Consider the following 115,343-nt stretch of genomic DNA (forward strand, 5'->3'; position numbering starts at 1 on the left):
CCCCTCGACTTGCATGTGTTAAGCCTGCCGCTAGCGTTCATCCTGAGCCAGGATCAAACTCTTCATCGTATATTTTGTGAGTCTCAGTAAACTGATTCTCTTTTTTGTTGACGAATTTCTAACATCGTAAATCTTTTCGATTTACCTTACTCTTTTTTTTGTTGTCTCGATTTGCATCGAGACGGCTGTCAATTCAATATGTCTATGAACGTGTCATTCTTGTTTTTAAAACCTGAAATCAATTCAGATTAATTCGTTTCTCGTTTCACATTTAATGTGTCTCTCGAAGCGGGTGCAAAAGTAAAACTTCTTTTCTTGTCTCGCAAGTAATTTGTGAAGTTTTTTTAAGGAAATTTTTATCGCCTTTTTCTTATCATCTTACTCACTCAATCTCTCAATGAACTCCCTCTATTGCGGGGTGCAAAACTAATTACTTTTTTTATTCCTGGCAAGCTTTTTGAAAAATAAATTTGATTTATTTTTTCCCAATCCTAACCTCAAAATACCTAAAGAACTTGTCATCTTAGCGGGTGCAAAACTAAGTACTTTTTTCGTCTCTCGCAAATTTATTTTTGATTATTTTTAACCTAAATAAATTCGATCTAAAAACAGTAATTTGTATGAACTTCGCCGTTGTTGCGGGTGCAAAAGTAACACTTCTTTTCACTTAAACAATACTTAATTCGTCCTTTTTTAAAAGTATTTTTTAAAGCTTTAATAGTCTGTGACTTAAAATTAAAAATTCTTTAAGTTCAAATCCTTTCTTACATTCAATTAACCACAATAATCCAATACACTCCAGTAAAAACAACATTTAGATACGTTTTATAAATAGCAGTCCGTACTTTTCAGTACTACAACCATGCCTTTACTATACCTCTACTATGCTTTTGCCATACTGCTTCTATATATAAGGAGTGTTATACTACCTAAATCAAGATTCACAGATACAAACAAACCCTAAATCAAATTTACATTGCTTTAAATCAGTTGTTTAGAATAAAATAGAGGTAGAAAACATCAACTGAACCCTTCTTTATCCATTTTTACTCCTATATACAAGGAAGACCTTTCACTTATAAAAGATTATATTCTTACATTTTCTTTAAATTTATCACTGAGAGAGTAGATACAAATTCCGTAAATTATATTTATCGATAAATACTTTGACCATTAACACTCTTTCACCAATATAAATAAATTTCAACCTTACCTTATTATATAATCAATCGTTCTCCTTAAAAAGACCGCACACTTACAAATAACTTTCCAAAAAATAAATTTTAAATAATTTTAGTCTAGCAAATTAAAGTTTGCTATTTTTATAATTAAAATATTCAACTTCACTTACACCCGTTTTAATTTACTATATATGAGACTAGATTCTACATTGTCAATAGACATTACAAAAGCAGCAACTACAAAAATAAACGAAGTTGATTTTGACGCCCTTACTTTTGGCTCCGTTTTCACGGACCATATGCTGGTTTGCGATTATAAAAACGGTGCGTGGCAAAAACCTGAAATTAAACCCTATGCTCCTTTTTTAATGGATCCTTCCTCAAGGGTATTTCATTATGGTCAAGCTATTTTTGAAGGAATGAAAGCTTTTAAAGATGAAAGCGACTCTGTATGGCTTTTTCGTCCAGATGAAAATTGCAGGCGCTTTAATAAATCAGCAGAACGATTAGCAATGGCACAAATTGACGAAGCTATTTTTTTGCAAGGTTTAACGAAATTGATTGATATCGATAGAGAGTGGGTAAAGAAAGGCTTGGGAAATGCACTTTACATCCGTCCATTTATGATCGCGACAGGAACTGGAGTAATGGCCGCTCCTTCATCTGAATATCGTTTTATGATTATATTATCTCCGGTAAAATCATATTATTCAGGTGAAGTAAAAGTTACCATTGCGGAACATTTCAGTCGTGCAGCAAACGGTGGTATTGGAGCGGCAAAAGCAGCGGGAAATTATGCAGGACAATTTTACCCAACAGCATTGGCTAATAAAGAAGGTTTTCAACAAGTAATCTGGACAGATGACGCCACACACACGAAGTTAGAAGAAGCAGGTACTATGAATGTTTTCTTCAGAATAAAAGATACTTTACTTACCGCTCCCACAAGCGACCGAATTTTAGACGGAATAACTCGAAAGAGTTTGATCGATCTTGCTCAAAAATCAGGAATCAAAGTTGAAATTCGACCTGTATTGGTTTCAGAACTTGTTGAAAGCAGTAAAAATGGCGATCTAAAAGAAATTTTTGGCGCAGGAACTGCAGCTGTTGTAAGTCCCATTTCAGGATTTCAATATCAAGAACATTATTACGAATTGCCAAAAGTAGCCGATTCTTATGCTTTGAATCTAAAAGAACAATTGAATCAAATCCAGTACAATCTCGCCGAAGACACTTTTGGATGGAGGGTCAAAGTATAGCTTTTAAATAAATTGCAGTGTGTCTTTGCTGATCACACTGCAATTTATTGTTTTAAAATTTGCTCAAAGTTGGGTTTAAAATAATTAGGTCCCTTAATTACTTTGCCATCGTCGCCGTAAAGAGGTTCGCCATTCTCACCTAACTTACTCATATTGCTTTCTTGTATTTCGTCAAATATAGCCTCAATCTTATCTTGTAAACCATGCTCTATAATCGTTCCACATAAAATGTAGAGCATATCACCTAAAGCATCCGCGATTTCAGTCAAATCATTTTCTTGAACCGCCTGAAGGTATTCTTCATTTTCCTCTTTCATTAAATTGTATCGCAACCTATTTTTCTCCTCCCCTAACGTCGCTTTTGGAGTTTCGCTGAAGCCTATTTTGAAAGTTTCGTGAAATTTTGCGACAGCGTTCAGTTGCTTTTTCATAGTCCTAAATTTTATTATTGATATGTATCCAAATTTAAGTATTTAATGATTAATTTTGCAAAAAAAATACTATGTTTAGTCAAGGCCAACTAATTTTTGCCGCAATTTTCGCTACTGTTTTTATAGCTATAATTATTTACAGCTATTTCAAAGACCGCAAAATTCATACTAAATTTTATAAGAACTCGTACCTAATTCTCCTGTGTTTCCTTCTATTTATAGGCTTATTGTTTGTGATTAAAACTTATTTAAAAAAATAAACATATAACGCTATTTGTTTATTTTCTTCTACATTCTATCTGATTTACACTAAAACAGCGATTTAGTTAACAAATTTGTGAATTGTTTACCTCTTAACTTTTGAAAATCACTAAATAATTTTATATTTACTTTTTAGCAAAAATTCAATTCAAAATAGCCCTAGAACGCAAGGTTTTATAAGCCTTTTTTATTTCTAGTATTTATTTTTGAAATATGATTTTTATCATATTAAAAGACATGTATGTCCTGTAATTTTGACCTATAAATAAAGAGTAAAAAACTGTAATCAAACCAATTTTAAATAATATCATCGCTATGACAAATTTTGTAAAAAAAGCCCTGATTTTGAGTACTGCATGTGTCCTGAGTATGGCCTGCAAAGAGAATAACAATTCTGAAAAAAGTTATGCAGATGTTCCGGTTAAGGGCTCAATGACAGCCGAGTTAACATCTCCTCCATTTGTACCCGCTCCTGTTGGTGATCGAACAGCTAAAAAGCTGATTGTAAATATGGAGATTCTAGAACAAGAAGGTGAAATGACTGATGGTACAAAATACATGTATTGGACATTTGGCGGAAGCGTTCCTGGAAGTTTTATACGAACTCGAGTTGGTGACGAAGTAGAATTTACTTTAAAAAACCACCCAGACAATAAATTACCGCACAACATTGACTTACATGCCGTAACAGGACCAGGTGGTGGAGCATCTTCTTCCTTAGTTGCACCAGGACATGAAAAAACATTTAGTTTTAAAACTTTAAATCCTGGGCTCTATGTATACCATTGTGCTACTGCACCTGTTGGAATGCACATTGCTAACGGAATGTACGGTTTAATTCTAGTGGAACCAGAAGGTGGATTGCCTAAAGTAGACAAAGAATACTACGTAATGCAAGGGGATTTCTACACAAAAGGAAAATATGGGGATCCAGGAATGCAAGCCTTTGACATGAACAAAGCGATTGAAGAAAATGCAGATTATGTAGTGTTCAATGGTAAAGTTGGTGCTTTAACAGGTGATGGCGCTTTAACTGCAAAAGTAGGCGAAACTGTGAGAATCTATATGGGTAACGGTGGACCAAACTTAGTATCATCATTCCACGTAATTGGAGAAATTTTTGACCGTGTTCACATTGAAGGTGGAGACGCAATTAATAAAAATGTTCAAACTACATTAATTCCTGCTGGTGGAGCTGCGATCGTTGAATTTAAAGTAGACGTTCCTGGAACACTAATATTGGTAGATCACTCTATTTTCAGAGCGTTTAATAAAGGAGCATTAGGAATGTTAAAAGTGGAAGGTGCTGAAAATAAGAAAATCTATTCTGGAACCAAGCAAGAAGGTATTTACTTACCTGAAGGTGGAGCAATTCAGACAATGCCAAAGAAAACAGCTTCTAAAGAAGTTATCGTGAATAAAACGGTTGCTCAGCAAGTAGCAGATGGTAAAAACATTTACGGTAATACTTGTTTTGCATGTCACCAAGCTGAAGGACAAGGAATTCCAAATGCATTCCCTCCTCTTGCAAAATCAGATTATTTAAATGCAAACCCAAGTCGTGCTATTGATGCAGTATTACACGGATTAACTGGAGAAATTACAGTAAACGGTAAGAAATACAATTCAGTAATGACCTCTCAGAATTTAACAGACCAGGAAATCTCTGATGTGATGACTTTTGTTTACAACAGTTGGGGTAACAATAAAACAGTTATTACACCAGCAATGGTTACAACACAACGTGCTAAACCTGCTGTAAAAGCGAAAGACATGCACGAATAAGAAAGAGAATTTAATATCTAATACTAATGAAAACAATAATTAAAGGTGCTTTAGCATTAATCGTAACTGCCGGTTTAGTCAGTTTTAATATGCCAAGCGAAAAGCTTACGACTGCAACTTCTTTTCAAGACGGTGCTAAAGGTAAGAGTGTATATGCAAAAACATGTGTTGCATGTCATCAAGCAAACGGAGCTGGAATTCCAAATGCATTCCCGCCATTAGCGAAGTCTGACTATCTGAACAAAGATACAAACAGAGCGATTAAGGCAGTAATGAACGGATTACACGGGCCAATTACCGTAAATGGTAAGAAGTACAATTCAGCAATGCCTACGCAAAATTTAAAAGATGATCAGATTGCAGATGTATTGACGTATGTTTACAGCAGTTGGGGTAACAACAAAACAAAAGTTACCCCAGCTATGGTCAAAGCCTTAAGAGGCAAAAAATAAATAGAATAGATAATTATTAATTCAAGAAAGAATGGAAACTCAACAATTAAATGTAATGCGATACTGCTTCATCATGCTTTTGGGAGTTTCCATTACTTTTGCTCAAGCGCCAAAGAATATGGCGCGAATTAATGCAGGAAGTTATATTCCTTTGTACGGAACTGACGATAAGTTACCTGTTAAAGTAGATGCATTTTTACTCGACGTTTATCCCGTTACAAATTACGAATTTCTCACTTTCGTGAAAAATTATCCGGAATACGGCAAGTCAAAAATTAAAAGACTGTTTGCTAATAAATCCTACCTGACGGAATGGCCAAATGATTTAAATTTTGGAAAATTAGATCCTCAAAGTCCGGTTACCAATGTTTCTTGGTTTGCTGCAAAAAAATATTGCGAATGCCAAGGCAAGCGATTAGCTACTTTAGACGAATGGGAATATGTAGGAATGGCGGACGAAAAGCGAATTGACGCTCGTTCGAAAGAGGAATTCAACAAGTATATTTTGAGTTGGTATGAAAAAAACAATACTTATACCAATAAAGTAGGACAAACCTATAAAAACTATTGGGGCGTTTACGACATGAACGGATTGGTTTGGGAATGGACCTACGATTTCAATTCCATCTTTTTATCCGGTGAAAGTCGGAAAGATAAAGATACGGATTCCAATTTATTTTGCGGAAGCGGATCAATCAACGCCACTGATTTAATGAATTATGCTGCTTTTATGCGTTATGCTTTTCGAGGCAGTCTAAAAGCAAGTTACACTACTAAAAATTTAGGGTTCCGCTGTGCGAAAAGTCTAAAGTAAATCTTTTTAAAATTTAAAACATCATGAAAAAATTAATTCTATTTGCTTTACTGTCTATTTCATTCATCGGATGCCAATCTAAAACAGAGAAGCAAGAACAAACGAAAGAAGAATTAGCAAAAAAACCAATTTCTGAACTTTCTATTTATAACTTACCAGAAAAATGGACCACTCAAAACGGAACCGATATTGAGTTGAAAGAACTCCGGGGAAAAGTTTTGGTAATGGTTATGATTTACACTTCTTGCAAAGCAGCCTGTCCGCGTCTAGTGGCAGATATGCGAAACATAGAGAAAAAGGTTCCCAAGGAACTTTCAGATAAAGTACAATATATAATGGTAAGCATCGATCCTGAAGTGGACACGCCAGAACGATTAAAAGCTTTCGCCAAAGAAAATCTGATGGACAACGACCAATGGTTATTCCTCCGTTCTAATGACCAACAAACGCGCGAATTTTCTGCAGTTTTAGCAGTGAATTACAAAAAAATCTCTCCACTAGATTTCTCGCACTCCAATATCATTAGTGTGTTTAATTCAGAAGGCGAACTTGCTTTTCAACAAGAAGGATTAGGCGTTAACAATGAAAAAACAATTGCCACTATACTAGAAGAGGCGAAAAAGGTGAAATAAATTCACTTTCAACAAACAAATTACAATCATGAAAATTTCTTATAAAATAGTACTTATCATTAGTGTTCTAATGGTAACAGTAGACAGTATTGCTCAAGAATTTGATGTCAATCTGCAACTTCGTCCGCGTTTTGAATACCGAAATGGTTTCAAAGAATTAATGAAAGACGGCAATTACCCCACTTCGTTCGTATCCAATCGTTCTCGTTTGAACTTCGATTTCAAACAAGAAAAAATCAAAGCGAAAATTTCTTTACAAAATGTTCGGGTTTGGGGTGATGTCAATACGACAGCCATTAGTGATAAAAATGGGGTTGCTTTATTTGAATCATGGTTTTCATACGATTTAACTACGGATTGGTCTGCAAAAGTGGGACGTCAAGTAATTTCTTACGACAACCAACGCATCTTCGGAGGATTAGACTGGGCCCAACAAGGACAGAGTCACGATGCTTTAGTGGTGCATTATGGTAAGAATGCGATGCAAATTGATTTTGGTGGAGCAATAAGTAACGGTGGCGAAAATCTAGTAGAAACCGCCTACACAACTACTTATAAAAACTTACAATACATTTGGTTCAACAAGAAATTCACTAACTCCTCTTTGAGTTTATTAGCATTGAATACCGGTTACCAGTTTGAAAATACAACTGAAGCTACTTTTGAAAATGCGTATATGCAAACGTTAGGTGGTTTTACAAAATTTCAAAATGACAATTTGTACGGAGATTTAGGAGCCTATGTACAAACGGGAGATACCGCGTTAGGAACTTCAAAAGAAGACATCTTAGCATATAACGTAGGTATTAATTTGGGTTACAAATTCACTTCAAATTTTAAAGCTGAACTTGGTTTTGAATACCTCTCTGGAAAAGCACAAGACGACACGGATTCAAAAATGAAATCGTTCACACCATTATTTGGAACTAACCACGGATTCAATGGTTTTATGGATTACTTCTACGTGGGAAATCATAAAAACACCGTTGGATTAAAAGATTTTTATGGTAAACTGGCTTTCGAAAAAGACAAGTTCCAGATTGCTTTAGCACCTCATGTGTTTTACAGTGCTGCAAAAATTTTCAATCCAATAACTGCAGAAAAACAAAGTTCTAGTTTAGGAACGGAACTTGACTTAACTTGTGTGTACAAAATGGATAAAAACATTACCATTACAGGTGGATATTCGCAAATGTTTGGCACAAGTTCGCTAGAGCTAGTTAAAGGCGGAAATAAAGACAATGATAACAACTGGGCTTATGTGATGATTTCGTTTAGTCCAAATCTTTTTTCATACAAAGCCACAAAATAAATAACTCCCTTCATTACATAAAAAAAGCCTGAAATTTCTTTCAGGCTTTTTTTTTTTGTGGGGAGAGCAGGATTCGAACCTGCGAAGTTTTCACAGCAGATTTACAGTCTGCCCTCGTTGGCCGCTTGAGTATCTCCCCTGCGTTAAAAACAACTGTTACGTCGCTTAAACCGGTTGCAAATATAGAAACGTTTTCGACGTTTACAAACATTTTTTTTAATTATTTACGCACTTTTTTTTAATCATTTCATACTGAAACACATAAAAAAAACTCCTTTCGGAGTTTTCTACTATTTGGTATAAAAAGGGTTGCTTATTTGTTTAAAATCGATGCGATTTTAGCTCTTAATTCATCTCCACGTAAGTTTGTCGCAATGATTACTCCCTTTTCGTCGATAATGTAAGTGGCAGGAATACTCTTAATATTATACAAAACTGCAATAGGATCATTCCAAAACTGAAGATTAGAAACATGGCTCCAAGTCAAACCGTCTTTTGCAATTGCTTCCTTCCATTTTGCAGCATCTTTATCTAAAGAAACACCAATGATGTTCAAACCTTTCGTATGAAACTCATTGTATAAAGCGACAACGCTTGGGTTTTCTTTTCTACACGGTCCACACCATGAAGCCCAAAAATCAATAATTGTCAGTTTCCCCATCGCTTGTTTCAAAGAAAGTGTTTTTCCGTCTGGCGTTGGACCTGAAAAATCAGGAGCAACGTTACCCACTGAAATTTCTTTAAAATTTTCAATTTTAGCTTTTATTGCCATTCCTGGTTTTGTTTTCTGCAATTTAGCCGCTAAACTTCCGTAAACGGTTTTAATCTTTTGAAGATCTACTTCTGGCTGATTAAACATATTGTCTAATAATAAAACGGACAGGAATGAATTTGGATTTTTTTCAGGATAAGTTGAAGTATAGACGATCAATTCATTTTGAAGAACGCCAAATTCATCCATTAATTTCTGAATCGTCGCATTATCTTGACTAGCCTGAGCAGCTTGCATTTTCTCCATATTGGCAGTTTGAAAATCGGTCATTTTCTGCTGTACACTTTGCGAGAAGGTATTGAATTTTTGCAACGACTCGTTATCTGCCGTTCCTCCAATTGTACTTTTAGCAATACTGTCTTTATAGATGGTAACGTTTATGGTTCCTTCATCTAAAATAAAGGCAATTTTTCCTTCAATTCCTTTTACTTGAATAAAATTAACGGCTGGTTCCGTAGCCGATCCTTTAATTGCAAACGCTCCTTTCACTACTATGGCAGAATCAACGGCCACAATTCCTTTTACATCATCTTGGCGTTCTAAATAAACCATCGTGCCGTCTTGAACTCCTTTTGCAGTTCCCAGTACGGAAAAGTTAGGTTTAATTGGATTCGTAAAAGAAATCAATCCCAATGCTACTGTTGTAATTAAAAATACTTTTTTCATAAATACTAATTTGGTTTGAATAGAACTTTAAAAACGACTTGGTTTAAAAAATTCAATAATAATTAAAGTGAATAAAAAAAGCCATGTTTCCATGGCTCTCTTTTTAAATTTATTTCAAAATCGAAGCTACTTTCGCTCGAAGTTCGCTTCCTCTTAAATCCCTTGCGATCACCACTCCATTTTCATCCAGTAAAAAAGTGGCTGGAATCCCGTCTACGTGGTACATTCTTGCAATTGGATCTTCCCAACCTTTTAAGTTGGAAATATGTGTCCAAGTCAATTGGTCTTTAGCAATCGCTTCTTTCCATTTGTCGGCTTTTTCATCTAGAGAAACACCGATAATATTCAACCCTTTTGCATGAAAATCTTTGTATAAAGCAACGACATTTGGATTTTCTTTTCGACAAGGTCCACACCATGAAGCCCAAAAATCAATTAGCGTTAACTTTCCTAACGAACTCTTTAAAGAAATATTTTTTCCTTCAGGACTTGGAGCAGAAAAATCTGGAGCTGCAGTTCCAATTTCAACTGCAGTTGGGTTTGAACCCACTTTATTTTCAGCCGTTTTCACTTCGTCTAAACTTTTTTTGATGCTTTTTCCTTCTCTTGTTTTTTTCAAAGTAGGATCAAGATTTTCGTACATTTTAGTTGCACGAGTGGCATCAAACTTTGGATCGCCAAAATACTGCTGAATAAAGAACAAAGAAATATATGATTTCGGATTGTCTTCTGCGTGTTTGTAAGATAGATTAACAAATTCATCTTGTAGCGCTTGATATCCTTTATTCAAAACGTTCATTGTTGCAGTGTCTTTGGCTACCTGTGCTTGTTGTGCTTTTTCACGATTTGCTTGTTTAAAATTTTCGATTTTCTTCTGCACTTTTTCACTGGCCTTCGAAAAAGCAACAATTTGATCGTTGCTGTACGTTCCACCAACAATACTTTTAGCAATCGTGTCTTTATTCACTTCAACAGTAATATTACCTTCTTCTAGGACCAAAGGAATTTGATTTTCCGTAGAATCAATGGTAATGAAACGCAAACTAGGCTCGAGAACTTTTCCTTCAAACTTAAACTTACCATTTTCAATTTTCACAGTATCCACATCCACTAATCTGTTCGTTAACGTGTCTTGCATTTTCAAGTACACATTTCTACCGTCGCTTAGTCCGTTTGCTTTACCTTCAATTTTAAATTCATTATTTCCTACCTTATTACAAGCAACAATTGATGCAACAGCAAGTAGGGATAAAATTAATTTTTTCATTTTTCTAACTTATTTTTTTTTGATTTTAGACTGCAAAAGTATCTAATATTCTGCTGCTTGTCGCAAAACCATGAAAATTTTATTATTTATTTATCGTTTATTTAGGCTAAAGTGGACGGGCAAATGAATTTCGTTAATGGAACGGTTGTCTCTCGAATTCCGCTCATTCCTTTTTCAATATTTATAAAGTTGTGAATACCGCGTGATTTCAAAATAGAAGCCATAATTACCGAACGATATCCTCCAGCACAATGTAAGAAAAACGAATCTTTTGGCACTTCGTTAAATTTTTCGTTTACATCATCAAGTGGAATATTTACAGCTCCTTCTACCCGTTCTGCTGAAAATTCTCCTGGTTTTCTTGCATCAATAACCTTTGACTGCTCATTTTTTGCCACTGCAAATTCTTCTGGAGCAATGGATTCAATTGTTGCTGTTTCTAATCCTTCTTTTTTCCAAGAATCAAAACCATCTTTTAAATAACCCAAAACGCCGTCAAAGCCTACACGAGATAATCGCGTTACCGTTTCTTCCTCTTTTCCTTGCGGCGTAACTAACAATAAAGGTTGTTTTACATCGCGAATTAGCGCACCAACCCAAGGAGCAAAGTTTCCTTGAATTCCAATGAAAATAGAATTTGGAATATGTCCTTTCACAAAATCATGTTCTGAACGAACGTCTAAGATGATCGCTTCTGAAGTGTTTGCAATCGCTTCAAATTCTTTTGGCGAAAGCGGTTTCAAACTTTTTTCCATTACAGTATCTAAACTGCTGTATCCTTGAATATTGAGCATTACATTCTGAGGAAAATAAGCCGGTGGCGCTCCTAAACCGTCTAATAATTCGGCAATAAACTCCTCACGAGACATATCTGATCTTAAAGCGTAATTGGTCTTTTTCTGGTTACCCAACGTGTCCGTAGTTTCCTTACTCATGTTTTTTCCACAAGCACTTCCTGCACCATGACTTGGAAACACAATTAAATCGTCGGGCAACGGCATGATTTTATTTCGCAACGAATCAAATAAGTAAGAAGCTAATTTTTCTTGCGTCAAATCGCTTACTAATGCTTGTGCTAAATCAGGACGACCTACATCACCAATAAATAGTGTATCGCCAGTAATGATTCCGTAGGATTTTTGATTTTCATCAATCAGTAAATAACACGTGCTTTCCATCGTATGACCTGGCGTGTGAATCGCTTTTATAGTATAATCGCCCACTTTAAACTCTTGGTTATCTGTTGCAATTAGTGCTTCAAACTCGGGTTGAGCAGTAGGACCGTACACGATTTTAGCACCTGTTTTTTGCGCTAAATCTACGTGACCCGAAACAAAATCGGCATGAAAATGAGTTTCAAAAATGTATTTAATTTTCGCTCCGTCTTTTTCAGCTTTATCAATGTAGGGTTGGACTTCTCGTAGCGGATCAAAAATAGCCACTTCGCCCTTACTTTCTAAATAATAAGCAGCTTGCGCAATACATCCCGTATAAATTTGTTCGATTTTCATAAGTGTCATTTTAGAATTACAAAAATAGCAGAATTTATCAAAACAGTTCGGGATTCGTAAATCATTAACAGATTTTTACCTAATCTATATTGATTCCAAAAAAAAATGGACTTAGTATTAAAACTAAATCCATTTTCCTGTATAATTTGAACCGAGATTTATTCTTGGTTGATTGTTTTTCTCCATGGAAAAGCTGCGAAAATATGTCTTTTAGCAAAACGTGCTGGAGACTCTGCATTGACCATTTTTTGGTACGTTGCTTTTGGTACACTGATAAATTCGTATACACTTCCGTTAGAAAAATCAACGATTAACCGTCCGTCCACAAATTTATAATCTTTAATCGTTGCAGTAGAAACTGTAGCAGTAAACTCAGGTTTCATCTGTGCGATCGTTTCTGCATTGATGCTCACCAATTGGTGGTACGCTTCAATAATTGATTTGCTTTGTTCTTCAGCAGCTTTCAAACCTGCCTCATCTCCTGAAAATTTATCAGGGTGGCTTTCTTTCATCGCATTGCGATAAATAGTTTTCAATTCTTTTAAGGTAACTGTCTTCTCAACATTTAGCAACTTTCTGTACTCAACGATTCTTTTCATAATAAAAATAACATTATTGTAATTAGCATTCAAAGAAATTTAGTGTCTTCAAATTTTACAATTTTTTGCAAAGGTAGCTTTTTTACCTTAAATTCCAAATAGGGTCATTTATTTTTTCCGTACATTTTATTCGATCGTCATGGACCTCAATTTCGTACGGTACGACTCAAGTGCCACGGCTTTAGAAATAAAACCGTAATATTTTCCGTTTTTGACAACCGGTAAGCTTGACATTTTACTTTGTTCAAATTTTTTCATCACCACTTCCATGCTGTCAAATGGATATACAATAATTCCAGGCTTGTGCATCACTTCTTTAACCGTCGTATATTTCACTTTAAAACTGCTGAAGATGATTTCTCGGATGTAATTGAAATGTACAATTCCCACTAATTCTTGATCGGTATTTACCACCGCAAAAATAACTTGATTGGAATGCGAAATTAAATCAACTAACTTTTGTAAGTTTTCCTCAGGAGAAATGGTGAACATGTCCGTTTCTACAATTGAATTTGTATCAATGGTAGATAAAATATTACTATCTTTATTACTTGTGAATACGTGGCCTTTCTTCGCCAACACCTTCACGTCCATCGAGTGTTTTTCAAAACGTTTCGAAACGGCAAAACTTATGGATGAAACAATCATCAACGGAATCATCAAGCTGTAGCCGCCTGTGATTTCTGCGATAAGGAAAATCCCAGTTAAAGGTGCATGAAACAAGCCACTCAAAACACCAGCCATACCCACAATTGTAAAGTTACTAACCGGTAATTTAGCCAATCCCGACAATGTAATCAACTGGGAAAAAAAGTAACCTACGTACGAACCTAAAAATAACGATGGCGCAAAATTTCCACCGTTTCCTCCACCTCCAATTGTAAATCCAGTGGCAAAAACTTTTAAGAATGCAGCGGCACCTACAAATGCTAAAAGTACCCATTTGTTATCACGCCATTCACTAAAAAGCGTATCCTGTAATAAAACACTTGGATCGTTTTCAGATAAGGTTTTTATACTTTCATACCCTTCTCCAAATAAGGTAGGAATTATAAAAATCAGAACCGCAAGTAAAGAGGCTCCAACTAAGGCTTTTCGATAAGGTGTCTTTTCGTAGCGGACAAAAAAATGTTCAATTTTTTGAAACCACCGTGCATAGTAAATGGTTATAAATCCAATGATTAAACCTAAAAGTATGTAAAAGGGAATATTATTGTAATCAAAAACTTGCTGCTTGCTAAAAGACAGCAAAATATTTTCTTTCAAAACAATTGCAGAAACCAAAGCTCCAGTTGCTGCTGCAATCATAATTGGTGTAAAAGCTGCAATACTTACGTCGACTAATAAGACTTCAATGGCAAATAGGACTCCAGCAATTGGTGCGTTAAATGCTGCTGAAATTCCAGCGGCCACACCACATCCTATAAGTAAGGTTCGGTCTTTATAACTTAATTTGTACCGTTGAGCAAAATTAGAACCAAAAGCAGCACCTGTAACCGTAATCGGTGATTCTAATCCTGCTGAACCTCCTAATCCAACAGTTAACGAACTCGTGATAATTTGAGCATACATCTGTTTTTTAGACATAATACTCGCTTTCTTAGCCACGACATACATAATTTGGGAAGTACCTTTTTCTAATTTGCCACCTAGGAGTTTATCGATTACAAATGCTGTTAGCAAAAGTCCAATAATAGGTAAAATACTATTGATGTAACTCAATTTAATAATGCCATTAATGTAAGTTGCAAACACATATACCCAGTGTGCAAAGGCTTTCAGCACAATAACTGCAAATCCTACAGTAATACCAACAAGTACACTGGCAATAAAAATGAATTGCTTATTGGTGACTTTAGTTTGAGCCCAAGCGAGTAAAGATTCGAGTCGGTATAAATATTTTTTTAGCATTCGCCAGCGTCCATTTTTTAGGGGATTGCGAAGGTACTTATATTTTGAAGTTTCAGCAAGGATATCAATTGGAAATCAAATTTTTCAATTTTACAGTTCCTCCAACTCCTGCATTTTTTGGGCGACAAAAGTTTTTACTTCACTAAAAAACAAGGTGAATTCACTCTCAAATTCGTTATAAAACAAAAGTAATTCTTCAGTGGAAAACTGCATTTTAGAACGCAACTTTGTTCTTCGGTCCATCATGTATAAGATATGGGTAAGTCCTTCGACTGTTGCATAAAGTAAAAACCAATTCTCTTTTTTTAGAACCGGTAAAATATTTTTAAATCGATCGGTAAGGATATCAAAATTATCGTCCAATACTTTGTAAAAATCCTGCACAAATTCTTCCAGTGGAATTTTACTATAGTTTGAAAAATTTTTAGCTAAAAAATGATCGTAAAAAATATCCATAATTACGCCTGAATAATGACCGTAACGTTCGTGCAAGCGATGTTTGCTTTGGCGAAAAACAGGATGGAAATCGGTAAAAGAATCAATTTCGCGGTGCAATCGAATTCCTTTTTGGACATCAATTGGAAATGCATCGAAGTTTTTTCCGTGAATGCCATCTGCCATAAAATTGCCAATTTTAATATGGTCGTTTTCTCCCGATAAATAGACGTGTGCTAAAAAGTTCATGCTTTTGGTAGTAAATTCGAACAGAATCGCTTCGATTTATAAAAATACTCATTTCAATTATTATATTTGTAATAAAACAAGACAAAATTATGACTTTAATAAAATCGATATCAGGAATTAGAGGAACAATTGGTGGCGTGGTTGGAGAAAACCTGACGCCAGTTGATGCCGTTAAATTTGCCGCCGCTTACGGAACTTGGCTTAAAAATTATTCAAAAAAAGACAAACTAATTGTGGTTGTAGGTCGTGATGCGCGAATTTCAGGTCCGATGATTCACAATTTAGTAGTCAACACATTAATAGGTTTGGGGATTGACGTGATTGATTTAGGCCTTTCCACTACTCCAACGGTTGAAATTGCTGTTCCATTAGAATTAGCCGATGGGGGAATTATTTTGACGGCCAGTCACAATCCAAAACAGTGGAACGCTTTAAAATTATTAAATGAAAAAGGCGAATTTTTAAATGGTGCTGAAGGTGCTAAAATATTAGAAATAGCCGAAAACGAAGATTTCAATTTTGCCGAAGTGGATGATTTAGGCGAAATTACTGCGAACGATGCTTTTATGGACATTCACGTGGACGAAGTGTTGAACATGGAATTAGTAGATGTAGAAGCGGTTAAAGCTGCGAAATTTAAAGTTGTAGTTGATGCCGTAAATTCTTCAGGTGGGATTATTATTCCAAAACTTCTTGAGCTTATGGGTGTTGAAGTCGTGAAATTATATTGTGAACCCAACGGACATTTTCCCCACAATCCAGAACCTTTGAAAGAACATTTGACCGATATTTCAGAATTAGTTGTCAAAGAAAAAGCAGATTTAGGAATTGTGGTTGATCCGGATGTAGACCGTTTGGCTTTCGTCAGTGAAGATGGCGAAATGTTTGGCGAAGAATATACATTAGTTGCCGTTGCCGATTATGTGTTGAGCAAAACGCCCGGAAATACAGTCTCAAATATGTCGTCATCTCGAGCACTACGTGATGTAACGGTAAAACACGGCGGAATGTACGAAGCAAGTGCCGTAGGCGAAGTGAATGTGGTTGAATTAATGAAGAAAAACAACGCCATTATTGGTGGAGAAGGAAACGGTGGCATCATTTACCCTGCTTCGCATTATGGTCGGGATTCTATCGTTGGTGCCGCATTATTTTTGACGCATTTGGCGCATAAAAAGATGAAAGTTTCAGAATTAAGAGCTTCGTATCCGCAATATTATATGAGTAAAAACAAAATTGAATTGACGCCACAAATTGACGTTGATGCTATTTTAAGTGCCATGACTGAAAAATATAAATCTGAACAGATTACTACGATTGATGGTGTGAAAATTGATTTTGCTGAAAATTGGGTACATTTGAGAAAATCAAACACAGAACCTATTATTCGTATTTACACAGAAGCAGCTACTCAAGATTTAGCAGATGATTTGGCACAAAAAATTATTAATGAAATTAAAGCGATTGCTGGAATTTAATGAGATGAAAAACGCAACGCTACACCTTTTATTCTTTTTTATTGCAACCAATCTTTCTGCACAAAAATTCAGTATGGAAGAACGGACGCTCATTCAATCCGGTGATTCAAAAACCATGATGAAAGTCATTCAAGTTACCGACGAGAAAGAGCTGCAAATCCTAAAGACGGTGTCGACTGATGTTGATTTGAAGGATAAATTACTGCCGGTTTTAGCCGAAAGAATGTTTCTATCCATGCGTGATTCTTTAAATCCGGGAATTGGAATTGCGGCACCACAAGTTGGCATTAATAGGAATGTTTTTTGGGTCCAACGTTTTGATAAAGTGGGCGAACCATTTGAATTTTATCTCAATCCTAAAATTGTTTGGCGTTCCGCATTGTTGCGAAAAGGTATGGAAGGTTGTCTTTCGATTCCAGATATTAATAGTGAAGTTTTGCGTAATTATACGATAAAAATCACCTACTGGAATTTAGAAGGAAGTTATTTTGAAGAAATAGTCGAAGGGTTTACAGCCGTAGTTTTTCAGCATGAGCACGACCACATCAATGGTATTTTATTTACAGACCGCTTGAAGGAACAAGAAAATATCGAGTTTACTAAAGTACAAGTTGACGGAAATCTTTATTTAAAAGAGAAATTAAGAAGACAATAATTTCACTTCATTCCATAAAAAAAGGTTGCGTCACGGCAACCTTTTCTGTTTTATACTGTTTTATTTTTTCTTTCTACGTTCGCGTTCGGCTTTGATTAACTCTAACTCACGATTGGTTTGTCCTGCTACAGAAGTATTTTCTTCCGCACGACGAATCAAGTACGGCATCACGTCGCGAACAGGTCCAAAAGGTAAATATTTAGCTACGTTATAATCGTATGCTGCAAGGTTGTAACTGATGTTGTCACTCATTCCGTAAAGTTGTCCAAACCAAATCCTGTTGTCGTTGCGGTCCAAGTTCCATTCGCTAATTCGGTTCATTACTTTGTACGAACTCGTTTCGTTGTGTGTTCCTACAAAAATCGACATTCGATCTAAATGTTGCAACATATAGTCTACCGCAGCATCATAATTAATATCGGTCGCTTCTTTTGAGGCGCAAATTGGGGTTGGATATCCTTTTTCTTCCGCACGTTTATTTTCTTTTTCCATATACGCTCCACGAACGATTTTCATTCCTATGAAAAATCCCTCGGTTTCCGCCAAAGCATGTATTTTTTTCAAATAGTCTAAACGATCGTGACGGTACATTTGAAGGGTGTTGAAAACGATGGCTTTCTCTTTATTGTATTTCTGCATCATTTGCGTCACCAAATCATCTGCGGCATCTTGCATCCAACTTTCTTCAGCATCAATCAATAAGGCTACGTTTTGCTTATGTGCTTCTTTACAAACGATATCAAAACGTTCGATCACACGATTCCAATCTTTCTGATCTGCTTCGTTTAATGTTTTTCCTTCTCCTATTTTCTGGTACAGTTCAAACCGACCAAAACCCGTTGGTTTAAAAACCGCAAAAGGAATTGCCTGCTTTTCGGCAGCAAAATCAATTGTTTTGAGCGTCATTTTTAACGCAGCGTCAAATTGTTCCTCTTCCTCTTTTCCTTCCACAGAATAATCTAAAACGGACGAAACACCTTTTGTATGCATTTTATCTACCACCGATAAACAGTCGACTTCATTGATTCCGCCACAAAAGTGGTCAAAAACCGTTGCCCGAATTAGTCCTTCCACAGGCAAATGTGCTTTAATGGCAAAATTAGTAACCGCCGTTCCGATACGAACCAAAGGTTGATTCGCAATCATTTTAAATAAAAAATAAGCGCGGTCTAATTCAGTATCACTTTTTAAAGCAAATGCAACTTGGGTATTGTTGAATATTTTTTCCATAAGAATTATAATGATGGTGCAAAGGTAATCAGTATTTGATTATTAAGTGGCACTTTTTGAAGGCGAATTTAGTAAAAAAAAGCAATTTCTCCGTCAAACAAGATGAAAACATCTTTTAATCTGTAACTACTTTCTTTTTGAAGATTTTTTTAAACAACATTGCTACAAAAACGCAAACTAAGCCTACGATTAAACCCAGCAGAAATTCAGTAATCCAATCCGGCATAAAATCAAAATAATGATGAAGAAATTCGATTTGATGATGAAAAATTCCGCCTGAAACGAATAGCAAAGCTAATGTTCCGACAATCGATAAAAACTGGATTACTCTAGGCAACGCTTTCACTAATAAGGTTCCAAATTTATGCAACAAATTGTTTCTACCGTGACTCCACTGGATTAGTTTGTAACCCATTTCGTCCATTCGTACAATTAGTGCTACGATTCCGTAAACACCTACTGTTGCCGCTAAAGCAATGATACTTACGACTACAACTTGCGACCACAATTCTTTACCAATTACAGTACCTAAAGCAATTATTACGATTTCAACTGACAAAATAAAGTCGGTTACAATCGCTGCTTTTACTTTTACTTTTTCCAAAGCTAGAATTTCTTGCTCAGAATATTCTTTGATTTCTTCGTGCTTGTCAGCATGTTCATGCGGAAAAATCCATTCTACAATTTTCTCGGCTCCTTCATAGGCAAGATACAATCCACCTAAAATTAAAATGATCGTTATTAACCAAGGAATGAATGCTGTTAATAAAAAAGCAATTGGTAAAATAATTACTTTATTCAGTAGCGAACCTTTAGAAATGGCCCATAAAACAGGCAATTCACGCGACGACACAAAACCTGAAGCTTTTTCCGCATTTACGGCTAAATCGTCTCCTAAAATACCCGCCGTTTTTTTTGCTGCGACTTTACTTAATACCGCGACATCATCCATTAAAGTGGCAATGTCGTCTAACAATGCGAAAAATCCTGAAGCCATAAATTTGAATCTATTTTTTAATAATAAACCTACTTATATTAATGCGAAACGATTTCTTTTATAAAAATTTTCTTGAAAATTTTTACTAAAAAAACGCAAACTAAGCCTACAAGTAAGCCTAATAAAAATTCTACTAACCAACCTGGAATAAATGGCACATACTCATTTAGAAAAGGAAGTTGATGTGCAAAGATTCCACCAGAAACAAATAATAATGCTATAGTTCCTACAACCGCTAAGAATTGAATTACACGCGGTAATGCTTTCACTAAAAGTGTCCCCAATTTTTGCAATCCATTATTTCGACCCGCACTCCATTGAATCAATTTGTAACCCGCTTCATCCATCCGAACAATCAACGCCACTATCCCGTAAACACCAACTGTTGCAATAAAAGCAATAATACTTACTACCATTATTTGCATTGATATCACTTGATCTGAAACGGTTCCCAAAGCGATGATGATAATTTCTACAGATAGAATAAAATCAGTCACTATTGCTGATTTTATCTTTACTTTCTCTAAAGCTAGAATTTCTTCCTCTGAAATTTTTTCAAGTACTTCTACTTTTTTAGCTGTCGGATGTGGAAAAAAATATTCGTAAATTTTCTCGGCTCCTTCGTATGCAAGATAAAGTCCACCTAGAATTAAAATAACATTGATCAGCCACGGAAGAAATGCAGTTAATAAAAAAGCAATTGGTAAAATAATTAGTTTATTTAGAGCTGAACCTTTTGTAATTGCCCATAAAACGGGTAATTCTCTTGATGACACAAATCCAGAAGCTTTTTCAGCATTAACAGCTAAATCGTCGCCTAAAATTCCTGCTGTTTTTTTAGCAGCAATTTTACTCATCGATGCGACATCATCCATTAGCAAAGCAATATCATCTAATAAAGCAAAAAAACCTGAAGCCATATAATTTTTTAAAGTTAGTAAGGTGTAAAAGTACTATTGTTTGGTTTTTGTTTCACTAATTTAGAAAAATTTTAAGTTACATTTTCATAAATGAAGTATAAAGAAGCGTTTGTCGTTTTTGAAAAATATCAGGTTAAAAAAAATAATCTATTTTTGTATCTTCAAATAAATTTCATGAACACTATTCAAGCAGCAGATTATTCGATTGTTTTCAACGAAAATGCCTATACTGCCTTACATCTAATTATTCAAGAAACCAACTATTCAAAGATATTCATCATTGTGGACGAAAACACAAGTGAACATTGTCTTCCTGTTTTTTTGCCGCATTTAGCTACGGAAACTCGCTTTGAAATTATCGAATTAGAATCAGGCGAAATTAATAAAAACATTCAAACCTGCAGTGAAGTTTGGAGTATCTTAACCGATTTCGGAGCGGATCGAAAAAGTTTAATTTTAAATTTAGGTGGTGGCGTCATTACTGATTTAGGTGGTTTTGTAGCGTCTACTTTCAAGCGTGGAATTGAATTTATAAATGTCCCCACAACACTTTTGGGAATGGTTGACGCGTCAGTTGGCGGAAAAAATGGAGTTGATTTAGGCAGTTTGAAAAACCAAATAGGCACGATTACAAATCCAAAACTGGTCGTTATAGATACGCGATTTCTAGAAACGCTTCCGCAAAATCAAATGCGATCCGGACTTGCAGAAATGTTAAAACACGGACTAATTTATGACAAACAGTATTGGAATCGTTTTTCAGATTTAGCGCAATTAGATACTTCCGATTTAGACGATTTAATCTATGAAGCCATTGCTATCAAAAATCACATTGTGCAACAAGACCCGAAGGAGAACGGCATTCGGAAAGCGCTGAATTTCGGTCACACGCTAGGTCACGCTATTGAAAGTTATTTTTTGGAAAGCCAAGAAAAAACGACTTTACTCCATGGGGAAGCAATTGCCATCGGCATGATTTTAGAAAGTTATCTTTCGTTGCAGAAAAAACTGATTACTTCGGAAGAATATATTCAGATAAAAGAAACGATAAAATCGATCTTTGGAACCGTTGAAATTCTGCAAGAAGACCTTACTCCTATTTGTGATTTGTTGATTCACGATAAGAAAAATGAATACGGAAAGATTCAATTTGCACTTTTAGACGGGATTGGAACTATAAAAATCAATCAAGAAGTGGCTACTGCGATAATTATGAGCGCTTTTGAAGATTATAAATCTTAATTATTTTTTTGTGTCAAAGCCTTGCATTACGAATTAATATTTTTTTACATTTGTCCCCATGAATAAATCCAAAAATAGAACGTCAAACCACTTCTACAAAAAGAGGTTAAATAAGGCTATGCATCAGTTGTGGCATCGTGTGACGGTATTGGAAAGTTTTTGGAGCATTTCTATCGGAAGATATGAATTGATTTTTAATGAGAAATTACCCATCATTTATGCAAATTTTAGGGTTTGAATTAAGGTAAGGTTCACTATTTATTTTAACTTTAATCAAAATCTTAAAAAAGCTCATGAATACTAGATATTTCGACTTAATCAACCAGACTTATTATTTTCCGCAAACTGAATTCAACTTAAATAAGGATAACCACTTACAGTTTCACAACATCGATTTGATGAAATTGGTTGAACAATATGGAACACCTTTAAAATTTACTTACTTACCACAAATTTCTAATAACATCAATCGTGCAAAGAATTGGTTTAGAAAATCGATGGAGAAAAATAAGTACGACGCCAAATATTACTACTGTTACTGCACAAAGAGTTCGCATTTTGAATATGTTATGAATGAAGCGTTCAAAAACAATATTCATATTGAAACGTCTTCGGCTTTTGACGTTAACATTGTAGAGAAATTATTGGAAAACGGTAAAATCAATAAAAACACACACGTGCTTTGCAACGGTTTTAAACGGGATCAATATATTGACAATATCGCTCGATTAATTAATAACGGTCATAAAAACACCATTCCAATCATTGACAACTACGAAGAATTAGATTTACTTCAGGGTCAAATTAAAGGAAAATTTAAAATTGGAATCCGAATTGCAGCTGAAGAAGAACCTAAATTTGAGTTCTATACTTCCCGACTAGGAATTGGATATAAAAACATCGTTGCTTTTTATAAAAAGCAAATTCAGGAAAACGAAAATTTAGAATTGAAAATGCTTCACTTCTTTATTAATACTGGAATTGCAGATACTTCGTACTATTGGAACGAATTAGTGAAATGTATTAAAGTTTTTGTTGCACTTAAAAAAGAATGTCCAACATTAGACAGTTTAAATATTGGTGGTGGCTTTCCTATTAAAAACTCATTAGCGTTTGAATACGATTACCAATACATGATTGATGAAATTATCAATCAAATCAAGATAGCTTGTGATGAAGCAGAAGTAGATGTTCCAAATATTTTTACGGAATTCGGTTCGTTTACCGTTGGTGAAAGTGGCGGTGCGATTTACCAAGTTTTATATCAAAAACAACAAAATGACCGTGAAAAGTGGAACATGATTGACTCTTCTTTCATTACAACACTTCCGGACACTTGGGCTATCAACAAACGTTTTATTATGTTGGCCGTTAACCGTTGGAACGATACGTACGAACGGGTGCTTTTGGGCGGAATGACTTGTGATAGCGATGATTATTACAATTCTGAACAAAACATGAACGCTATTTATTTGCCAAAGTACAACAAAGACAAACCGTTGTATATTGGATTTTTCAACACAGGTGCTTATCAAGAAACAATTGGCGGTTACGGAGGATTACATCACTGTTTAATTCCACAACCTAAACATATTTTGATAGACCGTGATGAAAATGGAATTTTGGCAACTGAAGTTTTTTCAGAACAACAAACTTCAGATCAAGTTTTAGAGATTTTAGGTTACAATAGAAAATAGTTTTCAAATTAAAGTTTGAATTTTCAAAAAAAACTGTTTTCTTTGAAGCGGACTTAAATACGAGAACACAACACACAAAAATAAAAAGACATGGGTAAAGGACCGATAAGTCAGTTTATTGAGAAGCATTATTTGCATTTCAATTCAGCTGCTTTAGTAGATGCTGCAAAAGGTTATGAGGAGCAATTAGCCAATGGAGCTAAAATGATGGTTACACTTGCTGGAGCAATGAGTACAGCAGAAATCGGAAAGATTTTTGCAGAAATGATTCGTCAGGACAAAGTACATATTATTTCTACTACAGGTGCAAATCTTGAAGAAGACATCATGAACTTGGTGGCACATTCTCATTACGAAAGAGTGCCGAACTACCGTGATTTAACACCAGAACAAGAGTGGGATTTGATGGAACGAGGATTAAATCGTGTAACGGATACTTGTATTCCAGAACATGAAGCATTCCGTCGTTTGCAAAAGCACATTTACAAAATTTGGAAAGATGCTGATGACAAAGGAGAACGTTACTTGCCGCATGAATATATGTATAAAATGCTTTTATCAGGCGTTTTAGAAGAATATTACGAAATTGATTTGAAGGACAGTTGGATGTACGCTGCGGCAGAAAAAAACTTACCAATCATTTGCCCAGGTTGGGAAGACAGTACGATGGGAAATATTTTCGCGTCTTACGTAATCAAAGGAGAATTAAAAGCTTCTACGATGAAATCAGGAATTGAATACATGACATTCTTGGCGGATTGGTATCCAAAAAATTCAGCTAATGGAATTGGGTTTTTCCAAATCGGTGGTGGAATTGCAGGAGATTTTCCAATTTGCGTAGTTCCGATGTTGTACCAAGATATGGAAATGCCGGAAACACCTTTCTGGAGTTATTTCTGTCAAATTTCTGACTCAACTACTAGTTACGGTTCGTATTCTGGAGCGGTTCCAAATGAGAAAATCACTTGGGGAAAATTGGATATTAAAACGCCAAAATTCATCATTGAATCGGACGCTACGATTGTTGCACCACTAATTTTTGCTTATTTACTAGATTTATAATAGAATTGTATGAAGAGAGTTATTGTTGATTATGCCAAATTAACGAACGAAATCCTGAACCTTTTGGTAGATCGATTTCCTGATGGTTATGATGATTCCCATATCATCCGCTTTAGAAATGCGAAGAACGAATTGATTGAAGCTGTTGAAGTAAAAACAGAAGACACAATTTACTTGGTAAAAGTCAGCACAAAATTAGCCACTCGATTGGAAAATTTTGACGATGAAGACGAAATAGACGATGTTGTTGCTCCATTGGAAACGATCAAAGGTCTTGACTTAGAAGATGAAGATATGACTGATGATGAAGACGAAGACGACATGGTTGACAAGCCTGATTTTGACGACGATGATGAGGATCGCGACGAGCCCTCAACGGAAGACGATGAAGAAGACGAAGATTAAATACACAAAAAAGGAACTTTTTAAAGTTCCTTTTTTTATCGTTATTTTTATATGTCAAAAATCGTAATTACCTAATTTACTTTAGCTTGAATAAACATACTTACTGCATTACTTTCACTACAAATACCGCTCTTGAAACACGTTCTGATGGTGATTTTGATGGCCAATAATAATAAACCCTAAAGCACGAACGGACATCTCTCTTCCCGATGCTGTTCCAATAAGTTGGAAAGCCTCGTCAGAAAACGTTCTAAACAAACACAGCGTTGCTTCTCTAACGATTGCTAACTCCGTAAGCAAATCGCGAATACTTCGCTTAGAACCTTCAGCAACGTCTGCATACTGATTTTCCTCAAAACCGGGCAATGGTGTAAAGTCTTTTCTCGCAAACCGCATCGCACGATAGGCAAAAACGCGTTCAGAATCAATCAAGTGTTGCAAGATGTCTTTAATTGTCCACTTTCCCTTCGCATAACTATAATCGTATTTATCCATGGGAATGTCTTGTACGAAATTTCGAAGGCGATGCACTGAAATTTCAAGCTCTTCCAGCAATAGGACATTGTCTAAAGTTGCAACGTATGGAGCGTAAAATGCAGCGTATTCATTAGGCAATAATTGATTTGAGTTCATAAGAAAAAAATTAAGGATTTAGAAGAAAGAAAAAGAATATAGAATATAGAATATAGAGTAAAGAATAAAGATAATAGAGTCGAGACAATCAGTATCTATTTGATTCATAGTTTAGATTTTTCTACAATGAGATCACATAATTTAGAAAGTTTAAAATATTAATTGTAAACACATTGACTGTTATTAATTAAACTATTCAATCACTTTTGTTTCGTTAAAAAAAAACAACTATAGATAAATAAAAAACCCCAAGTTTTCACTTGAGGTTGGTAAATATTATTCAATGCAATGAATTACATGTTTTGAAAAATAGTATGCATCAATCGCTTTTTATCGTTGATGCTTTCTTCAAGTGAAATCATCGTTTCAGTACGATAAACCCCTTCAATATCATCAATCATGAAGATTACGTCTTTAGCATGCTTTGTATCTTTTGCTCTTATTTTACAGAAAATATTAAACTTTCCAGTAGTCACATGTGCTACAGTTACAAAAGGAATGTCATTGATTCGCTCCAAAACAAATTTTGTTTGAGATGTATTATTTAAGAATACACCCACATAAGCTATAAACGAATATCCTAATTTCTCATAATCAAGTGTCAATGATGAACCCATGATTATTCCAGCATCTTCCATTTTCTTCACACGAACGTGTACTGTACCAGCAGAAATAAGCAATTTCTTCGCAATATCTGTAAATGGAACACGCGTGTTGTCAATTAACATATCTAAAATTTGATGATCCACCTCATCTAGTCTAAACTTACTCATAGCAACAATTTATTATATTTAGTATTCAGGACAATTTCGAGTACAAAAAAATCAATTATTTTTCAAAAAAATGAATTTTTGCTAATTTTTTACCAAACCATTAACAAATTTAAGCTTGTTATTAAGACTAAAATCTGCTTTTTCATCTAATATCGGAAAATTGCTCCTGCTATCGCTATACAATGCTTGTTTAGCATCGTATTCGATGTGACCGGAAAAATCATGAAAATTTCCAACTTTAGCAACAAAAGCGTTAAAAACAACTTTATTATTTACGAGCTGTTCTCGAAATTGAAGTGCAAAATTCGTTATTAAATCTGAGTTATCATAATTAACTCTTACGTTTTTATAAACAATGTCGTAATAATTAGGAATATTTTGAGGAATGTTCAAGTAATCAGACAAAACGCAGTCCACTACAACGTTTTCGCTTGAAGAATAGAATACTGACAATAATGCAATAAAAACATACTTTCGTGTTTCTTCTCTTTCATAGTCATTCGGATAGTGACCAGCTTCAATAAGAACCGTAGATGTTCCTAAAGATTGGAATTGATCGCCAACACAATTACTATTAAAACTATCGTCAAATCGACTAATTTGACCTGGAATGAAGTGCTGTAAAGACTTTACCATTTTCATAATAGCAACAACAGCTTTAATTCGAGAATCATTATATTCTTTCTCTTCATTAAAAGAAGGTGCTAAAAACGACATAGTAGCTGGCTTACCGGTTAATCCCACACCAAAAACAGTTCGTTGATCGTGGAGATTATAACAATAATCAGGCTTAAATGCATTGTGACAATCCATGAGTAACTTGCTTTCAGGCTGTGTCAACTCTTGAAAATCACGATTCAAATCTATTTCATTTGCGTTTACGCGTGTGTATACCTCCGACCCATCAGGATTCAACATAGGAAACACTACAAAAGTATATTCACTCAAAATCTGATTCGCCTTATCTGTACCGCTTTGCAAGAAATTAATAAAATCTATCAATCCCTTGGTAGTCGTTGATTCGTTTCCATGCATTTGAGACCAAATCAAAATTTTAGTGTCACCACGACCCATTTGGCATTTATATATCGGACGGCCTTGAACTGAATAACCCGACACATCGACTTTGACTGTCGCGTTTAATAAATTTAAAAACGATTCAAGCAGTCCCAAATTTACATAACGCCCCTCAATGGAATACACCCTATATTCCGTATGTACCTTTTCGTAATTCATCCTGTTTTTTATTGAGTTACAAAAGTAAACATCTTTGTAATTACAATTGTAAACATCATTTATTGCTCAATAGTTTACCATTGTAAACACTTTTAACCTCAACTTACTTTACGCTTGTAACTGATGTAACAATCAGAAATGATAAAATTAAAATAGAAGCAAATTTCTTTAAAAATCAGTAACTTAATTAAGTTTACCTAAAGTATAAATATACTTATTTTTCATTATATTTATTTAATTTACTATTGTAACAATTGATTATTGCTTAAGTTTATTTACATTTGTAATCAATGTTTACTAAAAAGAATTGCCATGCTGAATACAGAAGATTTTATCAAACGATTGGAGTTTATAATGGATCATTATAGCTTGAGTGCTTCCTCTTTTGCAGATAAAATAGGTGTGCAACGCTCTAGTATTTCGCATCTTTTATCAGGTCGGAATAAACCAAGTTTAGATTTTGTGATGAAAATTTTAGACCTATTTCCAGAGCTCAACTTGTATTGGTTTCTAGATGGCAAAGGTTCCTATTTAAAAAACGACAGCGAACAAATTAGTGTAGAGGAAGCTCAAAATACGCCTACCCCAATTTTTGAAGAAGTGAAAAAAGAAGAAGAATCCGCTATGAAAGTTGAAAATGCGGAAGAACTAAAAAGTGACAATCCTCCTTCATCCTACGCCAATTTATTGAATCAAAACTCGAGTACGAAACAAATAGATACAATTGTTTTTTTCTACAACGACGGAACTTTTTACGACTACAAACCTTCTAACCCAAAATAAGAAAGTCCCACTCTAAAAAAGAATGGGACTTCCAAAACCAATAAAACAAACACAAAATCATTTCAGTAAAGTTGGAGCTATTAAACCAACCTTCTACTTTCATATACGTACTTAAAATCATTTTGGTTTTAGAAACTAAAAACTATTCTCAGGGATTTTTCCTTTCACTCCGACGAAGTACTTTTTCAAAACTTGAAAATCCTCTTCTCTATTTCCTGTTGCATAAAATGCAGGATGCAACACCACTTCTTTATTTTTATAATCAAATGCTACAGGAATTATAGGAACAGCAGCTTCCACTGCAATGTAATAAAAACCCGTTTTCCATGTCGTCACTTTTTTCCGAGTGCCTTCTGGGGAAATGGCAAGTCGAAATGTTTTTCGCTGTTTAAAAATAGATGCAATATTTTCTACCGTATTTTTATTTTTTGAACGATCTAAAGGAGCACCACCCATCCAACGAAAATAATAATTAAACGGAAAAACGAACAATTCTTTTTTAGCCACAAAATTCATTTCTAAACCGAGAATACCTCTGGTCAGCATTCCTGTGAAGAAGTCGTGCCAACTTGTGTGTGGAACTACCATCAATACACTTTTTTGAATATCGGAATCCATAGCACCCTTAATGTTCCATCCCATCAGGTTATAGAAAATCCACCTGTATATTTTTTTCTTCATCTCGTTGTAAATTGGGCCAAATATAATATTATTCCGCTATTTTTGAATAAATTTGATTTTATGTTGAAAAAATGGTTGAGCTACATCGTACCTATTAATATAAAGACCGAAAAATCGCATTGGAGCAAAACGCTGGAAGTAACGTGGGCCAATGGCGAATTAGTGCTCGATTCCGCCCATACGAATTATTCCTACGGCAGTTTACAACGGATTTTGAGAATTGGACTTCTAAAAATTGGATTTGAACGCATCGCACAAATGAATCATATTCTTGTACTTGGCGTTGCAGGAGGAAGTGTTATTAAAACTTTAGTACGGGAAGTGGGTTACTCCAACAAAATTACTGGTGTAGAAATTGACGCCAATGTCATTGCTATTGCCAAAGCGTATTTTGAACTCGATACCATCCCTAATTTTGATTTAATTCTTGATGATGCATTTGAATTTGTACTGAAAACCAAAGAGCAATACGACCTCATCATCATTGATATCTTTCAAGATACAAAAATGCCTAACTTTTTATTCGAAGCATTTTTCGTCAACCGAATTTTAGAATTACTCGTACCAAAAGGACTGATTCTATTCAACACGATGTGTTTAACAGAGGCAGATAATAATCGAAATAAAAGCTATTTGGAATTACTAGATTTGACAGTCGTCCAAGTACAAACCATACCAAGGGTTGAAGCACATAATGAGGTGATAATTATAGAAAAACTAGGAAATCACGCCACTACCTAACAATTCTTCGCCTTCGTACCAAGCTACAAATTGCCCTTCTGTAATCGCAGATTGCGGTTCTTCAAACACAACGTGCATTCCATGTGAAAATTGGTGCAAAGTAGCCTTCTGTAGCGGCTGACGATAGCGAATACGAGCCATGACTTCGCATGTATGATTTTCGGCCAAAGCCAAATCTTCGCGAATCCAATGCACTTCATCTTGCTTAATGTACAATGCACTTTTGAATAATCCGGGATGTTGATTTCCTAAACCGGTATAAATCGTATTGGTATCCACATTCGTAGCAATCACAAATAAAGGGTCAGTTGTTCCTCCCACATTTAAACCTTTCCGTTGACCGTTTGTAAAATAATGAGCTCCTTGGTGTTTACCCACGACTTTACCCATTGTTGGTTCGTAGGATTTATTTTTTGCATCAAAAGCAAATTGCTCTTCCGGACTGCTGATTGTTTCTAATTTTTCTTGATAAATAGAATCGTCTTTATCGATTTGCACGATATAACCTTCTTTTGGTTGTAATTTTTGCTGCAGAAATTCTGGTAAACGTACTTTTCCAATAAAACACAAACCTTGTGAATCTCGTTTTTCGGCAGTAATTAATTCCATTTCAGCAGCAATCTGACGCACTTCAGGCTTCGTTAATTCCCCTATTGGAAATAACGCTTTTGAAAGTTGTTCTTGTGAAAGTTGGCATAAAAAATACGATTGATCTTTATTGTCGTCTTTTCCAGCAAGCAGTTGGTAGACTTTTTCTCCGTCTACTTCCATTTCGCCTTTGCGACAATAATGACCTGTTGCAACGAAATCAGCTCCTAAACTCAAAGCGATTTTAGTAAATACATCGAATTTAATTTCACGGTTGCACAAAACGTCGGGATTCGGCGTTCGGCCTTTCTCGTATTCGCTGAACATGTAGTCCACAATTTTTTCTTGGTATTGTTCGCTTAAATCGACAGTTTGAAAAGGAATTCCTAATTTTTCCGCCACTAATAAAGCATCATTACTGTCTTCAAGCCACGGACATTCATTAGAAATGGTAACTGAATCATCGTGCCAATTTTTCATAAATAAGCCAATGACTTCGTAGCCTTGCTGTTGCAAAAGATACGCTGCTACACTAGAATCCACTCCTCCTGAAAGACCAACTACTACTCTTTTCACCTTCAATTTATTTAAGACGCAAAAATACTACTTAAAATTTGTTTTAATAGTTAAGGAGAATTTAATTTTAGTTCAAAAAATATCCCAAAACTAAAGTTTTGGGATATTTGTTCTTTTTTCAAATTTAACGCGAACGGGATATTTCTCTTTCTTTACAAGTTTCCCATCTTTATAAAACTCCCACATTCCTTTTCTTTCATTCTTAACAAAGTTTCCTTTGCTTACTATTTGCCCAAGCATGTCTCTAAAAATAGCTTCTCCTTCGTACAGGTCGTTTTTAAAGTTTGATTCTTCTACCACCGTTCCATTTTCAAGATAGGCTTTATAAACACCCTCTTTCTTACCATTTTTATACATTGTCTCTTCTGCAAGAGCGCCTGAGAGAAAATAGACTTTCCGAATTCCCTCTGATTTTCCATTTTTATAATTTTCAACCGACATTAGCTGTTTTGAACCTTTGTGGTAGTAGTTCCAAATTCCTTCATTCAATCGATTTACCGTTTTTCCTTCACTGACTTTATTATTCTTTTGATCAAAAAAAGTGGTTTGCGCCACCGTTCCTTTTTCTGAAAAAACACGTGTCGCAATCACCGATTGTGCTTTGGTATTGTCAAAATAGTTGAAAGTGCCTACTTCTACTCCATTCTCAAAAGTACCTTCATACCGTGGACGTTTTGAATCCTCAAAAACACCTTTCCATAAGCCATCTTTTTTTCCTTTTGCATCCAACTGATTAATTTTATCTTGGGCATTTGCTGCAAAAAAAGAGCAGATTAGTATAACAAGACTGAATTTTAATTGATTCATTTTCATAAAATAAAATGTAAGTTTTTGGGTGTGAAATTAAGCTTATTTTCGTGTATAACGTAAAGAATAACGATTTGTTGTCATTCAAAGGTAGATCACAAATTAAATACATAAGTGCCTAGAAATATAGTTTCACAATGCTAAATAAGGAAGCAAAGTATGTCAATGTACCACTTTATTCTCGTTTTTAAAACTAGAAGGACGGCACTTCTCGCTTCGCATCTTCAAATTCCCTAACCATATTTTCAACAATCGTTCCTGCAGGCAAAATTTCGTGTATTAATCCAGCGATTTGACCTATTTCCAATTCACCTTCTACTAGGTCGCCTTCAAACATTCCTTTTTTGGCACGGGCTCTACCGAGTAATTCTTTTAGTTCTTCAGGAGTCGGACATTTTGCGTATAAGTCTTGAATGTCTTGGTAAAATTTATTTTTAATCAATCGGACAGGAGCTAATTCCTTTAAAGTAACTTGTGTACTTCCCTCTTCCGCTTGCAAAATCGTGTCTTTAAAATGATCATGCGATGAACTTTCAATTGAAGCTGCAAATCGGCTTCCAACTTGAACGCCATCAGCACCGAGAACCATAACAGCGAGCATTCCTCTTCCGGTGGCAACTCCTCCTGCAGCAATTAAAGGAACCGTAATTTTCTCCCTAACCATCGGAATTAGTGTTAACGTAGTGGTTTCCTCACGCCCGTTGTGTCCGCCTGCTTCAAATCCTTCAGCAACAACAGCATCAACTCCGGCTTCTTGGGCTTTTAGTGCAAATTTGGAACTACTTACTACGTGAACAACCGTAATTCCATTTTCTTTTAAAAAAGAAGTCCACGTTTTTGGATTTCCTGCCGAAGTGAAAACGATTTTAACGCCTTCTTCAACTAGAATATTCATGATTTCTTCTACATTGGGATACAACATAGGAACATTGACACCAAAAGGTTTATCAGTTGCTTTTTTACATTTTTGAATGTGTTGCCGTAAAACTTCTGGGTACATGGAGCCGGCTCCTATGAGTCCTAATCCACCGGCATTGCTCACCGCGCTTGCTAATTTATAGCCGCTGTTCCAAATCATGCCGCCTTGTATTATCGGATATTTTATGTTGAAAAGTGATGTGATTTTGTTTTCCAAGATAATGTGTTTTATTGTTTGATAAATGTTTTAGTAGTTTGTTTTTCTCCCGAATTTATTCTGCAAAAATATACTCCAGAAGATAATTCAGAAATCGGAATTGAAATACTAGGCGAAGTAGCTTTTGTTTCCAAAACTTTTTGACCCAAAGCCGAATAAATCGTTACTTTTTTTTCCGTTGAAATACCATTAGTTGCAATGTTTAAAACATCTTTCACAGGATTGGGATAGAGTACAACCTTTTCATTTTCTAAAAATTTAATTCCTAAAGTATTTGAAAGTGCCGTATTGTAATTTGGAATTCCATAACCCAATTGAGGCGTTGGATTAGTATAAATACTTGCTGATTGTTTTATAATCTGAATGATTTCAACATTTGTTTTTGTGGGTAATGCTTGCCATAAACACGCCACCATTCCTGCAGTTATTGGTCCTGAAAACGAAGTTCCGCTTGCTAAGCCAATATTTCCCGAAGGATCAGAAACAACCGCTTGCACACCTTGAGCCGCCACATCCGGTTTCACCCTGCCGTCAAAAGAAGGGCCAATTGAACTGAAACTTGTGTAAATTCCTGAAGCGTCAACGGCTCCAACAGCCAATGTAGTAGTTGCATCAGCAGGAACTGAAATATGTGGATTCACAGTCGCACCTGAATTTCCGGCCGAAGTCACACAAATAATTCCCCGAGAAAATGCCACGTCAGCACCGCGAGAAGCGAATGAATTGAGGCCGTTCATGTCTTCATACGTATAACTGTAATTTGGATTGTCGTAACTAAAATAACCTAATGAGGTGGTAATTATATCCACTCCCAAACGGTCTGCCTCTTCTGCAGCTTCCACCCAATTCGATTCTTCGAGTGGATTCTCATTTGCTATATCTTCGGTAATAAACAAATAATAAGCCGCATCGGGAGCGGTTCCTACTAATGAATTTTCGGTATAACCGCCCATTGTTGAAAGCACTAATGTTCCATGACTTCCACCGGTGTAAAAGTCTGTCGATCGATTCACAAAATCATATCCTCCCAAAATGAGGTTATTGTTAAACAACCGTTGAAAAGGTGCTGCGGTATTGACTCCGGGAAAACCAGCATCCATTACTGCAATCGTTTTTCCGGTTCCTGTGAAATCTTGTTCATGCAATAAATCGCCACCAAGCATTGCAATCTGATTGTTCGAATCTCCATAAGCAAAGGTGATTTGGACATCTAAAACCTTATTAACCGCTTGAAAATCTGCAGCAGCAGCACCTTTTCCTAAATTACTTGCATTCAGCGTTTTATCTGCAAACTGAATATAATCCACGAATGAAAGCGATGTAAGTTGCTGAATATTTTCTACGCTTCCTCGAATGTGCAACGCGTTCAACCACTTTGATTTTGCTTTAACCGTAATTCCTGTCGCATTCGTAATTTGTGAAATGTACGATGGAAAAATCGGAACATCTTTTACATCTAAAGCGATGTTTTGAGCCGTTCTTCTATCAAGTGACTTTTGCGTAAGCATGTTCAAAGGGTTGGCTAAATAAGTCGCCGAATCTGGTTTATCTGTAAAATAAACCCAAGCGTCTTGTTGCGCAAAACCAACTAAAGACGATATTAAAAGTAAGAAAAGTAGTTTTTTTTTCATGAGATAGCGTTCTTTATTTTACAAACGAAATTAAAGCGGCAACGGTTTTCAAAGATACCAATTAATGGTTTGAATTCCACATTTCTCGTGCCCGAAACAAATCTTCTTCCGTATCAATTCCGATTCCAATATGACTTGTTTCAACCATTTTTATGCGTTTGCCAAATTCCAAATAACGCAATTGCTCCAATTTCTCCGACGCTTCTAATGACTTCATCGGCAAACTATAAAAATCCATCAGAGCTTGTTTGCGAAAAGCATAAATCCCAATGTGTTGAAAATAACGAACGCCAACATTCTTCTCTCTTGAAAAAGGAATTACAGAACGCGAAAAATACAAAGCAAACTGACTTTGGTCAACAACAACTTTGACATTATTCGGGTTTTCAATTGTAGAATCATCAGTGATTTCTCGCATGAGCGATGCTAAATCAACTTTATTTTCCGCGTCATTTCTGAAAACGGTAATTAATTGTTGTAAAGAATCCGTATCGATAAATGGCTCATCACCTTGAACGTTTACTACAATATCAACATCCATATTTGCAACCGCTTCCGCAATTCTGTCTGAACCTGATTCGTGTTCGCGAATACTTTTAATCGCCTTTCCTCCTTGCGATTCGATTTCATTAAAAATTAAATCGGAATCGGTAACCACGAAAACTTCATCAAACAATTTTGATTGAACAGCCGCTTCGTACGTTCGAGTAATCACAGTTTTACCACATAAATCTTGCATGAGTTTTGCAGGAAATCGTGTAGAAGCATATCGAGCGGGAATTACAGCTATAATTTTCATTATTTTTCGTTGAAATTGATTAGGGTGCAAATTCGGGAAATTTGTTTTAAATCGGAACTAAATGCGAATAAAATTGAGTTTTTGTTCGCTAATTATTTTTTAATTATTAGATGAAAAATTTAATCTCGCAAAGGCGTGAAGACGCAAAGCGAAATAAGACTTTTGATTTTATAGCTATTAAATTTCAAGTATCGAAATGCGATAAATCTTAATATTTTTTCATGAGTAAACACCTGCGTTAAGAACCTACAATTCTTTGCGTCTTCGCGTCTTTGCGAGACATTTAAAAAAAATATTGCGTGTAATTATTTCAATTCTCCTCAAAAAACTCATCCTTAAACCCAATCAAATACAACTTGTCTTTTGCTCGAGTCATTGCCGTGTACAACCATCGCACATAATCTTGAGTAATTCCGTCTGGCAAATAAGGTTGTTCAATAAACACCGTATTCCATTGTCCTCCTTGCGATTTATGACACGTAATCGCATAAGAAAACTTGACTTGCAAAGCGTTGAAAAACTCATTTTCTTTCACTTTTGCCAAACGTTTGTATTGAGCTCCTTCACTTTCGTAATCGGCTAAAACTTCTTGGTACAATCGGTTCGATTCCTCGTAACTCAAGGACGGCGTTTCGCTTGTTGTCGTGTCTAATAGAACGATGGTTTCAAAGGGAATTTGATTCGGATAATCCACCATTCTGACTTTTACTTTGGCAAATTTAAAGGAGTATAATTCCATGAAACCAAAAATTTCAAGTACTTCAATAATGTCACCATTGGCAATAAAACCCGCTTCATCGCTGTCTTTCAACCAAAAATAATTATTCTTGACAACCATCAAGAAATCACCCGTTGAAAGTTCGCTTTCCTTATCGAGAATCTTCATTCGAATTTGCTGATTATAAGCATTTGCACGTTTATTCGAACGCACTATAAATGCCGTATCTTCAATACTGTAATTACTGTAAGCCGACTGAATAGCATCTTGAATATCATAACCATCTTGCAATCGCGTGATGTCTTTAAAGCCACGAAGTGTAAACTTAAATTGCTCAAAAAATTGCTCTTCCAACAATTCCCGAAGCGCAGTTGCATTATATAAAATCCCTGAATTTTCTTCCTGTCGCATTACTTCATCCAACTCGATTGACTCAACTTCCATATCATAATTCAGACGGAGAATATCAGTATTCAAAGCGGGAGATTCATCTCTGTTTATTGGGGGTAATTGTGCGGTATCACCCAAAAGTAAGAGTTTACAATTCGTTCCCGAATAAATGTAAAACACTAAATCGTCCAAAAGTGAACCATTCGCATACATTTTATTTTCAGAATCAGAATCAGAAATCATTGAAGCTTCATCGACAATGAAAATCGTGTTTTTATGCTTGTTTGGCATTATTGTAAAAGTCACTCCTCCACCTTTATTTTTTTTGGGAAAATATATTTTTTTATGAATCGTGAATGCCGGTTTTTCGGAATAATTGGCAATTACTTTCGCTGCGCGACCTGTTGGCGCTAGAAGTACGTATTTTTTGTTTAATTCGACTAAATTATTTACAATCGTAGAAATGACGGTCGTCTTTCCGGTTCCTGCATATCCTTTCAATACGAAAATTTCATCTTTTTTATCATTTGTAAGAAAAACAGCAATTTGCTGAAAAAACAAATCTTGTTTAACTGTGGTAACGAAGGGAAATTTTCGCTTTAGCGTAGAATAGAATTGAGTGGAAGTCATAATTTAAGTTCAAGAAACGCAAAGTACGGAAAGTTTTTACAGAGATTATTAGTTATTGAAAAAGCTTTTACACAGATTGCACGAATTTACACAGATTGTAGGTTACAATTTTTTCTGTTTTGTCATGCTAAATTTATTTCGGCATCTCATTTGTGCGAGTTAGATTCTGAAATAAATTCAGAATGACAAGTACATTTTTCAAACTTTCAAATCACACTCTTTTAAAATTATCGTAAGTTTGTCGATCTATAATAAAGTCTGTCAAATTGAATCTCAATATTACCGAAAAAAACTACCGCAAACTCGTTCTTCAAGTTTCTTTGAATGGATTCAGCTTTTGCGTGGTGGACACTTTGAATAATGAAGTGCTTTCGTTCAGCGATATTCCGTTTACTATTTTTCAACGAAATACCAAAGTGGAAGATTTGTATTGGAAAGCTTTTTTGGACCACAAGGAATTGACTAAAATCTACGATGAAGTCGTTGTTATTCATGATAATAATTTGAATACGTTTGTACCAAAGGCATTATTTGACGAAGAATATTTAGCAAGTTATTTACAATACAACACCAAAGTTTTCGAAACTGATTTCTACACATTTGATGCGATTCAGAATCAGGAAATCAATAACGTTTATGTTCCGTATGTGAATTTGAACAATTATTTGCTAGACCAATTTGAGAGTTTTGATTACAAACATTTCAGCAGTATTCTATTGGAAAGTTTGTTGGCACTTTCGAAAAACAAAGAAGAGATACAAGTTTTCGTTCATTTCAGTAGTGAGAAATTTGAAATTGTTGTGTTGAAAAACCAACAATTACTACTCTTCAATTCCTTTGACTATTCGACAAAAGAAGATTTCATTTACTACCTTTTATTCACAGCTGAACAATTGCAACTCAATCCAGAATATTTCAATTTGAATCTTTTAGGAGCCATTTCCAAAGAAGATGAACTTTTTGAAATCGCATTTAAGTATGTTCGAAATGTTCAATTATTGGACGTTTCAACATTACAAACCCGTAATAATTTTACAAAAGCCGACAATCTAAAGCATTTTATACTTTTTCAATCGTGAGAATCATTTCAGGAAAACACAAAGGACGACGCATTTCACCACCTAAAAATTTACCCGTTCGTCCCACGACGGATATGAGTAAAGAGGCATTGTTTAATGTGTTGAACAACCATTTTAACTTCAGCGGACTCAAAGTGTTGGATTTATTTGCCGGAACCGGAAACATCAGTTACGAATTTGCTTCCCGTGGATGCGAGAATGTTATTTCGGTGGATGGTGATTTTGGTTGCATTAAATTTATTAAGCAAACTGCTGACGAATACGACTTCAACATTACGGCAATAAAAAGCGATGTAATGAAATTTTTGGCGAAAAACACAAGTTCCTACGACATCATTTTTGCAGACCCACCTTACGGTTTTGACCAAGAAACGTTTGAAAATATTGTCAAAACGGTCTTCGAACGCGAATTATTACAAGAAGATGGAATGATGATTATTGAACATTCCAAGTATACAAAAATGACCGAATTGGATAATTTCTCTTTTCAAAAAGGATATGGTGGTTCGTTTTTTAGCTTCTATGAATTAAATCAAGATAGAGACGAAGAAGTAGATGGATTGGAAGAAGAGGAAGGTTGATTACCTAATTTTTAGTTACGCATTACACTGTTTTTTCTTTTGACTTTACGGCTTTTAAACTTTCGACTTACCTAATTACCTAACTCTATTACCGTTTTCGTCCACCGTTTTTTCTCTAAAAGTGGTATTTTTAAGTTTTCCAAAGATGTATTTCAATGCAATTGAAAATTCATTGGTATCATTAAAAAATATAGCTTGAGAATTAATAAAATTGTTCTCTATTCTCTCTTTATATTGTCCTCCTCTAAAAATATTATTATAACTCAAGGTGCAAGTCCAATTTTGATACCTTTTAGAAATTGAACTATCCAATACAATCATCGCATCTCGTTCGAAAATGCCTTGTTTTTGATTCGTTATTCCCCAACCTACCAAAGAAAATGTCCAATCTTTATTTAAATTAAAAGTCTGATTTGAGTAAATGTATAAATAGGGATTCGTTGCTCCAAAAGTTGCAGATTTATCTTCAAATTTGCTCAAATTAAAACTTATAACATTATCTGACGACCAAATTCGGTATTTGAATGGAAGTGTAAATTCAAGATTGTAACCTGTTTCAAAATCAAAATTGTCAGGTCGGTAATTTAATACTTTAGTAGTTGCATTGTATTGAAAACCATAATTCATAACGTCTTTGTTCGTGTAATAGGTAAGTTTTAATGACTTGTTTTTGTACTGAAAATTTAGGTATATTTCGTCTGAAATTGTCGGATTCAAGTTGATATTACTAGAGAACACAAAATAAGGATTTATGGAAGTTTGTCCGTTACTTGTTTCCGAATAACTAGGTCTTGTAATTGATTTTGCATAATTAAATGAAATCGTTTTTGTAGAATCTAACGTAAGTTCTGCCTGCAATTTAGGAAAGAGATTAATGTAATTTTTATCTATTGGTTTAGAAGATGCATCATCGTATTTACCTTTTATAATCGTATTTTCGGCTCTAATTCCAGCCAGCCAAGATACTTTTTTTAGAACTCCCGAAATTTGACTATAAGCAGAAGTATTTTTTTCTTTCATTATATATCTTGAATTCACGTCATTATTCAACTGAAAATCATTCAGTACCAAGTTTGTATTTGCATTTGCAAAATTATGCATTACTCCAACTTCCAATTTCATCTCATTCTCAAACTTTTTATCAAAATCAATTCGGGCAGAAAATACGTCTACTTTAAAATGCTGATTTACAATTTGAAAAGGCTCAAAAGTGGTTTGATTGTAATTATTGGAAGAATTTATATTGGAAAAATTTACAAAACTACTGTACTGCATTCCAGCAAAAAGATTAGAATTTGAGCTGAATTTTTTATTATAATTGGCAACAGCATTGATAAAATTTCTATTTCCCATTGTTAGTCCAACTGTTTCAATTTGCGATAAATCATTCAAAATTCTATAATTAGTTTTGGTTTTGAAATCAAAGTTATCTACCTTTAAATTTCCATTAATTGACAAGGAAAAAGAATCATCGTTATTTAAAGTTTGGTAAATTCCAGCTCCATAAATATAATTATTTCTTTTTGTAAAACCTGCCACATTATAATCTGAAATTATTTCATTAGCAGGAATTTCGTAATTATTTGCATTACTTTCCCAAGGATTTAGCTTGTTGTAATTGAAATTTGCTTTTAGTTCTGTCTTATTAAATTTCAAATTAGAATTAACTCCCAAGTAATTATTGAACTTCTTTTTAAAAGACGAAGTTTCAGAAATCGAAGTTTGAAAACCTTCACTTGTACTGAATTTTCTAGTAATGAGAAGAACCACTTTCCCTTCCGCTTCGTACTTTGCAGAAGGATTATTTATAATTTCGATAGATTTTATATCGAAAACAGAAAGTGCCAATAAATCGTTCATCTGAATTCTTTGATTGTCCAAATAGATAAGTGGATTTCCTTTTCCTACAATGAAAATTTTGGCTCTATCAGCACTTATCTGAACTTTTGGCAACTTTGAAATTAAATCCAAAGGATTGGAAATGCCACTTAAAATAGAATTCGCAACTTCTACTTTTACATTTCCGTTTTTGTATGTGAACGATTTTGGTTGCAATTTAATTTCCACTTCTTCCATTTGATTTATGGTGTCTTTTGTAGCAATTTGTGCAAAGGCATTGGTTGCAAATAAAAAAACAAGCAACAAAATTATATACTGTTTCATTATACTATTGATTTAACCATTCCATCCAATCTCCCGCTACCTTATCCCAATTATAAATTTCTTCATTTACAATACCGTTTATACTTTTTGGAAAATAATTGTGTTCTAACCCGACATAACTTTTAAAAGTAATGTTTCGTTTTCGTTCTCTAATTGCTTCAATTTGGAATAAATCGTTCAACGAAACGGACCAATCGTGTGTTCCATAAGTTACTAAAACAGGAATTTTCAAATCCATTAAATTATCGCGTTGCGGAAGCGAAAAACTATAAGTCGCTTTGAAAGTATCGCCACCATCGTACTGAATTTGATTAGAATTTTGAACAATATCTTTCCATCGGTTAATTACTTTTTCGCCTCTTGGCAAACTATCATTTTCTTCAGAACGAGTTTGCTCTAAAATAGTAGAAATTCTGCCGTACGGATTTCCACCGGAATAAATCAAATGCGTAATTTTCTTATTTATCGAAGCCATTTTCACTGCAATAGTACTTCCTTCAGAATGTCCTGCGACTAGAAGTTGGTTTATTTTTACCCAACGTTCTTTAAATAATTGCTTCAAAATAGAATTATTTCTGAAAACATAATAGTCCAAATAGTTTCTGTCAATATATCCTTTTGGTGGAATTTCTTTTTCGTTATCTTTCAAAAACATATATTCTCTGCCTAATTTATTCACATTAGAAATGATTGGAATAAACGGTTTGCCAATAATCACAATATGAAATTCATCTAGAAATGGCGTTTCGTCAAAAGGCAAAGTTCCGTACAATCCCGTTTCATCATACTTCACGACAGGTTGTGGCATACTTCCTTGACAAAATAAAAAAAGCGGTTTGGAAATCTTTTCTTCACCTGGTTTTGAAATCACAATAATATCAACTGGGTCGTCCAAATACTTCATTTTAATATGACGATAGCCGAAATCTTCAGGGATTTTTTGAGCGAAAGCAAAAGTTTTGGACAGTAAAAACATAGCGATGAAAATTAGATGATTCATAATTTTTAGTAGTTTACAAATGTGCTTCTATTTAGTCGTTGCGAAAGTTAATCGTAGGTTAATGCAGGGTTAATGTGTGATTTATGGGTGAAAAGATGTATTTTTGAAGAGCAGTAATTGATTACAAAGTTTAAAAGTCAACTTTCGAAATGAAGAAAATAATTTTAGTAATCCTTTTTCTTTTTAGCCCTTCGCTATCAATATTCGCTCAACAATTTGAGATTAGTATTGATACCATGCATTTAGATTTGAAAGATATTTGCAGACCTGCTTCTAGAGTAAGCTTGACTCACGCCGTTAAATTTAACAATCAATTATATTGCTTTTTTGAGGAGCGGGGAATTTATTCATTTAAAGTAAAAAGTAAATATCTTTTACAAATCTCTGATACAGGTAAAATTTTAAATAGTATAGAAATTCCTGAAGAAATTCAAAAAGCAAATTATTTTGATTTTTTTGTTAGAAATGAAAGCTTGTTTCTAAAAAATTACATGGATAATGAAAGTTTCTCTTTTGACAAAGAAAAATTGAAATGGGAAAAGATTAAGGGAGTTGACGACGAAGTTTTTGACGACGAAAATTTCAAAGTCTTTTACCTTGACTTTGGAGAGTTTGGAGAATCTACTTGGTTTATTGATAAAAAAACAAAAAAAGAATATGTAATTGGCACAAATGGTAGAACTATAAACTATTACAACAATAGATATATTTTAACAAGCGGTGGGAAAATTACAGAAATTTTAAATGCTAAAAAACTATTGCAATGTAAACCAGAACAACAATATGAAGTGATGAAAGGCGAAAAAAACCTTGCGAGTATTTCACATTCATTAATCGGTTCAAAAGAAATTTATTCAGACTCAAAGTATAATTCTTTTTCTTTTGAAAAACCTATACAAGAAATTCATACTTCATTTGTTGTTGACACAGAATTGTATCAAATATATTCAGATAGCATTTCAATTTACGTAGGACAAATTAAAAATGCAAAACTTGTTCCAACTCACAAACTAAATAAAAAATATCACCTATTTAATTCATCTCATTCATACAGAGGTAACAATATTGAAAACGATTACCGACTTTTAAAATTTGAGGAAAATGAAAACACCTATGGCGTTATTCAGATAAAAGGGTACAAAATAGATGTTAAATATTTCATGCACAATATAGATTCTTTAAAGTATTTGGGAACGGATAATTTCAAAAAAATAATATCTGTGGTTAAAAGTAACATTAAGCAATTAAGTATAAATCAAGTTGAAGAAACTGAAAATAGAATTGGTGGTACCGATATGAAAACTGATAGAGTTAACACCTCTCATAATGGATATTATCCAAAGGCATTAATTCTACAGAACATAAAAACAAAAGAATATATTAAAATTGAGTCATCTTTAATTGCTCAAAAAACAGAATATTTATATACAACTTCTGATAAAAATGTAAAGTCGATATTTATTGAGTGGTCTCCCACACAATTAACTAAAGAGCCACAAATATTTGACTTTTTAAACGAAGATGATGAAGAAAAAAACACAGCTTTCGCTAAAAAACAAGATGAATTAATTGAAATTATTACGAATATTTTAAATTTGACACCTGTAATAAAAAAGAAAGACGATACTAGTTTAGAAATGATGTGGAAAATTAAAAATGGTATTGAAATCAAACTATATGGAAGTAAAAAATTTGAAAAGAATCAGGAAATCAGAATGATAATTAATTTACCCCTAAATTCGAAATAAGGAAATTTATAAAAATTCTCTATTTAAAATGCCTCACCTATTATGCGAAAAAAAATCAATTTACTTATTATCGGTTCGTCGGCTGTTTTAGTTGGCTTGATTGTGATGCAATATTTCTTGGTCAAAACGGCTTATGAATTTAAGGTAGAGCAATTTCGACTGGAAGTGAAAGAAAAAATTGCTAAAATCACCAATGATTACAGTGATATTGATTCGACTTTATTTGTCAAAAAGGATTTGTATTACAAGCAGGTTGCGGAAGATTATCTGCTAAATCCGGAACGAAAAGAACGCATCAAGCAATCGATTTTACAGAATAGTTTCAAACGAGAATTAACGGCAAAACTCCAACGCCAATTTGAAAAAGAAATCCCTGATTTGGAAATGGATTTTGCCATCGTCTTGGATAAATTTGTTTTGTACAATAACACCGAAACCGATACTATTTTTGCGGAAAAACCTTTAATTTCCAATAAATTATACGGTGATTTGGTTTCATTGGACAATGCGTTTTTGGTTCGAAATTATGTGGGAACTACAAGCGGGATTTTACATCCAAATGTGGAAAATTCCACTTATCAATTATTGACCGAAGATACTTTATATGTTTCCATAAAAAACTGGGAATTAATTGTTTTGAAAAGAATGACAGGCATTTTTTTATTGGCGGTTTGTTCTATTTTAGTATTGATTACATTGTTTATAATTGCATTGAAATCATTAATTCAGCAGAAAAAAATTAGTGATATTAAAACGGATTTCATTAATAATATTACCCACGAATTAAAAACGCCTTTGGCAACTTTATCGGTTTCGACTAAATTATTGAGTCGGCCTCAAATTGCAGAAAACCCGGAACATTTCAATGGACTTTTGGACACGATTAATCGACAAAATAATCGTTTGCAACACTTGATTGACCAAGTAATGACAAATGCTTTAGGTCATAATGATATTGATTTACACAAAGAAAAAACGGCAATGCCTGATTTTCTGCACATCATTATTTCTGACTTTCAGATTGCTTTTCCAAATGTTTCAATTGACACAAATTTCAACGCAACAAAAACAACTTTAAATCTCGACCGTTTTCACTTGACTACTGCAATTACTAATGTTTTAGAAAATGCGGTAAAATACGGTTGTCAAAATATTGTAGTTTCAAGTGAGGTTAGAAATAATGAATTTTGCCTAACAATTCAAGACGACGGAATTGGGATTTCGAAGAAAAATCAAGCGTTGTTATTTGATAAATTCTATCGTGTGGAACAAGGAAATATTCATACTACAAAAGGTTTGGGACTTGGTTTATATTATGTAGAGCAGATTGTAAAAGCCCACAAAGGCACGATTCAGATTGTTAGTGATTTAGGAAAAGGAGCAACTTTCAACTTAAATATTCCTTCCGTTTAAGATGAAAAAAATCCTTTTAGCCGAAGACGACGCTGACTTTGCGAAAGTTTTGAAGCAATATTTGGAACTCTTTGACTTTGAAGTACATTGGGTTCAAGATGGTGAACAAGCATTTTCTGCATTTCAAAATAGTGATTTTCAATGTTGCATTTTGGATGTAATGATGCCAAAAATGGATGGTTTTTCGTTAGCCGAAAAAATTGTCAATTACAATCCGGAAGTTCCGTTTCTGTTTTTGACTGCAAAAAAATTAAAGGAAGATAAAATTAGAGGTTTAAAACTAGGAGCTGATGATTATATTGTGAAACCTTTTGAAGCAGATGAATTGGTTTTGCGCATTCAAAATATTTTGAAACGAAGCGAAAAAACGAGTTCGATAAAACTTCCAAATACTGAAATCCAAATTGGAAAATTTCTTTTTGACACACAAAGATTGCAGTTGAAAAATTCAAATTCAATTCAGCAACTGACCGAAAAAGAAGCTGCACTTCTGCTCTTTTTGTTTGAACATAAAAACCAATTGTTAAAACGAGAAGTTATTTTAAAAGCGATTTGGGATACAGATGATTTCTTTTCTGGGAGAAGTATGGATGTTTTTATCAGTCGGTTAAGGAAATACTTTAAGGAAGATTCTAGTATTTCGATTGAAAGTAAGCGGAATTTGGGGTTGGAGTTTAGAGTTTTGATTTATGATTTATGATTTATGAGTTGTAGGTTCTAAACTGCGACTGAAAACTGATATTCATCGTCGGGATTAACGCGTGAGGAATAGCAATGGAGCTCTTTATTGTGTCGTCTTTTGGGACGAGACAATAAAAGCGGGAATGTATAGCCCGACCCTTGTGGTCATGCCCAAAAAAATACATTGATTTAAAAAGAAAAAAAGCAGACCTGTAAGCCGGATTCTGTAAACATTGAATAAATTCAGTGTCTCCTTATCATTTATCTAGGCTCGCAATTACTCACGAGCTCCATCTTTCTACCCTTCAGCAACGGGCGAGTAACCCTTAAATGCTGATATACTTGAAATTTCACCGCATAGAGTTTACCTGGTTTCACTACAGCATTACCTGTACATACTTTCTGTTGCACTTGTCCTAATCTCGTTCGAAAACGAGACCGACGGATGTTATCCGCTATGCTACTCTTTGGTGTCCGGACTTTCCTACTCGTTTTGTTCCTAAAAACGAGACGAGTCGATAAGGCGGTCTGCGGTGCAAAATTACAACAATATTATTAGAATGTGGAAGATAAAATTGAGTAGTGAAAAGTTTGATTTTTTTAAAAATTTATGTTTTTAGGGAAGTTTTTTAATTTTAAAAAAAATAGATTTTTTTAGGAATTTTCAGGAAGTGTGAGATTCGTGGCTTTGAAGATGCTTTAAGAATAGATTCCTGCCTTCGCAGGAATTTGTGTTGGCGAATGTTATAACTCGCAAATTAAATTGTGTAAAGCAATTCGTGTACTTTAAAAGTAATTTTAGAGAACTAATAATTACTAAATACAACTATTATGGAACGTCAAATGTATCATTACGCAACAGTCTCAAAAGCACTTGAAGAATTGGCTGAAAAAGGATATAGCGTAGATTATAATTTACAAGAAGACAAGATTATCAACAGTCCGCAAGATTTCACGATTGAAGAAATTTATCGGTATGAAGGTGAAACCGATCCAGGAGACGAGGCTACGGTTTATGGAATCAAATCTTCTGCAGGAGAAAAAGGAACGTTCGTAGCAGGTTTATCAATAGATGCTGAAAAGAGTGCTACTATGGTTTTGAATGAGTTGTTCATTAAAGGCCGTCAAGAATACAACGAACGTAACTCTTAATTTACGATGCAGCATCTTCAAAATAGGTTAGAAAAAATTGGTAGTGACACTAAAATTACTGCTAAAGCCGTTGGTTTGCGCTATGCAGGATTTTCTGAAAAAGGTTTTTATCGTTTTAAAAAAGGTAAGAATTTTATCTTTAAGGATGAAAATGGCGCTGTCATAAAAGACGCAGAAGTAATCGAACGCGTAAATAAATTAGTGATTCCACCGGCTTGGGAAAATGTTTGGATTTCTCCTTATGCAAATGGACATTTACAGGTTATTGGCACGGATGCAAAAGGCAGAAAACAATACCGATACCACGAAAATTGGAATAAAATTCGAAATCAATCTAAATTTTATCGCTTGCGGAATTTTGCAAAAGCATTACCAAAAATCAGAAAGCAAGTCGATAAAGACTTAAACAGACGCGGACTTCCTTATGAAAAGGTAGTTGCTTTAGTGGTGAAATTAATTGAAAATACGAACATTAGAATTGGAAATGAAGCCTATAAAAAATTATACGGTTCGTTTGGATTGACCACACTTCGCGACAAACACGTCAAATTTCAAGGAAGTGAAGTGACCTTTACTTTTAAAGGTAAAAAAGGCGTTCATCATCAGATTGCTTTGAAAGACAGAAAGTTGATGAATCTTGTAAAAAAGTGTAAGGAAGTTCCTGGACAAGAATTATTTCAGTTTTATGACGATGATGGAAAACACCATTCGATTGGTTCGAGTGATGTGAATGGCTATTTGCAAGAAATAACAAAACAAGATTTTACTGCAAAAGATTTTCGGGTCTGGTCGGGAAGTGTTCATGCACTTTGCAACTTTTTAGAAGATGAAGCTCCTGAAAATCCAACCCAATGTAAAAAGAAAGTTATTGAAGTTTTGGATAAAGTGGCACAGAAACTTGGTAACACAAGAGCCGTTTGCAAGAAATACTATGTGCATCCCACTGTTTTAGCTGCTGCTGAAAAAGGTTCTATTTGGTTGTACAAAGATACAAAAACAGTAAAACACAGAAATTTAAATCCTGAGGAAAAAGTATTGATGCATTTGTTGGAGAATGAGAAGATTGCCGCAGTCTTGGGTTAATTTCATTTAGTTTCTGTCGCTACTTATTTTTATTTCACTTTATTTGCAAAAAAATTTGCTATGAAGTTCGTTATTAAAATTTGTTGTTTTTTATTGATTACTCAGTTTTTAAGCTGTGGAGTTACTACTCATAAAAGTTACTACATTTCATTTCCAAAGGCGAAGGAGTTTCATGAATTTACAAGATTTTCTGCTGAAAGTTATCCTTTAGTGAGTGCCCATCGAGGCGGTCCAATCAAAGGATTCCCTGAAAATTCGACGGCTACTTTTGCCAATACTATAACCTATATTCCAGCAATTATTGAAACAGATATTGCTTTAAGCCAAGATTCCGTTTTGGTAATGATGCATGATAATACTTTAGACCGAACAACGACAGGAACTGGAAAAATTGGCGATTACACGTATAAAGAACTTCAAAAACTTTTTCTAAAAGACACAGAAGGAAATGTTACTCCATACAAAATCGAAACTTTAGACGAGGTTTTGCAATGGGGAAACGATAAAGTCATCTACACTTTAGATGTGAAACGTGGTGTTCCGATGAAGATGATTGTGGATGCCGTTAGACGAAATAAAGCGGAGCGAAATTCAATTATCATTACTTACAATGCCAATCAAGCTGCCGAAGTTGCAAGACTTGCTCCTGATTTTTTGATTTCTGTTTCGGCACGTGGAAAAGAAGACGTGGAACGTATGGAAAAACTGGGCGTCAAAGTAGATAAAATGGTTGCATTTGTGGGTACTTCTGAACCTAAAAAAGAAACGTACCTTTATCTTCAGAGTAGGAATATTCCATCCATTTTAGGAACGATGGGAAATATTGATAAAAGTGCTGCTGCAAACGGTGATGTACTTTATTACAAGTTAATAGAAAATGGAGCGAATATACTTTCATCAGACCGACACGTGGAAGCGGGAAAGGAATTGGAAAAATATGTGAAGGATAAAGGGATTGAATCAAAGTACATCAAACATTTAAAATAGTTTGAAATTAAAATAACTTAATAAATTAGGCATTAAAAACTCAGGTTTATACGTTACTTCAAATGTTTTTTCTGTGAATAACTTACTTCCATAAATTTCAGAATCCCCATTTTATAAACTATATTTGCTATCGAAAATATTTCTATGGAAGAATTTGTAGTATCGGCTCGTAAATACCGTCCTCAAACATTTAAAGATGTTGTGGGACAACAAGCTATTACCAATACTTTATTGAATGCTATAGAAACCAACCACTTGGCTTCCGCACTTTTGTTTACGGGACCTCGAGGTGTTGGAAAAACAACTTGTGCTCGAATCTTAGCACGAAAAATCAACCAACCCGGTTACGACGATCCAACAGAAGAATTTGCTTTTAATGTCTTTGAATTAGATGCAGCTTCGAATAATTCTGTGGATGATATTCGGAATTTGATCGATCAAGTTCGTATTCCTCCACAAACGGGACAGTATAAAGTTTACGTTATTGATGAGGTACACATGCTGTCTTCCGCGGCTTTTAATGCGTTTTTAAAAACATTAGAAGAACCACCAAAACACGCTATTTTTATTTTAGCTACTACGGAAAAGCACAAAATTATTCCTACAATTTTATCGCGTTGCCAAATTTTTGATTTCAAGCGAATTACCGTTAAAGATGCGAAAGAGCATTTAATGGAAGTAGCCAAAAGTCAAGGAATTGAATACGAAGACGATGCTTTGCACATTATTGCTCAAAAAGCGGATGGTGCAATGCGTGATGCTTTATCTATTTTTGACCGAGTAGTTTCGTACTGTGGAAAAAACTTGACACGTCAAGCGGTTACCGAAAACTTGAATGTTTTGGATTACGAAACGTACATTCAAGTCACCGATTTAATTTTAGAAAATGACATTCCTGAAGTTTTGATTTCTTTCAACGAAATTCTTTCAAAAGGATTTGATGGACATCATTTCATCGCCGGATTGGCTTCCCATTTTAGAGATTTATTGGTTTCGAAAACACCCGCGACATTAAAACTTTTAGAAGTAGGAGAACAAGCACAGAAAAGTTATTCAGTTCAATCTTTAAAAGCCTCACAAGAGTTTTTATTACAAGGAATTGACTTGGCGAACAATTGCGATTTGAAATACAAAACGAGTCAGAATCAGCGTTTGCTGGTAGAACTTTGTTTGATGCAACTTTCCTCTATCACTTTTGATGGAGAAAAAAAAAAGTTGACGGGTATATAATTCCACCTTCTCATTTCTTTAGTCGGGTTTTAGACATTGACGTTGAAGTTCCTGAAATCATTCAAGTTGAAACTCCAAAAGAAGAAGTAAAAGTTGAGGCTAAGATAGTTTCAAACGAAATGGTCGCTGAACCAAAACCTATTCCTTCACAAGTTGAAAACATTCCGCAACAACCCAAAGTTTCTGCTTTATCTTTGTCAAGTATTCGGGCGAAACGTGAACTAGAACGTAACAAAAGTCAGCTAGAAAAACAGCATGTAGATTTACCAACTGAAGCATTTTCAGAAACAGATATGTTACTGATTTGGACTAATTTTGCAGAAAAAAAAGGGCAGAAAGGTCAAAAAATTATTGAAGCATTGCTGTTAATAAGCGACCCCAAATTAGATGGAACGACCATAATTCATGAATTACCAAATGAAGGTTCAAAAATTGAATTTGAAGCTGTAAAATACGAATTAACAGGTGCTCTACGTGGAAAATTACACAACCACGATATTTCAATTGAAGTCATTGTAAATGAAGACATCAGTTCTAAAAGAGCGTTCACACCACAAGACCGCTACAACCGTTTAAACGAAATCAATCCAAATTTAGAAGTTCTACGAAAATTATTTGATTTGGAAATTTAGATTTTGCCGTAGTACATCGCTTTGATAATTCCGTCAGAAAGCCCAATCTTTGGAACGTAAATATTTCGAGCACCACTCCATTTCATCGCATTCAAATAAATTTTCACAGCTGGAATAATAACATCGGCTCTATCTGCATTTAAACCCAATTCAGAAATTCTTTGTTCATACGTCATTGCATTCAAACTTGCGTATTGCGAATTCACATACATATAAGAAAGTGGTTTTTCCTGTAATTTTCCCGACATTTTAAACAACTTATTGATGTTTCCTCCCGAACCAATTAATGTCACTTGGTCGTACTCTTGCGTATTGGTGCGAATCCATTTTTCGATTTCTTGCCAAACAATATCATTTACCATATTATTCAGCAAACGAACCGTTCCCGCTTTAAATGATTTTGAAGCTACCATTTTTCCGTCGCTAAACAACGAAAATTCTGTACTTCCACCACCAACGTCGACATATAAATAGGTTTCTTCTGTTTTTAGTAAATATTTCAAGTCGGTAGAAGCGATAATAGCAGCTTCTTTTTTACCATCGATAATGTCAATTTTAATGTCGGCTTTTTTCTTAATCAAATCAACTACTTCTTTACCATTATACGCTTCACGCATGGCAGAAGTCGCACAAGCCATATATTTTTCAACGCGATGTACTTTCATTAAAAGTTTGAAGGCTTTCATCGCATCGACCATTCTTTCGATATTTTCTTCACTGATTTCGCCAACGGTAAAGGCATCTTGACCTAAACGAATAGGCACTCGAACCAACGAACTCTTACTGAATTGCGTTACTTTTCCTTTTTCTTCAACAATATTTGAAATCAGCAAACGCATCGCATTGGAACCAATATCAATTGCAGCATATTTTTTAATGGTCAACATAAATCAGTGAATGGTTTAAATTTATAGTTTTTCAGTAATAACTTCTAGGTTATTTCGGTAATAATTATACGTTTCTAATTGTGCTCTAAAAATAGGTTTACTTCCTCGAATGCGGTATTTATTATCTAAATTTTCGGAGTGAATCCGTGCCTTTACATTTCCTTTCCATCCAATATCAAAATTATCAATCAGTTCTTTTTTGATCGCATCGTCGTAAATGGGACAAGTCACTTCCACTCGACTGTCCAAATTTCGATTCATAAAATCTGCCGATGAAATATAAACTTCAGGATCGCCGTCATTGGCAAAAATATACACTCTAGAATGTTCTAAATATTTATCCACAATACTAATGGCTTCAATATTTTCGCTCATTCCTTTCACACCTGGAATTATACTGCAAATTCCTCGTACTTGCAGTTGAATTTTCACTCCTGCCCGACTTGCGTCGTACAATTTGTCAATCATTTTAAAATCAGACAAACTGTTCATTTTCAATTTCATATAAGCCTGCTTACCTAAATGAGCATTCATTATCTCCTTATCAATCAATCGATTGAAACGCGTTCTTGTGTAATGAGGCGACACAATTAAGTGTTTGTAACGATGTAAACGATAATTCACATCAAAGAAATCAAAGATTTTAGAAACGTCTTTTAAAATTTGTTGATGACTGGTAAAAAGAGTCACATCAGTATACACTTTTGCTGTTGATTCATTGAAATTTCCCGTAGAAATAATTCCATATCGGTATATTTTACCTTCTTCCATTCGCTCAATCATGCAAATCTTACTGTGCACTTTCAAACCTTTTATTCCGAAAATAAGTTCAATACCTTCCATCTGCATTTGTTCGGCATAATAAATATTACTTGCTTCATCAAAACGCGCTTGCAATTCAATTTGCACTGTTACTTTCTTGCCGTTCTTTGCAGCGTTGATAAGGGAACTTATGATTTGAGAATTTTTCGCTAATCGGTATAATGTGATTTTTATTGCAGTTACTTTAGGATCTAAAGCGGCTTCACGCAAAAATTTAACGATGTAGGAAAACGACTGGTAAGGTGCGTTAACCAAGTAATCTTTGATTTTTATTTTCTCCAAAATACTGCCTTCCAAACTTAAGCCTTCAACGGGTAATGGCGGATTATTTTGATACAATAAATCAAAGCGACCGAGATTTGGGAAATCCATATAATCCCGACGGTTGTGGTATCTTCCACCAGGAATGATGCTATCTGTGGAATCAATATGCATCTTCGTTAAGAAAAATTTCAAGGTGTCTTTTCCAATAGATTGGTCATACACAAAACGAACAGGTTCACCAATTCTTCGGTCTTTTACACTTGTGGCAATCTTTTCAAGCATACTCTTGCTCAAATCACTGTCGATTTCAAGTTGGGCATCACGTGTAATTTTAATCATGTGTGCTTCAATTTTTTCATATTCAAATATGTTGAAAATATGATTCAAATTGTACCGAATGACGTCGTCTAAGAGGATAATGTATTGTTTGCCATCGTTTTTAGGCAATTCGACAAAACGGTTAATTGTTTTAGGAATTTCAATTATGGCGTAACGAATTTCCGCTTTTGGCGCTTTTACCATACTCAATATTGAAGACGGTTTTTCCTTTGGTTTCATAACTAATTTGATAGCCAAATAACCTGAGGTATCTTTCAAAATAGGAAATTCTGCTAAATCATTTAAGATAATGGTTACCAAAGCCGGACTGACTTTTTGAATATAAAAGTCTTTCACGAAATTTTGCTGTTCAGGGCTAATTTCCTTTTCATTAATAATGAAAACATTTTCTTTCTCGAGCTCTTTTTCGATATTGCTTAAAATACGCAAACTTTCGGACTGTTGTTGAATTACAATTTGTGTGATTTCTTTCAAAAGTTTTTCGGCAGAAATTCCGCCCAAAATCTTTTCACCAGAAACACCGGATAAACTCAAACGTCTGATTGCAGCAAATCGGACTCTAAAAAATTCATCTAAATTATTAGAAAAAATTCCTAAGAACCGCAACCTATCCAACAAAGGAACCGACGAATCACCTGCTTCTTGTAGCACTCTTGCATTAAATGATAACCAACTTTTTTCTCTATCAATATACCTATTCTCTGTCATTTCACTTTAAATCTCTTGGAAAAACTACTTTTTTAGTATGTCCTTTACCAATGTTTTCCCATGAATCGGTATCAAAATCAATTGATACAAATCCTGATGTGGAAACATTTTCAATAAAGGTATCCCCAAATTTATTAACAAAATCAGTTATCGCACCATTGTGTCCAAAAACTATAACACAATCATAACTATTATTGCAACTTTTGATCACTTTAGTCAATTCACTTTCGTCAAAAGTGTACAGTTCATCTTTGAAAATTATACTTTCTAATGGATAAGTCATGTTTTGTAAAAAAATAGTAGCTGTGTCTTGGGCACGTTTTGCAGTACTACTCCAAATAATGCTTTTTTTAGGTAAAAAAGCGGCAATATGTGAAGAAACCAGATGAGCATCTGCAACACCTTTGCTTGACAAGGACCGTTTTTTGTCTGTAGAAGGTGAATCCCAATTTGATTTGGCGTGACGTATTAAAATCAGATTTTTCATTGTTTTCTAGTCTTAAAAAATTGCTGTGAAACCTAAATTTAGTGATAAATTCAAAACAAAAAACAAAAAAATTAACAACTTTTAAATTAAGGTGATAATCGGTCTATTTTCCAATTGTAATCTTCCTGAATTTCGTATCGAATTCGGTCGTGTAGTCGATTGGGTCTGCCTTGCCAAAATTCAACTGAAAGGGGTTTCACAATAAATCCACCCCAATAATCGGGTCGTGGAATTTCTTTTCCTTCGTATTGAAGTTCTAATTTATTCAGCCGTTCTTCTAGAAGTTCTCTAGATTCAATTACTTCACTTTGATGCGAAACAATCGCTCCTAACTTACTTCCATCTGGCCGACTTTCAAAATAACCATCTGAAAGATTTGGTGCAATTTTTTCTGCAATACCTTTAATAATAACTTGACGTTCGTGTGCCTGCCAAAAGAACGACAAACAAATATGCGGATTAGTTTGAATCGCTTTTCCTTTTTCAGATTCATAATTCGTATAGAAAACAAAACCATCTTCGTTGAAACGTTTCAGCAAAACCACTCTTGCTTTTGGAAATCCATCTAATCCAATGGTTGAAACAGTCATTGCATTGGTTTCGGTGTCGGAACTTTCATCCACTTCATGAAACCATTTTTGAAACAGTGCCATCGGGTCTTCCGGCACGTTTTCCTCAATGAGTTCTCCTTTTACATAGGATTTTCGGTAATCACTTAAATCTTCCATATTGCTTAATTTTGTTACTTCAAAACCCTAAATTTTCATTGAAATTACCGATTTATTCAAAATCAAAAAACTTTCCATCGTCTGCCAATAAAACATTTTCAAAAATCGTCTTTGCTTCTTCTCGAAACAATTCAATAGATGGATATCTAGTCGAAAAATGTCCCAAAACCAATTGTCCTACATTCGCTTTCAATGCAATTTTCGCTGCTTGTTTCGCCGTGCAATGCATCGTTTTCCCTGATAAATGTTCTTCAGAATCTAGAAAAGTGGATTCATGATACAAAACATCAACGTCCTTTATGAAATGGACAATGCTTTCATCGTAAACAGTATCGGAACAAAACGCGTAACTTTTGGGCGGTAACGCATCAAAAGATAATTTTTCGTTTGGAATAACTCTGCCGTCGTCTAAAGTAATGTCCTTTCCGTTTTTTATATTTTGAAAATAACACGTATCAATTTCATATTCTTGAACGGCATTAATATCTAGTTTTCGTTCGCCTACTTTTTCTTGGAATAAAAAACCATTCGTATAAACACGATGTTTTAAAGGAATAGTGGAAACAATCACTTTATCGTCTTCAAAAATCACTTCACTTTCTGTGGAAGTTAATTCATGGAAAATTAATTTATAACTCGTCCATGAATTCGATAACCGCAACTGCAAATTAATAATTTGTTTAATTCCTTTTGGACCATAAATATGTAAATCATTCACACGAGCGAGCGACATAAATGTGGAAACCAAACCGATTAATCCATAGCAATGGTCGCCGTGCAAATGCGAAATGAATATCTGATTGATTTTAGAAAACTTGATTTTATTTTTACGCAACTGTACTTGAGTTCCTTCACCACAATCAATTAGAAACAACCGATTTTGCATTTCTAAAACTTGTGAAGTAGGATTTGTAAGTGTACGTGGCGTTGCCGCATAGCAGCCTAATACGGTTAAATTCAATGTGTATTTTTTAGTAAAATTATAATTTTAGAAACCCAAGTCGCGTTCAATTTCCTCCATTTCGATAATATCGTGTGCTTCTAATAAAGAGGGAACAGCAGTGAAATTATCGGGTAAGGCATTAAAATCAGTCGCAGAAACAACCATCACGAACGATTTTTTATTTCTTTTATGGTCGGTTGAAAGTGGATGAAAAAAAAGCAAATGTTTGACTTCAATCGCACCATAATGTGATAAATCAACAATTAAATTCTGTTCTTTGAAATTACCAATTTCATACGTTAATTTGGAAATAAATTCACCCAAATCATCCTTATTATCCTTGATTATTGTAGTATGACCTTTAACTGTTACTTTCATCTTTTGCAAAAATTTTTAATAAAATAAATGAAATCTAAATGTACTGCTTTTTATTTTATTTTTGAAGCCAAAAGATAAATTACCGCCATTCTTACGGCAACTCCATTTTCAACTTGGTTCAAAATTACCGATTGTTGCGAATCAGCTACGTCAGATGAAATTTCAACACCGCGATTAATTGGTCCCGGGTGCATGATGACAATTTCCTTACTCAACGAATCTAAAAGCGCTTTATCCACGCCATATTGTTGTGCATATTCTCGAGTTGAAGGAAAATAATTGATTTCCATTCGCTCATTTTGAACGCGTAACATATTCGCCACGTCACACCATTCTAGTGCTTTGCGTAAATTTGGTTCAACGGTCACTCCTAAAGACTCAATGTACTTTGGAATCAAGGTTTTTGGTCCGCAAACTTTCACTTCGGCACCTTGCATTTGGAGTGCATAAATATTAGAAAGCGCCACTCGTGAATGTAAAATGTCGCCAACAATAACTACTTTTTTGCCACCAACTTCTCCCAACTTTTCTCGAATAGAATAACTGTCCAATAAGCCTTGAGTTGGGTGTTCGTGAGCGCCATCTCCAGCGTTGATAATACTTGCCTTTACATTTTGAGATAAAAAATAAGCTGAACCGGGGTGTGAATGACGCATGACAACCATATCCACTTTCATGGCAAGAATATTATTCACCGTATCAATTAAGGTTTCGCCTTTTTTAACAGAAGATTGTGCTGCTGAAAAACTAATCACATCAGCCGAAAGCCGTTTTTGGGCTAATTCGAAAGACAATTTGGTTCTTGTACTGTTTTCAAAAAAGATATTTGCAATGGTAATATCCCTTAGCGAAGGCACTTTTTTAATTGGACGATTGATGACTTCTTTAAAATGATCTGCAGTTTCAAAAATCAGGTCGATATCATTCTTATTGATGTATTTGATTCCTAATAAATGATTTACGCTTAATTCTTTCATTTTTATTATCGGTTGAATTGTAATTTCAAATTTATTTTAATTCGCTTAATTGGTCACCAAATAAACGCCGTCTTCCGTTTCGTGTTCTTGCCAAGAAACAATAACTTTCTGGTTGTTTATCGCATCTACTTGACGACCTCTATAATCAGGTTGAATAGGCAAATGTCGACTGAAACGTCTGTCAATCAAGACTAATAATTCAATTTCGGCAGGACGACCAAACGATTGAATGGCTGTCAATGCGGAACGAATACTTCTTCCGGTATATAAAACGTCGTCAATGAAAATCACGTTTTTTCCCTCGACTAAAAAGTCAATTTTTGTCTGATTGGCTTCTAAAGGTTTATCAGTTCGACGGAAATCGTCTCTAAAGAAAGTGATGTCTAAATAACCTAAAGCGACGTCTTTAATTTGGTAATCACTTTCCAATAACGTTTTTAAACGTTCGGCTAAGAAAGTACCTCTAGGTTGGATTCCAATCAAAATCGTATTTGAAAAATCAAGGTGTTTTTCGATCAATTGACAGGCCAAACGATGCAGAATAATTGCGATTTCCTTTGAAGTAAGCAATATTTTTTGACTCATAATGCTGTGGTGTTTGGTGTGTAAAAGTAAACTTTTTTTTAGAGTTGGTAAACCTCTAACCGAAGAATCTGAAACTTTATCGTAAAATGTTGTAATAATTAAGAGAATCAAAAAGCAGAAATTTGAAGTATTGTTTGTTATTGCAGATTTTCAGAGAATAACTTCCTGCTTTTCCTACAGTTTTCACCACAAACAAATTTATAAAACACCAAATTAACTAAAAACAGCAATTATGAAAAAGTATATCACTCGAATCAGCCTCTTCCTATTAATGTTAATCAGTTTACAAAGTTGTGAAGTCATTGGCGGAATTTTCAAACTTGGAATGGGTGTTGGAATTTTTATCGTAATTGCAATTATAGCGGTAATCATTTTCATCTTCGCAAAATTGACAAAAAAGTAAGCAGCATTATTTAAAGATTTTGCCACGAATTGCAAGAATGGACCCTAATATAAAATTTTAAATTTCACGAATTAATTAAATATAATTCGTACTAATTGGTGCAATTCGTGGCAATAATACATTTTAGTTCCTTTTTATAATACACTTTTAATTTCAATCAGTGTTAATTGGTGACCCAGAGCTGTGCTCTAACAGTCGAAGTAAACCTGTGTAAAAAAACAATACTCTTGTTTTACATTACGATTAACACTTATTTACAAAATCACAAATTACTTCAATAAACAAAAGCAAAGGCTTAACTTTGTGGGCAAAATTCTTGAAATCGCACCGTTAAAATATGTCAGATACTGAACAATTTATTGAAGTTTTAGGGGCTCGTGTCCACAATCTTAAAAATATAGACGTTTCCATTCCTCGTGAAAAATTAGTAGTAATTACTGGACTTTCGGGTTCGGGGAAATCATCGCTAGCTTTTGACACGATTTATGCGGAAGGTCAACGTCGTTATGTGGAAACTTTTTCGGCTTATGCCAGACAATTTCTTGGCGGTTTAGAACGTCCCGACGTAGATAAAATAGACGGACTTTCACCAGTAATTGCCATTGAACAAAAAACTACAAGTAAAAGTCCGCGTTCAACCGTTGGAACAATTACTGAAATTTACGATTTCTTACGTTTACTTTTTGCTCGAGCTTCAGACGCGTACAGTTACAATACGGGCGAAAAAATGGTCAGTTATAGTGATGACCAAATAAAGGAATTGATTAACGAATCATTTGCGGGAAAAAGAATTAATGTTTTAGCTCCCGTAATTCGAGCGAGAAAAGGACATTATGCAGAACTTTTTCAACAAATTGCCAAACAAGGTTTTGTAAAAGTTAGAGTAAATGGTGATGTAAAAGACATTACGCCAGGAATGAAACTCGATCGTTATAAAACGCACGATATCGAAATTGTTATTGATAGAATTGTTGTCGACGACCTTCCGGATACGCAGAAACGCTTGTCTGAAAGTATCAATACAGCAATGAGTCATGGAGAAAATGTGTTGATGATCTTGGACCAAGATTCGAATGAAATTCGGTATTTCAGTAGAAATTTAATGTGTCCAACTACGGGAATTTCATATCAAAATCCAGAACCCAATTTGTTTTCATTCAATTCACCAAAAGGCGCTTGTTCTGCTTGCAACGGTTTGGGAATTATTAATGAAATCAATCCTAAAAAAATAGTTCCAAATCCGAAATTATCGATTAAACAGGGTGGTTTTGCTCCTTTGGGCGAATATAAATCGTCTTGGATTTTCAAACAATTAGAAATCATTGCAGAAAAATTTGAATTCAAATTAACGGATTCAATTTCGACCATTTCTGACGAAGCGATGGACGTGATTTTGAACGGTGGAAAAGACAAATTTACAGTTGCTTCCAAAACGTTGGGAATTACAAAAGAATACAAAATTGATTTTGAAGGAATTGCACATTTCATCAAAAATCAATTTGACGAAAATGCTTCAACCGCAATTAAACGTTGGGCAAAAGAGTTTATGGATGAAATTCCTTGTCCTGTTTGCGAAGGAACTCGTTTGAAAAAAGAAGCACTTTATTTTAAAATCAACGAAAGAAATATAGCAGAACTTTCTGCAATGGATATTTCTGAATTGACGGAGTGGTTTTTAAAATTAAACAAGTATTTATCTGCAAAACAAAAGCGAATTGCAACCGAGGTAATTAAAGAAATCAACGACCGACTTTCCTTTTTAATGAATGTTGGCTTGAATTATTTGTCGTTGAGTCGAAGTTCAAAATCACTTTCGGGTGGCGAAGCTCAACGAATTCGATTAGCGACACAAATTGGTTCGCAACTAGTTGGTGTTTTGTATATTTTGGATGAACCAAGTATTGGTTTGCACCAAAGAGATAACGAAAAATTGATTCATTCTTTGGAACAATTACGTGATTTAGGAAATTCTATTTTGGTTGTTGAACACGATAAAGACATGATTGAACGTGCCGATTACGTGATTGATATTGGTCCAAAAGCAGGTAAATTTGGTGGTGAAATCATCAGCCAAGGAACGCCAAAACAATTATTGAAGGAGCATACTACAACTGCACAGTATTTAAATGGAAAGTTGAAAATTGAAATTCCTACAGAACGACGTAAAGGAAATGGCAATTTCATGAAACTTACTGGAGCAACGGGAAACAACTTGAAAAACGTTTCGATTTCGTTGCCATTGGGAACTTTAATTGGAATTACAGGGGTTTCTGGAAGTGGAAAATCGACGTTGATAAATGAAACTTTGTATCCTATTTTGAACGCGCATATTTTTAATGGTGTCAAAAAACCTATGCCGTACAAAAAGATTGAAGGTTTAGAATTTATTGACAAAGTAATTGACATTGACCAAAGTCCGATTGGACGAACGCCACGTTCGAATCCTGCGACTTATACGGATGTTTTTTCTGAAATTAGAAAGTTATTTACAATGACTTCTGAAAGTATGATCCGAGGTTATAAAGCCGGACGTTTTAGTTTTAATGTCAAAGGTGGACGATGCGAAACTTGTGAAGGTTCAGGAGTTCGAACGATTGAAATGAACTTTTTACCCGATGTTTACGTTGAATGTGAAACGTGTCAAGGAAAGCGTTTTAACCGTGAAACTTTAGAAATTAGATTCAAGGGAAAATCAATTTCTGATGTGTTGAATATGACTGTGGATGAAGCAGTTCCATTTTTTGAATTGATTCCAAAAATATACCGAAAAGTAAAAACGATTCAAGATGTTGGATTGGGTTATATCACTTTAGGTCAACAAAGCACCACACTTTCTGGAGGTGAAGCACAACGAATTAAATTAGCCAGTGAATTGTCTAAAAAAGATACCGGAAATACGTTTTATATTCTAGATGAACCAACCACTGGTTTGCATTTTGAAGACATTCGCGTTTTGATGGATGTGATTCAAAAATTGGTTGACAAAGGAAATACTGTCCTTATTATTGAACACAATATGGACGTCATTAAACTTGCCGATTATATTATTGATATTGGTCCTGAAGGTGGAAAAGGCGGCGGAATGGTTGTTGCCAAAGGAACTCCAGAAGAAGTGGCGAAAAGTAAGAAAGGATATACTGCTGGGTTTTTGAAGAAGGAGCTTGAGACTTAATGAATCTGTTCATTAGTTCGTCATTTGTTTTCAATCTTTACTTGGTTAAAATTCCCTTTTAAATCATTAACTTTGATTATTAAAATTTCACAATTATGAATACTGAAACCACCATTTTAAATCAAAAATTGGAATTAATTCAATGGATGTCAACAATAGAGGATTTTTCACTTATTGAAAAAATTATGGCTTTAAGAAAAAAAGAAACTTCAGATTGGTGGAATTCAATATCTGAAAGCGAAAAACAATCGATAGAACTTGGTTTAAAAGATGCTGATTCCGGAAAATTAAATTCTCATTCTAAAGCGAGAGAACTGTATGAAAAATGGTTATGAAATTCTTTGGACTGATAATGCACTTATTGAACTTCAAAAAACTATCATTTACCTTGAAGAAAATTGGACTGAAAAAGAACTTCAAAATCTTGTTACTCAACTTGAGCATACTTTAAAATTAATAGCGCAAAATCCACATATTTTTCAAGTATCTGATTTTAAAAAAGAAGTTAGAAGAGCCGTTGTTTTAACCTTAAACACTCTTTATTATCGAATTTTAGAAGATAAGGTGGAAATTCTTTCCTTCTTTTCAAATAGACAAAATCCGAAGAAAAGGAAACTGAAATAATGCAACATCACAAAACCCACTTCCAAAGCTATGTTTGTTTCCCCTCCAAAATTTGAATTTAAAAAGAAAACTTGTAGATTTGATAAAGATGTAGTTCGGCAAATCCTTAAACCCATAGCCCTGATAGCAGTAGCTTACTTTTCATTTTTTCTTTAAAAATAAAAAGATAGAACGTATAGCAGGATTAAGCCCCAAGAAAAATTCTGAAATGAATAGTTAACGAGATTCTGAAATAAATTCAGAATGACAAAAAGTAAATAGAACAAAAATGAGATTAGAAGACTTTGATAACGACGAGGATAAAATTATTCAAGATAGATTAAAACAAAAAACATGGAATGAAATTCGCACCAATGATTCTTGGGCGATTTTTAAAATCATGGCCGAATTTGTAAATGGTTACGAAACGATGGGACGAATTGGCCCTTGTGTTTCTATTTTTGGTTCAGCACGAACTAAAGCCGACCACGATACTTATAAATTGACAGAGCAAATTGCCTATAAAATTAGTAAAGCAGGTTACGGAGTAATTACCGGAGGAGGACCTGGAATAATGGAAGCGGGAAACAAAGGAGCTCATGCCGGTGGCGGAACGTCCGTGGGATTGAACATCGAATTGCCGTTCGAGCAACACTTCAATCCGTATATTGACACCGATAAGAACTTGAATTTTGACTATTTCTTTGTGCGAAAAGTAATGTTCGTGAAATATTCACAGGGATTCGTGGTAATGCCGGGTGGTTTTGGAACTTTGGATGAAATGTTTGAAGCAATCACTCTAATTCAAACCAAAAAAGTGGCGAAATTCCCAATTATTTTGGTGGGAACTCAATTCTGGTCGGGGTTAATGGATTGGATCAAAACTGTTTTAGTGGAGCAAGTAGAAACCGTTAGTCCAAATGATTTAAATATTATAAAAATCGTAGATACGGCAGACGAAGTGGTCGAAGTACTCGATGCATTTTATAAAAAATATAATTTGAGTCCGAATTTCTAATTCAGAAACAATACCACGTAAAAGTTCGCATAAAAAAGTTACTAAATTACTTTTTATGCGAACTTTTCGCTTTTTTTGCAATACATTTCGTATGTGTAAGATATGAACACTTTTTTTCAAAAAACAAAGCATTTGAAACCTACTTTTAAACTCCTCCTTAACTTGTTTTGCCTCGTGTTTACTTCCTTTTTATGGAGTCAGCATTCGAGTATTTGTACGGTGGAGTTGAATCCAGAAAAAAAGATTTTGACTGTTCAACAGGAATTGATTTACTTTAATCAATCAAACGACACGTTGCAAAAAATCATTTTTAACGATTGGAATAATGCCTATTCCGACAAATATTCGCCATTAGGCAAACGATTTTCGGATGAATTTGTACGGAATTTTCATTTAGCCAAAAATGACGAACGCGGTTTTACCACAGATTTGACTTTTATTGACCAAAATAAAATGTTTTTAGAATGGAGCAGGACGAGCGACCATCCGGATTTAATTGAATTGGTTTTGCGTGAAAAACTTTTGCCCCTGCAAAAATTCACTATTTTTATAACTTATAAAATCAAGTTGCCCAGCGATAAATTTACCGGTTACGGCTATAATGAAAACGGTAATATGATGCTGAAAGATTGGCTCATCACTCCTGCCCGATTCAATAACGGTCATTTCGCCATGTACAGCAATGTAAACTTGAACGACAGTTCAAATGCGATCAGTGATTACCAAATCAATTTGACCCTTCCGCAGCATTACGAGTTGACAACGGATTTAAACAAAACAACGCAAGTTGGTTCAAAAGTTGTTTTAGAAGGAGCACAACGGTCTCAATTCTCTATTTATTTATCGAAAAAATCAGATTTCCGAGCTTTCATCTTGCCGAATTTGAACGTGCAAACCAATATCAAAGACAACAACCTCAACGAGATAAAAAAAGCGCTTTTGATCAAACAAATTACAGCTTACGTTGCGGAACATATTGGCACATATCCACATCAAAATATTGTGGTTTCGCAAGCTGATTATGAACGAAATCCTTTTTATGGTTTGAACCAATTGCCCAGTTTCATCAGTCCATTTCCGGATGATTTCCTGTTTGAAATTAAGTTTTTAAAAACGTATTTGAATAACTTTTTGCAAAGCAGTATGACGATTGACGAACGCAAAGACAATTGGATTTACGACGGAATTCAAGTATACACCATGATGAAATACATTGACGAGTACTATCCAAATATGAAGATGATGGGAAGTATTTCGAAATTAAAGATTCTGAAAAGTTTTAATTTGGTAAATCTGGACTTCAACGAGCAATACAGTTATTTTTATATGTTGATGGCTCGAAAAAACCTGGACCAACCTATTGGCGAAGCAAAAGACAAATTAATCAAATTCAACGAACAAATTGCCTCAAAATACCGTGCAGGATTGAGCTTGAACTACCTTGACCACTATTTAGAAAACGAGATTGTTCCGCAGAGTATTCGGCAATTTTACAGTCTCAATCAAGAGAAAAAAGTCACGGAATTCGATTTTGAATCCATTTTAAAAAACAAATCTTCGGAAGATATCAATTGGTTCTTTAAGACCATTATCCATTCAAGGGAAATTGTCGATTATAAATTTTCAGAGGTCTCTAAAACCAATGACAGCATCACTTTCACCATAAAAAACAAAACAAATACGACGGTTCCTATTCCTGTTTACGGATTAAATAATAACCAGGTGGTTTTCAAAAAATGGTATTCGGGAATTAGCACCGACAGTACGTTTACGGTTGCTCGAAATAAGGTGAATAAAATTGTTTTAAACTACGAAAATGAAGTTCCTGAATTTAATTTGCGGAACAACTGGAAGTCGTTAAAAGGTTTTTATCCCAACAACCGTCCTTTTAAATTTGTATTGATGAAGGATTTGGAAGATCCGTACTACAATCAAATTTTATATGTACCAACAATCAGTTACACCTTATACGACGGGCTTTCTCCGGGTTTCCGCTTTCACAATAAGACGATTTTGGACAAACCGTTCAATTTTGATGTGAATCCAATTTATTCGCCAAAAACAAATTCATTGACGGGACATTTTTCGTTTCATTTAAATCAATTTCAACGCGATAGTAATTTTTTCAGTACGAAGTATGCCGTTAGTGGTACTTATCTTCATTATGCCGAAGATGCCGGTTATTTTAAGCTCAATCCAATGGTATTGTTTAAAATCCGACCAGACGACATGAGAAGCAATCACAAACAAGCAATTCAATTGAGGCAAGTGATCGTCAATTTAGAACCTTCGCAATTTGTGACCGAATTTGATGGAAACAAAGAAAACTACAGTGTTTTTAACGCAAAATATTTCAGCACAAAAACCGAATTGACGCAACATGTAAATTTTGTGGGTGATGTACAAGTCGCATCAAAATTTGGAAAAGCTTCTGTTGAATTAGAATACCGCCGACTTTTCAACAACAACCGAACGATTAATTTGCGTTTGTTTGCAGGAACATTTTTATACAATACTACGAATTCTGATTTCTTTAGCTTCGGACTCGACCGTGCTTCTGATTATTTATTTGACCACAATTACTACGGTCGATCTGAAAAAACAGGGATTTTTAGCCAGCAATTGATTTTAGCGGAAGGCGCTTTCAAATCAAAATTAGATACACCGTTTGCAAATCAATGGATGGTGACTACAAATGCAGGATTTAATATCTGGAATTGGGTGGAAGTTTATGGTGATTTGGGGTTTGTAAAAAACACCAATCGCAATGCAAAGTTTGTCTATGATTCTGGAATTCGATTGAATTTAGTGACCGATTATTTTGAACTGTATTTTCCAATTTACTCTAATAACGGTTGGGAGATCGCAGATAAGAATTACCAAGAAAACATTCGATTTATTGTCACACTTGACCCAAAGATTCTAGTGAATTTGTTTACCAGAAAGTGGTTTTAAGCTACTCTCTAATGATGAGAAACGAAGCATTAAAACCGGTAGACAAGTTCCACTCTTCTTCATAAATCTTTTTTCCTTTGTCTTTAATCAAAAAAGCGCCTGTGTTTGGAAAGGAACTTCCCTCATTTAAAGCCACGAATTCAATTCTATTAAAGCCTTTTTTTAATGGAATATCAAGCGTTTTAAAATAAGCATCTAAGTAAATACTCGCGTAAATCACCTTTCCGTCGTGGGTGATTTTGACGTAATCACCATCAATAGCTTGCGGATCGCGAACGGCCACTTGAATAGATTCTGAATCGGTTTTGAAATCACCAAAATACTGGTTTCGTCTGAAAATTTTATAATCACCGTTTCCTTCGCCACCCTTGTTACTATTCATTTTCTTAGTGTACCGATCAGCAGGATTTAAAAAGTCATTTTGCTGATTGAATTCTCGCTCCTTCGGTTTGTCCCAAGGATTGGGAACAACAGCTTCCTTAGGTTTTACATCCCAAAGACTCGGTTTTTTTTCAGGAGAAATCGTAGGCATTGGAGGCAAATTTACAGGCGGAATATTTACGGGATTATTCCCATTGTCAAATTGTGCAAACGACTGCATTACAGAAAAAGTAAGTAAAAATAAGACAATTTTCAATCGCATAAAATGGGGTAAATCAGTATTTTGAAAGGCTAAAATTATAAAAATGCAGTTAAGAAAAGAAAAACTCAGATCAAATTAACGAAACATTATCGTATTAAATCTAACAAAGAGCATTCCATAATGGTAGAAATTTAAAACATTACGTATAATAATCCTATCTTTGCAACCTCTTTGTACTTAATTCAGAGTACTTACAAGAATTTATATTTATGTTATTCGAAGATTTATCACTTTCTAAAAGTATACAAAAAGCCGTTTACGAATTAGGCTATTTGGAACCAACACCAATTCAAGAGCAATCGATCCCTTCTATTTTACAAGGCCGCGACCTAATAGGTTGTGCTCAAACAGGAACCGGAAAAACGGCTGCTTTTGCAATTCCCATCATTCATCAATTGCACCGAATTGTCGGTTCTTCAAAAAAAAGCAAACAAATTCGCTGTTTAGTAGTTACGCCAACAAGGGAATTAGCCGTTCAAATTGGACAAAATTTTGACCAATACGCAAAATATACAAACTTGACTTCACTAACCATTTTTGGTGGTGTTTCTCAAGTACCACAAGTGGACATGTTACGAAGCGGAATTGACATTTTAGTGGCAACTCCAGGCCGTTTATTAGATTTGAACAAGCAAGGTTACATTGATTTAGATCATTTACATTGTTTGGTTTTAGACGAAGCGGATCAAATGTTAGACATGGGATTTGTAAACGATGTCAAAAAAATTGTCAAACTTACCCCTGACAACCGTCAGACTTTATTGTTTTCGGCTACAATGCCAATGGCAATCCGGGAATTATCAGAAATGTTTTTGAAAGATCCGGTAAGTGTAACTGTTTCTCCGGTTTCTTCAACAGCTGAAAACGTAGAACAACGTGTTTATTTTGTAGACAAAAGCGAAAAGCGAAACTTACTACACCATTTGATTACTAAAGAAAACTTATCAGACGTTCTGGTTTTTTCAAGAACAAAACACGGTGCTGATAATGTAGTAAAATCTTTACGAAACAAAGGTGTTGCCGCAGAAGCAATTCACGGCGACAAATCTCAAAATGCACGTCAGCGCGTTTTGGATGCTTTTAAGAAAAAGGAAGTTGGCGTTTTAGTAGCAACAGATATTGCAGCTCGCGGTATTGACATTGACCAATTGCCTTACGTGATTAATTTTGACTTACCCAATATTCCTGAAACCTACGTTCACCGAATTGGTCGAACAGGTCGTGCAGGAAACGGCGGTGTTGCCATTTCATTCTGCGGAAAAGACGAAGCACCCTATTGGAAAGACATTCAGAAACTAATTAAAGTAGACGTTGAAGTCGTAAAAGACCATCCGTACGCTTGGAAAGAAGGAAGTCCGGACGAAAATACACCAAAAACCAGTTCAAACCGAAGTAAAGAAGCACACAATTCAAGAAAATCAACTGCTTCTAAACAGAATAAGAAACGCTGGTATTAATAGCGTTTCATTTTAAATTTTAAACCATTAAGGGATTAAGATAATTAAGCATTTTTAACTTAATATTCTTAACATCTTAATGGTTTTTTCTTTTCCAATTACTTGAAATGTACTCGGACAATCTTGTTTTTTCCTGCCGCAATCGCAGTTGAATCATTTACAAAACGAATGGTATATAAAGTCGCATCCTCTGATAACTTATTCCATTTCTCGCCTGAAGTGGACGAATAGTACAATCCGGACGCACCAACACTCACTAATTGTTTAGCATTTGAATTGGGTACATATTGCACACAAGACGCATATCCAAAAGCTTCTTTTTCTGCCACTAATTTCCAAGAAGTTCCGCCATCAGTTGTAACTGCTTTGTTACCAAAATTCTGATTGGGTTTCTCGTAATTCCCACCTGCTATAAATCCGTTTTTAGCATCGTAGAAATCAGCGGTGAAAATTCCCGTCATTGCTTCACCTTGCGTAATTGGCGTGTCAAAAACTTTCCAAGTTTTCCCCTTATCAGCCGAATAAAAAACGCGTGATTTCGTTCCGCCTGAAAACATCCAAGTTTCAGTTCCCTTAATTACAATATTTGTGTTACTTGCGGCAAAAGCAGCTTCTCCTACTTCCACTTTTGGTAAATTTTCACAGGAAACTTGAGTCCAAGTCGTTCCTCCATCTCTTGTAATCAAAACAGAAAGACAAGCACCCGTAGGATCTCCCATCGCAATTCCTTCCATGTTGTTCCAAAATTGCATACTGTCGTAAAATGCTTTTGGGTGATCGTCTTGATGCATCTTCTTGATACGAGAACCATCTTTCGAAATACGGTATAATAAGGAAGGCGTTCCTACATTCAACATAAAAATATAGTCTTTTGTTTGTGCAATACTTCTAAATTCAAGCGCCAACGTGTCTTTACTAACGTGTCCGTTGAATCTTTTATCGGTGGCCAAATCAATAGAACCGTATTGTCCTTTATTAGCAGCAAACCAAAGTTTATTTGAATCAATCAAAATCGCTCGAATGGACAATTCTTCCGCCAAAAGCGTGTCTATTTTCACAGAAGTGAAAACCTTAGCACTCGAGAAGACCAATGCTGTATTTTCCTGTTTACAGGAAGAAAGAGCTAGTAAAACCAGCAGAAAAGTAAGTGTGTTTTTCATAAAATTAGTTAGAATACAAACTTATCATAATTTTTTCAGAACTCAGCCTAAAAAAAATCGACTAATTCCGAATTGTATCGTACTTATTTACTTAATTTTGTTCTCTTTATCAAATTTATGAGCAGCACTAAAACGGGTCCGTTGAGCCAATTGTCAGTTGGTGGTTTATTGATCGCATTGGGAATTATTTATGGCGATATCGGTACTTCCCCACTTTACGTAATGAAAGCAATCATTGGTGCTGGAATCATTAATTCTGATATTGTTTTAGGAGGTGTTTCTTGCGTATTTTGGACCCTTACTTTACAAACTACAGTCAAATATGTATTGATTACATTGAATGCCGATAACAACGGCGAAGGCGGGATTTTTGCACTTTACGCTTTAGTCAGACGAACAAAAGTCAAATGGCTCATCATTCCTGCAATTATTGGAGGAAGTGCACTTCTTGCAGACGGGATTATAACGCCACCGATTTCCGTTTCTTCTGCAATTGAAGGATTGCGCACTTTTTATCCTTCCATAAATACAGTCCCATTAGTTATTGGAATCTTATTCATTTTATTTTTTATTCAACAATTTGGCACAAGCATCGTCGGAAAGTTTTTTGCACCAATGATGGTACTTTGGTTTGGAATGCTAGGTGTTTTAGGAAGCATTCAAATCTTTGGTAATTTTGAAGTTTTCAGAGCATTAAATCCATACTATGCCTTTCATCTATTGCAATTACATCCGGAAGGATTTTACATTCTAGGAGCCGTTTTCTTATGTACCACTGGAGCGGAAGCCTTGTATTCTGACATGGGACATTGCGGTCGAAAAAACATTAGGGTTAGTTGGATCTTTGTGAAAACAATGTTGGTCTTAAATTACTTTGGTCAAGCTGCTTACTTGATCCGTTTTGAAGGAAAAACTTTAGTACAATTGGGTGGTTCTAATGGAAATCCGTTTTATTTAATCATGGCAGATTGGTTTCAACCCATCGGAATTACAATTGCAACACTTGCAGCAGTAATCGCTTCTCAAGCTTTAATTAGTGGTTCATTTACGTTGATAAATGAAGCAATGCGATTGAATTTTTGGCCAAAAGTTACCATCAAATATCCTACAGAATTGAAAGGACAAATGTACATTCCATCGGTAAACTGGTTGCTGTTTTTAGGTTGTGCAATGATTGTATTGCACTTTGAAGAATCCACTAATATGGAAGCCGCTTATGGACTTGCAATTGTTTTGTGCATGATTTCAACAACAATATTGCTGAACTTTTACATGATTATGAAACGGGTAAAATGGTATTTTATCGTGCCTGTTATTACCACTTATGGCATCATTGAGTTTAGCTTTTTCTTTGCAAACATCAAAAAATTCTCACACGGAGGTTATGTGACCATTTTTATTGCGATACTATTATTAGGGATTATGTTTACTTGGTTTCGAGCAAAAACAATTAGTAAAGCCTATACTAAATTCGTAAAAATCAATGATTACAAAAAGGTCTTAGCAGAATTAAGTGCAGATTTAACCATTCCAAAGTACGCCACCCATTTAGTGTACTTAACAAATTCAGGACGGACTGATGAAATAGAAGAAAAAGTGATGTATTCTATTTTGCAAAAACGTCCTAAAAGAGCGGATATTTACTGGTTTATTCATGTGAACATCTTGAACGAACCTTATAAAAAAGAGTATAAAGTGACCGAAATTTTAAAAGACGATATCATCCGTGTTGATTTTAATTTGGGCTTTCGCGAACCTACAAAAATCAATATCATGTTTCGTGAAGTAGTTAGAAACATGGTTGAAAACGCCGAAGTTGATGTAAGAAGTCGCTATGAATCCTTGTACAACAACAACATCATTGGCGACTTTAAATTTGTGCTTTCGGAACGGTTCTTGTCAAACGATAGTGTTTTAATTTGGCATGAAAAACTAATCATGAATCTCTACTTTCTGATTAAAAAATTAAGCTTATCCGAAGAAAAAGCCTTTGGGTTAGACAGCAGTTCAGTGAAAATTGAAAAATTTCCAATGGTGGTGAATCCTCCTGAAAGTATTTACATGAAACGTATTGAGTAATAAAACCGCTACTTTTTCTACATAAACCGTGATTTTTATTAAATATTCGCAGGTGCTATTTGTTAAAATAGTATTAATATGAAATTAATGGCACACAACTTGTTTTATAGTATCCAAATTCAATCAAAAAACCAACCGTTAAATTTTGGAAATCATGAAAACACAATTACTTACCCTCGCCCTTTTTGGAGTATTATTCCAAAATCCAATTTTCGCACAGGATCGAACTACTGTAAATGCTACAAGCAATGAAATAAGTGAAAATCTTGATTTAAGAGCCGTCGCTTCTATTTTTGGAGATTCTAAGGATTTGCAAGACTTTGAACAACGTTTGAACGATCCGCGAAATAAAATTTCTAATTTAGATTTGAACTACGACCGTCAAGTAGATTACTTACGAGTAATTGAAGCGGTAGAAAAAAACACGCACTTAATTATTTTACAGGCCGTTTTAGAACAAGACGTTTTTCAAGACGTAGCAACAATTGAAGTAGAACGTGATCGAAACAATCAAGTTCAGATTCAGGTAGTTGGTGATGTATTCATGTACGGTCCTAATTATATTTACGAGCCCGTTTATGTATCGCGTCCTTTAATTTACAATGTGTTTTGGGTACACAATTACAATCCATACTATTCTCCGTATTATTACAATTACTATCCGAGTTATTATTATGCATGGACTCCTTATCCTATTTACCGTTACAGAAGAAATGTGCACATCCATATCAATGAATACAATCATTACAACTATTCAAACCACAGAAGAAGTTCAAATGCTGTAGCATTGTATGAAACGAGAAGATCAAATGGATACGAGAGAAATTACGATAAGTATACTTCTCAAAGAAATGAGAATAAGTCCACTCGTAATACATCAGGTAGACGAGATGAAAATACTGCGACGAGAAATCAAACCGCAAACACTTCAGGTAGAAATACAGGAAATGCAAATACGACTGGTGTTAGAAACGAAAATAGCGGTACAAGAACGCAAACTTCAACTACTCCTTCTCGAAGTACAGTTGGAACTAGAGACGAAAATGGTTCTACGAGAAACGAAAATAGCGGCACGAGAACACAAACATCCAGTACTCCTACTCGGAATACAACAAATACTGTTGGAACTAGAAGTGAGAACCCGGCTAACATTGTTCGAAACAATACCACAACTACTTCAACAAGAAGTGATTTTGCACAACAAACAAATGTTCCTAGAAGTGTAAACAATGCTAACAATGCACAAACATCTTCAAGAAATACAGGCAGTAGTGCAACAAGAAATACAGCTTCTCAAGAGCGATCAATGAGACAAGCAACTCCGAATACAAGTTCTAGTAGAAATACTGCTCAAGTAAACGATTCACGCGGTTCTTCAAATAGAACTACTGCAACTTCTTCTCGCGGTGGAAGAAATTAAAAAAAACAACTAGAAATAAGAGATGCCTGAAAGAAATTTCAGGCATTTTTTATATATGTGCTAAAAATTTCAATAATTCCGACAAAGAAATTATCTTTAACCTCGCAATTTTGCACAAAAATTACCTTGCTATTTCTTGTTATGGCCTTTCTAAAACTCGTTCGTTATCAAAATTTATTGTTGCTTGTTTTTATGCAACTGCTTTTTCGGTACGGTTTTCTAAACTTACAAAATATTGCTTTAGCATTAACAGATTTTCAATTTTGCATTTTAGTTTTGTCAACGGTGTGCATTGCAGCTGCAGGTTATGTGATCAATAATATTTTTGATCAAGAGACAGATGTAATTAACAATAAGCAGGTTGTCGTTGGAACGAATATTAGTGAAACAATGGCGTATAATATCTATATTGCTTTAAATGTTTTGGGAGTGGGTAGTGGTTTTTATTTATCAAATGTAATTGGAAAACCAGGATTTGCACTGTTATTTATTGTGGTATCCGGAACCTTATATTTATATGCTTCTTCACTCAAGCAATCGTTGTTAATTGGCAATTTGATCGTAGCGATTTTGACGGCAGTCAGTGTGATAATTGTAGGCTTATTTGATTTATTTCCTATTATTACGCCTGAAAATCAGATTCATTTAGGTATTTTATTTAAAATCATATTAGATTACGCATTGTTTGCCTTTCTAATAAATTTCATCAGAGAAATTATCAAAGACCTAGAAGACGTAAAAGGCGACTATAATTTGGGAATGAACACATTACCAATTGCACTTGGCGTTGAACGTACTTCTCGAATTGTACTTCTTGCAACGGGTTTAATAACAGTTTATTTGTTCTACTACATCTATATTTATTATTTTGAAAATGATTTGTACATCAGTACTTTGTATAGTTTACTAACGGTTATCGCACCACTTCTGTTTTTCTGTATAAAATTAAACAATGCTAAAAGTTCAAAGGATTTTAAAAATTTAAGTTTGATTTTAAAAATCGTTTTACTCTTTGGTATCATTTCAATTGCTGTCAACACATTTAATATTTTGCAAAATGCTTAGTCCAAAACTTACACAATATAAAATCGTTTTAGCTTCAGGTTCCCCGCGTCGTCAACAGTTTTTTAAAGATTTAGGATTAGATTTTGAAATCCGCTTGCGCGAAATTGAAGAAGTCTATCCAGATCATTTAAAAGCAGATCAAATCACGGATTATCTGGCAGAATTAAAAGGAAAAGCGTTTGAAAACGATTTAGCGAATAATGAAATTCTAATCACAAGTGACACTATTGTTTGGCACAAAGATAAAGCGTTGGGTAAACCAAAAGATACGGAAGATGCTTTTGAAATGTTGAGAAATTTATCCAATTCAACTCATCAAGTAATTACATCGGTTTCGTTTAAAACGAATGAAAATGTAACTACCTTACACGATTATACTGAAGTCACTTTCGCCAAATTAACAGACGAAATGATTCGGTATTACATCACTAATTTCAAGCCATTTGATAAAGCGGGATCGTACGGAATTCAGGATTGGATTGGGTTAGTTGGCGTTACATCAGTGGTTGGTTCTTACACAAACGTGATGGGATTGCCCACGCATTTGGTTTATGATTTCTTTAAAAACTTTAAATTATGACAGAATTCTTAAACAACTATTCTAGAGAATTGATTGCAACAGGAATCATGATGCTTACGCTTGGTATTTTGCGGTACATCACGATTATGTTGGTCAAAAAATATGCGATAAGAAGCGAAGTAATTGAATACCGTAAAAATTTAGTAATTAAATACATAAGCGTATCTTTTACAAGTTTGTTTTTTATTGGCCTAATCATGATTTGGGGAGTAAAAACTGATGATTTATTTGTAACTATTTCCTCCGTTTTAACCGTAATTGGAGTTGCGTTATTTGCCCAATGGTCTATTTTGAGCAACATCACTTCGGGATTTATTGTGCTATTTTCGTTTCCATTTAAAATCGGCGATACGATTAAAATTCACGATAAAGATTTCCCCATTGAAGGCGAAATTATTTCTATTCACACGTTCTACACTTTAGTACGAACTTTGGAAGGCGAATTAGTTACTTATCCCAACTCATTATTTCTACAGAAAGGGATCTCAACGAATAAAAGAACAACCCATTTGCCATCGAATCACGACGTGTAAATTATGTAAAGTATTATGGTAGTGCTGTAAGTGTAAAATACTTATTTTCAATCAATTTTGTTATTAGTTCAGTTATAAGCATATAGAATTATGCTTGACTCAATTTAAAACAAAATGAAGCCAATGAATGCAACATTAAAACTTCCCTTTTATACAAAGCTAGCACTTACCTTGGTGAGTTTAATTGCAATATTTTTCACCTTATACATTGCACAGGAAATCTTGATTCCATTAGCAATGGCGTTGCTTTTTTCAATATTACTTCGTCCATGTTGTGCATTCTTAAATCGCAAACTCCGTTTTCCCCACGTCATTTCGGTGATGGTTAGTGTACTTTTGTTTGTAATTCTAATCGTAGGAATTCTTACGTTTATTTCATGGGAAGTAACTGATTTCATTAAAGATTGGAATACTATTAAACGAAATTTCAGCATACATCTTGGTAGTTTACAAGAATTCGTTCGCAGTAATTTTGACATCAGTACGAACGAACAAAACAAATATATTGAAGATGCAACCAATGATACCGTTAAATCAGGTAAAGAAATCTTAGGAAGCACCTTACTCTCTTTCACAGATACTTTATTAAATCTAACGTTGATCCCTATTTATATGTTCTTGATTTTATTATACAGAACACACTTCATGAAATTTTTAAATAAGTTAGTGAAACCAGAAGATCAAAATGTTTTATTTGATATTTTGTGCCAAATTAAAGTAGCCGTAAAAAGTTATTTAGTCGGTTTAATGATTCAACTGGTTTCGGTTGCAACAATGACTACTATTGGATTTATGATCGCGGGAATTGAATACGCGGTATTGTTAGGCGTTCTAACAGGATTGTTAAACCTAATTCCGTACTTAGGAATTTTAGTGGCAATGGTCATCAGTATGTTTGCAACATTGACAGGAACACCTGATTTATCAATGATGTTAGGTGTCATTATTGTAACCATAATTGTCCAATTAATTGACAACAATATTCTCGTACCGCTGGTTGTAAGTTCAAAAGTTGAAATTAACGCTATGGCTTCCATTGTCGGAATCATTATCGGTGGCGCGATTGCAGGAATTCCCGGAATGTTTTTAGCAATACCAACAATCGCAATATTAAAAGTAATTTTTGATCGCATTGAACCTCTAAAACCATGGGGTTATCTGATGGGAGATGATTTACCCAAAACGTACGAATGGAGGAATATTCGACTGATGAACTACAGTTATTCACTTCAAACAGAAAACAGTTCCGCATCAGTTGAAAATTGCGAACCAACAACTACACCCTTATATACGGAATCCTCCACACAGAACATCAATGAGCCACCAACCCAAGAACAATAAGGCAATAGATTATGAAAAAAACAATACCTATTCCTGAAAATGAAATGGAACCCATGCAAAAGATGCGTCCCAAAGAAATTTCAGTTAAGAAAAAAAACAAATTAGAAGTATTTCTTGCAGACGTAGGAAATGCAACGGGATTTGTACTGAAAGTATTTAAAAATATTTTCGGAAAAGACTTTGAATTCAATCAATTTCTAAAACAATGTTTCGCAATTGGAAACCAGTCTCTGGGATTAATTTCAGTTACGGGAATCATTATTGGATTGGTTTTAACCATTCAATCTCGACCTGTTTTAGTAAACTTTGGAGCCGTAAGTATGCTTCCAGGAATGGTGGCAATTTCTATTATTCGCGAAATGGGTCCTGTGATTACAGCTTTAATTTGTGCAGGAAAAATTGGCTCAAGCATGGGTGCTGAAATCGGTTCCATGCGAGTTACCGAACAAATTGATGCTATGGAAGTTTCTTCTACCAATCCAATCAAGTTTTTAATTGTACCACGTGTTTTAGCCGCTACTTTTATGTTGCCATTGCTGACGCTTTATGCCGACGCTTTGGGAATTTTAGGAAGTTGGATTGGCGCCAATATTAAAGGTGACGTGAGTTTTGTACTCTTTATTTCTCAGGCATTTAGCGGTGTTGAATTTTCCGATTTATTTCCAGCCGTAGTCAAAACCTTTTTCTTTGGAGCCGTAATTGGTTTCGTAGGTTGCTACAAAGGTTTTAATGCAGGAAGAGGAACAGAAAGTGTGGGAATTGCAGCCAATTCAGCTGTTGTAATGGCTTCTTTATTAGTAATCATCGTCGATTTAATTGCCGTACAAATAACTGATTTATTATGAATGCAACCGAAACAAATACCAACGAAGGCGTAGTCGTAATTCAAGATTTGACTAAAAGTTTTGACACGACCGAAGTTTTAAAAGGGATTACTCTTTCACTGAAAAAAGGCGAAAACTTAGTTGTTTTAGGGAAATCGGGAACCGGAAAGTCAGTTCTAATTAAGTGCATTGTCCGTCTACTAAAATCAGATTCGGGTTCTATAAAGGTACTTGGAAATGAAGTAACGGAATTAAATAATACCGACATGAATGAAGTGCGTCGAAAAATTGGATTTCTTTTTCAAGGTGGCGCATTATACGATTCAATGACAGTCCGTGAAAATCTTGAATTTCCGTTGAAAAGAATGTATAAAAATTTGACCAAAGCGGAAGTAGATGCAAAGGTAAAAGAAGCATTAGAAAACGTAGGACTCCCCGATTCTATTGATAAAATGCCATCCGAACTATCAGGTGGTATGAAAAAAAGAATCAGTTTAGCTCGAACCATTATCGTTGACCCTGAAATTATGCTTTACGATGAACCAACGACGGGTTTAGATCCCGTAAGTTCGCATGAAATTAGTTTGCTAATCAATGAAGTACAGCAGAAATATAAAACATCTTCCATCATCATTACCCACGATATCGAGTGTGCAAAAACCGTTGCTAATCGAATTATCATGTTGCAAGAAGGAAAAGTATACAAAGAAGGAGTTCTTTCAGATTTCGAAAACACGGATGACGAACTCGTAAACTCTTATTTTAAAAGTCAAAATATTACCAATACAAAAACAATATAACTATGGAACGTAAAAATTATAAAATCAGATTGGGTTTATTTGTCACGGCAGGAATCATCCTTTTTTTCCTTGCAATATTTGTAATTGGAAAACAAAAAAACTTGTTTGACCCTGTATTTGAAGTAAAAGCTAATTTTCAAAACGTGAGTGGACTGCAAGTTGGAAATGCAGTTCGATTTTCAGGAATTAATGTCGGAACGGTTGATCAAATTACCATTGTCAATGATTCAACAGTTGAGGTTACAATGTTGGTAAAAAAAGACGTCCAAAAATTCATAAAACAAGACAGCGAAGCAGGTATTGGTTCGGAAGGAATTATTGGCGATAAATTAGTAGTGTTATCACGCGGCGGAAGCAGTAATAAGATAGTGAAGGAAGGCCAACTAATAGCCTCATCAGAACCTGTAGAAACAGATGCAATTATGGAAAGCTTGCAAATAACGGCTGATAATGCGGCAATTGCAACGGGAGAAATCACAGAAATTCTTGCAAAAGTAAACGATGGAAAAGGTAGTTTAGGAAAACTCATCAACGACGACAGTATGGCTGACGCTCTGGATGCGACGATGACTAACTTAAAAACGAGTACCAAGAAACTCGACGAAAACATGGAAGCCGCCAAACATAATTTCTTACTTCGAGGCTATTTCAAGAAAAAGAAAAAAGCCGAGGAACGTAAAAAGAAAGAAGCGGAGAAGCAGGCAGCAAAAGATAAAAAGTAAATTGAGAAGCTTTTATTTCGAGAGAAATAGAAGCTTTTTTATTTAACACTCTTTTTTGTACTTTTGATTGTAACTCAAATAAAAAAAATGGACGCTGAAACAATTGATTCAAAAAATAAAGATTAGAAATCTTTGCTCAAATCATTATTGGAAGAACTGAAAGTTTGGTTTGAGATGGGAGAGTATAGTGCGAAAACTCTATTGACCGATAAGGAATACTTCGGTAAAATTGACAAATCTAAGGAACAAGCTAAAAATAGACATACAAAATCAATTTCAAAACAAGAGAAAAAAGGACTTTTGGGGTTATAAATTCTGCCATTTAGTTAACTCGATTAGCTATATTTGACATTGAAAAACATAAAAAATCTAGAGATAAAAAAACAATCTTAAAGATAAATAAACTTTTGAACGAGTAGCTAGAAAATCGTCAATCAGGAACTGTAAAACCTGAACAACTAAAAAACTACAAAATTTCAAAGTGGTCGAGAAGAGTTACAGACAAACACAGAGTAATTTACCGAATTGAAGAAAGTAAAACAAAAGTTTTAGTATTATCTCTTCGAGGACATTATCAGGATAAATAATTGGATAAAATGATTTTATGGGTAAACAAAAGTGGTTTCACTTATCTAAGAAGCTTCGAAATTAACTGTGTTCCTTTAAATTTTTAGTTTAAAAAGGCATATCATTAAAAGTACTTCTAATCGAAATAAAAAATATTAATAAGTTACATTCACTATTAAAATATAACGTTATGAAATATAGTATAATCTTATTTACGTTTTTTTTCTTTTTCAGCTGTTCAAGTAATAGCAACCAATTAACTAAAATCAATAATGATGGAACTGGTGGAGTTTCATGTAAAGTGGATGGTGAAATTTTAAGACCGAAAGTGTCAGGCCTAGGTCTCACAAGTAATTATTTTAAAATAGGTTTTAATGGCGATACGACTTATTTTGCTGTTGGCTTACTTAATATAAACGCTACAAATGAAAGATTTAGGTCGATAAAAGTCCAAGTGTATGATGTAGCATTTCAAAATCCTATCACTTTCGAAAAGCTTTCTCTTCAAGGAAATGTTTACCAACTTGGTGATTATGGAGACCCAAGTGATTACGGACAATTTAAAACTTTCGGAAAATATGAAGATAATGAAAAACTTTTTACTACCAGTGAAATTATTAACGGTGAAATCACTATTACTCATCACGACATAAAAAACTTTGTTATTTCGGGAACTTTCTGGTTTGATGCAATCAATGAAAATGGAGAAATCATCGAGATAAGAGAAGGACGATTTGATAAAATATTAAGTAGCTTTTAATAAAATTGAACTATATTGGGCGTGATGTTCCAGCTAACGCGAAGCTTTCATTTGTACCGATTAAAGAATTTAAGCATTAAAAAAAGCACGAGCGGAACACTCATGATAGCCATAAAATTATACGTGTACGAATAAACAAAAAAAAGGGTTTTACACAAGTAAAACCCTTTTTCTATATATAAAACTGATGATTAAGAATACATCGTCTTTCTCAATTCATGTACTTTTTCATCATCTAAATATTCATCAAACGTCATGTAACGGTCAATTGCACCTTGTGGCGTCAACTCTATAATACGAGTTCCCACAGTTTGTGCAAATTCGTGGTCATGTGTCGTTAATAAAATCGAACCTTTAAAGTTTTTCAATGAATTATTAAAAGCCGTAATCGACTCCAAGTCCAAGTGATTCGTAGGTTCGTCTAACATCAACACGTTCGCACGTTCCATCATCATTCGGGACAACATGCAACGTACTTTTTCTCCTCCTGATAAAACCCGACTCGTTTTCAACGCTTCTTCTCCAGAGAAAATCATTTTTCCCAAAAATCCACGGATAAAAACCTCGTCGCGTTCTTCTTCTGTTTTGGCATATTGACGCAACCAATCGACTAGTGTCAAATCATTTTCAAAAAACGAATGATTTTCAACCGGTAAATACGCTTGATTCGTAGTAATTCCCCAATCAACCGTTCCTGAATCTGCTTTTTGATGTCCGTTCAAAATTTCATAGAAAGCCGTTGTTGCACGTGAATCTTTTGAAAACACGACAATCTTATCTCCTTTTGCCATGTTCAAATCGACATTGGTAAACAACACGTCACCATCAACGGAAGCACTTAAATTTACCACATTCAAGATTTGGTCACCCGCTTCTCTATCTTGGTCAAAAATAATCGCAGGATAACGACGGCTTGACGGTTTGATTTCAGAAATATTTAATTTTGAAATCATTTTCTTACGGGAAGTCGCTTGTTTGGACTTCGCCACATTCGCAGAGAAACGTCGGATAAATTCTTCTAATTCCTGCTTTTTCTCTTCTGCTTTCTTATTTTGTTGAGCTCTCTGCTTCGCCGCTAACTGACTTGACTCGTACCAGAACGTATAGTTTCCTGAATAATGATTGATTTTACTAAAATCAATATCTGAAATATGTGTACAAACCGAATCTAAAAAGTGTCTGTCGTGCGAAACAACTATAACGGTATTTTCATAATTGGCAAGGAACGTTTCTAACCAAGCAATGGTTTCAAAATCCAAATCATTGGTCGGCTCATCCATAATCAGTAAATCCGGATTTCCAAAAAGCGCTTGTGCAAGAAGTACTCGAACTTTCATTTTTCCTTCAATATCACCCATCAATGAATAATGCATGTCTTCCGTAATCCCTAAACTTGAAAGTAAAGAAGCAGCATCAGACTCGGCATTCCAACCGTTCATTTCCTCAAACTGCACTTGCAATTCACCAATTCTATCCGCATTTGCATCTGTATAATCAAGGTACAAAGCGTCCATTTCCTTTTTAACAGCATACAAAACCTTGTTTCCCATCATCACCGTTTCAAGAACAGTATGTTCGTCAAACATGTTGTGGTTTTGGTTTAAAACCGACATCCTTTTGCCTGCTTCCAAATGAACGTGTCCTGCAGTTGGGTCCATATCTCCGGCAATAATCTTCAAAAACGTCGATTTTCCCGCACCATTGGCGCCAATAACACCATATATATTTCCGTGTGTAAAAGTGGTATTTACTTCATCAAACAAGATTCGCTTACCAAATTGAACGGATAAATTATTAACTGTTAACATTGAATGTATTTAAATTTTAAAAAGTCGGGCAAAAGTACAAAAAATATGTCTATAAGTTGGTTAAGAATCCTATGCTTTTGCGGTTTACAATCATTTAACGCTGCCTTAACAGTAAAATAGCACAGGACTAAATATTTTTGTTTCAACAATTTAAAAAAGTCGCATCATCAGAAATTTTTTATATTTACCCTTACTTGCTGCATTTTCTTTACTGTCTTGCAACCAAAGTTTTGACAACGACGACTACTCTGCCTATTTTGGAGGAAAAGTTGTCAATCCAAACAACCGCTACATTCTTTTTTGCAAAGATTCTAAAGTATTGGATACAATTGTTTTAAATCCAGACAATACTTTTTTTAAGAAATTCGACTCATTGACTCCTGGCTTGTACTCGTTCAAACACGAACCGGAATACCAATACGTTTATTTTGACAAAAACGACAGTTTAATGGTCCGAATCAATTCGCAAGATTTTGATGAATCGATTATATTCTGCGGTCGTGGAGATGAGAAAAACAACTTTTTAATGGAATTGTTTTTGAAAAACGAACACGACAAAAACGTGATGTTTAATGTATTTGACGAAGAAGTGGCGCAATTCACCACTAAAATTGATTCCTCTTACCAATCAAAAAAGAAATTTTACGACACTAAAAAGGAAAAGATTGAATGGAATAATGATTTTGACCAATATGCAAAAGGGATGTTGGATTTCTATCATTACTCAAAAAAGGAACTTTATCCAGTTGTACACAACATGCGAAGCGGCGAAAATATTGAAAAAAAGTTGCCTTCAAATTTTTACGACTACAGAAAAGACATTGATTTTAATCACAAAGAATTTACGAACTTCTCTCCTTTTGTCCGGTATTTGTCCAATATGATGAATAATTTGAGTGCCAATGAAAAATGGTCAGATCGTTCTCCAGTGGATAGAGCGTTTTTAACCAATAGTAAAAAGCTACAAATAGCTGATTCTATTTTTAAAAACGAAAAAATAAAGAATACAATCTTGGATAATATTGCATTCACTTACTTACTAGAAGACCAAAATATTATCAACAACAAGAAGTTTTTAGAACAATATCATTCGTTATCTACCGATAAAAATCAGCACAATGAAATCAAGAAAATTGGAGATGCGATTCAATCTTTAAAAGAGAACAATCCGTTGCCCAATGCGAATCTAGTTACTTTAAGCAACAAGGTGGTTTCTATAAAATCGCAAATTAATAAAAAGACAGTGATTTTCTTTTGGACTAAAAATCTAGAATCTCATTTTGTTGCCGCTCATAAACGAGTTTTGGATTTACAAAAAAGACATCCCGACTACGACTTCATCAGTGTTTGTGTGGACGATAACCAAGCAAAATGGCAATCATTACTTAAAAACTACAAATTCGACGGCATCAGAGAATACCGCGTTCAAAATTTTGAAGATGTCAAAAATAATTGGGTTGTGAATAAAATTCACCGCACCATGATTATTAACGCAGATGGAACCATCAAGAATGCTTTTGTCAGTTTGTTTGACGTGAAGTTTGAAACCAACTTAAAATAACAACAGCTAAAAAGCATTTTGAAATTCAAGATGCTTTTTTTATGAACATTCGCCGCTTATAAATATTTCTTAATAACGCGATAACTGATGGCATTTTGCTTAAATTTGACCAAATTTATTGAATTGAAAAGCCTTTTATATCTATCCTTATTACTATTCAGCAGTTTGCTTTTGGCACAAAAACCAAAAGATATAATCATTGAATATTCTGAATTTGCCGACCGAAATGAAACTGAAATTCCAGGTGCAGCCTTGCTAACAGGAAATGTCAGAATTAGTCACGACGGTGTAATTATAACTTGTAATAAAGCCTATTATTTTCAAAAGGAAAATTACGCAAAACTGTTTGGCGATGTCCAAATGGTGCAAGGCGACACTTTGTTTCTAAACAGCAAATATGCCGAATACAGCGGAAATGAAAAGAAAGCGTATGCCACAGGCAATCCTGTTATGCGTTCGCCTGACATGACTTTGACAACCGATACGATTAATTTTGATAGAAATTCGCAACAAGCCTTTTACAATAGTTTTGGTCGGATTGTGAATAAAGAAAATACATTGACAAGTAATGCAGGTCGCTATTATGCTACTGAAAAAAAGTTTCAATTTCTTTCGACCGTTACGATTACCAATCCAAAATACACGATTAAATCCAATCACGTCGATTATTACAACAATTCGGGACATGCTTATCTGTTTGGACCTTCGACGATAACGAGTGAGAAAAATTTTATTTATACCGAGAAAGGTTTTTACGACAGTAAGAAAAACGTGGGACATTTTCTACGGAAATCGTACATCCGTTACGACGACCGACTCATTGAAGGCGATAGTATTTTTTACGATAGAACCAAGGAATTTGCATCGGCGACGCGAAATGTAAAAATTACCGATACCGTCAATAAAGGAATTGTAAAAGGACATTACGGCGAAGTGTATAAATTGAAAGATTCGTTGATGATGACCGGTCGAGCGGTTGCTATAAATTTAGTTGAAAACGATTCGGTTTACATTCATGGCAAAAAATTAATGGTTACCGGAAAGAAGGGAAACCAAATTATTCGTGCGTTCAATAATGCTCGGTTCTACAAATCGGATATCAGCGGAAAATGCGATTCCATTCACTCGAGTACTAAAAAAGCATTGACCCAATTAATTGGAAGACCCGTGGTTTGGAATGGTGAAAATCAATTGACAGGTGATGTAATTCATCTGATTGGTGAAAATAAAACACAAAAAATCGATTCGTTAAAAGTGATTAATAACGCGTTTATGATTTCGCGAGATTCTTTGGGAACCGGCTACAATCAAGCAAAAGGTTTGAATATGTACGGAAAATTTAAGGACAATAAACTCGATTATATTGATTTAGTCAAAAACACGGAAGCGATTTATTACGTGTACGACGATTTGACTTTAACCGGAATTGAGAAAAAAATCAGCAGCAGCATCAACATTACTTTTGTTGAAAACAAAATAGATGTATTGACTTCCTATAAAAATGTAGAAAGTTTAATGTATCCTGAAAAAGATTTGCCTGAAAACGCTCGGAAATTAAGAGGTTTCAATTGGCGAGGCGACGAAATTATCAAATCGAAAGAAGATATTTTCCCACCTGAAGAAGAGGAATTCGATAAGAAAATGCAAAAAGAAGCTGCAATAGAAGCAGCTCAAGAAAATACGCCGATGAAAATCAGGAAGGAAACGCTGAATTACGATAAGAAAAAAGGCGTTAAGAAGTAACTGCTTTTTGACCATGTTCGAGTGTACCATTTCTTTTTAGTTCTGAAAAATGAAAGACGATTTTTTAAAATACCAAGCACAAACTTCTCCCTATCCATTAGGAATGGAAGTTTCTCACGCAAAAGGAAGTTATATTTACGACACCAATGGCAAAAGTTATTTAGACTTTGTCGCCGGAGTTTCCGCATGTACTTTGGGGCACCAAAATCAACGCGTGAATGATGCGATAAAAGCACAATTAGATAAATATTCACACGTGATGGTTTACGGCGAATATGCCCAACAACCCTCTGTTGATTTTTGCAAATTGTTAGTGCAACATTTACCAGAAAAATTAAACCAAGTCTATTTAGTAAACTCGGGAACCGAAGCTACAGAAGGTGCTTTGAAATTAGCACGACGAATTACCGGACGTTCTCAATTGATTTCGTGTCACAATGCGTACCACGGAAACACGATGGGTTCGATGAGTGTGATGGGATTTGAAGAACGAAAACAAGCATTCCGACCTTTGATTCCTGATGTAGATTTTATCACGTTCAACAACGAAGCGGATTTAGAAAAAATTACGACTAAAACTGCCGGAATTATTCTTGAAAGCATACAAGGTGGCGCTGGATTTATCCAACCTGAACATAATTTTCTAATCAAAGTCAGAAAACGCTGCGAAGAAATGGGTGCGATGTTGATTATTGACGAAATACAACCTGGTTTTGGTCGAACGGGAAAACTATTTGGTTTTGAAAATTACGGAATTGTTCCCGACATCATTATTATCGGAAAAGGAATGGGTGGCGGAATGCCGGTTGGTGGTTTCGTAGCTTCAAGAGAACGCATGGAATTACTCACAAACCCAAAATTAGGACATATCACCACTTTTGGCGGACATCCTGTCATAGCAGCCGCTTGCCTTGCAACACTGCAAGAAGTCACGGAAACCAGCTTGATTTCGGACACTTTAGAGAAAGAAAAACTGTTTCGGTCGCTCTTGGTACATCCTTTGATTAAAGAGATTCGAGGTATTGGATTGATGTTGGCTCCCATGACCGAAAGTGCGGAAATTACTAACGAAGTCATTTTGAAATGCCAAGACAAAGGCCTGATATTATTTTGGCTCCTTTTCGAACCTTGTGCCATCAGAATTACACCACCATTAACCATCTCCGAAAATGAAATCAGAGAAGGTTGCCAAATTATAATTGAGGTACTCGACGAAGTAGCTCAAAAAATTGCTTCAAATTGTTAACTAAATTGTTCACAATATTAAAGAAGGAAAAAGGTTTACGATAAAGAATGCCTTATCTTTAATTGAAGCTAATCATAAAAGAGAAAAATATGTATTTAAGCGAAGAAGATGACGATGATTATAATTTATCCCTTTCGAAATTTGAGTCGATGTTGAAAACCAACAAAGTGCTCTTTTTTGATTCGGAGGAATTTGAGGAAATCATATTGCACTACTTGGATATTGGCAAAGTTAATTTAGCTAAAAAAGCATTAAAATTAGCACTTGACCAACATCCGAACTCTAGTGGTTTAAAGCTTGTTCAAGTTGAAATGTATATTTACGACGAAAAACTGGACTTAGCCGAAAAACTACTCAACGAGTTATATAACATTGAACCTACAAACGAGGAAATTTACATTCAACGCGCTACGATTTTTTCAAAAAGAAATCAGCACGATGAAGCGGTTGCTTGTTTGAAAACAGCATTAGAATATACCGATGATTTAGCAGATGTCTATAATTTACTAGGCATGGAATTCTTATTCATGGACGAATTAGAATCTGCAAAAGAAAACTTTATAAAGTGTTTAGAAGAAGATTACGAAGACCAAGCGGCTTTGTATAATGTGGTTTATTGTTTTGAATTTTTAGACCAAAATGAAGAAGCAATTGTCTATTTAAACAATTATATTGATGAAAATCCGTACAGTGAAATCGCTTGGCACCAAGCCGGTCGATTAAATTATGGGTTGAAAAAATATGAAGAAGCCTTACGAGCTTTTGATTACGCCACTTTAATTGACGATGAATTTCTAGGCGCTTTCATGGAAAAAGCCAAGACTTTAGAGAAATTAAAAAGATTCGAAGAAGCAATCGTAGCGTATAACCGGACCATCGAATTGGACGACCCAACGAGTTATGCTTTTTTACGCATTGGAAAGTGCCACGAACGATTGGGAAATAAAAAAGAGGCGATTGAATTCTACAACAAAACAGTACATGAAGACCCATTGTTAGACAAAGGTTGGATTGCGATTACTGATTTTTACTTGCGTCAAAAGAATTTCCAAAAAGCCTTATATTTCTTAAACAAAGCGTTGAGTATTGACAACCAAAACAAACGGTATTGGAAGCGATACGGTTCTATAAACAAGGAAATGCAGTTCTACGAAGAAGCCGAATTAGGGTATAGAAAAGCAGTCGAATATGGCGATACCGAATTAGACACTTGGTTGTTTTGGGTCGACACGTTGCAATTTATGGGAGAATTTGAAACTGCTATTAAAACACTTTTGCAGTCGACAGAATTTTTTCCGGAATCCTTCGAAATTGAATACCGTTTAGCAGGATTATACTTCATGTTAGGTGAAGACAAAAAAGGGAAATTTCACATCAGTAACGCGTTGCGATTGAATGGAAAAAACTATTTATTACTTAAAGAATTATTTCCAGTCGCGTGGAATCGACGAATGGTTCAAAACATCATCAAAAAGCATTTAGAAAGTGGCAAATTCTAATATAGAAAAATACGGCTTGGTAGGAAAAAACATCAGTTATTCTTTTTCAAGACAGTATTTTACGGATAAATTTGAGAAAGAAAACTTACCGAATTTTTCGTACGAAAATTTTGACCTTCAAGACATTAATGAGTTGCAATCCGTTGTGGCAGAAACGCTGTATTTGAAAGGGTTAAACGTAACCATTCCTTATAAACAAGCGGTGTTTCCTTTTTTGGATAAAATTGACAAAAAAGCACTTGCAATTGGAGCGGTAAACACGATTAAAATTTCAAAAAAACACAAATTAAAAGGCTACAACACCGATTATTACGGTTTTAAAAAATCGATTAAACCGTATTTAAAAACGCACCACAAGAAAGCATTAATTCTTGGAACAGGTGGCGCTTCAAAAGCCGTTGCTTATGCGTTGCATCAATTGGAAATTGAATATAAATCGGTTTCAAGAAATCCGACGGAAGAACAATTCAGTTACGAAGATTTGGATGAAAAAATCTTTGAAGAATTTCACATTATCATCAATTGTACACCTTTGGGGACATTTCCTACTGTTGAAGAATTCCCACCACTTCCCTACTCGTTTTTTACAGAAAATCATTTGGCATTCGACTTAATTTATAATCCTGCGGAAACTTCATTCCTCAGACAGGCAAAAGCATTCAATGCAGAAACGGTAAATGGGTACAAAATGTTGGTTTTCCAAGCTGAAAAAGCATGGGAAATTTGGCATAAATAATACTGCTAACTATTAGGCGTCTAAATTAACGAAATTTAACAGTTTTACTTTGAATTTAGGTTTGCCTTTAGTACCTTTCGCATTCAATTTTTTACAAACCCTAACCATTTCATAAAATGTTAGACGAGACGAATGATAACCTGCCAAAAGCAGATGGAACACTAGAGCCTACGGCAATGCAAACGCCTGAAAATGGAACTGAAGAAAACGTAATTGAGTTAACTCCTGAAGAAGTTCAAGACGATACATTACTTACTGAAGAACCGTTGCCACAAAAAGCGACAAGCGAAATTTCTGCTGAAACAGAAGATGTTGAAGAAACGCAAAGCGACGTAGATGACGAAGTGGAAACCCATGAAATTCCAACTAAAAATTACGAAAATTTATCGATGGATGAATTAGTAATTGAAATGGAACATCTTTTGGAACTCGACCAAATTAACAAGATTAAAACCCAAATTGAAGATATTAAAAAGGAGTTTCTTTCTCAATACCACCATTTACTTGACGAAAAAAGAGAAGAGTTTTTAGAGCAAAATCCTGAAACGACCGAACAATTTGAATATCATTTGCCTGCTAAAGCAAAATTTGACCAAGTTTACGGTCAATATAGAGATAAGAAAAACACGCATTTCAAGAAATTACAAAACGATTTACAAGGCAATTTAGACAAACGTGTTGAGATTGTTGAAGCGATGCGAAATCTAATCAATCCTGCAGAAAGCATGCAGGATACGTTGAAACATTTTAACGAATTGAGAGACCGATGGAAAAACATTGGACCCATTCCGAAAGACAAATACAACCACGTTTGGAACAATTACCATTTTCACGTAGAGAATTTTTACGACTATTTACATTTAGACCGTGAAGCGCGTGACTTGGAATTCAAACACAATTTAGAATTAAAACAAAAATTAGTAGAACGTGCCGAAGCTTTAGAACACGAACCGGATACCAACACTGCTTTTAGAGCTTTGCAAGGTTTACACCGCATGTGGAAAGAAGAAGTTGGACCTGTTGGAAAAGACCATCGGGAGGAAATCTGGGAAAAATTCTCGATTGCCACCAAAAAGATTCACGACAGAAAAGACGCTTTAAACGATGAAATAAAGCAACGAGAAGTTACTAATTTAGAAATAAAGAAAGCCATTGTTGCAAAAATTGAAGAGCTTGCAACCACGAAAGTCGATTCGCATGCACTTTGGCTTAAACAAGCAGATCTTGTGGAAACGTTGCGAAATGATTTCTTCAACGCGGGGAAAGTACCGGCAGAATCGAACGAAGAAACTTGGAGTACGTTTAAAAATGCGGTTCGTTCTTTTAACATTCTGAAGAATTCGTTCTACAAGGATATGAAGAAAGACCAACATGAAAATTTGGTTAAGAAAACAGCTTTATTACAAAAAGCAATTGAGTTGAAAGAAAGTACGGATTTTGCGACTACAACACCAATCATGATGAAAATTCAGGATGAGTGGAAAACAATAGGTCATGTTCCGAGAAAAAATTCTGATGCAATTTGGAAAGAATTTAGAGGAGCTTGCAACGCTTACTTTGAAAATCTGAAAGCACAACGAAGTGAAGTGAACGAGGAAGAAGAGCAGAATTTTGCAAAAAAACAAGAACTTCTTGAAGCGGTGAAAGCAGTTGTACTTGTTGGCGAACACAAAGCAGATTTAGACACGATTAAAACACATATCGACGCCTGGAAATCTGTTGGTCATGTACCAAGAAATAAACGCCACATCGACGGGAAATTTAATAAAGTTTTAGACGGATTGTTTGAACAATTGAACGTAAGTAAGAAAGATTCTGAGATGATGCGTTTTGCAAATCGAGTAGAACATTTGGCTACAGAAGATGGTGGACGAAAACTTGAAAACGAAAAGATTTTCATCATGCGAAAAATTGATGAAATCAAACATGAAATTTTCCAGTTGGAAAACAATATTCAGTTCTTTTCTAGTGCTAAAAATGCAAAGAAAGAAAATCCAATCGTAGTGGAAGTTCGAAAAAATATCGAACGTCACAGAGAAAGTATGGATGTTTGGAAAGATAAGTTAAAGCAATTGAGAGAAATTGCCAAATAATAATTAATGGATTTAATTAGTGATAAAGCCTTTGAAACGAACGTTTTGAAGGCTATTTTTTTTAAAAAAACTTGCACACAAAAAAGGCATGTATCAGTACATGCCTTTTATAATTTAACTATTTTAAAGTTTTAATGACTTGCTTATACTTCCAAAACATCAACATCAATACCTTGTTTTTGTAAAATGCGTTTTACTATAAAGCCGTAGAATGCCAAATACACAAAGCACAATACAGGAATAAAATACGATTCGTGAATTCCGATAATATCCGATATCTTACCTTGTAAGGGCGGAATAATTCCTCCACCTAGAATCATCATCACTAAAAATGCCGATCCTTGTGAAGTGTATTTTCCAAGACCTGTAATCGCAAGCGAAAAAATCGCCGGCCACATAATGCTGCAAGCTAATCCACCACTTAAAAATGCATAGATGGCAACCGTTCCCGTAGAGAATAAACCAATAACCATTGCCGTTACACCAAATAGCCCAAACAACATTAACGTTCGAGCTGGCTTGTCTTTACTAATAAAAAAAGCAATAATTTGTAAAATCACACAAAATACGTAGTAGTAAAGCGGGGTCATGTCTTGTTGCGCAATTGTATTGACTCCTATAATCACTGAAAATGCGATTAGCGGTACAATGATCAACGCCAAATGTCGTTTACTCGTACTCAAGTTAAAAACGCTAATAGCACCAGCCCAACGACCAATCATCAAACTTCCCCAATACATCGAAATGTAAGGTGCGATTTCTGATGAACTGAAACTTCCGAATTCCGGCAACTTCAATAATTCACCTAAATTACTTCCAACTGCAACTTCAACACCAACATAGGTAAAAATGGCTAACATTCCCAAAACCAATTGAGGATAACGCATCGCACCCCAACCGTCACTGTTTTTCTTGGCTCGTACGTTTGCAAATAAAAGACCGCCTACAATTACGAGCAAAGCGCCAGAAAGCCAATACATTCTGTATTGTTCTAATGGATGTTTAATGGAATTGATCTCCTCTATTTGTGGCGCAACTGATTTTTCTAAAAGAGCAATTTTTTGATTCAAAATCATTGAATGTGCGTCTAAACCTTCTCCAGCATTAGTTCGTTCCAATTGAACTACTTCATGCTTCAATTCCCTAATTTCCGTTGTTGTCGGCGAAATAGCACTTTCCAGTTCAACAATTTTAATCGCTTCAGGAGAATTGTAACTGTTGAAAACAGGAGAAAACGCCACGGCTAATAAACCGGTCATTATTAGTAAGGTAGTCAATGCTTTGTTCGCCTTTTCCACAGGTTCGTTTGAAATTCCAGTGGGCAGTTTCTTTGAGAAAAAGAACACACTTGCTGCAATTAAAAATAAAATCCCAACACCTATGTAAAGAAGTGTGACTTTATCTAACCCCAGATTTTTAATTTGGTCGTCACTTACGGCAGCGGCTGTTCCAAAAAGAGCAAAACCAACTATAATAGGTCCAATCGTTGTTCCAAAAGAATTTATTCCACCTGCTAAATTTTGACGAGAAGCACCCGTTTTCGGATCACCTAAGATTACTGCAAATGGATTGGCAGCCGTTTGCTGCAATGAAAAACCCAAAGCTACTATAAATAGTCCGACCAACATTCCGGTATAAACGTTTGCTTGAACTGCTGCAATCATAGCACCAGCACCCAAAGCCGAAAACAACAAACCATAAACAATACTGCGTTTATACCCCCATTTTGCAACCAAATCCTTTCCATTTAAGGCTCCAAAAGCAAAAAGCAAAAGTGCTCCTAAATAATAAGCCGTATAAAATGCAAAATCAATTAACTGCGACTGAAACTGGTCTAATGAAAAATAACTTTTACAAAACGGAATGAAAATACTATTTCCCGCCGCGATAAATCCCCAAAAGAAAAAAACGGTGATTAACGTGTAAAGCGCTGGATAATTCGTTTTAGTTTGTGCTGTATTCATAAAAAAGTTGAAATAATTAAGGCATGAAAAATTGGTACACTAAAAATAAAATTGAAATTTACGACCAAACTTCGAATCGCATAAAATTTTTATAAATATCTATATAAATAATGAGTGAACAAATGAAATTCGATTTATTTATTAACGAAAACGTTTGCATAAAAGTGGAGTCGATGCCTCTAGTACTCTTTCAACAAAAAAAATCCTTCATTTCTGAAGGATTTTAAATTATTTTTGATCTACAAAATCTTGGAGGTAACTGAACCGTTCGGTAAGTTTGCCGTTGTCTGTTATTTGAGCACGGTGTAAAATCCCCTCTTTATCATCGTTGAAAAAAGCAGGAATCACATGTTTCATAAACATTTCACCAAAGCCTTCACTAGCGTCTTTTGGCAATTCGCAAGGCAAGTTGTCAATAGACATTACTGCAATTGAACCGGGGTGAAACATATCTACTTCTTTAGCTTCGCTTGGTAAATACCCAAAAATAGGATCTGCAATCGTGGATGCTTTAATTGTACAAGCCACAGGACCGTCCACATCACAAGAAATATCCGCAACAACTTTGATGTTGTTTTTTGGAGCGTTCAACATGTCGTTAGTCAAAATATACGGTGCGTTATTGCCATAGAAATGAGCCGCCATGAAAACATCTGCTACTTGTGCATATTTTTCAAAATCAGAAGTGAAATCAGTTGGGTTCTTGTAAAATTCACTTTTTACAAATTCAGTTCCATCTAAACGTTTGTAATAATCGCCAACTTCAATTTGAGTATAAACTGCCGAATCGTATTTTTTTGTCAAAAAGTCTTGGGGAGAAACTTGTTTCATTTTCATGGCGTCCAAAATTTCTTTTGTTCCCATTCCTGCTTTTCCACTTCCCGTCAAAACCACTTTAATCGGCGGTAATGTTAAGCGCTTTAATTTTTCTATTAAAACATCCTTTCCGTTTAAAGTTTCTGCTTTTGGCAAATGAAATAAATCATATTTAATTCCGAAAGCTCTAATTCCGTTGTAAGCGCCAACATTTCCTGCGTAACGTCCAAAACCAATCAGGCGTTTATTATTTGAATCCACAATCGTCTCGTGGTCGTACAAATCGATGTTTTTTTCTAACACAGCTTGTAAAAGTGCTCTGTTGTACGGCTGCTTTTTAATCGTGTGTGAGAAAAAGAAATATTTTTTATTGGGAATTAAAGCATCCATCGGAACTTCTTTTACACCAAATAAAACATCACAATCAGTTAAATCATCCGACAATTCAAATCCTAATTTTTCATACTCCTCGTCTTTAAAAACGCGAATATCCGAACGCTCTACAACGATTTCTGCACTGGGAAATTGTTGTTTAAATCGTAATAATTCGTCTGGCGTAAAAACCACACGTCGATCTGGTGGATTTTTACGCTCTTTAATAATTCCAAATTTCATCTTAGTTGTATTTTTCTATTAGTAAACCTTTGTTATTAAGTAAAATATGCTTGTAATTAAAGCTGATTCAGCGAGAATTTCACTCATTTCAGAATAATTGTTCCAAATATAACCTTAATAATAGGGTTGGACAAAAAATTATAACGAAAAAAATAATTTTCAAAATAACAAAACAGGTGACCGTTTGAAGTTCATGCTTTTACCTTATTTAACAACGGCTAACCCCTAATGTTTTCTAAAATAGCGTTCGTAAAACTACAGGTTTATTTATATTTGCCATTTTCGTATTTTTTTTACTTCCATGAATAGATTCACAACCGTTTTATATAGTTCCGTTTTTCTTTTATTTATTTGCTTTACATCTTGCAAAGATGATAAATTGTCGACTTCAAAAGACACTGAAACCGTAAAAGATACGTTTCCGCATATTCATCCCAATGCAGAAATGCAAAAAAAATTAAGTGAAAATTACATCAAAGAAAACAGACACAAAATTGATTTGTTTTACAAAAAGTACTGGGACAAAAATGACGTTAGCGGTGGTTTGTTAGTTGCAAAAGACGGCCAAATCATTTTTGAACGCTATGCAGGTTACAGCAATTTCAAAACTAAAAAAGAAATTGATGTCAACACCCCAATTCATTTGGCATCCGTAAGTAAGCGGATTACTGCTGCTGCAATTATGGTTTTAGTAAATGGCGGAAAAATAGAGTTGGATCAAAAGGTAAATACGATTTTGAAATCCTTTCCCTATCCAGAAATAACCGTAAGAACACTTTTAAATCACAGAAGTGGATTGACCAACTACGCCTACTTTTTTGACGACAGAAAAATTTGGGATCAAAAAAATCAAGTCACCAATCAAGATATTCTAGATGTTTTTATTAAATATAAAGCACCATTAGATTTTAAAACCGATAAACATTTTGCTTATTGCAATACGAATTATGCGATGTTAGCACTCGTAATAGAAAAAATTACAGGTTTAAATTACCGAGTAGCGATGAAAAAAATCATTTTCGAGCCTTTAAAAATGGACCATACTTTTGTTATCGACTATGAAAAAGAATACAAGAATGAGAGTCAATCGTATAAAGGAAATTACAGATTTCACGAATTGAATCATTTAGAAACCGTTTATGGCGATAAAAATATTTATTCTACGCCACGGGATTTACTGAAATTCCAACAAGCAGTAGCTGCTGATAATTATTTGACTCCTAAATTGATAAAAGAAGTTTTTAAAGGCTACAGTTATGAAAGAAAAGGAACGCGTAATTACGGATTAGGTATTCGAATGATGGAATGGAACGATGGCAAACAATTGTTTTACCACAACGGCTGGTGGCATGGCAATACCACATCGTACGTTGATTTAAGAGATGAAAATGTGATCATAATTGCATTGTCAAATAAGTACACTACGATGACTTATAAATCATTTTATTTGGCAACTTTGTTCGGAGATTATCCGTTGAAATTAAAAAAAGATGATTTGCCGTTTTAATATAAATTTAATTGTAATTTTGTGGTCTACTTTTTGTTATAAGGTAGGGAATACATACAACTTGGGGTCGACTGGTTTTGACAGCAAGTCGAATTGAACTGTAAGCACGTCGAGCATTGTACTTTTTGCTCGTAAATCCAAATGTACACCAACATACACGGCGAAGGAAACTACGCTCTTGCTGCATAATCTGAATTATAGTAAGATTAGCCTAGTTCCTATTAGATAGGAAAGCAGGATTTACCTCGATAGCTTTGGTTTGTGGCGGTCGATACAGGTAAATCGTAAAAATAGACCTAAGAACAATTAAGCTTTGGGATTGTTACGAAAATTAAAGAAGATAAGCGTCTTGTGGCTGTTTCTGGCCTCGCAAGATGACGAAAATCCAATCAGGAAATAAGCGTGTAGAAAGCTTTTTAGTTGCTTGTTTGGACGGGAGTTCGACTCTCCCCGACTCCACTTTTAGCCTTGTAATCTGTTGATTATAAGGCTTTTTTATTTTCCGTTGACATTTCCGTTGACAGCGATTTTTGTTGAAAACTTATAGTGGTTTTTTTTTAGTGTTCGTCATTGATATCATTTAATTTCACTTTTGTCCTATTTTATCCTTCCAACTCATAATCATTTCATCTTTGCGGAAATATAATATTTTACTCTTTTTATATTGCGGCAATTTAATTTTATGAACTAAACTGCAAATTTTAAGAAAGCTCAGTTTAATATAATTTCCTAATTCTACAACATCGAATATATCGTTAGAAACATTTTTACTTTGTGTGATTGTAATTTTAAGTTCTTCTATCGACCGCTGTAAATCTCTAATTTTTTTAGGATTATTTCGAATGGGTTTCCCATATTCTTTTAATTTCTGTTCTATTATAATAATTATTTATAGTCCAGATCATTATTATTCAATTTTCAATAAAATTACATTTAACCAAGGTAATTGTTAGATATTCATTATTCTTTAAAAATGCGTATTATTTGTAATAGATGTTAACATATTGTATAGGTTATTTATAAAAATAATTATAGTTTTACAAGATACTATAACTATATAGTTCTATGAAATACTAACAGCCATTTAATAATCATTTTTGAAAAACGAAAAACATACTCGCAAAGAAATCATTGATATCCGACTTAAACAAGCGGGTTGGAATGTCAAGGATAGAACTCAAGTAGTGGAAGAGTTCGATATTATTATTGATGTAAATTTAGTAAGAGAAGATTCAACTCCTTACGCTGTACATCAATATAGCGATTATGTTTTATTAGGTAAAGATGGTAAACCGTTAGCAGTTATTGAAGCAAAAAAGTCATCGGTTGATGCTGCTATAGGTCGAGAGCAAGCCAAGCAATATTGTTACAACATTCAAAAAGACACAGGTCAACTTCCATTTTGTTTTTATACAAATGGTCATGACATTTATTACTGGGATTTAGAAAACTATCCTCCAAAAAAAGTATATGGGTTTCCAACTCGCGAAGATTTGGAAAGATACCAATACATAAAAAAAGCCCGAAAATCTTTAGTTGGTGAATTAATCAATACAAAAATTGCAGGAAGAGATTATCAAATAGCAGCCATTAGAGCTGTTATGGAAGCTATTGAAAAAAGAAGACGTAAGTTTTTACTAATAATGGCAACTGGAACTGGTAAAACACGAACATGTATAGCTTTGGTTGAAGCTCTTATGAAATCGGGTTGGGCAGAACGTGTTTTGTTTTTGGTGGATAGAATTGCATTGAGAGACCAAGCACTCGAAGCTTTTAAAGAACATTTACCAAACGAACCAAGATGGCCTAATCAAGGTGAAAAAGAAATTTCAGCTGACAGAAGGATATATATTTCTACTTATCCAACGATGCTCAATATTATTAGAAGCGAAGAAAAATCATTGTCTCCTCATTTTTTTGATTTAATTATTATAGATGAAAGTCACAGAAGTATTTACAATACGTATGGTGAAATTTTAGATTATTTCAACACAATAACATTAGGGCTAACAGCTACTCCAACAGATGTAGTAGATCATAATACTTTCCAGCTTTTTGAATGTGAAGACGGTTTACCAACATTCGCTTACACTTACGAAGAAGCAGTAAACAATATACCTCCTTACTTGAGTAATTTTCAGGTAATGAAGATTAAAACAAAATTTCAAGAAGATGGTATTAGTAAAAGAACAGTTTCATTAGAAGACCAAAAGAAATTAATTTTTGAAGGAAAAGAAATTGAAGAAATCAATTTTGAAGGAACTGATTTAGAAAAGAAAGTTTCCAATAAAGGAACAAATGCTTTGATCGTTCGTGAATTCATGGAAGAATCAATCAAAGATGCTAATGGAGTACTACCTGGTAAAACTATTTTCTTCTGTATGACAAAAGCTCATGCTAGAAGAATGGAAGAAGTATTTGACGCCCTTTATCCAGAATATAATGGAGAATTAGCAAAAGTTCTTGTTAGTGATGATCCAAGAGTTTATGGCAAAGGAGGTTTATTAGATCAATTTACAAATCAAGACATGCCAAGAATTGCTATTAGTGTGGATATGCTAGATACGGGTATTGATGTGCGTGAATTAGTAAATTTAGTATTCGCAAAGCCGGTCTATTCATACACTAAATTTTGGCAAATGATTGGTCGTGGTACTCGATTACTAGAAACAAGTAAAATGAAACCGTGGTGTACCGAAAAAAGTAATTTTTTAATTTTGGATTGTTGGGATAATTTTGATTATTTCAAATTGAATCCAAAAGGAAAAGAAATTAAATCTCAAATTCCGTTGCCAGTTCGTTTGTTTGGTATTCGTTTAAATAAAATTGAGAAAGCGATGGAACTAAATAAAAACGACATTTATAAAAATGAAATTCTAAAACTTCGCAAACAAATTGAAAATTTACCACAAAATTCAGTGGTTATTTTAGATGCCAAACATGAGCTCCAAAGATTAGATGATGAAAATTTCTGGATTTCATTAACGCAGGACAAAATTGATTTTTTGAGAAATGTAGTAAAACCTCTTTTAAGAACAATTTCTAATGTTGATTTTAAAGCAATGCGTTTTGAAAAAGATATTGTTGAGGTTTCATTAGCTCATTTAGCAGAGGAAAAAGATAAGTTTGAAGCATTAAAAGACAGTATAATAGAAGAAATTTCAGAGTTACCTTTAACTGTAAATACTGTTGCTAAAGAAGAAAAGTTAATTAGACAAACGCAAACGAATCACTATTGGTCAAAAATAAAAGAAACAGATTTTGATGAATTAATTCAAAAGTTATGTCCATTAATGTATTTCCGAGAAAGTTTAGTAGTGCCTTTAGGAACTGCCAAATATAATTTTAAAGATGCATTACATAGTAAAGAATACGTTGAATTTGGTCCAGAGAATGAGTCGCTAAGTATTGCAAAATACCGTGAAATGGTAGAGCAAAAAGTAAACGAATTAGTTAAAGCAAATCCTTTATTGCAAAAACTAAAAACGGGAAATGATATTACCGAAGATGAAGCGAAACAATTAGCGGATGATTTACATAACGAAAAACCTTTTATTACAGTAGATTTGTTGAGAAGAGTTTACAACCATCGAAAAGCACAATTAGTTCAATTCATAAAGCACATTTTAGGTATTGAGTTATTAGAAGCTTTTCCTGAAACGGTCTCAAAATCTTTTGATGTATTCATATATCAACACAGTTATTTAAACAGTCGTCAATTAGAATTTTTAAATCTTTTAAAATCATTTCTAATTGAAAAAGGTGATGTTGAGAAGAGAGATTTAATAAGTGCTCCATTCACTAGAATTCATCCAGATGGAATTCGAGGTGTTTTTTCAAATGCTGAAATTAATGAGATAATAGTATTTATAGAAAAATTAGCAGCATAATGGATAAAGGAATCAGAACAAAATTGATAGAATTAGCTCGATTAAGAACTACATGGACTTATTCGCAATTAAACGAACAGTTACTATTAAACCTGAATTTTAATGATGCATCAGACAGGGCTTTAATTGGAGAATGGCTAGGAGACATATCAATTCACGAACACGAAAAAGGAAGACCTTTATTAAGCAGCCTAATAACGCATAAAGATAAACTAAGGGAACAAGGTGATGGTTTCTACAAACTCTGTGAAGATTTATTAGGTATTCCATGGCAAGAATTAAAAGCAGACAAAGAATGGGAAAATAACCAAATTGCAAAATGTTTTGAGTTTTGGACGAATCCCACCAATTATAAAAAATATAAAAACGATTAATAAAAATGTTAACACCAATATTAAAAAGTAAAGTTGCAGCACTCTGGGATAAATTTTGGAGTGGTGGAATTTCTAATCCATTAAACGCAATTGAACAAATAACCTATTTGCTTTTCATGAAGCAATTAGACGAAACCGACAAACGAAAAATGAGCAATGCTGATTTTTTGGGCGAAGAATTTAAATCCGTTTTTTCTGGAAAATATTTTCCTCCAGGTGTAGATGAAAAGGACGAAAAAAATGCAGTTGAAAAAGAAACACTGCGTTGGAGCTTTTTTAAAAACATGCCTAGTGATGATATGTTACTACACATACAAAGCAGGGTGTTTCCATTTATAAAACAATTAGATGATGCTAATTCGTTTTTTACAAAGCACATGGCTAATGCTGCCTTCTTGATTCCTAGTGGTAGAATGTTAACAGAAGCCGTTAAAACCATTGATGAAATATACAAGGAACTAGAAAAAGAAAACCGATTTATCGATGCACAAGGAGATTTCTATGAATTTCTTTTAGATTCGTTACGCAGTTCTGGTAAAAACGGACAATTTAGAACACCTACGCATATCATAGAATTAATTACCGAATTAGTTGAACCAAAATTAGGACATAAAATTGCCGACCCAGCAAGTGGAACAGCTGGCTTCCTTTTAGCAGCTTACAAATACATTATTACAGAATTTACAAGTGAAGATTACAAACAAAAAGACGATAACGGCTTTGAAAGAGGAACACTTGCGGATAAGTTGGTAGACGAACAAGCTAAAAAAATGCTGAACGAAGAAACATTTTTTGGTTTTGATATTGACCCAACCATGATTCGTATTGGGTTAATGAACTTAATGATGCACGGCATAACCCAACCTAAAATTGACTATAAAGACACGTTAAGTAAAAATTACAATGAAGATAATTTTTACGATATAGTAATGGCAAATCCTCCTTTTGCGGGTAGTATGGACAAAGGAGATTTAAACCCAAGCTTTACCGTTTCATCTACCAAGAGTGAATTGTTATTTTTAGAGCGTATATATAAAATGCTTCGAATGGGTGGAACCGCTGGAGTAGTTGTACCACAAGGTGTTTTATTTGGTAGCAGTAATGCATTTATTACAGTTAGAAAATTATTGCTAGATAAATGCGAATTAAAAGCAGTAATTACAATGCCGAGTGGTGTGTTTAAACCTTATGCAGGAGTAACTTCAGCTATTTTATTGTTCACCAAAGGAGGCGAAACTAAAGACGTTTGGTTTTATGAAATGCAAGGTGATGGCTTAAGTTTAGACGACAAAAGAGCTGAAAAATTCTTACCTAATGGAGATAGAGACTTTGAAGATTTACATGTAATAATTGATAAGTACAAAAAAAGAAATCCTAAAAAAGAAACGGATCGTAGCCAGCAACATTTCTTTGTACCTAAACAAGAACTTATAGACAACGACTATGATTTAAGTTTAAGCAAATACAAAGAGGAAGTTTATGAAGAAATCACATTTGATAAACCTAAAGTGATATTAGAAAAATTAGCTGATCTAGAAAAAGAAATTGTTAGTAGTATTCAAAAATTAGAAAAATTATTCTAATGATTAAAAAGAAAATTAAAGATATTGGTACTGTATATTCAGGAGCAACACCAAAGACAAATACTGATGAGTATTGGAATGGAAACATTGCATGGGTCACACCGAAGGAAATAAACCAACTTGATACTAAATATCTAAAAAGTACAGAAAGAAATATAACTGAGCGAGGTTTTAAATCATGTTCAGCCACAATGTTACCAAAAGGAAGTATTTTATTTACATCAAGAGCTCCAATTGGTTTAGTTGCAATTGCAGATATTGATGTTTGTACTAATCAAGGATTTAAAAGTATTGTGCTTAATAATAAGTATAGCTCTCTATACGTGTATTATTATTTAAAAAACCAATACAGACAATTAAATAATTTAGGTACAGGAACAACTTTTAAAGAATTGTCTAAATCTGCATTTGAAAAATTCGAAATTCCTTTTCCAGAAAAACTTGTTGACCAAATACGTATTGGAGAAGTTTTAAGCAAAACAGAAAATTTAATAAAACAACGAAAAGAAAGTATTGATTTGTTAGATAAATTTCTAAGAAGTACTTTTTTGGATATGTTTGGAGATCCATTACTTAACAATAAAAGATGGGAAAAATTGACTTTTGATGATTTCTTTAAAATTGAAGATGGGGATAGAGGTAAAAATTATCCAAGTCAAAATGAATTAGTAAATGAAGGAGTTTTATTTTTAAATACTTCAAATTTTAAAAAGAATGAATTAAAATTTGATAAAACTAATTTTATAACACTAGATAAATTTGATAAGTTAACAAAAGGTAAGCTAAAAATAAATGATTTAATTATTACTCTTAGAGGATCAATTGGAAATGTAGTTATATTTAATAATCCTAAATATGAAACGGGTTTTATTAATGCTCAAATGGCAATTTTAAGACCTAAAACTTCCAATATTTTATTCTCCCATCGCTTATTAATTAATGAATCTGTTCAAAATATTTTTAAAAGTTTTACCTCTGGTTCAGCACAACCACAACTACCAATTAATCAACTAAAAAAGGTTTCTCTTATAAACCCGCCAATAAAACTTCAAAACAAATATGCTTTAATAGTTGAAAAAGCAGAAATAGTTAAGGAACAATATAACTTGAGTTTAGAAGAATTAGAAAATTTGTTTGGTTCATTAAGTCAAAAAGCATTTAAAGGAGAATTAGATTTAAACAAACTAGATGTTAGTGTACAAATAAGAGAAATAGAACAGAAAATTGAAGCAGAAAGCGGTTTAGATATTAGTTTAGAAACTAAACTTACCAAATCAATGCAGCACTTTATAAAACAAACGGCTGATATTCAAAAAAGACTTGATTTGGCTAATAAAATAATACCAAAAGCTTTATATAAGCAAATTGAAAACATAAACAAGTCAATCGAACCTTTTCAAAATTTAAATAAAATTCCGGAACAGTTAGCATTGGCAATAAAATCGTTCGATGGAATTAAGTCACTAACAAGCCAGCTCAATCAAGAAAAAAAAGAGCAGTTTAAGACAAAACTAACATGGGAAGAAGTTAATTTTGAAATGGTTGCTAATTGGATAAAAGAAGAATATTCAGAACATCATTTCAATAGCGAAATACTAATGCATTTCTTAGAAAATGAGCGAGTTACTTTTTCTAATTATCATTCATCTGAGGAATTAAAAACCAATCCAAAATTAAATGAAGCGGATGATATAAAATCATTTGTTTTTTCAGCCTTAAAAGGCGAAAATCAATTCATTAAACTAGAGCAGTTTTTTTACGATGCAGTAAGTGAGAATGTACAATTAAAGTTGCGTAGTGAAGACTACGAAGTAATAAAAGATAAAGAAAAGGAATTACGCTCAGGTATATATTTTAAAGTAGTAGAATGAAAATAAAGAGTGTAAAAATATTAGGCGATAATTTCAGGAGTCTTGCTGCAAACAAACTTTATGAGTTTAATGTGTCATTTAGACAAGATAGACTATCTACAAAAGTGTTTGCTGGTTTAAATGGTAGCGGTAAATCTAACTTTTTAGAACTATTTTCAGAGATTTTCTACTTCTTGGAAATTTACCATTTAGATACAGTAAGCGATGAAGAAAAAAGTAGTAAGAATTTCGGGTTTGAAATTGAATATTTTTTGACAAAAACTGTAGAAGATATTAAAGAAATATTTGAAGATGATATCAACTATTTAATCGAGGATTTTATAAATAATAATTCCAAAATAACAGGTTTACAAAAAGAAGATTTTGAAGTTAAATACTATAAAGAAATTGATGATTTAGAAAAGTCTGAGTTGCAAAAAATCGTATCTGAGTTTTTAAATAAAAATCAAATTCAGATTAAAATCTCAAAACCTTTGGGCAAGAATCCTGAATTTTCTATTAGAAATATTGATTCTAAAAAATCGGATAGAACTGTTTTAAAAAGTAATTTATTATTGCCAAAGAAAATTATAGCTTACACCTCAGGTCAAAATGAGTTAATGAGTAATCCATATTACAAATTAAAATACCACTATTTTAAAGCCTTTGAAAACAAAGGTAAAATCGAAAAAGGAGAAGAATTAGCAGAAAACCACAGGTTGTTTTTTTTAGATTATAATGCTAATTTTTCCATCTTCATAGCAAACATGCTGTTAGGTGAAAAAAAGAAAGCTAACATTTTAAAGAAAGTACTTCAAATTGAAAATTTAGTTTCGTTTCGAATTACACTGAACACGGATGATTTATTTAAAAAAGTTTTACCTGTAAGTGAAAGCATTGCTGAAAATATAGAAAAATTAAAATGTTGTGCTTCTCTTTGGAAAGAAAAAAAATTGGGTAAATACAATCTATTAATATTAGATTTTTCAATAAATGATGCTATAAAAGACACTTTTCAATTTCATTTTAGAAATGCCTTTAGCTTATTCAAGGTGTTTTATGAACTAGAAATTTTCAATTTATATTTGGTCAACTCAACTACAAGAAGACAAATACTTAATGCTAATAAAACTTTAAACATTTCAGACGAAATGCCTAAACCAGATCCATCACGAATGGTGTTTAGAATTGAAAAAATAGTAATTAGCAAGATTATAGAGAAAGGTAAATCCGAAAAAGACATCTATTATAAATCATTATCCGATGGAGAACACCAATTCAACGAAGTAGTTGGAACGGTTGTAATGATGCAAGACGAGGGATGCTTGTTTTTAATGGATGAACCAGATACCCATTTTAATCCTCAGTGGAGAGCAAAATTTATAAAAACCTTAAATCTTGCAGCCGCTAATTCATATGATAGGGAAGGAAATATAACGAAAGTTAGAAATCAAGAATTGATACTCACAACGCACTCACCATTTGTTATTTCAGATTCTTTTAGTCAAGATGTTTATAAATTTGAAAAAGTTAATGGTTTAGTTCAATTTACAAATCCAGAATTTCAAGTTTACGGCTCTTCTGTCTCTATTATTTTAGATGAAATTTTCGAAAAATCGGAAGGAATTTCAGAAATGGCAAAAAGAGAATTGAAAGACATGGTCGAGAAAATTACAACAACTGATGAATTGAGAAATGTTGTGGAACGATTAAATAAAGATTTTGGTGATTCTGTTGAAAAATTTGACTTATTCAGCAAACTAAGAAACATAAAAGATGAACTAGAAAAAAGAGGAGAATAATGCTATACTTCTACCGACCGATATCACCACATCCAATAGAAAATCTACATAACTATTTAGATTTCTTTTTTACTAGAATGTTTGATGATACTCAAACAGCATATTCTCATGCGTATTTAATTCATCCTGATTTTCAAGAAATTGTTAATGCATACAAAACACAAATTGATGATAAGTTAGAAGCGATTTTTAACACTTACATTGGTTTGACAACACCTCTAGAACAACAAACCGTTAAAGATGCCTACAATATAAATAATGATATTATAGCGCTTTCAAACGCAACAAGTACACCTGTAAAATATTCACAATTACCTATTATAATTTCAAGTAAAGTAAAAAATTTGTATGACGAACTTTGGGGCGACAGAAAAATACTTGGTTATAAAACGGTTGTAAATTCTTGTGGAACTGTTAAGCAACATTTTAATAGGTTTCGGGAAATTAATGAGTTTTTAGTTTGCCCATTTTGTGGTTTAGAATCCTTATTATGTGAGCACGATGACGGTAGAGATGACTATGACCATTATTTATTAAAATCACAGTACCCTTTTATATCAATAAATTTTAATAACCTATTTCCAATGTGCCATAGGTGTAACTCTAAAAATAAAAATCAAAAAGATTTAGTTTATGAAAATGTAGCTACACCACAACGACGTTTTTATTATCCATATTCAAATGAGAATAATCATACTATTAATCTTAACATAGTTTCGCCTAACATAGATTTAAAAGATCCAACACAATGGCAACTAGAAGTAAATACTACAAACCTAGCCTACGAAGATTGCAAAGAGACATGGAAAGATGTATTTGATATTGAAACTAGATACAAAGCAATAATTTCGAAACATTCTAAAACATGGAATGAGCGAATTTTTTTAAAACATCATAAAATATGTAAAAAAAATAGCAGAAGTTATGCTGAATTTGAAGAGGATGTTTTAGATGATTTTAATGATTATTTAAATATTTCAAATGGGATTTTGATGAAGTCGTTTAATGATTTTGTAATAAATGATCCAAATTGTGAAGCAAATTTAAGTGGTCGATTGGTTATCTAATTATATCGAAATTAGATTATTAATAAAATTACAAATGAAATTAAAATAATTTATGCTTACAATTAAAACATACAATATTTAATCGACAGAGAACTATTTAATAAAATAAATGAACTGGATAAAAAAAATACTAAGAATTAATAAGCAAAATGAAAAACTTGATGTGATTACTTTATTAGCTGAAAAATTTTTAGATAAAGAAAAGGTTGCAATTGAGAATAGTGAATTCTATGACTTCCTGGAATAAACGAATTATTAATAGTTGAGAAAATTACATAATCAAAATAGGAATTAAAGTAGACTGTATAACTTAATAGCTAAAATAACACACATGGAGAGTCCATTAATTTCATTGAAAACATACTTAGAAAAAGGTAAACCTTTTCGTATTCCTTATTATCAAAGAGGGTATGTTTGGGGCAAGTCAAGAGACTCGCAAAAAAATTCTGTTCAATTTCTAATGGAGAGTATTGTGAACTGTTTTAAAAACAATACTGATTTATTTCTTCAAGGCGTAACTGTTTCAGAAAGCACAACTGAAATCGAATTAATAGATGGTCAACAACGTACCACAGCTTTTTACTTACTCTTGCAATATTTGGGGTTCCAAGGTGATTTCACTATCGATTATCCGATTAGGATACAATCTCAGCACTTCCTTGATTCATTAAAAATCATGAGTACTGATGAAATCTTAAATAATTGTCTAGAAAATACTGAAGAACAGTATCAAGATATTTATTATTTCAAAAAGTCAATGAGAATCATTCATGAAAATCTTAAGGATGAAGACAAAGAAACTTTAATTAAATTTTTGATAAATGACGAGAAAGTGAAATTTCTCTATATCAATATTCAAAAAGAGAGAGCTACAACAATCTTTAAAATGATGAACGGTAATAAAGCCGAAATGAAAGCGGAAGAAGTCATCAAGGCTGAAATGTTACGATTAGTTTCCAATAGAGGAATTAATGAATTTGGAGTTGATCCAAAAGCGTTAGAAGCATTGAGATGGAATGAAAATCTTACTAGAAGTAAATATGCAAGGGAGTGGGACAAATGGTTGTATTGGTGGAATAAAGAGGACGTAAAAAAATTCTACCACACATCAAATGTTATGGGATTACTTGTTGAAACTTTCTTTTATTCGACACCAACCAAACTAGTTTTTAATTACGAAAATTTTAGAGATAATTTTTTAAGAGGAGGTGATAACACTTTACTTACTAAAGAAGCATTTTATAAATTGCGTCAACTTCAGAAAAAATTTGAAGATGTTTTTAATAGCTTTGATGAACTAGATGCAGAGAAAAGACTTCACAATAAAGTGGGAGCGATACAAACATTGTTTAGTTCTGATGACCGTAAAAAGTTTATTCAATCCTACTTTGCGAAAGAAAATAGTACAGACATAGACGAATTCTTAAAACTAGTTTATTTGGGTTTAAATTTTTCACAGATAGAAAATGTATTTAAGAAAACTGATACTAGTACGGCTGATTTAATTCAAATTAAAAAAGATGAATTATTATCGGTAATAGAAAATGATAATTTATATCCGGAACATAAAAACCAAGCATTTATTCAGTTACTTAGATTAAATGTTGAAGAAGACAATAAGCTTGGTAGAAAATTTGACTTTTCAATTTGGAATGAGAAATCATTAGAACACATTTATCCGAAATCTAAAGTGTACCGTATGGAAGACGGTATATTAAAAAATGGTGCAAATAAAGAAATTAGCCATAGTGATATCAATGACACCTTTCTTAATCAAGAGGATTTTGCTGGAATTGGTAGCGAACATTGTATTGGCAATTTGGTGCTTCTTTACGGTAATGAAAATTCAAGCTTTGGTGCGAAAGATTTTAATGATAAAAAAGCATATTATTTTGATTTTACTCCAACCAAACCATTCCGTAGCCGTCATTTATTGCATACCATCTCTGTATTTGCACAAGAAAAATGGAAGGCTAAAGATATTCAAATCAACAAAAAAAAAATGATAACTGAAATTAAAACTTATTATGGAATACTATAGCTTAGTTACTGGTGAGGTATGTACATTGCATAAACTTTTTTCAAAAGATAATGTAGTTATTATTCCTGATCTTCAAAGAGATTATTGTTGGGGTACAATAACGATTGATAAAAATTTAGTTCGAGATTTTGTTAGAAACATTAGGGATAATGATAAATCAGATTTAAGCTTAGGACTCATATATGGTTATGAAGCTCCGGTAGGACATATTCAACTTTGTGATGGGCAACAACGCATTACCACATTATTTTTGCTATTAGGCTTGATAAACAAAAAAAGTAATAATGCCTTTCAAAATCAATTGATATCCATTTTTGAGCTAGAGAAAGATGATAAAGATCCTTACCTTCAGTATTCTATTCGTGAAAGTTCACTATATTTTTTAAGTGATTTAGTATGTAATTTTTTTATCGCTAAAAATCATTTAAAAGTTGTTGATATTAAATCACAGACTTGGTATTTTAAAGACTATGATCTTGATCCAAGTATTCAAAGTATGATTAGTGCATTAACGACAATTGAGGAAGAAATCAATGTTGTTAATATTCTTAATTTTGGGGAACGTATTATTAATGGTTTGTCATTTATTTATTATGACTTGGGCACGAGAGCAGCAGGTGAAGAAACATTTGTTGTGATTAATACCACTGGAGAACCGCTTACTGCAACTGAAAATTTAAAGCCGCTCTTTATTGATGCTCACGACATTGAAAATCATGAAATTTGTAGTGAGAAGTGGGAAGAATGGGAAACTTGGTTTTGGAAAAATAGAATAGGTTCTGGCGAAAAAAAGAATGATACTGCAGATAATGGTTTAAGAGAGTTTTTAAGATGGATTACCCTTTTAACCACTAAGGATAAAGACTGTTTTATAAAAATTCAGGAAACAGGTTACTTTGAATTTGACATTAATTTGAAGTATACGGATGTAGATGCTTACTTTAAAATAGTCAAATATTTATTTGAGGATACTACTTTATTTAAAACTAAACTAGACTGGTTGGCTCCAAGTAAAAATGACAAAAACGGTAACAGTAATAATCAAATTGACTGGTTTAGATTATTGCCCGTTATAGCATATATCAAACGATTTGGCAAAGAGAACCACCGAAAAGTAAGTAGAATAAAAACTTTCTTCAAAAACCTTTCAAGAATAGAAAACGTATCAAGAGCTATGGGGCCTTCATTGCCTGAAGCAATTAATTTGATCTATAACATGCCTACTGATGACATTGCTGAAATAGTGAAGTTAACTACAGTATCAAATCAAATTCTTACTGATGAAGAAAAAACCAAGTTCAATTTATATTTACAACATCCTGAAAAAAGAATTGAAATAGAGAATACTTTTTGGAAAGCAGAAGAACATAATATCTTGAGAGGAGAAATAATAGCTTTACTAAATTGGGCTACTACAGATAACACCTTTGATTTTTACCAATTTAATGAGTTTTTTAGAGTATTCGGTTATTTGTTCCACGATACTCTGAAATATTCTGAATTGGATATAACTAGAAGAGCATTACTTACTAGAAATTTAGATGGTTTTCCAAGAATATTTAAAGGAAATACAAATACTTCGTTCTGTTGGGAGTCCTCAGACTGGCAAACTTTAATTAAAGATAACGAGGCAAAATTCGGGAACTTTTTAAAAGAATTAATTCACGCATCCGATATGGATATACAATTACAAAAAATGATTTTAGAAAACGATCCAAATAAGGAATGGGATGAGTTTGTTAAAATACCTGAATTACTGCAGTTTTGTCATAAAAAAAATATTCAATGGCACTCTCCGAAAGGATGGTTTTTGTTAAGCGGAAAGGCAATGAGTGGAGCTTATGCAAACCTTATGTCATATAGAATGTATCTCGATATGCGATCTGCACCATTTTGGGATTCTACTAAATGGAAACTTACTTATTATGACAGAGATGGAACATGTTCTGTATTTTATAATACTGAATTTAATATAGTAGTCGATATCGTATATTGTAGTAATCTACAATACAAATTGGAAGTTTTTAGAAGAGATATTAGTTTTGAAGATACAAAAAATGATCTATCATCTTTATCTAAAAGTTTAAATTTGTTTTGGAACGGAGAGCGATATGTTTCTGATCAAATTGATAAAAAAGATAGTATAGAGTTAATTAAGAGAGTACAACAGTTTGGTTTCTCCTAGTATTAAAAAAAGAAAAACTCTATTACTCAATTTGTAAAATATTTTTTTCTTGTAGCATAAGTAAAGATAAAACAATTCAAACGCCTCCATTTTGGATTGAATTGTTGTATGGTTTAGTTCATAGAGATTATTCGTTAATCAAAAATTATAACACAACGACACAGTATGTCATTCACACCCATTACATTTGACTTTAAATTATAAGCGATGGCGAAAAGAGAATACATACAGAGGCACTTATTAATTGCGAGAAGACTAAAAGCCAAGCCATCGACTTATGATGAAATTAAAGACTTTTTGATTCAAGAGCAGGAAGTAACAGGTGATAATTTCAGCATTTCAAAGCGCACGCTTCAACGCGATTTTAGCGACATCAATTCCATTTATGGTATTGAGATTACCTACAATAAAAAAGAACGTTGGTATGAGATTAGTGAAGAAGTGGAAGAAAAACCATTTGAACGTATTTTAGAGGCTTTTGAAACTTTAAGTGCGTTGAATTTTTCAAACCAAGTTTCGAGCAAACTCATTTTAGAAAAACGAGGTAATAAAGGAACGGAATTTATCAACGGTTTGCTGTATTCCATTGACAATAATTTTGAAATCAACATTACACACCACAGCTTTTGGAAAGAAGAACCCGAAGTAAGAACCCTCCACCCTATTGCCGTAAAGGAATCGCAAAACCGTTGGTACTTAATTGCCTTCGATACGGTAAAAAATGATTTTAGAAATTTTGGATTGGATCGAATTAAAAGTTTAGACTTTACTTCTAAAATATTTAGATCGATTACATTTGATACAGCTGAAAATTATCAACATGCCTTTGGCGTAGAAACCTATGAACCAGCAACTAAAATCATATTAGCAGTTGATCTCTTCCAATCCAAATACATTAAATCACTTCCTTTGCACGCTTCTCAAAGAGTGATTTTTGAAAATGAAACTATTTGCAGATTCGAATATTTTATGCATCCCACTCACGATTTGATGATGGAAATTCTGAAATACGGAGAATTGGTAAAAGTCGAAGAACCATTAGGTTTTCAAACAGATGTGAAAAATAAGATAAAAGCCATGACTAAATTGTACAAATAAGATGCACACATTTACAGCTATAGATTTTGAAACCGCACAAGGCTACCGTTGGAGCATTTGTCAAGTAGGATTAATACGGGTTGAAAATGGAGTGATTACTAAAGAACTCAATATTTTGGTGCAACCGCCTGACAATTATTATTGGGCACAATTTACCGCTATTCACGGAATTAAAGCGAAAGACACCATCAAATCGCCAACCTTTAACCAAATTTGGAATCAAATGGCGCCTTACATCGAAAATCAAAATATCATCGCACATAACGGTTTTGGATTTGACTTTCCTGTTTTAAGCAAAACATTGGAATATTATGGAATGCAAACGCCAGAATATAATAAGTTTTGCACGTATAAAATTTACAAATCTAATCTAGCCAATTGTTGCCAAGAACACAACATTCCTTTAAACCATCATGATGCATTAAGTGACGCAAAAGCATGTGCAGAATTGTATTTGAGACATTTAAATAGATAAGCTGAAACAGTTCGATTTTCAGACTTAAATTTTCCAAGACCTATTTAAAAAATGACACAGATTGCACTAATTTTCACAGATTAAATCCTGATACTATTTTTAATCTTTGGCAATAAAATTTAGAAACTTAAGCGAAATAGATATAATTCTAAAAATTAATTTCACAGCGACACACCTTGACGGGGTGTCGTTTTATTTTTGTTCCATACTAATAAAAGCAAAGTCATGGAAAAGAACCAAACAACCATTTTAAAAGCATTAGAAAAAGTGTATTTCATTTCGGAGAAGTCAAATTTAGATTTGAAAGTCTTCCATGATGTTACCAACGAGATCAAACAGATTTCGCACTATTTTCAAATTGATGAAATCCAAAGTATACTTCTAGCCACATTTTTTAGTCTCTCGTGTTTTGAGGAAGTAGAACCTAGTGAGGTAATTACCTACTTAGGAATGAAAAAAATTGAATTTCTTCCCTATGTGAGCCAAGTACAATTCTTAGTAGACAAAAATATTCTAGAACGAACAACGAATCGGAACTACATTAGAGAAGATTATGTCGTTGGCAAACACGTTGTTGATTATATTATCGAAAATAAACCTATTCCTAGGCACTTGATTGAAATTCAAACTAAAGTAGATTCCTTTTTCGAGTTTTTAAGTGATTTAGATAAGTTAAGTGTGAAGAAAGACAACGAAGAAATTCGGCATATTTATTTTGTCAATCAATTTCGCCAGTTGCTTACTAAAAACCGAAAATATAAGCTTGTTCAATTTGTCATAGAAAAATTGGAACTCATTGATTCCTTCATTTTCTTCGATGTGATTATTGACGCCATGACCTTTGGAACAAATGATTTTCATTCAAGTTTAGAAAGTACCGTCGGAGATTATACCGCACGAGAATCAGATACTTTTCGGTACATCACTACTTTTTTAGAAGGAAAAACAAAGTTAAATACACTGAATTTAATTGAAAAGGATAACACGCAATTTGCAAACAAACATCGGATTCAATTAACGAAAAAAGCTTTGAAATACTTACTTGATATGGAAGGGATTAGCATAAGCAGCGGGTCTAGTGTTAATAACAAATTAGTATATGCAGAGAAAATTCAGAAAAAAAGTTTGCACTATAACCTTTCCGAACAAAAACAACTGGAGCCTCTTTTGAAAAGTATGCCGCATCGCTCCTTTACGGATTTGCAAAAACGTCTACAGGAAAGTAGCATGCCAAAGGGCTTAACCGCACTATTGTATGGAGCGCCAGGAACTGGAAAAACCGAAACCGTTTACCAACTGGCTAAAAAATACAACCGTGCGATTTTTAAAGTTGAAATCGCGGACACAAAGTCAATGTGGTTTGGCGAAAGTCAGAAATTAGTTAAGAAGATTTTTACGGACTATTACGAATACAAAAAACAAGAAAAAATTTGTCCAATCCTGCTTTTTAATGAAGCTGATGCAGTAATTGGCAAAAGAAAAAACGCAGGCTCCTCTTCAACTTCCGATACAGAAAATGCGATCCAAAATATCCTACTAGAAGAATTAGAAAACTTTGACGGAATTATGTTTGCCACTTCTAACTTGATCAAGAATATTGATCCCGCTTTTGAGAGAAGGTTTTTGTTTAAAATACAATTCGAGGTGCCAAGCACTGAAAACGCAGCTAAAATTTGGAGAGCAAAACTTCCTATACTGACAAAGAAAGAGTCCGAATTTTTGGCTACAAAGTTCAATTTTTCCGGTGGCGAAATGGAAAACATAGCAAGAAAATACGTTATGGAAGAAGTAGTTTTAGGCACAAAAGTAGATTTTAGTAAAATTAATTCGTTCTGTGAAAATGAAAAATGGAGTGAGAAAAATACCTCGACAAAAATCGGTTTCTAATCATAAACATAACCTCACATTACAAAAATTTAATAAATGATAACCATGAAATACATACTAACCCGAGACGTCCTTATTTCCGAATGCAAATGGCTTCAACGTGACTTTCTAAAAGGAGAGATACTGTATTTGTATGAAGGTGCAACTTATAATTGCATTAGTAAACGTGGATTTCCATTTACGGAAAGTTTAGAAAGTAGTCCATTTTTTGAGATTCCACAAAATGCAGTTACCACATTGAGATACGATATGGATGGAAATCCTATTGGGCCGTTTGAAGAAATCTAATTTCAAAAACGCTTTTAAAAACAATTATTACTCATGAAAAATGTAAATAATAATCTCAAAATAAATCTTATCGGTGAGACTTGGAAACTAAAGCAGATTCTGTTGAATGCAGACGAAAAGATGTTCTGGTTGAAAACAGCAGAGAAACTTCGTAAACCATTATTTGAAGCCATTATTGATCCATTTTTTTATCATTATCTAAATGACAAAAAAATTAAATCTTTTGAAGATACAAGTGGATTTAATTTAGAAGGATTGTTTAATAACAATAAGAATCAAATTGAAATTTGGTACGGAGGAAAAAAGGTTCAGAAACTTATAATGAATGAATTAGATAACTCATTATTACTTTTTCCGCTCTTTACGGTTTCAGTGAAGGATATTCCTGAAACATTACCGGCTAGTATTTATGTAGAACAAATGGAAATTGGACTTTTTGGAAGTTTTGAAATTAAACGGTTAAACCAATTTAAAATAGAAGATTTAGAGTTCAAATTAATTAATTTCCAAAATAAAAGAATATTACAAAATTTAATCTATGAAAATCAGCTTATTACATGCAATAAGAAAGACACATTAATAACTTCTCAAAATAGTTTTGAAATATAACTAGGTTTATTGTAGAGAGAAATTCGAAAATAACTGCTGTCATTAATTCTGAAAATTGTAAGCCGTTGATCACTTATTACACAGAATTTAGTACAATAAAATTTTAGCAACTGATGATGAGGGAAAAATACAAGGAACAGGGGAAAGCTGTTTTCTGATAAAAATCATTTTAAAATAATTAATCAATAGATATCTATAATGAAACAAATTCGTGCCTTACCAAAAATGATTTTTGACGAACACTTTAACGACGAGCTTTTTAAATACTACAGTTTCGGTGCGTTTATTTCTAT

98 protein-coding genes, 1 tRNA gene, 1 rRNA gene, 2 other RNA genes and 2 pseudogenes (1 of these 104 running past the window's edge) are annotated in these 115,343 nt (G+C 34.0%); 66 read left to right on the forward strand and 38 right to left on the reverse strand.

Annotated features, from left to right (window positions below):
* Nucleotides 1-69: ribosomal RNA gene (locus YWA_RS0110930) — 16S ribosomal RNA — on the reverse strand; the annotation flags it as partial.
* 1,303 nt (nucleotides 70-1,372) lie between these two features.
* Between YWA_RS0110930 and YWA_RS0110940 the strand changes: the two genes are divergently transcribed.
* Nucleotides 1,373-2,440 carry a branched-chain amino acid aminotransferase gene (locus tag YWA_RS0110940; protein WP_022828549.1) on the forward strand — a complete coding sequence of 356 codons (1,068 nt, stop codon included), beginning with the start codon at nucleotides 1,373-1,375 and terminating at the stop codon, nucleotides 2,438-2,440.
* 44 nt (nucleotides 2,441-2,484) lie between these two features.
* Here YWA_RS0110940 and YWA_RS0110945 read toward each other — a convergent pair whose 3' ends face one another.
* Nucleotides 2,485-2,871, reverse strand: a complete 387-nt coding sequence (locus YWA_RS0110945; RefSeq protein WP_022828550.1) for a pyrophosphohydrolase domain-containing protein — start codon at nucleotides 2,869-2,871, stop codon at nucleotides 2,485-2,487.
* A 630-nt stretch (nucleotides 2,872-3,501) separates the two neighbouring features.
* On the opposite strand from YWA_RS0110945, the gene nirK reads away from it, so the two are divergent.
* From nirK to YWA_RS0110975, 5 genes and pseudogenes are all read left to right on the forward strand, one after another.
* Nucleotides 3,502-4,917, forward strand: coding sequence for a copper-containing nitrite reductase (gene nirK, locus YWA_RS14970; protein ID WP_245557715.1), 1,416 nt, complete (start codon nucleotides 3,502-3,504; stop codon nucleotides 4,915-4,917).
* A gap of 86 nt (nucleotides 4,918-5,003) precedes the next feature.
* A pseudogene (locus YWA_RS0110960) lies at nucleotides 5,004-5,369 on the forward strand (c-type cytochrome); the annotation flags it as partial.
* A gap of 31 nt (nucleotides 5,370-5,400) precedes the next feature.
* Nucleotides 5,401-6,183: a formylglycine-generating enzyme family protein gene (locus YWA_RS0110965; RefSeq protein WP_022828554.1), complete on the forward strand. Its 783-nt coding sequence runs from the start codon at nucleotides 5,401-5,403 to the stop codon at nucleotides 6,181-6,183.
* 23 nt (nucleotides 6,184-6,206) lie between these two features.
* Entirely contained in the window at nucleotides 6,207-6,815 is a 609-nt protein-coding gene (locus YWA_RS0110970; protein ID WP_022828555.1) for an SCO family protein, read from the forward strand.
* Nucleotides 6,816-6,843: 28 nt separating this feature from the next.
* A complete protein-coding gene (locus YWA_RS0110975; protein WP_022828556.1) occupies nucleotides 6,844-8,127 on the forward strand; it encodes an alginate export family protein in 1,284 nt (427 codons plus the stop codon).
* A gap of 58 nt (nucleotides 8,128-8,185) precedes the next feature.
* Here the strand turns inward: YWA_RS0110975 and YWA_RS0110980 are convergent.
* From YWA_RS0110980 to YWA_RS0111010, 7 genes are all read right to left on the reverse strand, one after another.
* Nucleotides 8,186-8,266: transfer RNA gene (locus tag YWA_RS0110980), tRNA-Tyr, on the reverse strand.
* A 174-nt stretch (nucleotides 8,267-8,440) separates the two neighbouring features.
* Complete coding sequence (locus YWA_RS0110985) at nucleotides 8,441-9,565, reverse strand: TlpA disulfide reductase family protein (RefSeq protein WP_022828557.1); 1,125 nt, start codon at nucleotides 9,563-9,565, stop codon at nucleotides 8,441-8,443.
* Nucleotides 9,566-9,674: 109 nt separating this feature from the next.
* A complete protein-coding gene (locus tag YWA_RS0110990) occupies nucleotides 9,675-10,832 on the reverse strand; it encodes a TlpA disulfide reductase family protein (RefSeq protein ID WP_022828558.1) in 1,158 nt (385 codons plus the stop codon).
* A 101-nt stretch (nucleotides 10,833-10,933) separates the two neighbouring features.
* Complete coding sequence (locus YWA_RS0110995; protein ID WP_022828559.1) at nucleotides 10,934-12,343, reverse strand: MBL fold metallo-hydrolase; 1,410 nt, start codon at nucleotides 12,341-12,343, stop codon at nucleotides 10,934-10,936.
* 158 nt (nucleotides 12,344-12,501) lie between these two features.
* The gene (locus YWA_RS0111000; RefSeq protein WP_026718755.1) at nucleotides 12,502-12,942 is read right to left on the reverse strand and encodes a KTSC domain-containing protein; all 441 of its coding nucleotides are present in this window, start codon (nucleotides 12,940-12,942) and stop codon (nucleotides 12,502-12,504) included.
* A gap of 126 nt (nucleotides 12,943-13,068) precedes the next feature.
* Entirely contained in the window at nucleotides 13,069-14,853 is a 1,785-nt protein-coding gene (locus YWA_RS0111005) for a chloride channel protein (protein WP_022828561.1), read from the reverse strand.
* A 90-nt stretch (nucleotides 14,854-14,943) separates the two neighbouring features.
* Nucleotides 14,944-15,537: an acyl carrier protein phosphodiesterase gene (locus YWA_RS0111010; protein WP_022828562.1), complete on the reverse strand. Its 594-nt coding sequence runs from the start codon at nucleotides 15,535-15,537 to the stop codon at nucleotides 14,944-14,946.
* Nucleotides 15,538-15,626: 89 nt separating this feature from the next.
* On the opposite strand from YWA_RS0111010, the gene glmM reads away from it, so the two are divergent.
* Entirely contained in the window at nucleotides 15,627-17,015 is a 1,389-nt protein-coding gene (gene glmM, locus YWA_RS0111015) for a phosphoglucosamine mutase (RefSeq protein ID WP_022828563.1), read from the forward strand.
* Complete coding sequence (gene def, locus YWA_RS14975; RefSeq protein ID WP_245557713.1) at nucleotides 16,987-17,670, forward strand: peptide deformylase; 684 nt, start codon at nucleotides 16,987-16,989, stop codon at nucleotides 17,668-17,670. The genes glmM and def overlap by 29 nt, the downstream gene beginning before the upstream one ends.
* A gap of 60 nt (nucleotides 17,671-17,730) precedes the next feature.
* Here def and YWA_RS0111025 read toward each other — a convergent pair whose 3' ends face one another.
* The 3 genes from YWA_RS0111025 to YWA_RS0111035 all read right to left on the reverse strand — a co-directional run bounded on the left by YWA_RS0111025 (nucleotide 17,731) and on the right by YWA_RS0111035 (nucleotide 20,817).
* Complete coding sequence (locus tag YWA_RS0111025) at nucleotides 17,731-18,900, reverse strand: proline dehydrogenase family protein (RefSeq protein ID WP_022828565.1); 1,170 nt, start codon at nucleotides 18,898-18,900, stop codon at nucleotides 17,731-17,733.
* Between the two features lie 115 nt (nucleotides 18,901-19,015).
* Nucleotides 19,016-19,897, reverse strand: coding sequence for a DUF808 domain-containing protein (locus tag YWA_RS0111030; RefSeq protein WP_022828566.1), 882 nt, complete (start codon nucleotides 19,895-19,897; stop codon nucleotides 19,016-19,018).
* Nucleotides 19,898-19,935: 38 nt separating this feature from the next.
* On the reverse strand, nucleotides 19,936-20,817 hold the full coding sequence (locus YWA_RS0111035; RefSeq protein ID WP_022828567.1) for a DUF808 domain-containing protein: 882 nt from the start codon (nucleotides 20,815-20,817) through the stop codon (nucleotides 19,936-19,938).
* Nucleotides 20,818-20,991: 174 nt separating this feature from the next.
* On the opposite strand from YWA_RS0111035, the gene aroB reads away from it, so the two are divergent.
* The 4 genes from aroB to YWA_RS0111055 all read left to right on the forward strand — a co-directional run bounded on the left by aroB (nucleotide 20,992) and on the right by YWA_RS0111055 (nucleotide 25,223).
* Nucleotides 20,992-22,059 carry a 3-dehydroquinate synthase gene (aroB, locus tag YWA_RS0111040; protein WP_026718756.1) on the forward strand — a complete coding sequence of 356 codons (1,068 nt, stop codon included), beginning with the start codon at nucleotides 20,992-20,994 and terminating at the stop codon, nucleotides 22,057-22,059.
* 293 nt (nucleotides 22,060-22,352) lie between these two features.
* Complete coding sequence (locus tag YWA_RS0111045) at nucleotides 22,353-23,756, forward strand: type III PLP-dependent enzyme domain-containing protein (RefSeq protein ID WP_022828569.1); 1,404 nt, start codon at nucleotides 22,353-22,355, stop codon at nucleotides 23,754-23,756.
* A gap of 90 nt (nucleotides 23,757-23,846) precedes the next feature.
* Nucleotides 23,847-24,818, forward strand: coding sequence for a deoxyhypusine synthase family protein (locus YWA_RS0111050; protein WP_022828570.1), 972 nt, complete (start codon nucleotides 23,847-23,849; stop codon nucleotides 24,816-24,818).
* 9 nt (nucleotides 24,819-24,827) lie between these two features.
* Nucleotides 24,828-25,223 (forward strand): hypothetical protein, encoded by a 396-nt coding sequence (locus tag YWA_RS0111055; protein WP_022828571.1) that lies wholly within the window; start codon nucleotides 24,828-24,830, stop codon nucleotides 25,221-25,223.
* Between the two features lie 117 nt (nucleotides 25,224-25,340).
* Here YWA_RS0111055 and YWA_RS0111060 read toward each other — a convergent pair whose 3' ends face one another.
* The 3 genes from YWA_RS0111060 to YWA_RS0111070 all read right to left on the reverse strand — a co-directional run bounded on the left by YWA_RS0111060 (nucleotide 25,341) and on the right by YWA_RS0111070 (nucleotide 27,865).
* Nucleotides 25,341-25,856 carry a DinB family protein gene (locus YWA_RS0111060; protein WP_022828572.1) on the reverse strand — a complete coding sequence of 172 codons (516 nt, stop codon included), beginning with the start codon at nucleotides 25,854-25,856 and terminating at the stop codon, nucleotides 25,341-25,343.
* Between the two features lie 293 nt (nucleotides 25,857-26,149).
* The gene (locus tag YWA_RS0111065; RefSeq protein WP_022828573.1) at nucleotides 26,150-26,629 is read right to left on the reverse strand and encodes an Lrp/AsnC family transcriptional regulator; all 480 of its coding nucleotides are present in this window, start codon (nucleotides 26,627-26,629) and stop codon (nucleotides 26,150-26,152) included.
* Nucleotides 26,630-26,710: 81 nt separating this feature from the next.
* Nucleotides 26,711-27,865 carry a M14 family metallopeptidase gene (locus tag YWA_RS0111070; protein ID WP_022828574.1) on the reverse strand — a complete coding sequence of 385 codons (1,155 nt, stop codon included), beginning with the start codon at nucleotides 27,863-27,865 and terminating at the stop codon, nucleotides 26,711-26,713.
* A 312-nt stretch (nucleotides 27,866-28,177) separates the two neighbouring features.
* Here YWA_RS0111070 and YWA_RS0111075 point away from each other — a divergent pair, with 312 nt between their 5' ends.
* Nucleotides 28,178-28,648 carry a helix-turn-helix domain-containing protein gene (locus YWA_RS0111075; RefSeq protein ID WP_022828575.1) on the forward strand — a complete coding sequence of 157 codons (471 nt, stop codon included), beginning with the start codon at nucleotides 28,178-28,180 and terminating at the stop codon, nucleotides 28,646-28,648.
* A gap of 135 nt (nucleotides 28,649-28,783) precedes the next feature.
* On the opposite strand, the gene YWA_RS0111080 is transcribed toward YWA_RS0111075, so the two are convergent.
* Nucleotides 28,784-29,329, reverse strand: a complete 546-nt coding sequence (locus YWA_RS0111080) for a 1-acyl-sn-glycerol-3-phosphate acyltransferase (protein ID WP_026718757.1) — start codon at nucleotides 29,327-29,329, stop codon at nucleotides 28,784-28,786.
* 60 nt (nucleotides 29,330-29,389) lie between these two features.
* On the opposite strand from YWA_RS0111080, the gene YWA_RS0111085 reads away from it, so the two are divergent.
* Nucleotides 29,390-30,070 carry a spermidine synthase gene (locus YWA_RS0111085; RefSeq protein WP_022828577.1) on the forward strand — a complete coding sequence of 227 codons (681 nt, stop codon included), beginning with the start codon at nucleotides 29,390-29,392 and terminating at the stop codon, nucleotides 30,068-30,070.
* On the opposite strand, the gene mnmA is transcribed toward YWA_RS0111085, so the two are convergent.
* From mnmA to YWA_RS0111115, 6 genes are all read right to left on the reverse strand, one after another.
* Nucleotides 30,047-31,234, reverse strand: a complete 1,188-nt coding sequence (gene mnmA, locus YWA_RS0111090; RefSeq protein WP_022828578.1) for a tRNA 2-thiouridine(34) synthase MnmA — start codon at nucleotides 31,232-31,234, stop codon at nucleotides 30,047-30,049. The two genes, YWA_RS0111085 and mnmA, sit on opposite strands and share 24 nt — an antisense overlap.
* A 90-nt stretch (nucleotides 31,235-31,324) precedes the next feature.
* A complete protein-coding gene (locus YWA_RS0111095; RefSeq protein WP_022828579.1) occupies nucleotides 31,325-32,047 on the reverse strand; it encodes a toxin-antitoxin system YwqK family antitoxin in 723 nt (240 codons plus the stop codon).
* Between the two features lie 187 nt (nucleotides 32,048-32,234).
* Nucleotides 32,235-33,176, reverse strand: a complete 942-nt coding sequence (locus YWA_RS0111100; RefSeq protein ID WP_022828580.1) for an NAD(P)H-dependent flavin oxidoreductase — start codon at nucleotides 33,174-33,176, stop codon at nucleotides 32,235-32,237.
* An 11-nt stretch (nucleotides 33,177-33,187) separates the two neighbouring features.
* Nucleotides 33,188-34,807, reverse strand: coding sequence for a S8 family serine peptidase (locus tag YWA_RS0111105; RefSeq protein ID WP_022828581.1), 1,620 nt, complete (start codon nucleotides 34,805-34,807; stop codon nucleotides 33,188-33,190).
* Between the two features lie 61 nt (nucleotides 34,808-34,868).
* Complete coding sequence (gene kdsB / locus YWA_RS0111110; RefSeq protein WP_022828582.1) at nucleotides 34,869-35,606, reverse strand: 3-deoxy-manno-octulosonate cytidylyltransferase; 738 nt, start codon at nucleotides 35,604-35,606, stop codon at nucleotides 34,869-34,871.
* A 310-nt stretch (nucleotides 35,607-35,916) separates the two neighbouring features.
* On the reverse strand, nucleotides 35,917-37,344 hold the full coding sequence (locus YWA_RS0111115; protein WP_022828583.1) for an ATP-dependent DNA helicase: 1,428 nt from the start codon (nucleotides 37,342-37,344) through the stop codon (nucleotides 35,917-35,919).
* A gap of 266 nt (nucleotides 37,345-37,610) precedes the next feature.
* Here YWA_RS0111115 and YWA_RS0111120 point away from each other — a divergent pair, with 266 nt between their 5' ends.
* Nucleotides 37,611-38,423, forward strand: a complete 813-nt coding sequence (locus YWA_RS0111120; RefSeq protein ID WP_022828584.1) for a DUF3822 family protein — start codon at nucleotides 37,611-37,613, stop codon at nucleotides 38,421-38,423.
* Complete coding sequence (rsmD, locus tag YWA_RS0111125) at nucleotides 38,420-39,004, forward strand: 16S rRNA (guanine(966)-N(2))-methyltransferase RsmD (RefSeq protein WP_022828585.1); 585 nt, start codon at nucleotides 38,420-38,422, stop codon at nucleotides 39,002-39,004. Before YWA_RS0111120 ends, rsmD begins: the two co-directional genes overlap by 4 nt.
* 75 nt (nucleotides 39,005-39,079) lie before the next feature.
* Here the strand turns inward: rsmD and YWA_RS0111130 are convergent, their stop codons facing one another.
* Together YWA_RS0111130 and YWA_RS14980 are read right to left on the reverse strand one after the other, a co-directional pair.
* Entirely contained in the window at nucleotides 39,080-41,167 is a 2,088-nt protein-coding gene (locus YWA_RS0111130) for an outer membrane beta-barrel family protein (RefSeq protein WP_022828586.1), read from the reverse strand.
* A gap of 4 nt (nucleotides 41,168-41,171) precedes the next feature.
* Entirely contained in the window at nucleotides 41,172-42,167 is a 996-nt protein-coding gene (locus YWA_RS14980; protein WP_157505338.1) for an alpha/beta hydrolase, read from the reverse strand.
* Between the two features lie 149 nt (nucleotides 42,168-42,316).
* Here YWA_RS14980 and YWA_RS0111140 point away from each other — a divergent pair, with 149 nt between their 5' ends.
* From YWA_RS0111140 to YWA_RS0111150, 3 genes are read left to right on the forward strand one after another with little or no spacing between them, the layout of a single operon-like run.
* Nucleotides 42,317-43,915: a hypothetical protein gene (locus YWA_RS0111140; RefSeq protein WP_157505340.1), complete on the forward strand. Its 1,599-nt coding sequence runs from the start codon at nucleotides 42,317-42,319 to the stop codon at nucleotides 43,913-43,915.
* A 42-nt stretch (nucleotides 43,916-43,957) separates the two neighbouring features.
* Nucleotides 43,958-45,328 (forward strand): sensor histidine kinase, encoded by a 1,371-nt coding sequence (locus YWA_RS0111145; protein ID WP_022828589.1) that lies wholly within the window; start codon nucleotides 43,958-43,960, stop codon nucleotides 45,326-45,328.
* 1 nt (nucleotide 45,329) lies between these two features.
* Nucleotides 45,330-46,028 carry a response regulator transcription factor gene (locus tag YWA_RS0111150; RefSeq protein ID WP_022828590.1) on the forward strand — a complete coding sequence of 233 codons (699 nt, stop codon included), beginning with the start codon at nucleotides 45,330-45,332 and terminating at the stop codon, nucleotides 46,026-46,028.
* 178 nt (nucleotides 46,029-46,206) lie between these two features.
* Here the strand turns inward: YWA_RS0111150 and rnpB are convergent.
* Nucleotides 46,207-46,544: RNase P RNA component class A (rnpB, locus tag YWA_RS15435), an RNA gene on the reverse strand.
* A 296-nt stretch (nucleotides 46,545-46,840) separates the two neighbouring features.
* Between rnpB and YWA_RS0111155 the strand changes: the two genes are divergently transcribed.
* The 5 genes from YWA_RS0111155 to YWA_RS0111175 all read left to right on the forward strand — a co-directional run bounded on the left by YWA_RS0111155 (nucleotide 46,841) and on the right by YWA_RS0111175 (nucleotide 51,093).
* Nucleotides 46,841-47,161, forward strand: a complete 321-nt coding sequence (locus YWA_RS0111155) for a hypothetical protein (protein WP_022828591.1) — start codon at nucleotides 46,841-46,843, stop codon at nucleotides 47,159-47,161.
* Nucleotides 47,162-47,167: 6 nt separating this feature from the next.
* Nucleotides 47,168-48,244: a DNA topoisomerase IB gene (locus YWA_RS0111160; RefSeq protein WP_022828592.1), complete on the forward strand. Its 1,077-nt coding sequence runs from the start codon at nucleotides 47,168-47,170 to the stop codon at nucleotides 48,242-48,244.
* 60 nt (nucleotides 48,245-48,304) lie between these two features.
* A complete protein-coding gene (locus YWA_RS14985; RefSeq protein WP_022828593.1) occupies nucleotides 48,305-49,231 on the forward strand; it encodes a glycerophosphodiester phosphodiesterase family protein in 927 nt (308 codons plus the stop codon).
* A gap of 144 nt (nucleotides 49,232-49,375) precedes the next feature.
* Entirely contained in the window at nucleotides 49,376-50,461 is a 1,086-nt protein-coding gene (gene dnaX, locus YWA_RS0111170) for a DNA polymerase III subunit gamma/tau (RefSeq protein WP_022828594.1), read from the forward strand.
* A 119-nt stretch (nucleotides 50,462-50,580) separates the two neighbouring features.
* On the forward strand, nucleotides 50,581-51,093 hold the full coding sequence (locus YWA_RS0111175) for a hypothetical protein (RefSeq protein ID WP_022828595.1): 513 nt from the start codon (nucleotides 50,581-50,583) through the stop codon (nucleotides 51,091-51,093).
* Here the strand turns inward: YWA_RS0111175 and YWA_RS0111180 are convergent.
* From YWA_RS0111180 to pyrR, 8 genes are all read right to left on the reverse strand, one after another.
* On the reverse strand, nucleotides 51,090-51,980 hold the full coding sequence (locus YWA_RS0111180) for a Ppx/GppA phosphatase family protein (RefSeq protein WP_022828596.1): 891 nt from the start codon (nucleotides 51,978-51,980) through the stop codon (nucleotides 51,090-51,092). The two genes, YWA_RS0111175 and YWA_RS0111180, sit on opposite strands and share 4 nt — an antisense overlap.
* 21 nt (nucleotides 51,981-52,001) lie before the next feature.
* Nucleotides 52,002-54,113 carry a polyphosphate kinase 1 gene (gene ppk1 / locus YWA_RS0111185; RefSeq protein ID WP_022828597.1) on the reverse strand — a complete coding sequence of 704 codons (2,112 nt, stop codon included), beginning with the start codon at nucleotides 54,111-54,113 and terminating at the stop codon, nucleotides 52,002-52,004.
* A gap of 1 nt (nucleotide 54,114) precedes the next feature.
* Nucleotides 54,115-54,600: a SixA phosphatase family protein gene (locus YWA_RS0111190; RefSeq protein ID WP_022828598.1), complete on the reverse strand. Its 486-nt coding sequence runs from the start codon at nucleotides 54,598-54,600 to the stop codon at nucleotides 54,115-54,117.
* 86 nt (nucleotides 54,601-54,686) lie between these two features.
* Nucleotides 54,687-55,328: a pyridoxamine 5'-phosphate oxidase gene (gene pdxH / locus YWA_RS0111195; protein WP_022828599.1), complete on the reverse strand. Its 642-nt coding sequence runs from the start codon at nucleotides 55,326-55,328 to the stop codon at nucleotides 54,687-54,689.
* Between the two features lie 52 nt (nucleotides 55,329-55,380).
* Complete coding sequence (locus YWA_RS0111200) at nucleotides 55,381-56,289, reverse strand: ribonuclease Z (protein WP_022828600.1); 909 nt, start codon at nucleotides 56,287-56,289, stop codon at nucleotides 55,381-55,383.
* Nucleotides 56,290-56,316: 27 nt separating this feature from the next.
* On the reverse strand, nucleotides 56,317-56,649 hold the full coding sequence (locus YWA_RS0111205; protein ID WP_022828601.1) for a hypothetical protein: 333 nt from the start codon (nucleotides 56,647-56,649) through the stop codon (nucleotides 56,317-56,319).
* A 50-nt stretch (nucleotides 56,650-56,699) separates the two neighbouring features.
* Nucleotides 56,700-57,626, reverse strand: coding sequence for an aspartate carbamoyltransferase catalytic subunit (locus YWA_RS0111210; protein WP_022828602.1), 927 nt, complete (start codon nucleotides 57,624-57,626; stop codon nucleotides 56,700-56,702).
* 45 nt (nucleotides 57,627-57,671) lie between these two features.
* Nucleotides 57,672-58,211: a bifunctional pyr operon transcriptional regulator/uracil phosphoribosyltransferase PyrR gene (gene pyrR / locus YWA_RS0111215; protein WP_022828603.1), complete on the reverse strand. Its 540-nt coding sequence runs from the start codon at nucleotides 58,209-58,211 to the stop codon at nucleotides 57,672-57,674.
* A 232-nt stretch (nucleotides 58,212-58,443) separates the two neighbouring features.
* Between pyrR and YWA_RS15770 the strand changes: the two genes are divergently transcribed.
* From YWA_RS15770 to YWA_RS0111245, 6 genes are all read left to right on the forward strand, one after another.
* Complete coding sequence (locus tag YWA_RS15770) at nucleotides 58,444-58,614, forward strand: hypothetical protein (RefSeq protein ID WP_022828604.1); 171 nt, start codon at nucleotides 58,444-58,446, stop codon at nucleotides 58,612-58,614.
* A 337-nt stretch (nucleotides 58,615-58,951) separates the two neighbouring features.
* Nucleotides 58,952-61,786, forward strand: coding sequence for an excinuclease ABC subunit UvrA (uvrA, locus tag YWA_RS0111225; protein WP_022828605.1), 2,835 nt, complete (start codon nucleotides 58,952-58,954; stop codon nucleotides 61,784-61,786).
* A gap of 95 nt (nucleotides 61,787-61,881) precedes the next feature.
* Entirely contained in the window at nucleotides 61,882-62,121 is a 240-nt protein-coding gene (locus YWA_RS0111230) for a hypothetical protein (RefSeq protein WP_022828606.1), read from the forward strand.
* Nucleotides 62,105-62,410, forward strand: a complete 306-nt coding sequence (locus YWA_RS0111235) for a type II toxin-antitoxin system RelE/ParE family toxin (RefSeq protein WP_022828607.1) — start codon at nucleotides 62,105-62,107, stop codon at nucleotides 62,408-62,410. Before YWA_RS0111230 ends, YWA_RS0111235 begins: the two co-directional genes overlap by 17 nt.
* A 268-nt stretch (nucleotides 62,411-62,678) precedes the next feature.
* Nucleotides 62,679-63,407: an LOG family protein gene (locus tag YWA_RS0111240; RefSeq protein ID WP_022828608.1), complete on the forward strand. Its 729-nt coding sequence runs from the start codon at nucleotides 62,679-62,681 to the stop codon at nucleotides 63,405-63,407.
* Between the two features lie 174 nt (nucleotides 63,408-63,581).
* A complete protein-coding gene (locus YWA_RS0111245; RefSeq protein ID WP_169627257.1) occupies nucleotides 63,582-66,362 on the forward strand; it encodes a gluzincin family metallopeptidase in 2,781 nt (926 codons plus the stop codon).
* Nucleotide 66,363: 1 nt separating this feature from the next.
* Here YWA_RS0111245 and YWA_RS15390 read toward each other — a convergent pair whose 3' ends face one another.
* Nucleotides 66,364-67,005 carry a hypothetical protein gene (locus YWA_RS15390; protein ID WP_022828610.1) on the reverse strand — a complete coding sequence of 214 codons (642 nt, stop codon included), beginning with the start codon at nucleotides 67,003-67,005 and terminating at the stop codon, nucleotides 66,364-66,366.
* A 209-nt stretch (nucleotides 67,006-67,214) separates the two neighbouring features.
* Here YWA_RS15390 and YWA_RS0111255 point away from each other — a divergent pair, with 209 nt between their 5' ends.
* Nucleotides 67,215-68,462 carry a DEAD/DEAH box helicase gene (locus YWA_RS0111255; RefSeq protein ID WP_022828611.1) on the forward strand — a complete coding sequence of 416 codons (1,248 nt, stop codon included), beginning with the start codon at nucleotides 67,215-67,217 and terminating at the stop codon, nucleotides 68,460-68,462.
* 98 nt (nucleotides 68,463-68,560) lie between these two features.
* Here the strand turns inward: YWA_RS0111255 and YWA_RS0111260 are convergent, their stop codons facing one another.
* Complete coding sequence (locus YWA_RS0111260; RefSeq protein WP_022828612.1) at nucleotides 68,561-69,622, reverse strand: WD40/YVTN/BNR-like repeat-containing protein; 1,062 nt, start codon at nucleotides 69,620-69,622, stop codon at nucleotides 68,561-68,563.
* Between the two features lie 117 nt (nucleotides 69,623-69,739).
* On the opposite strand from YWA_RS0111260, the gene YWA_RS0111265 reads away from it, so the two are divergent.
* The 12 genes and pseudogenes from YWA_RS0111265 to YWA_RS0111315 all read left to right on the forward strand — a co-directional run bounded on the left by YWA_RS0111265 (nucleotide 69,740) and on the right by YWA_RS0111315 (nucleotide 80,313).
* Nucleotides 69,740-71,701 carry a KUP/HAK/KT family potassium transporter gene (locus tag YWA_RS0111265; protein WP_022828613.1) on the forward strand — a complete coding sequence of 654 codons (1,962 nt, stop codon included), beginning with the start codon at nucleotides 69,740-69,742 and terminating at the stop codon, nucleotides 71,699-71,701.
* 154 nt (nucleotides 71,702-71,855) lie between these two features.
* A complete protein-coding gene (locus tag YWA_RS0111270; RefSeq protein WP_022828614.1) occupies nucleotides 71,856-73,121 on the forward strand; it encodes a hypothetical protein in 1,266 nt (421 codons plus the stop codon).
* Between the two features lie 141 nt (nucleotides 73,122-73,262).
* The gene (locus tag YWA_RS0111275) at nucleotides 73,263-74,186 is read left to right on the forward strand and encodes a geranylgeranylglycerol-phosphate geranylgeranyltransferase (RefSeq protein WP_022828615.1); all 924 of its coding nucleotides are present in this window, start codon (nucleotides 73,263-73,265) and stop codon (nucleotides 74,184-74,186) included.
* Complete coding sequence (locus tag YWA_RS0111280) at nucleotides 74,179-74,766, forward strand: Maf-like protein (RefSeq protein WP_022828616.1); 588 nt, start codon at nucleotides 74,179-74,181, stop codon at nucleotides 74,764-74,766. The genes YWA_RS0111275 and YWA_RS0111280 overlap by 8 nt, the downstream gene beginning before the upstream one ends.
* Nucleotides 74,763-75,299, forward strand: a complete 537-nt coding sequence (locus YWA_RS14995; protein WP_022828617.1) for a mechanosensitive ion channel domain-containing protein — start codon at nucleotides 74,763-74,765, stop codon at nucleotides 75,297-75,299. Before YWA_RS0111280 ends, YWA_RS14995 begins: the two co-directional genes overlap by 4 nt.
* 123 nt (nucleotides 75,300-75,422) lie before the next feature.
* Nucleotides 75,423-76,640, forward strand: a complete 1,218-nt coding sequence (locus YWA_RS15000; RefSeq protein ID WP_084683077.1) for an AI-2E family transporter — start codon at nucleotides 75,423-75,425, stop codon at nucleotides 76,638-76,640.
* A gap of 62 nt (nucleotides 76,641-76,702) precedes the next feature.
* A complete protein-coding gene (locus YWA_RS0111295) occupies nucleotides 76,703-77,485 on the forward strand; it encodes an MlaE family ABC transporter permease (RefSeq protein ID WP_026718763.1) in 783 nt (260 codons plus the stop codon).
* Entirely contained in the window at nucleotides 77,482-78,264 is a 783-nt protein-coding gene (locus YWA_RS15005; RefSeq protein WP_022828620.1) for an ABC transporter ATP-binding protein, read from the forward strand. Before YWA_RS0111295 ends, YWA_RS15005 begins: the two co-directional genes overlap by 4 nt.
* Nucleotides 78,265-78,266: 2 nt before the next feature.
* Nucleotides 78,267-78,986: an MlaD family protein gene (locus YWA_RS0111305; RefSeq protein ID WP_026718764.1), complete on the forward strand. Its 720-nt coding sequence runs from the start codon at nucleotides 78,267-78,269 to the stop codon at nucleotides 78,984-78,986.
* Between the two features lie 147 nt (nucleotides 78,987-79,133).
* Entirely contained in the window at nucleotides 79,134-79,298 is a 165-nt protein-coding gene (locus YWA_RS15685) for a hypothetical protein (protein ID WP_022828621.1), read from the forward strand.
* Between the two features lie 134 nt (nucleotides 79,299-79,432).
* Nucleotides 79,433-79,573 (forward strand): annotated as a pseudogene (locus YWA_RS15905) (type II toxin-antitoxin system YoeB family toxin); the annotation flags it as partial.
* A 170-nt stretch (nucleotides 79,574-79,743) separates the two neighbouring features.
* Nucleotides 79,744-80,313: a DUF6252 family protein gene (locus tag YWA_RS0111315; RefSeq protein WP_022828622.1), complete on the forward strand. Its 570-nt coding sequence runs from the start codon at nucleotides 79,744-79,746 to the stop codon at nucleotides 80,311-80,313.
* Between the two features lie 191 nt (nucleotides 80,314-80,504).
* On the opposite strand, the gene YWA_RS0111320 is transcribed toward YWA_RS0111315, so the two are convergent.
* Entirely contained in the window at nucleotides 80,505-82,121 is a 1,617-nt protein-coding gene (locus YWA_RS0111320; RefSeq protein ID WP_022828623.1) for an ABC-F family ATP-binding cassette domain-containing protein, read from the reverse strand.
* A gap of 319 nt (nucleotides 82,122-82,440) precedes the next feature.
* On the opposite strand from YWA_RS0111320, the gene YWA_RS0111325 reads away from it, so the two are divergent.
* From YWA_RS0111325 to YWA_RS0111350, 6 genes are all read left to right on the forward strand, one after another.
* Nucleotides 82,441-83,682 (forward strand): TlpA family protein disulfide reductase, encoded by a 1,242-nt coding sequence (locus YWA_RS0111325; protein ID WP_022828624.1) that lies wholly within the window; start codon nucleotides 82,441-82,443, stop codon nucleotides 83,680-83,682.
* Between the two features lie 105 nt (nucleotides 83,683-83,787).
* Nucleotides 83,788-85,425, forward strand: a complete 1,638-nt coding sequence (locus tag YWA_RS0111330; RefSeq protein ID WP_245557714.1) for an OstA-like protein — start codon at nucleotides 83,788-83,790, stop codon at nucleotides 85,423-85,425.
* A 49-nt stretch (nucleotides 85,426-85,474) separates the two neighbouring features.
* Nucleotides 85,475-86,671 (forward strand): aspartate aminotransferase family protein, encoded by a 1,197-nt coding sequence (locus YWA_RS0111335; RefSeq protein ID WP_022828626.1) that lies wholly within the window; start codon nucleotides 85,475-85,477, stop codon nucleotides 86,669-86,671.
* Between the two features lie 89 nt (nucleotides 86,672-86,760).
* Nucleotides 86,761-88,170 carry a tetratricopeptide repeat protein gene (locus YWA_RS0111340; protein ID WP_022828627.1) on the forward strand — a complete coding sequence of 470 codons (1,410 nt, stop codon included), beginning with the start codon at nucleotides 86,761-86,763 and terminating at the stop codon, nucleotides 88,168-88,170.
* Nucleotides 88,157-88,906 (forward strand): shikimate dehydrogenase family protein, encoded by a 750-nt coding sequence (locus tag YWA_RS0111345; protein ID WP_022828628.1) that lies wholly within the window; start codon nucleotides 88,157-88,159, stop codon nucleotides 88,904-88,906. Before YWA_RS0111340 ends, YWA_RS0111345 begins: the two co-directional genes overlap by 14 nt.
* 116 nt (nucleotides 88,907-89,022) lie before the next feature.
* Nucleotides 89,023-90,999, forward strand: coding sequence for a DUF349 domain-containing protein (locus YWA_RS0111350; protein WP_022828629.1), 1,977 nt, complete (start codon nucleotides 89,023-89,025; stop codon nucleotides 90,997-90,999).
* A gap of 143 nt (nucleotides 91,000-91,142) precedes the next feature.
* Here the strand turns inward: YWA_RS0111350 and YWA_RS0111355 are convergent, their stop codons facing one another.
* Entirely contained in the window at nucleotides 91,143-92,963 is a 1,821-nt protein-coding gene (locus YWA_RS0111355) for an MFS transporter (protein ID WP_022828630.1), read from the reverse strand.
* 228 nt (nucleotides 92,964-93,191) lie between these two features.
* Nucleotides 93,192-94,394, reverse strand: a complete 1,203-nt coding sequence (locus YWA_RS0111360; protein WP_022828631.1) for an NAD(P)-dependent oxidoreductase — start codon at nucleotides 94,392-94,394, stop codon at nucleotides 93,192-93,194.
* A gap of 301 nt (nucleotides 94,395-94,695) precedes the next feature.
* On the opposite strand from YWA_RS0111360, the gene YWA_RS0111365 reads away from it, so the two are divergent.
* The 17 genes from YWA_RS0111365 to YWA_RS0111440 all read left to right on the forward strand — a co-directional run.
* On the forward strand, nucleotides 94,696-95,901 hold the full coding sequence (locus tag YWA_RS0111365; RefSeq protein WP_022828632.1) for a serine hydrolase domain-containing protein: 1,206 nt from the start codon (nucleotides 94,696-94,698) through the stop codon (nucleotides 95,899-95,901).
* A 63-nt stretch (nucleotides 95,902-95,964) separates the two neighbouring features.
* Nucleotides 95,965-96,363, forward strand: a transfer-messenger RNA (tmRNA) gene (ssrA, locus tag YWA_RS15565).
* Between the two features lie 635 nt (nucleotides 96,364-96,998).
* Nucleotides 96,999-99,791: a type I restriction endonuclease subunit R gene (locus tag YWA_RS0111370; RefSeq protein WP_022828633.1), complete on the forward strand. Its 2,793-nt coding sequence runs from the start codon at nucleotides 96,999-97,001 to the stop codon at nucleotides 99,789-99,791.
* Nucleotides 99,791-100,165: a hypothetical protein gene (locus YWA_RS0111375; RefSeq protein ID WP_022828634.1), complete on the forward strand. Its 375-nt coding sequence runs from the start codon at nucleotides 99,791-99,793 to the stop codon at nucleotides 100,163-100,165. The genes YWA_RS0111370 and YWA_RS0111375 overlap by 1 nt, the downstream gene beginning before the upstream one ends.
* 5 nt (nucleotides 100,166-100,170) lie before the next feature.
* Nucleotides 100,171-101,748 carry a class I SAM-dependent DNA methyltransferase gene (locus YWA_RS0111380; protein ID WP_022828635.1) on the forward strand — a complete coding sequence of 526 codons (1,578 nt, stop codon included), beginning with the start codon at nucleotides 100,171-100,173 and terminating at the stop codon, nucleotides 101,746-101,748.
* A complete protein-coding gene (locus YWA_RS15395) occupies nucleotides 101,748-103,619 on the forward strand; it encodes a restriction endonuclease subunit S (protein WP_022828636.1) in 1,872 nt (623 codons plus the stop codon). The genes YWA_RS0111380 and YWA_RS15395 overlap by 1 nt, the downstream gene beginning before the upstream one ends.
* A complete protein-coding gene (locus tag YWA_RS0111390) occupies nucleotides 103,616-105,400 on the forward strand; it encodes a restriction system-associated AAA family ATPase (RefSeq protein WP_022828637.1) in 1,785 nt (594 codons plus the stop codon). The genes YWA_RS15395 and YWA_RS0111390 overlap by 4 nt, the downstream gene beginning before the upstream one ends.
* Nucleotides 105,401-105,477: 77 nt before the next feature.
* Nucleotides 105,478-106,467 carry a hypothetical protein gene (locus YWA_RS15400; protein WP_022828638.1) on the forward strand — a complete coding sequence of 330 codons (990 nt, stop codon included), beginning with the start codon at nucleotides 105,478-105,480 and terminating at the stop codon, nucleotides 106,465-106,467.
* Nucleotides 106,468-106,576: 109 nt separating this feature from the next.
* Entirely contained in the window at nucleotides 106,577-106,714 is a 138-nt protein-coding gene (locus tag YWA_RS15690; protein ID WP_022828639.1) for a hypothetical protein, read from the forward strand.
* 84 nt (nucleotides 106,715-106,798) lie between these two features.
* Complete coding sequence (locus tag YWA_RS0111405; protein WP_022828640.1) at nucleotides 106,799-108,508, forward strand: DUF262 domain-containing protein; 1,710 nt, start codon at nucleotides 106,799-106,801, stop codon at nucleotides 108,506-108,508.
* Entirely contained in the window at nucleotides 108,495-110,693 is a 2,199-nt protein-coding gene (locus YWA_RS0111410) for a DUF262 domain-containing protein (RefSeq protein WP_022828641.1), read from the forward strand. The genes YWA_RS0111405 and YWA_RS0111410 overlap by 14 nt, the downstream gene beginning before the upstream one ends.
* A 207-nt stretch (nucleotides 110,694-110,900) precedes the next feature.
* Nucleotides 110,901-111,791 (forward strand): helix-turn-helix transcriptional regulator, encoded by an 891-nt coding sequence (locus YWA_RS0111415; RefSeq protein WP_022828642.1) that lies wholly within the window; start codon nucleotides 110,901-110,903, stop codon nucleotides 111,789-111,791.
* A 1-nt stretch (nucleotide 111,792) separates the two neighbouring features.
* Complete coding sequence (locus tag YWA_RS0111420; RefSeq protein WP_022828643.1) at nucleotides 111,793-112,266, forward strand: 3'-5' exonuclease; 474 nt, start codon at nucleotides 111,793-111,795, stop codon at nucleotides 112,264-112,266.
* A gap of 225 nt (nucleotides 112,267-112,491) precedes the next feature.
* Nucleotides 112,492-114,153, forward strand: coding sequence for an ATP-binding protein (locus tag YWA_RS15405; protein WP_022828644.1), 1,662 nt, complete (start codon nucleotides 112,492-112,494; stop codon nucleotides 114,151-114,153).
* A gap of 45 nt (nucleotides 114,154-114,198) precedes the next feature.
* Entirely contained in the window at nucleotides 114,199-114,441 is a 243-nt protein-coding gene (locus tag YWA_RS0111430) for a hypothetical protein (protein ID WP_040472186.1), read from the forward strand.
* Between the two features lie 33 nt (nucleotides 114,442-114,474).
* Entirely contained in the window at nucleotides 114,475-115,050 is a 576-nt protein-coding gene (locus YWA_RS0111435; protein ID WP_022828646.1) for a hypothetical protein, read from the forward strand.
* 198 nt (nucleotides 115,051-115,248) lie between these two features.
* Nucleotides 115,249-115,343: the beginning of a protein-tyrosine phosphatase family protein gene (locus YWA_RS0111440; protein ID WP_022828647.1), read on the forward strand. 370 nt of this gene lie beyond the right edge of the window; 95 of the gene's 465 nt are visible here — the first part of the coding sequence; its start codon is at nucleotides 115,249-115,251; its stop codon lies beyond the right edge, outside the window.

It is taken from the genome of Flavobacterium antarcticum DSM 19726, from assembly GCF_000419685.1.
Lineage (GTDB): Bacteria > Bacteroidota > Bacteroidia > Flavobacteriales > Flavobacteriaceae > Flavobacterium > Flavobacterium antarcticum.

Bases quoted from the DNA above. Each gene is read 5' to 3' on its own strand.
- YWA_RS0110940 (WP_022828549.1), top strand. From the start codon at position 1,373: ATGAGACTAGATTCTACATTGTCAATAGACATTACAAAAGCAGCAACT.
- YWA_RS0110945 (WP_022828550.1), bottom strand. From the start codon at position 2,871: ATGAAAAAGCAACTGAACGCTGTCGCAAAATTTCACGAAACTTTCAAA.
- nirK (WP_245557715.1), top strand. From the start codon at position 3,502: ATGGCCTGCAAAGAGAATAACAATTCTGAAAAAAGTTATGCAGATGTT.
- YWA_RS0110965 (WP_022828554.1), top strand. From the start codon at position 5,401: ATGGAAACTCAACAATTAAATGTAATGCGATACTGCTTCATCATGCTT.
- YWA_RS0110970 (WP_022828555.1), top strand. From the start codon at position 6,207: ATGAAAAAATTAATTCTATTTGCTTTACTGTCTATTTCATTCATCGGA.
- YWA_RS0110975 (WP_022828556.1), top strand. From the start codon at position 6,844: ATGAAAATTTCTTATAAAATAGTACTTATCATTAGTGTTCTAATGGTA.
- YWA_RS0110985 (WP_022828557.1), bottom strand. From the start codon at position 9,565: ATGAAAAAAGTATTTTTAATTACAACAGTAGCATTGGGATTGATTTCT.
- YWA_RS0110990 (WP_022828558.1), bottom strand. From the start codon at position 10,832: ATGAAAAAATTAATTTTATCCCTACTTGCTGTTGCATCAATTGTTGCT.
- YWA_RS0110995 (WP_022828559.1), bottom strand. From the start codon at position 12,343: ATGAAAATCGAACAAATTTATACGGGATGTATTGCGCAAGCTGCTTAT.
- YWA_RS0111000 (WP_026718755.1), bottom strand. From the start codon at position 12,942: ATGAAAAGAATCGTTGAGTACAGAAAGTTGCTAAATGTTGAGAAGACA.
- YWA_RS0111005 (WP_022828561.1), bottom strand. From the start codon at position 14,853: ATGCTAAAAAAATATTTATACCGACTCGAATCTTTACTCGCTTGGGCT.
- YWA_RS0111010 (WP_022828562.1), bottom strand. From the start codon at position 15,537: ATGAACTTTTTAGCACACGTCTATTTATCGGGAGAAAACGACCATATT.
- glmM (WP_022828563.1), top strand. From the start codon at position 15,627: ATGACTTTAATAAAATCGATATCAGGAATTAGAGGAACAATTGGTGGC.
- def (WP_245557713.1), top strand. From the start codon at position 16,987: ATGAAATTAAAGCGATTGCTGGAATTTAATGAGATGAAAAACGCAACG.
- YWA_RS0111025 (WP_022828565.1), bottom strand. From the start codon at position 18,900: ATGGAAAAAATATTCAACAATACCCAAGTTGCATTTGCTTTAAAAAGT.
- YWA_RS0111030 (WP_022828566.1), bottom strand. From the start codon at position 19,897: ATGGCTTCAGGATTTTTCGCATTGTTAGACGACATTGCCACTTTAATG.
- YWA_RS0111035 (WP_022828567.1), bottom strand. From the start codon at position 20,817: ATGGCTTCAGGTTTTTTTGCTTTATTAGATGATATTGCTTTGCTAATG.
- aroB (WP_026718756.1), top strand. From the start codon at position 20,992: ATGAACACTATTCAAGCAGCAGATTATTCGATTGTTTTCAACGAAAAT.
- YWA_RS0111045 (WP_022828569.1), top strand. From the start codon at position 22,353: ATGAATACTAGATATTTCGACTTAATCAACCAGACTTATTATTTTCCG.
- YWA_RS0111050 (WP_022828570.1), top strand. From the start codon at position 23,847: ATGGGTAAAGGACCGATAAGTCAGTTTATTGAGAAGCATTATTTGCAT.
- YWA_RS0111055 (WP_022828571.1), top strand. From the start codon at position 24,828: ATGAAGAGAGTTATTGTTGATTATGCCAAATTAACGAACGAAATCCTG.
- YWA_RS0111060 (WP_022828572.1), bottom strand. From the start codon at position 25,856: ATGAACTCAAATCAATTATTGCCTAATGAATACGCTGCATTTTACGCT.
- YWA_RS0111065 (WP_022828573.1), bottom strand. From the start codon at position 26,629: ATGAGTAAGTTTAGACTAGATGAGGTGGATCATCAAATTTTAGATATG.
- YWA_RS0111070 (WP_022828574.1), bottom strand. From the start codon at position 27,865: ATGAATTACGAAAAGGTACATACGGAATATAGGGTGTATTCCATTGAG.
- YWA_RS0111075 (WP_022828575.1), top strand. From the start codon at position 28,178: ATGCTGAATACAGAAGATTTTATCAAACGATTGGAGTTTATAATGGAT.
- YWA_RS0111080 (WP_026718757.1), bottom strand. From the start codon at position 29,329: ATGAAGAAAAAAATATACAGGTGGATTTTCTATAACCTGATGGGATGG.
- YWA_RS0111085 (WP_022828577.1), top strand. From the start codon at position 29,390: ATGTTGAAAAAATGGTTGAGCTACATCGTACCTATTAATATAAAGACC.
- YWA_RS0111095 (WP_022828579.1), bottom strand. From the start codon at position 32,047: ATGAAAATGAATCAATTAAAATTCAGTCTTGTTATACTAATCTGCTCT.
- YWA_RS0111105 (WP_022828581.1), bottom strand. From the start codon at position 34,807: ATGAAAAAAAAACTACTTTTCTTACTTTTAATATCGTCTTTAGTTGGT.
- kdsB (WP_022828582.1), bottom strand. From the start codon at position 35,606: ATGAAAATTATAGCTGTAATTCCCGCTCGATATGCTTCTACACGATTT.
- YWA_RS0111115 (WP_022828583.1), bottom strand. From the start codon at position 37,344: ATGACTTCCACTCAATTCTATTCTACGCTAAAGCGAAAATTTCCCTTC.
- YWA_RS0111130 (WP_022828586.1), bottom strand. From the start codon at position 41,167: ATGAAACAGTATATAATTTTGTTGCTTGTTTTTTTATTTGCAACCAAT.
- YWA_RS14980 (WP_157505338.1), bottom strand. From the start codon at position 42,167: ATGAATCATCTAATTTTCATCGCTATGTTTTTACTGTCCAAAACTTTT.
- YWA_RS0111140 (WP_157505340.1), top strand. From the start codon at position 42,317: ATGAAGAAAATAATTTTAGTAATCCTTTTTCTTTTTAGCCCTTCGCTA.
- YWA_RS0111145 (WP_022828589.1), top strand. From the start codon at position 43,958: ATGCGAAAAAAAATCAATTTACTTATTATCGGTTCGTCGGCTGTTTTA.
- YWA_RS0111150 (WP_022828590.1), top strand. From the start codon at position 45,330: ATGAAAAAAATCCTTTTAGCCGAAGACGACGCTGACTTTGCGAAAGTT.
- YWA_RS0111155 (WP_022828591.1), top strand. From the start codon at position 46,841: ATGGAACGTCAAATGTATCATTACGCAACAGTCTCAAAAGCACTTGAA.
- YWA_RS0111160 (WP_022828592.1), top strand. From the start codon at position 47,168: ATGCAGCATCTTCAAAATAGGTTAGAAAAAATTGGTAGTGACACTAAA.
- YWA_RS14985 (WP_022828593.1), top strand. From the start codon at position 48,305: ATGAAGTTCGTTATTAAAATTTGTTGTTTTTTATTGATTACTCAGTTT.
- dnaX (WP_022828594.1), top strand. From the start codon at position 49,376: ATGGAAGAATTTGTAGTATCGGCTCGTAAATACCGTCCTCAAACATTT.
- YWA_RS0111175 (WP_022828595.1), top strand. From the start codon at position 50,581: ATGGTCGCTGAACCAAAACCTATTCCTTCACAAGTTGAAAACATTCCG.
- YWA_RS0111180 (WP_022828596.1), bottom strand. From the start codon at position 51,980: ATGTTGACCATTAAAAAATATGCTGCAATTGATATTGGTTCCAATGCG.
- ppk1 (WP_022828597.1), bottom strand. From the start codon at position 54,113: ATGACAGAGAATAGGTATATTGATAGAGAAAAAAGTTGGTTATCATTT.
- YWA_RS0111190 (WP_022828598.1), bottom strand. From the start codon at position 54,600: ATGAAAAATCTGATTTTAATACGTCACGCCAAATCAAATTGGGATTCA.
- pdxH (WP_022828599.1), bottom strand. From the start codon at position 55,328: ATGGAAGATTTAAGTGATTACCGAAAATCCTATGTAAAAGGAGAACTC.
- YWA_RS0111205 (WP_022828601.1), bottom strand. From the start codon at position 56,649: ATGAAAGTAACAGTTAAAGGTCATACTACAATAATCAAGGATAATAAG.
- YWA_RS0111210 (WP_022828602.1), bottom strand. From the start codon at position 57,626: ATGAAAGAATTAAGCGTAAATCATTTATTAGGAATCAAATACATCAAT.
- pyrR (WP_022828603.1), bottom strand. From the start codon at position 58,211: ATGAGTCAAAAAATATTGCTTACTTCAAAGGAAATCGCAATTATTCTG.
- YWA_RS15770 (WP_022828604.1), top strand. From the start codon at position 58,444: ATGAAAAAGTATATCACTCGAATCAGCCTCTTCCTATTAATGTTAATC.
- uvrA (WP_022828605.1), top strand. From the start codon at position 58,952: ATGTCAGATACTGAACAATTTATTGAAGTTTTAGGGGCTCGTGTCCAC.
- YWA_RS0111230 (WP_022828606.1), top strand. From the start codon at position 61,882: ATGAATACTGAAACCACCATTTTAAATCAAAAATTGGAATTAATTCAA.
- YWA_RS0111235 (WP_022828607.1), top strand. From the start codon at position 62,105: ATGAAAAATGGTTATGAAATTCTTTGGACTGATAATGCACTTATTGAA.
- YWA_RS0111240 (WP_022828608.1), top strand. From the start codon at position 62,679: ATGAGATTAGAAGACTTTGATAACGACGAGGATAAAATTATTCAAGAT.
- YWA_RS15390 (WP_022828610.1), bottom strand. From the start codon at position 67,005: ATGCGATTGAAAATTGTCTTATTTTTACTTACTTTTTCTGTAATGCAG.
- YWA_RS0111255 (WP_022828611.1), top strand. From the start codon at position 67,215: ATGTTATTCGAAGATTTATCACTTTCTAAAAGTATACAAAAAGCCGTT.
- YWA_RS0111260 (WP_022828612.1), bottom strand. From the start codon at position 69,622: ATGAAAAACACACTTACTTTTCTGCTGGTTTTACTAGCTCTTTCTTCC.
- YWA_RS0111265 (WP_022828613.1), top strand. From the start codon at position 69,740: ATGAGCAGCACTAAAACGGGTCCGTTGAGCCAATTGTCAGTTGGTGGT.
- YWA_RS0111270 (WP_022828614.1), top strand. From the start codon at position 71,856: ATGAAAACACAATTACTTACCCTCGCCCTTTTTGGAGTATTATTCCAA.
- YWA_RS0111275 (WP_022828615.1), top strand. From the start codon at position 73,263: ATGGCCTTTCTAAAACTCGTTCGTTATCAAAATTTATTGTTGCTTGTT.
- YWA_RS0111280 (WP_022828616.1), top strand. From the start codon at position 74,179: ATGCTTAGTCCAAAACTTACACAATATAAAATCGTTTTAGCTTCAGGT.
- YWA_RS14995 (WP_022828617.1), top strand. From the start codon at position 74,763: ATGACAGAATTCTTAAACAACTATTCTAGAGAATTGATTGCAACAGGA.
- YWA_RS15000 (WP_084683077.1), top strand. From the start codon at position 75,423: ATGAATGCAACATTAAAACTTCCCTTTTATACAAAGCTAGCACTTACC.
- YWA_RS0111295 (WP_026718763.1), top strand. From the start codon at position 76,703: ATGCGTCCCAAAGAAATTTCAGTTAAGAAAAAAAACAAATTAGAAGTA.
- YWA_RS15005 (WP_022828620.1), top strand. From the start codon at position 77,482: ATGAATGCAACCGAAACAAATACCAACGAAGGCGTAGTCGTAATTCAA.
- YWA_RS0111305 (WP_026718764.1), top strand. From the start codon at position 78,267: ATGGAACGTAAAAATTATAAAATCAGATTGGGTTTATTTGTCACGGCA.
- YWA_RS0111315 (WP_022828622.1), top strand. From the start codon at position 79,744: ATGAAATATAGTATAATCTTATTTACGTTTTTTTTCTTTTTCAGCTGT.
- YWA_RS0111320 (WP_022828623.1), bottom strand. From the start codon at position 82,121: ATGTTAACAGTTAATAATTTATCCGTTCAATTTGGTAAGCGAATCTTG.
- YWA_RS0111335 (WP_022828626.1), top strand. From the start codon at position 85,475: ATGAAAGACGATTTTTTAAAATACCAAGCACAAACTTCTCCCTATCCA.
- YWA_RS0111340 (WP_022828627.1), top strand. From the start codon at position 86,761: ATGTATTTAAGCGAAGAAGATGACGATGATTATAATTTATCCCTTTCG.
- YWA_RS0111350 (WP_022828629.1), top strand. From the start codon at position 89,023: ATGTTAGACGAGACGAATGATAACCTGCCAAAAGCAGATGGAACACTA.
- YWA_RS0111355 (WP_022828630.1), bottom strand. From the start codon at position 92,963: ATGAATACAGCACAAACTAAAACGAATTATCCAGCGCTTTACACGTTA.
- YWA_RS0111360 (WP_022828631.1), bottom strand. From the start codon at position 94,394: ATGAAATTTGGAATTATTAAAGAGCGTAAAAATCCACCAGATCGACGT.
- YWA_RS0111365 (WP_022828632.1), top strand. From the start codon at position 94,696: ATGAATAGATTCACAACCGTTTTATATAGTTCCGTTTTTCTTTTATTT.
- YWA_RS0111375 (WP_022828634.1), top strand. From the start codon at position 99,791: ATGGATAAAGGAATCAGAACAAAATTGATAGAATTAGCTCGATTAAGA.
- YWA_RS0111380 (WP_022828635.1), top strand. From the start codon at position 100,171: ATGTTAACACCAATATTAAAAAGTAAAGTTGCAGCACTCTGGGATAAA.
- YWA_RS15395 (WP_022828636.1), top strand. From the start codon at position 101,748: ATGATTAAAAAGAAAATTAAAGATATTGGTACTGTATATTCAGGAGCA.
- YWA_RS0111390 (WP_022828637.1), top strand. From the start codon at position 103,616: ATGAAAATAAAGAGTGTAAAAATATTAGGCGATAATTTCAGGAGTCTT.
- YWA_RS15400 (WP_022828638.1), top strand. From the start codon at position 105,478: ATGTTTGATGATACTCAAACAGCATATTCTCATGCGTATTTAATTCAT.
- YWA_RS15690 (WP_022828639.1), top strand. From the start codon at position 106,577: ATGAACTGGATAAAAAAAATACTAAGAATTAATAAGCAAAATGAAAAA.
- YWA_RS0111405 (WP_022828640.1), top strand. From the start codon at position 106,799: ATGGAGAGTCCATTAATTTCATTGAAAACATACTTAGAAAAAGGTAAA.
- YWA_RS0111410 (WP_022828641.1), top strand. From the start codon at position 108,495: ATGGAATACTATAGCTTAGTTACTGGTGAGGTATGTACATTGCATAAA.
- YWA_RS0111415 (WP_022828642.1), top strand. From the start codon at position 110,901: ATGGCGAAAAGAGAATACATACAGAGGCACTTATTAATTGCGAGAAGA.
- YWA_RS0111420 (WP_022828643.1), top strand. From the start codon at position 111,793: ATGCACACATTTACAGCTATAGATTTTGAAACCGCACAAGGCTACCGT.
- YWA_RS15405 (WP_022828644.1), top strand. From the start codon at position 112,492: ATGGAAAAGAACCAAACAACCATTTTAAAAGCATTAGAAAAAGTGTAT.
- YWA_RS0111430 (WP_040472186.1), top strand. From the start codon at position 114,199: ATGAAATACATACTAACCCGAGACGTCCTTATTTCCGAATGCAAATGG.
- YWA_RS0111435 (WP_022828646.1), top strand. From the start codon at position 114,475: ATGAAAAATGTAAATAATAATCTCAAAATAAATCTTATCGGTGAGACT.